The 114,417-nt window shown below is 58.8% G+C and carries 107 protein-coding genes and 1 tRNA gene (1 of these 108 only partly in view); 56 read left to right on the top strand and 52 right to left on the bottom strand.

All coding sequences use genetic code 11. The features are described 5' to 3' along the window. Both aceK and R3F64_RS12675 read left to right on the top strand, forming a co-directional pair. Positions 1–551, top strand: the 3' end of a protein-coding gene (gene aceK / locus R3F64_RS12680; protein ID WP_199284625.1) for a bifunctional isocitrate dehydrogenase kinase/phosphatase. Its footprint begins 1,201 nt before the window's first position; only the last 551 of its 1,752 coding nucleotides appear in the window; its start codon lies off the left edge, out of view; its stop codon occupies positions 549–551. Between the two features lie 34 nt (positions 552–585). Beyond that, positions 586–1,299, top strand: a complete 714-nt coding sequence (locus R3F64_RS12675) for an SIR2 family NAD-dependent protein deacylase (protein ID WP_085918403.1) — start codon at positions 586–588, stop codon at positions 1,297–1,299. Here R3F64_RS12675 and bioA read toward each other — a convergent pair. Genes bioA through bioB form a run of 6 tightly spaced genes read right to left on the bottom strand, consistent with a single transcriptional unit; the run spans position 1,285 to position 6,981 of the window. After that, positions 1,285–2,568 carry an adenosylmethionine--8-amino-7-oxononanoate transaminase gene (gene bioA, locus R3F64_RS12670; protein ID WP_332611797.1) on the bottom strand — a complete coding sequence of 428 codons (1,284 nt, stop codon included), beginning with the start codon at positions 2,566–2,568 and terminating at the stop codon, positions 1,285–1,287. The genes R3F64_RS12675 and bioA overlap by 15 nt on opposite strands. Further along, on the bottom strand, positions 2,565–3,272 hold the full coding sequence (gene bioD / locus R3F64_RS12665; protein ID WP_332611795.1) for a dethiobiotin synthase: 708 nt from the start codon (positions 3,270–3,272) through the stop codon (positions 2,565–2,567). Before bioD ends, bioA begins: the two co-directional genes overlap by 4 nt. Further along, a complete protein-coding gene (locus R3F64_RS12660; protein ID WP_332611793.1) occupies positions 3,269–4,057 on the bottom strand; it encodes a methyltransferase domain-containing protein in 789 nt (262 codons plus the stop codon). Before R3F64_RS12660 ends, bioD begins: the two co-directional genes overlap by 4 nt. After that, on the bottom strand, positions 4,054–4,767 hold the full coding sequence (locus tag R3F64_RS12655) for an alpha/beta fold hydrolase (RefSeq protein ID WP_332611791.1): 714 nt from the start codon (positions 4,765–4,767) through the stop codon (positions 4,054–4,056). The genes R3F64_RS12660 and R3F64_RS12655 overlap by 4 nt, the downstream gene beginning before the upstream one ends. Beyond that, positions 4,755–5,912 (bottom strand): 8-amino-7-oxononanoate synthase, encoded by a 1,158-nt coding sequence (bioF, locus tag R3F64_RS12650; protein ID WP_332611789.1) that lies wholly within the window; start codon positions 5,910–5,912, stop codon positions 4,755–4,757. The genes R3F64_RS12655 and bioF overlap by 13 nt, the downstream gene beginning before the upstream one ends. Next, the gene (gene bioB / locus R3F64_RS12645) at positions 5,899–6,981 is read right to left on the bottom strand and encodes a biotin synthase BioB (protein WP_085918409.1); all 1,083 of its coding nucleotides are present in this window, start codon (positions 6,979–6,981) and stop codon (positions 5,899–5,901) included. Before bioB ends, bioF begins: the two co-directional genes overlap by 14 nt. A gap of 184 nt (positions 6,982–7,165) precedes the next feature. Here bioB and R3F64_RS12640 point away from each other — a divergent pair, with 184 nt between their 5' ends. After that, positions 7,166–7,936, top strand: coding sequence for a tRNA-uridine aminocarboxypropyltransferase (locus R3F64_RS12640; protein ID WP_264824537.1), 771 nt, complete (start codon positions 7,166–7,168; stop codon positions 7,934–7,936). A gap of 57 nt (positions 7,937–7,993) precedes the next feature. Here R3F64_RS12640 and R3F64_RS12635 read toward each other — a convergent pair whose 3' ends face one another. The 7 genes from R3F64_RS12635 to def all read right to left on the bottom strand — a co-directional run bounded on the left by R3F64_RS12635 (position 7,994) and on the right by def (position 15,424). Further along, a complete protein-coding gene (locus R3F64_RS12635; protein ID WP_332611785.1) occupies positions 7,994–9,238 on the bottom strand; it encodes a TraB/GumN family protein in 1,245 nt (414 codons plus the stop codon). A gap of 43 nt (positions 9,239–9,281) precedes the next feature. Next, a complete protein-coding gene (locus tag R3F64_RS12630) occupies positions 9,282–10,730 on the bottom strand; it encodes a TrkH family potassium uptake protein (RefSeq protein WP_199284634.1) in 1,449 nt (482 codons plus the stop codon). Positions 10,731–10,779: 49 nt separating this feature from the next. Continuing rightward, positions 10,780–12,153, bottom strand: coding sequence for a Trk system potassium transporter TrkA (gene trkA, locus R3F64_RS12625; RefSeq protein WP_332611783.1), 1,374 nt, complete (start codon positions 12,151–12,153; stop codon positions 10,780–10,782). 125 nt (positions 12,154–12,278) lie between these two features. Then, positions 12,279–12,485, bottom strand: coding sequence for a dodecin (locus tag R3F64_RS12620; protein ID WP_085918414.1), 207 nt, complete (start codon positions 12,483–12,485; stop codon positions 12,279–12,281). A 51-nt stretch (positions 12,486–12,536) separates the two neighbouring features. Then, positions 12,537–13,871: a 16S rRNA (cytosine(967)-C(5))-methyltransferase RsmB gene (gene rsmB / locus R3F64_RS12615; protein WP_199284635.1), complete on the bottom strand. Its 1,335-nt coding sequence runs from the start codon at positions 13,869–13,871 to the stop codon at positions 12,537–12,539. Further along, positions 13,868–14,851 (bottom strand): methionyl-tRNA formyltransferase, encoded by a 984-nt coding sequence (fmt, locus tag R3F64_RS12610; RefSeq protein WP_199284636.1) that lies wholly within the window; start codon positions 14,849–14,851, stop codon positions 13,868–13,870. Before fmt ends, rsmB begins: the two co-directional genes overlap by 4 nt. A gap of 60 nt (positions 14,852–14,911) precedes the next feature. Continuing rightward, positions 14,912–15,424 carry a peptide deformylase gene (gene def / locus R3F64_RS12605; RefSeq protein WP_085918417.1) on the bottom strand — a complete coding sequence of 171 codons (513 nt, stop codon included), beginning with the start codon at positions 15,422–15,424 and terminating at the stop codon, positions 14,912–14,914. 198 nt (positions 15,425–15,622) lie between these two features. Here def and R3F64_RS12600 point away from each other — a divergent pair, with 198 nt between their 5' ends. The 5 genes from R3F64_RS12600 to aroE are packed head-to-tail and all read left to right on the top strand — an operon-like array spanning position 15,623 to position 20,206. Then, positions 15,623–16,672, top strand: coding sequence for a LysM peptidoglycan-binding domain-containing protein (locus tag R3F64_RS12600; protein ID WP_442908828.1), 1,050 nt, complete (start codon positions 15,623–15,625; stop codon positions 16,670–16,672). A 42-nt stretch (positions 16,673–16,714) separates the two neighbouring features. After that, positions 16,715–17,830: a DNA-processing protein DprA gene (gene dprA, locus R3F64_RS12595; RefSeq protein ID WP_332611776.1), complete on the top strand. Its 1,116-nt coding sequence runs from the start codon at positions 16,715–16,717 to the stop codon at positions 17,828–17,830. A 39-nt stretch (positions 17,831–17,869) separates the two neighbouring features. Beyond that, entirely contained in the window at positions 17,870–18,427 is a 558-nt protein-coding gene (locus R3F64_RS12590; protein WP_085918420.1) for an L-threonylcarbamoyladenylate synthase, read from the top strand. Between the two features lie 19 nt (positions 18,428–18,446). Next, on the top strand, positions 18,447–19,388 hold the full coding sequence (gene hemF, locus R3F64_RS12585) for an oxygen-dependent coproporphyrinogen oxidase (protein WP_085918421.1): 942 nt from the start codon (positions 18,447–18,449) through the stop codon (positions 19,386–19,388). After that, positions 19,385–20,206 carry a shikimate dehydrogenase gene (gene aroE / locus R3F64_RS12580; protein WP_332611772.1) on the top strand — a complete coding sequence of 274 codons (822 nt, stop codon included), beginning with the start codon at positions 19,385–19,387 and terminating at the stop codon, positions 20,204–20,206. Before hemF ends, aroE begins: the two co-directional genes overlap by 4 nt. A 105-nt stretch (positions 20,207–20,311) precedes the next feature. Here the strand turns inward: aroE and R3F64_RS12575 are convergent, their stop codons facing one another. Further along, a complete protein-coding gene (locus R3F64_RS12575) occupies positions 20,312–21,115 on the bottom strand; it encodes a M48 family metallopeptidase (protein ID WP_332611770.1) in 804 nt (267 codons plus the stop codon). 98 nt (positions 21,116–21,213) lie between these two features. On the opposite strand from R3F64_RS12575, the gene R3F64_RS12570 reads away from it, so the two are divergent. Further along, on the top strand, positions 21,214–22,086 hold the full coding sequence (locus tag R3F64_RS12570; protein WP_085918424.1) for an ATP-binding protein: 873 nt from the start codon (positions 21,214–21,216) through the stop codon (positions 22,084–22,086). Positions 22,087–22,090: 4 nt separating this feature from the next. On the opposite strand, the gene der is transcribed toward R3F64_RS12570, so the two are convergent. From der to R3F64_RS12500, 14 genes are all read right to left on the bottom strand, one after another. Further along, positions 22,091–23,494, bottom strand: coding sequence for a ribosome biogenesis GTPase Der (der, locus tag R3F64_RS12565; protein WP_085918425.1), 1,404 nt, complete (start codon positions 23,492–23,494; stop codon positions 22,091–22,093). Further along, positions 23,491–24,630, bottom strand: coding sequence for an outer membrane protein assembly factor BamB (gene bamB, locus R3F64_RS12560; protein WP_332611877.1), 1,140 nt, complete (start codon positions 24,628–24,630; stop codon positions 23,491–23,493). The genes der and bamB overlap by 4 nt, the downstream gene beginning before the upstream one ends. Positions 24,631–24,698: 68 nt before the next feature. Beyond that, positions 24,699–25,355, bottom strand: a complete 657-nt coding sequence (locus tag R3F64_RS12555) for a YfgM family protein (RefSeq protein ID WP_085918427.1) — start codon at positions 25,353–25,355, stop codon at positions 24,699–24,701. Between the two features lie 82 nt (positions 25,356–25,437). Continuing rightward, positions 25,438–26,733 carry a histidine--tRNA ligase gene (gene hisS, locus R3F64_RS12550; RefSeq protein WP_066321886.1) on the bottom strand — a complete coding sequence of 432 codons (1,296 nt, stop codon included), beginning with the start codon at positions 26,731–26,733 and terminating at the stop codon, positions 25,438–25,440. Between the two features lie 35 nt (positions 26,734–26,768). Then, positions 26,769–27,884, bottom strand: a complete 1,116-nt coding sequence (gene ispG / locus R3F64_RS12545; protein WP_066321885.1) for a flavodoxin-dependent (E)-4-hydroxy-3-methylbut-2-enyl-diphosphate synthase — start codon at positions 27,882–27,884, stop codon at positions 26,769–26,771. 7 nt (positions 27,885–27,891) lie between these two features. Beyond that, on the bottom strand, positions 27,892–28,917 hold the full coding sequence (locus R3F64_RS12540; protein WP_332611766.1) for a RodZ domain-containing protein: 1,026 nt from the start codon (positions 28,915–28,917) through the stop codon (positions 27,892–27,894). Between the two features lie 47 nt (positions 28,918–28,964). Beyond that, positions 28,965–29,702: a type IV pilus biogenesis/stability protein PilW gene (pilW, locus tag R3F64_RS12535; protein ID WP_085918430.1), complete on the bottom strand. Its 738-nt coding sequence runs from the start codon at positions 29,700–29,702 to the stop codon at positions 28,965–28,967. Positions 29,703–29,799: 97 nt separating this feature from the next. Beyond that, a complete protein-coding gene (gene rlmN / locus R3F64_RS12530; RefSeq protein WP_199284647.1) occupies positions 29,800–30,978 on the bottom strand; it encodes a 23S rRNA (adenine(2503)-C(2))-methyltransferase RlmN in 1,179 nt (392 codons plus the stop codon). Between the two features lie 89 nt (positions 30,979–31,067). Next, on the bottom strand, positions 31,068–31,493 hold the full coding sequence (ndk, locus tag R3F64_RS12525) for a nucleoside-diphosphate kinase (protein WP_085918431.1): 426 nt from the start codon (positions 31,491–31,493) through the stop codon (positions 31,068–31,070). Between the two features lie 156 nt (positions 31,494–31,649). Next, positions 31,650–31,976 carry a HesB/IscA family protein gene (locus tag R3F64_RS12520; RefSeq protein ID WP_085918432.1) on the bottom strand — a complete coding sequence of 109 codons (327 nt, stop codon included), beginning with the start codon at positions 31,974–31,976 and terminating at the stop codon, positions 31,650–31,652. Between the two features lie 39 nt (positions 31,977–32,015). After that, entirely contained in the window at positions 32,016–33,173 is a 1,158-nt protein-coding gene (locus R3F64_RS12515; protein WP_264824521.1) for an IscS subfamily cysteine desulfurase, read from the bottom strand. Positions 33,174–33,213: 40 nt separating this feature from the next. Next, positions 33,214–33,681, bottom strand: coding sequence for a Fe-S cluster assembly transcriptional regulator IscR (gene iscR / locus R3F64_RS12510; protein ID WP_085918434.1), 468 nt, complete (start codon positions 33,679–33,681; stop codon positions 33,214–33,216). A gap of 76 nt (positions 33,682–33,757) precedes the next feature. Next, positions 33,758–34,618 carry a serine O-acetyltransferase gene (cysE, locus tag R3F64_RS12505; RefSeq protein ID WP_264824520.1) on the bottom strand — a complete coding sequence of 287 codons (861 nt, stop codon included), beginning with the start codon at positions 34,616–34,618 and terminating at the stop codon, positions 33,758–33,760. A 125-nt stretch (positions 34,619–34,743) separates the two neighbouring features. Continuing rightward, positions 34,744–35,532, bottom strand: coding sequence for an RNA methyltransferase (locus R3F64_RS12500; protein ID WP_085918436.1), 789 nt, complete (start codon positions 35,530–35,532; stop codon positions 34,744–34,746). A 142-nt stretch (positions 35,533–35,674) separates the two neighbouring features. Between R3F64_RS12500 and R3F64_RS12495 the strand changes: the two genes are divergently transcribed. Beyond that, positions 35,675–36,469, top strand: a complete 795-nt coding sequence (locus tag R3F64_RS12495; protein ID WP_085918437.1) for an inositol monophosphatase family protein — start codon at positions 35,675–35,677, stop codon at positions 36,467–36,469. Positions 36,470–36,573: 104 nt separating this feature from the next. Here R3F64_RS12495 and secF read toward each other — a convergent pair whose 3' ends face one another. The 5 genes from secF to queA all read right to left on the bottom strand — a co-directional run bounded on the left by secF (position 36,574) and on the right by queA (position 42,123). After that, entirely contained in the window at positions 36,574–37,500 is a 927-nt protein-coding gene (secF, locus tag R3F64_RS12490) for a protein translocase subunit SecF (protein WP_085918438.1), read from the bottom strand. A gap of 34 nt (positions 37,501–37,534) precedes the next feature. Beyond that, entirely contained in the window at positions 37,535–39,385 is a 1,851-nt protein-coding gene (gene secD / locus R3F64_RS12485) for a protein translocase subunit SecD (RefSeq protein WP_085918464.1), read from the bottom strand. 133 nt (positions 39,386–39,518) lie between these two features. Further along, on the bottom strand, positions 39,519–39,845 hold the full coding sequence (gene yajC, locus R3F64_RS12480) for a preprotein translocase subunit YajC (RefSeq protein WP_066321865.1): 327 nt from the start codon (positions 39,843–39,845) through the stop codon (positions 39,519–39,521). 69 nt (positions 39,846–39,914) lie between these two features. Continuing rightward, positions 39,915–41,033 carry a tRNA guanosine(34) transglycosylase Tgt gene (gene tgt, locus R3F64_RS12475; RefSeq protein ID WP_085918465.1) on the bottom strand — a complete coding sequence of 373 codons (1,119 nt, stop codon included), beginning with the start codon at positions 41,031–41,033 and terminating at the stop codon, positions 39,915–39,917. A 58-nt stretch (positions 41,034–41,091) separates the two neighbouring features. Then, positions 41,092–42,123, bottom strand: a complete 1,032-nt coding sequence (gene queA, locus R3F64_RS12470) for a tRNA preQ1(34) S-adenosylmethionine ribosyltransferase-isomerase QueA (protein ID WP_332611751.1) — start codon at positions 42,121–42,123, stop codon at positions 41,092–41,094. A gap of 114 nt (positions 42,124–42,237) precedes the next feature. Here queA and R3F64_RS12465 point away from each other — a divergent pair. Next, a tRNA-Leu gene (locus tag R3F64_RS12465) sits at positions 42,238–42,324 on the top strand. A gap of 107 nt (positions 42,325–42,431) precedes the next feature. Here the strand turns inward: R3F64_RS12465 and R3F64_RS12460 are convergent. After that, positions 42,432–43,805 (bottom strand): glycosyltransferase, encoded by a 1,374-nt coding sequence (locus R3F64_RS12460; protein ID WP_332611749.1) that lies wholly within the window; start codon positions 43,803–43,805, stop codon positions 42,432–42,434. Between the two features lie 192 nt (positions 43,806–43,997). Here R3F64_RS12460 and R3F64_RS12455 point away from each other — a divergent pair, with 192 nt between their 5' ends. From R3F64_RS12455 to R3F64_RS12415, 9 genes are all read left to right on the top strand, one after another. Then, positions 43,998–44,765, top strand: coding sequence for a helix-turn-helix transcriptional regulator (locus R3F64_RS12455; RefSeq protein WP_085918441.1), 768 nt, complete (start codon positions 43,998–44,000; stop codon positions 44,763–44,765). 133 nt (positions 44,766–44,898) lie between these two features. Then, a complete protein-coding gene (locus R3F64_RS12450) occupies positions 44,899–45,255 on the top strand; it encodes a RidA family protein (RefSeq protein ID WP_309782361.1) in 357 nt (118 codons plus the stop codon). 1 nt (position 45,256) lies between these two features. Further along, positions 45,257–46,192, top strand: a complete 936-nt coding sequence (locus tag R3F64_RS12445; RefSeq protein WP_332611745.1) for an ornithine cyclodeaminase family protein — start codon at positions 45,257–45,259, stop codon at positions 46,190–46,192. 84 nt (positions 46,193–46,276) lie between these two features. Next, on the top strand, positions 46,277–47,350 hold the full coding sequence (dctP, locus tag R3F64_RS12440) for a TRAP transporter substrate-binding protein DctP (protein ID WP_332611743.1): 1,074 nt from the start codon (positions 46,277–46,279) through the stop codon (positions 47,348–47,350). Between the two features lie 97 nt (positions 47,351–47,447). Next, the gene (locus R3F64_RS12435) at positions 47,448–47,993 is read left to right on the top strand and encodes a TRAP transporter small permease (protein WP_332611741.1); all 546 of its coding nucleotides are present in this window, start codon (positions 47,448–47,450) and stop codon (positions 47,991–47,993) included. Next, on the top strand, positions 47,990–49,264 hold the full coding sequence (locus tag R3F64_RS12430; protein ID WP_332611739.1) for a TRAP transporter large permease: 1,275 nt from the start codon (positions 47,990–47,992) through the stop codon (positions 49,262–49,264). Before R3F64_RS12435 ends, R3F64_RS12430 begins: the two co-directional genes overlap by 4 nt. A 28-nt stretch (positions 49,265–49,292) precedes the next feature. After that, positions 49,293–50,324, top strand: a complete 1,032-nt coding sequence (locus tag R3F64_RS12425) for a histone deacetylase family protein (RefSeq protein ID WP_199284654.1) — start codon at positions 49,293–49,295, stop codon at positions 50,322–50,324. Further along, positions 50,321–51,427, top strand: coding sequence for a class II histone deacetylase (locus tag R3F64_RS12420; RefSeq protein WP_199284655.1), 1,107 nt, complete (start codon positions 50,321–50,323; stop codon positions 51,425–51,427). The genes R3F64_RS12425 and R3F64_RS12420 overlap by 4 nt, the downstream gene beginning before the upstream one ends. Then, on the top strand, positions 51,424–52,380 hold the full coding sequence (locus tag R3F64_RS12415; protein ID WP_199284656.1) for a branched-chain amino acid transaminase: 957 nt from the start codon (positions 51,424–51,426) through the stop codon (positions 52,378–52,380). The genes R3F64_RS12420 and R3F64_RS12415 overlap by 4 nt, the downstream gene beginning before the upstream one ends. Here the strand turns inward: R3F64_RS12415 and R3F64_RS12410 are convergent. Further along, the gene (locus R3F64_RS12410; RefSeq protein ID WP_199284657.1) at positions 52,377–53,480 is read right to left on the bottom strand and encodes a pyridoxal phosphate-dependent aminotransferase; all 1,104 of its coding nucleotides are present in this window, start codon (positions 53,478–53,480) and stop codon (positions 52,377–52,379) included. The genes R3F64_RS12415 and R3F64_RS12410 overlap by 4 nt on opposite strands. Before the next feature lie 72 nt (positions 53,481–53,552). On the opposite strand from R3F64_RS12410, the gene R3F64_RS12405 reads away from it, so the two are divergent. The 9 genes from R3F64_RS12405 to R3F64_RS12365 all read left to right on the top strand — a co-directional run bounded on the left by R3F64_RS12405 (position 53,553) and on the right by R3F64_RS12365 (position 65,204). Next, positions 53,553–57,236 (top strand): ATP-binding protein, encoded by a 3,684-nt coding sequence (locus tag R3F64_RS12405; protein WP_332611735.1) that lies wholly within the window; start codon positions 53,553–53,555, stop codon positions 57,234–57,236. 26 nt (positions 57,237–57,262) lie between these two features. Next, positions 57,263–57,889 (top strand): condensin complex protein MksE, encoded by a 627-nt coding sequence (locus R3F64_RS12400; protein WP_199285397.1) that lies wholly within the window; start codon positions 57,263–57,265, stop codon positions 57,887–57,889. After that, the gene (locus tag R3F64_RS12395; protein ID WP_332611733.1) at positions 57,886–59,133 is read left to right on the top strand and encodes a hypothetical protein; all 1,248 of its coding nucleotides are present in this window, start codon (positions 57,886–57,888) and stop codon (positions 59,131–59,133) included. The genes R3F64_RS12400 and R3F64_RS12395 overlap by 4 nt, the downstream gene beginning before the upstream one ends. A gap of 240 nt (positions 59,134–59,373) precedes the next feature. Next, positions 59,374–60,507 carry a hypothetical protein gene (locus R3F64_RS12390; protein ID WP_332611731.1) on the top strand — a complete coding sequence of 378 codons (1,134 nt, stop codon included), beginning with the start codon at positions 59,374–59,376 and terminating at the stop codon, positions 60,505–60,507. 150 nt (positions 60,508–60,657) lie between these two features. Then, on the top strand, positions 60,658–62,313 hold the full coding sequence (locus tag R3F64_RS12385) for a hypothetical protein (protein WP_332611729.1): 1,656 nt from the start codon (positions 60,658–60,660) through the stop codon (positions 62,311–62,313). Positions 62,314–62,441: 128 nt separating this feature from the next. Further along, positions 62,442–63,167 carry a hypothetical protein gene (locus tag R3F64_RS12380; protein WP_332611727.1) on the top strand — a complete coding sequence of 242 codons (726 nt, stop codon included), beginning with the start codon at positions 62,442–62,444 and terminating at the stop codon, positions 63,165–63,167. A 62-nt stretch (positions 63,168–63,229) separates the two neighbouring features. After that, positions 63,230–63,715: a GNAT family N-acetyltransferase gene (locus R3F64_RS12375; RefSeq protein WP_332611725.1), complete on the top strand. Its 486-nt coding sequence runs from the start codon at positions 63,230–63,232 to the stop codon at positions 63,713–63,715. A 50-nt stretch (positions 63,716–63,765) separates the two neighbouring features. Next, positions 63,766–64,500 (top strand): carbon-nitrogen hydrolase family protein, encoded by a 735-nt coding sequence (locus R3F64_RS12370; protein ID WP_332611723.1) that lies wholly within the window; start codon positions 63,766–63,768, stop codon positions 64,498–64,500. Between the two features lie 68 nt (positions 64,501–64,568). Beyond that, entirely contained in the window at positions 64,569–65,204 is a 636-nt protein-coding gene (locus tag R3F64_RS12365; RefSeq protein WP_332611721.1) for a LysE family translocator, read from the top strand. 114 nt (positions 65,205–65,318) lie between these two features. Here R3F64_RS12365 and R3F64_RS12360 read toward each other — a convergent pair whose 3' ends face one another. Together R3F64_RS12360 and R3F64_RS12355 are read right to left on the bottom strand one after the other, a co-directional pair. Next, on the bottom strand, positions 65,319–65,636 hold the full coding sequence (locus tag R3F64_RS12360; protein ID WP_332611719.1) for a CcdB family protein: 318 nt from the start codon (positions 65,634–65,636) through the stop codon (positions 65,319–65,321). After that, positions 65,636–65,881 (bottom strand): type II toxin-antitoxin system CcdA family antitoxin, encoded by a 246-nt coding sequence (locus R3F64_RS12355; RefSeq protein ID WP_085919619.1) that lies wholly within the window; start codon positions 65,879–65,881, stop codon positions 65,636–65,638. Before R3F64_RS12355 ends, R3F64_RS12360 begins: the two co-directional genes overlap by 1 nt. Positions 65,882–66,121: 240 nt before the next feature. On the opposite strand from R3F64_RS12355, the gene R3F64_RS12350 reads away from it, so the two are divergent. Both R3F64_RS12350 and R3F64_RS12345 read left to right on the top strand, forming a co-directional pair. After that, on the top strand, positions 66,122–67,084 hold the full coding sequence (locus R3F64_RS12350; protein ID WP_332611716.1) for a ribonuclease Z: 963 nt from the start codon (positions 66,122–66,124) through the stop codon (positions 67,082–67,084). 95 nt (positions 67,085–67,179) lie between these two features. Continuing rightward, the gene (locus R3F64_RS12345; protein ID WP_332611714.1) at positions 67,180–67,833 is read left to right on the top strand and encodes a DsbA family oxidoreductase; all 654 of its coding nucleotides are present in this window, start codon (positions 67,180–67,182) and stop codon (positions 67,831–67,833) included. A 106-nt stretch (positions 67,834–67,939) separates the two neighbouring features. Here R3F64_RS12345 and R3F64_RS12340 read toward each other — a convergent pair whose 3' ends face one another. Then, positions 67,940–68,074 (bottom strand): hypothetical protein, encoded by a 135-nt coding sequence (locus R3F64_RS12340; RefSeq protein WP_267905861.1) that lies wholly within the window; start codon positions 68,072–68,074, stop codon positions 67,940–67,942. A 116-nt stretch (positions 68,075–68,190) separates the two neighbouring features. Here R3F64_RS12340 and R3F64_RS12335 point away from each other — a divergent pair, with 116 nt between their 5' ends. After that, a complete protein-coding gene (locus R3F64_RS12335) occupies positions 68,191–68,421 on the top strand; it encodes a type II toxin-antitoxin system RelE/ParE family toxin (RefSeq protein ID WP_332611711.1) in 231 nt (76 codons plus the stop codon). Positions 68,422–68,548: 127 nt separating this feature from the next. On the opposite strand, the gene R3F64_RS12330 is transcribed toward R3F64_RS12335, so the two are convergent. Further along, on the bottom strand, positions 68,549–69,442 hold the full coding sequence (locus tag R3F64_RS12330) for a LysR family transcriptional regulator (RefSeq protein ID WP_332611709.1): 894 nt from the start codon (positions 69,440–69,442) through the stop codon (positions 68,549–68,551). A 193-nt stretch (positions 69,443–69,635) separates the two neighbouring features. On the opposite strand from R3F64_RS12330, the gene R3F64_RS12325 reads away from it, so the two are divergent. Continuing rightward, complete coding sequence (locus tag R3F64_RS12325; RefSeq protein ID WP_332611707.1) at positions 69,636–70,790, top strand: aromatic ring-hydroxylating oxygenase subunit alpha; 1,155 nt, start codon at positions 69,636–69,638, stop codon at positions 70,788–70,790. A gap of 31 nt (positions 70,791–70,821) precedes the next feature. Continuing rightward, complete coding sequence (locus tag R3F64_RS12320) at positions 70,822–72,078, top strand: MFS transporter (protein WP_332611705.1); 1,257 nt, start codon at positions 70,822–70,824, stop codon at positions 72,076–72,078. A gap of 238 nt (positions 72,079–72,316) precedes the next feature. On the opposite strand, the gene R3F64_RS12315 is transcribed toward R3F64_RS12320, so the two are convergent. The 3 genes from R3F64_RS12315 to R3F64_RS12305 form a co-directional block, all read right to left on the bottom strand. Next, entirely contained in the window at positions 72,317–73,510 is a 1,194-nt protein-coding gene (locus R3F64_RS12315) for an E22 family MetX-like putative esterase (protein ID WP_332611703.1), read from the bottom strand. Positions 73,511–74,146: 636 nt separating this feature from the next. Beyond that, entirely contained in the window at positions 74,147–74,440 is a 294-nt protein-coding gene (locus R3F64_RS12310) for a hypothetical protein (protein ID WP_254902949.1), read from the bottom strand. Between the two features lie 165 nt (positions 74,441–74,605). Further along, positions 74,606–75,178, bottom strand: a complete 573-nt coding sequence (locus R3F64_RS12305) for a CGNR zinc finger domain-containing protein (RefSeq protein WP_085919612.1) — start codon at positions 75,176–75,178, stop codon at positions 74,606–74,608. A 91-nt stretch (positions 75,179–75,269) separates the two neighbouring features. Between R3F64_RS12305 and R3F64_RS12300 the strand changes: the two genes are divergently transcribed. Continuing rightward, complete coding sequence (locus tag R3F64_RS12300; RefSeq protein WP_176243696.1) at positions 75,270–76,172, top strand: alpha/beta fold hydrolase; 903 nt, start codon at positions 75,270–75,272, stop codon at positions 76,170–76,172. A 107-nt stretch (positions 76,173–76,279) separates the two neighbouring features. On the opposite strand, the gene R3F64_RS12295 is transcribed toward R3F64_RS12300, so the two are convergent. Further along, positions 76,280–77,473, bottom strand: a complete 1,194-nt coding sequence (locus R3F64_RS12295; protein WP_332611700.1) for a UbiH/UbiF/VisC/COQ6 family ubiquinone biosynthesis hydroxylase — start codon at positions 77,471–77,473, stop codon at positions 76,280–76,282. A 114-nt stretch (positions 77,474–77,587) separates the two neighbouring features. Between R3F64_RS12295 and R3F64_RS12290 the strand changes: the two genes are divergently transcribed. Next, the gene (locus R3F64_RS12290) at positions 77,588–78,427 is read left to right on the top strand and encodes an NAD-dependent protein deacetylase (protein WP_332611699.1); all 840 of its coding nucleotides are present in this window, start codon (positions 77,588–77,590) and stop codon (positions 78,425–78,427) included. Here R3F64_RS12290 and R3F64_RS12285 read toward each other — a convergent pair. Further along, on the bottom strand, positions 78,424–79,035 hold the full coding sequence (locus tag R3F64_RS12285; RefSeq protein WP_199284679.1) for a DNA-3-methyladenine glycosylase: 612 nt from the start codon (positions 79,033–79,035) through the stop codon (positions 78,424–78,426). The two genes, R3F64_RS12290 and R3F64_RS12285, sit on opposite strands and share 4 nt — an antisense overlap. Positions 79,036–79,121: 86 nt before the next feature. Here R3F64_RS12285 and R3F64_RS12280 point away from each other — a divergent pair, with 86 nt between their 5' ends. The 7 genes from R3F64_RS12280 to R3F64_RS12250 all read left to right on the top strand — a co-directional run bounded on the left by R3F64_RS12280 (position 79,122) and on the right by R3F64_RS12250 (position 85,949). Then, the gene (locus R3F64_RS12280) at positions 79,122–80,585 is read left to right on the top strand and encodes a protein adenylyltransferase SelO (protein ID WP_085919608.1); all 1,464 of its coding nucleotides are present in this window, start codon (positions 79,122–79,124) and stop codon (positions 80,583–80,585) included. A 43-nt stretch (positions 80,586–80,628) separates the two neighbouring features. After that, the gene (gene dinB, locus R3F64_RS12275) at positions 80,629–81,675 is read left to right on the top strand and encodes a DNA polymerase IV (RefSeq protein WP_085919607.1); all 1,047 of its coding nucleotides are present in this window, start codon (positions 80,629–80,631) and stop codon (positions 81,673–81,675) included. A 110-nt stretch (positions 81,676–81,785) separates the two neighbouring features. Then, the gene (locus R3F64_RS12270) at positions 81,786–82,613 is read left to right on the top strand and encodes an alpha/beta fold hydrolase (protein ID WP_085919606.1); all 828 of its coding nucleotides are present in this window, start codon (positions 81,786–81,788) and stop codon (positions 82,611–82,613) included. A gap of 9 nt (positions 82,614–82,622) precedes the next feature. Next, positions 82,623–82,871 carry a YkoF family thiamine/hydroxymethylpyrimidine-binding protein gene (locus R3F64_RS12265; protein WP_008958845.1) on the top strand — a complete coding sequence of 83 codons (249 nt, stop codon included), beginning with the start codon at positions 82,623–82,625 and terminating at the stop codon, positions 82,869–82,871. Positions 82,872–83,090: 219 nt separating this feature from the next. Further along, complete coding sequence (locus R3F64_RS12260; RefSeq protein ID WP_332611696.1) at positions 83,091–84,110, top strand: TRAP transporter substrate-binding protein; 1,020 nt, start codon at positions 83,091–83,093, stop codon at positions 84,108–84,110. Further along, complete coding sequence (locus tag R3F64_RS12255) at positions 84,107–84,619, top strand: TRAP transporter small permease (protein ID WP_332611694.1); 513 nt, start codon at positions 84,107–84,109, stop codon at positions 84,617–84,619. The genes R3F64_RS12260 and R3F64_RS12255 overlap by 4 nt, the downstream gene beginning before the upstream one ends. Before the next feature lie 25 nt (positions 84,620–84,644). Beyond that, on the top strand, positions 84,645–85,949 hold the full coding sequence (locus R3F64_RS12250; RefSeq protein WP_332611692.1) for a TRAP transporter large permease: 1,305 nt from the start codon (positions 84,645–84,647) through the stop codon (positions 85,947–85,949). Positions 85,950–86,022: 73 nt separating this feature from the next. Here the strand turns inward: R3F64_RS12250 and gabT are convergent, their stop codons facing one another. The 6 genes from gabT to csiR all read right to left on the bottom strand — a co-directional run bounded on the left by gabT (position 86,023) and on the right by csiR (position 92,623). After that, entirely contained in the window at positions 86,023–87,297 is a 1,275-nt protein-coding gene (gene gabT / locus R3F64_RS12245) for a 4-aminobutyrate--2-oxoglutarate transaminase (protein ID WP_085919605.1), read from the bottom strand. A 56-nt stretch (positions 87,298–87,353) separates the two neighbouring features. After that, on the bottom strand, positions 87,354–88,289 hold the full coding sequence (locus R3F64_RS12240) for a sensor domain-containing diguanylate cyclase (RefSeq protein ID WP_085919604.1): 936 nt from the start codon (positions 88,287–88,289) through the stop codon (positions 87,354–87,356). Next, on the bottom strand, positions 88,286–89,092 hold the full coding sequence (locus tag R3F64_RS12235) for an EAL domain-containing protein (protein WP_085919603.1): 807 nt from the start codon (positions 89,090–89,092) through the stop codon (positions 88,286–88,288). The genes R3F64_RS12240 and R3F64_RS12235 overlap by 4 nt, the downstream gene beginning before the upstream one ends. A gap of 248 nt (positions 89,093–89,340) precedes the next feature. Next, positions 89,341–90,555 carry a CaiB/BaiF CoA transferase family protein gene (locus R3F64_RS12230; protein WP_085919602.1) on the bottom strand — a complete coding sequence of 405 codons (1,215 nt, stop codon included), beginning with the start codon at positions 90,553–90,555 and terminating at the stop codon, positions 89,341–89,343. Positions 90,556–90,625: 70 nt separating this feature from the next. After that, positions 90,626–91,804, bottom strand: coding sequence for an acyl-CoA dehydrogenase (locus tag R3F64_RS12225; RefSeq protein WP_085919601.1), 1,179 nt, complete (start codon positions 91,802–91,804; stop codon positions 90,626–90,628). 129 nt (positions 91,805–91,933) lie between these two features. Further along, the gene (gene csiR / locus R3F64_RS12220; protein WP_199284684.1) at positions 91,934–92,623 is read right to left on the bottom strand and encodes a DNA-binding transcriptional regulator CsiR; all 690 of its coding nucleotides are present in this window, start codon (positions 92,621–92,623) and stop codon (positions 91,934–91,936) included. A 99-nt stretch (positions 92,624–92,722) separates the two neighbouring features. Here csiR and lhgO point away from each other — a divergent pair, with 99 nt between their 5' ends. Then, entirely contained in the window at positions 92,723–93,919 is a 1,197-nt protein-coding gene (gene lhgO / locus R3F64_RS12215; protein ID WP_199284685.1) for an L-2-hydroxyglutarate oxidase, read from the top strand. Positions 93,920–93,928: 9 nt separating this feature from the next. Here lhgO and R3F64_RS12210 read toward each other — a convergent pair whose 3' ends face one another. Then, a complete protein-coding gene (locus tag R3F64_RS12210) occupies positions 93,929–94,675 on the bottom strand; it encodes a sulfite exporter TauE/SafE family protein (protein ID WP_085919598.1) in 747 nt (248 codons plus the stop codon). Between the two features lie 287 nt (positions 94,676–94,962). On the opposite strand from R3F64_RS12210, the gene R3F64_RS12205 reads away from it, so the two are divergent. From R3F64_RS12205 to R3F64_RS12195, 3 genes are read left to right on the top strand one after another with little or no spacing between them, the layout of a single operon-like run. Further along, entirely contained in the window at positions 94,963–95,922 is a 960-nt protein-coding gene (locus R3F64_RS12205) for a TAXI family TRAP transporter solute-binding subunit (RefSeq protein WP_085919597.1), read from the top strand. A gap of 20 nt (positions 95,923–95,942) precedes the next feature. Then, positions 95,943–96,494 (top strand): DUF1850 domain-containing protein, encoded by a 552-nt coding sequence (locus tag R3F64_RS12200; protein ID WP_199284686.1) that lies wholly within the window; start codon positions 95,943–95,945, stop codon positions 96,492–96,494. A gap of 31 nt (positions 96,495–96,525) precedes the next feature. Next, positions 96,526–98,535 (top strand): TRAP transporter permease, encoded by a 2,010-nt coding sequence (locus tag R3F64_RS12195; RefSeq protein WP_085919595.1) that lies wholly within the window; start codon positions 96,526–96,528, stop codon positions 98,533–98,535. A 90-nt stretch (positions 98,536–98,625) separates the two neighbouring features. Here R3F64_RS12195 and R3F64_RS12190 read toward each other — a convergent pair whose 3' ends face one another. Further along, positions 98,626–101,157, bottom strand: a complete 2,532-nt coding sequence (locus R3F64_RS12190) for a penicillin-binding protein 1A (protein ID WP_332611683.1) — start codon at positions 101,155–101,157, stop codon at positions 98,626–98,628. Between the two features lie 193 nt (positions 101,158–101,350). Here R3F64_RS12190 and pilM point away from each other — a divergent pair, with 193 nt between their 5' ends. The 9 genes from pilM to R3F64_RS12145 all read left to right on the top strand — a co-directional run bounded on the left by pilM (position 101,351) and on the right by R3F64_RS12145 (position 114,246). Next, positions 101,351–102,412, top strand: coding sequence for a type IV pilus assembly protein PilM (gene pilM / locus R3F64_RS12185; protein WP_085919593.1), 1,062 nt, complete (start codon positions 101,351–101,353; stop codon positions 102,410–102,412). Beyond that, positions 102,409–102,972 (top strand): PilN domain-containing protein, encoded by a 564-nt coding sequence (locus R3F64_RS12180; RefSeq protein ID WP_199284688.1) that lies wholly within the window; start codon positions 102,409–102,411, stop codon positions 102,970–102,972. Before pilM ends, R3F64_RS12180 begins: the two co-directional genes overlap by 4 nt. Beyond that, on the top strand, positions 102,969–103,598 hold the full coding sequence (locus R3F64_RS12175) for a type 4a pilus biogenesis protein PilO (RefSeq protein ID WP_085919591.1): 630 nt from the start codon (positions 102,969–102,971) through the stop codon (positions 103,596–103,598). Before R3F64_RS12180 ends, R3F64_RS12175 begins: the two co-directional genes overlap by 4 nt. Beyond that, entirely contained in the window at positions 103,595–104,134 is a 540-nt protein-coding gene (locus R3F64_RS12170) for a pilus assembly protein PilP (RefSeq protein ID WP_199284689.1), read from the top strand. The genes R3F64_RS12175 and R3F64_RS12170 overlap by 4 nt, the downstream gene beginning before the upstream one ends. Before the next feature lie 54 nt (positions 104,135–104,188). Further along, the gene (gene pilQ, locus R3F64_RS12165) at positions 104,189–106,228 is read left to right on the top strand and encodes a type IV pilus secretin family protein (protein WP_199284690.1); all 2,040 of its coding nucleotides are present in this window, start codon (positions 104,189–104,191) and stop codon (positions 106,226–106,228) included. Continuing rightward, entirely contained in the window at positions 106,228–106,791 is a 564-nt protein-coding gene (aroK, locus tag R3F64_RS12160) for a shikimate kinase AroK (RefSeq protein WP_066321297.1), read from the top strand. Before pilQ ends, aroK begins: the two co-directional genes overlap by 1 nt. Continuing rightward, positions 106,788–107,894, top strand: a complete 1,107-nt coding sequence (aroB, locus tag R3F64_RS12155; RefSeq protein WP_332611677.1) for a 3-dehydroquinate synthase — start codon at positions 106,788–106,790, stop codon at positions 107,892–107,894. Before aroK ends, aroB begins: the two co-directional genes overlap by 4 nt. Before the next feature lie 454 nt (positions 107,895–108,348). Next, the gene (gltB, locus tag R3F64_RS12150; RefSeq protein ID WP_332611675.1) at positions 108,349–112,791 is read left to right on the top strand and encodes a glutamate synthase large subunit; all 4,443 of its coding nucleotides are present in this window, start codon (positions 108,349–108,351) and stop codon (positions 112,789–112,791) included. A 36-nt stretch (positions 112,792–112,827) separates the two neighbouring features. Next, on the top strand, positions 112,828–114,246 hold the full coding sequence (locus R3F64_RS12145) for an FAD-dependent oxidoreductase (protein ID WP_085919586.1): 1,419 nt from the start codon (positions 112,828–112,830) through the stop codon (positions 114,244–114,246). Positions 114,247–114,417: the final 171 nt, after the last annotated feature.

The following is a 114,417-nucleotide window of genomic DNA, read 5'->3' as shown; positions in this document are numbered from 1 at the left end:
AACATCTGCTGGAAGTGGCGCCCTCGACGGTCTCGCTAAAGGACGACAAGGTCATCATCAAGCACTGCTATACCGAGCGCATGATGACGCCACTGAATATTTACCTGGAGGAGTGCAGCGAGGACGAGCGGGCCACGGTGCTCAAGGATTATGGCAATGCCATCAAGCAAATGGCAGCGGCGAATATTTTTCCCGGGGATATGCTGCTCAAGAATTTTGGGGTGACCCGTCACGGTCGGGTGATTTTTTACGATTACGATGAGGTGTGCTACATCACCGAGTGCCGGTTTCGGCACATGCCGAAAGGCCAGGGGGTTGATGCATCCAGCTTATCGATCGGCCCCAACGATATTTTTCCCGAGGAGTTTGGCCCCTTCATGTTTGCCAATAAAGTGCTGCGCGATATGTTCATGGACCAACACCCCGAGCTCTTCGACCCCGACTACTGGCTGGAAGTACAAAAAGCGATTCGCGATGGCCGGGTCATTGATGTCTATCCGTATCGCAACAAGCAGCGTTTCGCGGGTACCGTGGGCCAGCTGGTATATTAGAAAGAACACACTAGTCAATCACGACGAGGACACTATGGCAGACGCCCCACACTTGGTGGTATTCACAGGTTCAGGTATCAGCGTCGAGAGTGGAATAAAAACCTTCCGCGCCAGCGACGGCCTGTGGGAAGAGCATCCAGTAGAGGAGGTGGCGACGCCGGAAGGTTGGCGGCATGACCCCGAGCGGGTGCTGGGGTTTTATAATCAGCGCCGGGAACAGATTCGCCGCGCCAAACCGAATGCTGCCCATAAAGCGCTGGCGGTGCTTGAGCAGGAGGGCTTCAAGGTCAGCGTGATTACCCAAAACATTGATGATCTCCACGAGCGCGCGGGGTCGCGCCATGTATTGCACCTGCATGGAGAAATCCTGAAGGCGCGGTCCTCGGTGGATCCACGGCTGCGTTATCCGCTGCCCAAAGGTGGCATTGAGCTGGGCGATATCTGCGACAAGGGCAGCCAGTTACGCCCGGACGTTGTCTGGTTTGGCGAATCGGTACCGCTGTTTGAAGATGCCTGCGAGATCGCAAGCCAAGCGGATTTTTTCCTGGTAGTGGGCACATCGCTTGCCGTGATGCCTGCCGCGTCGCTGCTGTCCTACATCGAGCTGGAGACGCCCTGCGCGCTGGTCGACCCCGATGCAGATGCGTTAACCCCGCCGGGCGTGCTGGCGATTAACACCACCGCCGGTGAAGGTGTGCCCGCGCTGGTCAACCAGTGGCGCAAGCAGGGCAATCTAATGTTGCCCTGAGCTTTCCAAAAACCACGCCTTCATGACGTCGGTGACCTGTACCATCTCCTTTTCAGAGGTAATGTAGGCGGGCATGGTGTAAAGCCAGCGGCCGATGGGGCGCAACCAGACGCCGCGTTCGCGGGCGAAGCCTGCAACGCCTTTCAGTGCTTCAGCGGAGTGGGCTTCGATCACCGCCGTGGCGCCGAGGACCCGGACGTCGGCCACCGCTGGATGCGCGTTGAGCGCGGGGTCTTCCAGCAGCTCGCGGCGCAGTAATTGGTTGAGCGTGGCGATCTTGCCAAGGTAATCCTCTTCCTCGAATACCCGCAGGCTTTCCAGCGCCACGCGACAGGCCAGCGGGTTGCCCATGAACGTCGGTCCGTGCATAAAGGCGTGGTGCTCGCTGTCGCCGATAAAGGCGTCGTGCACACGGTTTGTAGCAAGCGTAGCGGCGTGGCCCAGGTAACCGCCGGTCAAGCCTTTGGAGAGCACCATGATGTCCGGCGTGATGTCTGCGTGGTCAGCGGCGAACAGCTTGCCGGTGCGGCCGAAGCCAGTGGCCACTTCGTCAAAGATCAGCAGTACCCCAAATTCATCACATAGCGCCCGCGCGCCGCGCAGGTAGTCCGGCGAGGTCATATTGAGCCCGCCAGCGGCTTGCAACAGCGGCTCCATCAGCAGCGCGGCGATCTCATCATGGTGGCGTTCAAGCACCTCACGCAGGGCGCTCAGGTCGTGTTCTACCTGCTCGGGAGTGGCGTCATAAGGGGCGGTGGGCGCCGGGGCAAAATAGTGCCGGGGTAGCAGCCCTGTAAACAGCCCGTGCATGCCTTCTTCCGGGTCGCATACCGCCATGCAGCCAGTGGTATCGCCATGATAAGCCTTCATCAGCGAGAGCATTCTGCGCTTGCCGGGATTGCCGGTGAGTACCTGGTACTGCAAGGCCATTTTCATCGCCACTTCCATGCCCACCGAGCCACTGTCGGAGTAGAACACATGGTCAAGGCCGGTGGGCGTAATGCGTACCAGCTCGCGGGCCAGGCGGTCGGCGGGCTCATGGGTGAGGCCACCGAGCATCACGTGGCAAAGCTCACCGGCCTGCTCGCGGATGGCCGCCACCAGGCGCGGGTGGCCGTAGCCGTGAATCATGCACCACCAGGAACAGGTGGCATCCAGCAAGCGTTCACCGCTCTCAAGTACAAAGTGAGCGCCGTCACCGCCCACCACTTTGGGCGCAGGCGATTGATGCTTGAGATCCGCATAGGGATGCCAGACAGGCGAGGTCATAGGGTCTCCAGTGTGGGTAACGGCGGCAGGGAAAGGTAGGGCTTTGCAGCTTCAGGCGAAGGCGCTTCGAGATACGGGATAACACCCAGGCAGGGGGCCGGTAAGGTTCGCTTGAGCACGTCAAGGTTGTCAGCAAAGCGGGCCGACTCAGCGGCAAAGTCCGGGTCGACCACGCTGCCCACCCAGCCCGCAAGCGTTAGCCCGTCGGCGGCAATGGCTTCGGCGCTGAGTCTGGCATGGTTGAGGCAGCCCAGCTTCAGGCCGACCACAAGAATCACCGGCAGGTGCATGGCATGGGGAAGATCGCAAATATCCTCGCGGTCGTTGAGCGGTACCCGCCAACCGCCCGCGCCCTCGATCAGGGTCAGGTCCCGCGGCGTTTGTGCAAGGGTGGTGCCAAGTGTCGCCACCATATTGCTGACTTTAAGCACTTGCCCCGCCTCGCTGGCGGCTAAGTGCGGCGCAATGGCGGGCTCAAAGGCCCAGGGGTTGACCGTTGCATAACTCACCGGCGGCATGCTTTGCACCTGCAGTGCCAGGGCATCACTGTTGCGCAGCCCCTCGGGCGTGACACGACTGCCCGAGGCGATCGGCTTCAAGCCCAGCGTGGTGAGTCCCTGAGCACTGGCCGTTGCTAGCAGTGTGCTGGTCACCAGCGTTTTGCCGGCATCGGTGTCGGTGCCGGTAACGAAGAATACGCTCATAGCGGTTTTTCCAATTGCAGGGTAAAACACTGGTAGCTCACCGGCAGGCCTGGGGGCTCACGGAGCGTTTCAAAACGCTCGCGGGCTGCCTTCAATTCGCGACGGGTCAGCCGGGCGTTGGGCCTTGAGACCTGCGCGCCGACGCCCTTGATGGAGGCCATCACGGCGTTCAGGTCAGGGTAGTGGAAAGTGCGTCGCTCGACATGCTGATGAATGGGCGTCAGGCCGCTGTGATCAATGGCGCGCGCCAGTTCATTCCGGTCGGGCGTCTGCAATAGCGCCTCCGGGCGCTGCCAGGCATGGGCGACTTCGGCCAGCGTCCCGGGCAGTAGTGTCGTGAGATGTGCCTGGCCCCCGGGGGCAAGCACCCGGTGGAGATCGTTCATCACCGCGCCGATATCGCGACACCACTGAATTGCCAGGTTGGAAAACACCAGGTCAAACGTTTCGGCGGCAAAGGGGAGCGACTCGGCGTTGCCCAACTGCCAACGAATATGGTTGCCGAAGCGGGCCTGGGCTTCGGCGAGCATGCCGGGCGCAATATCCAGCCCGGTAATGCGAGCATTGGGGTAGCGCACGGCAAGCCGCTGGGTCCAGTAACCGGTGCCGCAGCCCATATCCAAAAGTCTCAGCCCAGCGGTATCAGGTAAGGTGGACCAGAGCGTTTCGCCGATATGTCGCTGGGCGTTGGCCAGCGCGTCGTAGCGAGGGGCTGCGCGGGAAAACGCATGCGCGACGCTGGCTTGCCAGTTGGTTGGGGGCGGTGAAGTGGCAGTCGTGCTCATGGTCGCTCCTTGACGGCAAGCATCGCCTTTGCTGCCAGTGATTCAGCCAACTGGGCAGGCTGGGAAAGCATGGGGCAATGCCCGGCATGGGCAAGTATTGATGCCTTTTCGCGGGCCAGGCTGCCGACCAGTGGGTCGTTCTCACCGATCAGGCGCATGACCGGGCAAGGAGCTTGATGTAAACCTTGGGCATTATCGAGAGTGGCAAGCCAGTCAAGCCCCTGGGCGAGCACGCGGTGGTTCGCGTCGGGGAGATCACCCAGTAGCCCGCGCAGCTGTTGATGGGCCTGGCGGGCGTTGGGCTCGCCTCGCGCTTGCCAGCGTAAAAAGTGTCGCCAGGTGGCATTGGGGTCACGGGCAAAGGCGCGACGAAAACTGGCAAGTTCTGATGGAGTAACGCCATCATCGCTATAAAACCGCTCGCTTGCGCCGAGCAATATGAGGCCCCGCGGCGGCGGGAGGTGATCAAGCAGCGCTGCCGCCAATAGCCCACCCAGTGACCAGCCGACCCAAATGGCGTCGCTGGGCAATTGCTTGGCCATGGTGCTGGCCAACTGATCCAGCGTGGCGTTGTCGGGAAGGGCAGGCGTATCGCCGTAGCCCGGCCAGTCAATGGCGAGGGCTTCAATAGGCGCAGGCCAATAGCCCTCAAGCGTCTGCCAGATGCGCCGGTCCACCCCCCAACCCGATAACAACACTAAGCGTGACAAGTAGCCTCCGCACGCTGGCAGGCGTTTAAACCTTCCAGCAAACGATCAATGTCGCGGCGGCCATGGCGGGCGCTAAGTGTGATACGTAGACGCGCCTCACCGTTGGGCACCGTGGGAGGGCGAATCGCGCCGACCTGTAAGCCATGTTTGGCAAGCGTTGCCGCCCAGCCGAGGGTACGATCTTCGCTGCCCAGCAGCAGTGGCTGAATCGGGGTTGTCGATGTGCTCAGCGGCAGCCCAAGTTGCAACGCCCCGCGGCGGAAGTAGGCGATGTTGGCGTTGAGGTGGTCGCGGTGTTCGGGTTCACCCTGAACGATCTCCAGTGCTTTAAGCGTCGCGGCGGCAATGCTGGGTGGCTGGGCGGTGGTGTACACATAGCTGCGGGCAAACTGGGTGATATGCTCGATCAGCGCGGCATCCCCGGCGACAAAGGCACCGGCGGTGCCGAGCGCTTTGCCCAGGGTGCCGACCAGGACAGGTACATCAGCGCTGCCCCAACGAGTGCCCACACAACCGCTGCCATTATCGCCCAGCACGCCGATACCATGGGCATCGTCGATCATCAGCCAGGCGCGGTGTCGCTGGCTCACCTGGGCCAGCGTGGCAATATCCGCCCCATCGCCATCCATGCTGAACACGCCGTCGCTGACCACAAGCTTATGCGAGCACTGACTGCGATCCATCAGGCGGTTCAGGTCGTTGGCGTCGCGGTGATGAAAACGCCGAGAACGGGCGCCGCTGAGTGTGGCACCATCCAGGAGAGAGGCATGGTTGAGACGGTCCTGAAATATTGCCGTGTCGGCGTTGGCTAACGCCTGCAAAACGCCAAGGTTGGCCATATAGCCAGTGGAAAATAGCAGGGCGCGCTGCCGGCCCGTCCAGCGTGCCAAAGCGTTCTCCAGGGCCTCGTGAATCTCCAGATGGCCGCTGACCAGATGCGATGCGCCGGCGCCGGATCCGAATCGGCGCGCGCCTTCCGCCTGGGCCTCGCTGACGCGAGGGTCCTGGGCCAGGCCCAGGTAGTCGTTACCGGCAAAGTCGAGCGTACCCGCTGCCACGACTCCTCTGGTCCGCCAGCGTTGGGTCTGCTGGCGGCTCAAGCGGGCCTGGGCTAAACGCTGATGCCACGCGTCAGACACTGGCATCGACCGCCAGCTCGGCCACGCGCTCTGCGCGGGCGTGTTGCTCGGCCTGCTGTGCCAGGCGTTGAGCGTGAGTCGCGTCATCTTCGCAGGTTTCCCGGCGCTCCGGATGAAGGCCGAGCTTGTCGAAGAGCGCACGGTCGATTTCGGCTTGAGGGTTGCCGGTGGTCAGCAATGTGTCGCCGTAGAAGATCGAGTTGGCACCCGCCAGGAACGCCAGCGCTTGGGTCGATTCGCTCATTTGCTCGCGACCGGCAGAGAGACGCACGTGGCTTTGGGGCATCATGATGCGCGCCACGGCAATAGCACGGATAAACTCGATAGGATCCAGATCCTCAACGTTTTCCAGCGGCGTGCCGGGCACCTTGACCAGCATGTTAATGGGGACAGACTCGGGGTGCGGGGACAGCCTGGCCAACTGCTGCAACAGGGCGCTACGATCCTGGGCGTCTTCACCCATGCCGAGAATACCGCCGGAGCAGACTTTCATGCCCGCCTCGCGCACGGTGGCCAGGGTATCCAGCCGGTCGCCAAAGGTGCGGGTGGTGATGATCTCGCCGTAATAGTCGGGCGAGGTGTCCAGATTATGGTTGTAGTAATCGAGCCCCGCCGTAGCCAGGCGGCTAGCCTGATCACTATCGACCATGCCCAGTGTCATGCAGGTTTCCAGGCCCAGGGCTTTGACCTGGCGGACCATCTCTTCCACCAGCACCAGATCCTTATCCCGCGGGCTTCGCCACGCCGCGCCCATGCAGAAACGACTGGCGCCCGCTTCTTTGGCCGCCTTGGCCTGTTCGACCACTTTTTCAACTTCCAGCAGCTTCTCTTTTTCCAACTGGGTATTGTAGTGGCCGGACTGGGGGCAGTACTTGCAATCTTCCGGGCAGGCGCCGGTCTTGATCGACAGCAGGGTCGAAATCTGCACCGCATTGGCGTCGAAATGCGCGCGATGCACCTGCTGGGCTCGGAACAGCAGGTCATTGAAGGGCAGCGCAAACAGCGCGTTGATCTCGTCCAGCGTCCAGTCGTGGCGGGCGGCGTCAGTCGGGGTATTGGCGGCAGTGGCGGTCACGGGTAAACCTATATTCTTTTGAAAGTTGACGAGACTTTATCGGCGACCCGGCTCAGGTGTCAACTAAGAAGAATATCCAGGTTTACAGCGGCGAGCATAGGGGGAGGGATCCAGCTGAGAGGGGTTCGTTTTGCGTGGGGACCTGCTTTATACTCGGCGCCCCTTGCCAATCGTGGGAGCGCAGATGTCAGTCTCTGAGTCCGGTACGCACAATGCTGATGCCGTCAGCCCAAACGTCGAGAGAGATCCGGCGACGGGGCATCCGCGTCCGCCCAGGCGGGAATTCAAGGCGCGGGGCAGCTTTGTCAGACGCTGTGAGGGCTGTAACCTGCCTGAGCTCAATTGCCTCTGCCCCTATCAGGTCAAGGCCGAAAGCCATGCCCAGGTGTGGTTGCTGACCCATCCTCTGGAGCACTATAAGCCAACCAACACGGGTCGCCTGATCGGCGACGTGCTGTCGCAAACCAAGGTGTTTACCTGGTATCGCACGGCGCCCGATGAGCAGTTGATGGCGCTGCTGGACGACCCGCGCTACGCGCCCTTTGTAATATTTCCCGATGATCAGCCCGACTATGCTGACCGCGTGGTGTCGTTGGCGGCGGTGAGTGACGCAAGGCAAAGCGGCAAGATTCCGGTGTATATACTGCTGGACGGCACCTGGCGCCAGGCACGGCGAATTTTCCGAAAAAGCCCCTACCTTGATGCGTTGCCAGTGCTGCCGCTGCGCACCGAGCGGGAGACCCGCTACCGTCTGCGCAAGCCTGCCTCCAAAGCGCATCTTTGCACCGCCGAAGTGGCTATCGAGCTGCTGCGGCAGGGTGGAGACACCTCCGCTGCGGAGGTGCTGGATGATTACTTTGAGGTGTTCAACGATAGCTATGCGGCGAGCCGGTCGTATCACAAGATCGACCCGCCGACGGCGGCGATGCAGCGCTTAGCAGCCTGTCGGACTTAACACTGATCTACTGCGAATCCATGCTTCTCGCGACGGTCGGTCAAGCCCGACAGGCTGCTAGCCGCCAAACAGCGTACCGGCGATTCTGAAACCGGCTACCCAGGTACCCACCGCTGAACCGAGCGTGGCGAGAATAAATACCAGCAGCGTGCGCGACACACGGTTTTTCCACCAGCCTTTCAGGTTCACCACATCGTTGCGCAGGGTGGCAAAGTCGCGCACCTTGGGCTTGCGCATGTAAAGCTCGACCCCGGCGGCCACAAACCCGGCGCCAATCGTCGGGTTTAGCGACGTCAGCGGTGCGGCAAAGAAGGTGGCGATCACGGTGACCGGGTGGGCTAGAGCGGCGATGGTGGCGCCGGCAGATAAAACCCCGTTGATCAAAAACCATTCGGTGACAAGCTGCCAGCCCAGGTCGGTGTTGCGCGAGAAGCCAATGGCAAAACCGACCAATACCAGAGCGGTAATCAGCCAGGGAACCAGTTTCCAAATTTTAGACGGCGGCGGGGTGGCCTCCAGGGTGGCGATTTCTTCGCCAGGGTTGGCGGGCAGCGGCGCTTCAAGATGCTCGACGGTGCCCTTCAAATGACCGGCGCCCAGCACCACCAGCACGTTTCGGTAACCCCCTGAAGGCGTTTCTTCGGCAAGGCGCAGCGCCATATAGCGGTCGCGCTCGCGGATCAGCGGGTTATAAAGCGCTTCCGACTGGGCGGCAAATTCGCTGAACGTGGCTTCGAGCATATCGCCTTCCTTGAGCTTCTCGATATCTTCCTTCGAGACGTCTTCCCGCGATAGCACGCTGCCGATCAAGCCGGTAAACAGCGAGAAGCGCTGCCACCAGGGCACATTGCGGTAAATGCGCCTGAGCGTGATACCGACGTCACGGTCGACCAGCAGCAACGGTAGCTGTTTTGCCTTGCATGCCTCGACGGCGGCTCTCATTTCAGCCCCGGGCTGAATGCCCGATTGGTCGGCAATACGTTGTTGAAACGCCCCCAGAGCGAGGCTGGCGGCGACCATGCCGGCCTTGCCTTGCTTGAATACCTGGAAGAGGTCCTGCTCTCCCATGGCGTCAGGGTTCGCCATGCTGTGGTGTCGGGCATCGCACAGCTCAATGGCAACGGCGTCAAAGCGGCCGGTGTCAATCAACTGGCGCACGTCGTTGGCGCTCTCTTCCGAGACGTGCGCGGTGCCTAGCAGCGTGTAGCGGGTATCGCCCACCGTAATCACGTTTATCGGGCCGCTGGTCGCGGGCAGTGCGTCGCTGTCGGGCACTGTTGATGTAACGTCTTCCTGGGTCATGACAACGTCTCGATTCAATAAATAAGCAGGCAGCGGTGGTGGGTTAGCGCCGCCAGAAGGCAGGCGTAAACAGTACCAGCACGGTGAAAATTTCCAAACGGCCCAGCAGCATGGCAAACACCAGAATCCATTTCGCGATACCGGGCATATCGCCATAGTGGCTGCTGGCTTCGCCAAGTGCCGGTCCCAGATTGTTCAAGGCAGAGCCCACGGTTGACCAGGCGGTGACCTGATCCACCCCTGTGGCCATGACGCCTACCAGCATCAAGAAAAACAGCAGCACATAGACCGAGAAAAAGCCCCACACCGCCTGGGCGATACTGTCGGGCACGCTGACTTTACCGACTTTAACGGCAATGACGGCGTTGGGATGGATCAAGCGCATGACCTCGCGCATGCCCTGCTTCATGATCAGAATGATGCGGATGACCTTCATCCCGCCTGCGGTGGAGCCGGAGCAGCCCCCCACAAAAGCCGCCACAAACAGCAGGAAAGGCAGGGCGCCCGGCCAGCCCGAGAAATCAGCCACGGCAAACCCGGCGGTGGTGGCAACGGAGACGACCTCAAACAGCGCATGGCGTAGCACGTCGATATCGCTGTAGGTGTTACTCAGCCATAGGGTGGTTACGGTAATGGTGGTCAGCCCGGCAAGAAACAGCATCAGAAACCGGGCTTCCGGATCCTGGAAGTAGTGTGTCAGGCGTTTTTCGCGCCAGGCGATAAAGTGCAGGCTGAAGCTGAACGCCGAAATCAGCATAAAGCCCACGCTGATCATTTCGATCGCGGCGCTGTCAAAATAGCCGATACTGGCGTCGTGGGTGGAAAAGCCGCCAATGGCTACCGTCGAAAAACTGTGCCCCAGCGCATCGAACCAGTTCATGCCAGCCGCCATATAGGCCAGCATGCAAGCCACCGTCAACGTGGCGTAGATATACCACAGCGCCTTGGCAGTTTCGGTGATGCGCGGGGTCAGCTTGGAATCTTTCAAAGGGCCGGGTATTTCCGTGCGGTAAAGCGCCATGCCGCCAACGCCAAGTGTGGGCAGAATCGCCACGGCCAAAACCACGATCCCCATGCCGCCCAGCCATTGGAGCTGCTGGCGGTAGTAGAGAATCGATTCGGGCAGAAAGTCGATTCCCGTTATGACCGTCGCGCCCGTGGTGGTCAGCCCCGAAAAAGACTCGAAGACCGCATCGGTCAAACCGAGCGCCTCATCGCCAAACAGCATCAAGGGCAGCGAGCCGAACAGGGCCAGCACGGTCCAGAACATGGCGGCGATAATGAAGCCGTCGCGCACGCGCAGCTCTTTTTGTGCGCGACGGTTGGGTAAGTAGAAACACAGCCCCGTCGCCACGGTAATGGCCATGGCCATCATAAAGGCGTCCCAAACGCCGTCGCGAAACCACACGGAAATCAGCATGGGGGGGAGCATGGTGAGGCTGAAGAGCATCAACAGCAGCCCCAGGATTCGTAGAATAACCCTCAGGCTCATGGCTGTTCTAGGCTCCCCTGGTCAATAAGTTGCGCGCCGAATTTAAGCATCAGAAGAACGTCAGCCCTACCTGGAACAAGCGCTCCACGTCGCGAATGCGCCGCTTGTCGATAACGAACAGAATCACGTGGTCGCCGCTTTCGATGACGATGTGATCATGGGCGATCATGACCTCCTTGCCGCGCACGATCGCCCCGATGGTGGTGCCCTCGGGCAGGTCGATCTCGCGAATCGTGCGGCCGACCACCTTGGACGACTGCTTGTCGCCGTGGGCGATGGCCTCGATGGCCTCCGCCGCGCCCCGGCGTAGCGAGTGGACGTTGACGATATCGCCGCGCCGCACATGGGTCAGTAGGCTGCCGATCGTTGCCTGTTGAGGGGAAATGGCAATGTCGATCTCGCCGCCCTGGACCAGATCGACATAGGCGGCGTTGTTGATCAGCGTCAGCACCTTTTTGGCGCCCATCCGCTTGGCCAGTAGCGACGACATGATATTGACTTCATCGTCGTTGGTCAGCGCGCAGAAAATATCGCAGTCTTCGATGTTCTCTTCTTCCAGCAGCCGCTTGCTGGTGGCGCTGCCGTGGAGCACCACGGTGCGGTCGAGCCGCTCGGAGAGCGTGGTGCACCGCTCCAGACTATGTTCGATAATCTTGACCTGGTGGCTGTGCTCCAGGTGCTCTGCCAGGCGCTCGCCGATATTGCCGCCCCCGGCGATCATCACCCGGCGAAAATCCCGTTCGACGCGGCGCAACTCGCTCATTACCGCGCGGATATCGCGCCGGGCGGCGAGGAAGAAGACCTCGTCGTCGGCTTCGATGACGGTATCGCCACGGGGAATGATCGGTCGATTGCGGCGGTAGATCGCTGCCACCCGGGTATCCACATTGGGCATGTGGCGGCGTAGAAAAGCCAGGTCCTGACCCACCAGCGGGCCGCCGTAGAACGCCTTGACGGCCACCAGTTGTACAAGCCCACCCGCGAATTCCAACACTTGCAGCGCGCCGGGGTGTTCGATCAGACGGCGCACGTGGTCGGTGACCACCTGCTCGGGGCTGATCAGCACGTCGATGGGAATCGCTTCGTGGGCGAACAGCCCTTTGCGGGTCAGGTAGGCCGTCGCGCGCACCCGGGCGATTTTTGTCGGGGTACGGAACAGGGTATGCGCCACCTGGCAGGCGATCATGTTGATCTCATCGCTGCTGGTCACGGCAATCAGCATGTCGGCGTCTTCACAGCCTGCCTGACGCAGTACAATGGGGTAGGAACCCGCGCCGGTCACCGTGCGAATATCGAGCTTGGTATGCAGCTCGCGCAGCTTTTTGGCATCGGTATCGATGACGGTGATGTCGTTTTCCTCACGGGCAAGGTGCTCCGCGAGGGTGCCGCCGACCTGGCCGGCGCCGAGAATGATGATTTTCATTGCTGAGCATCGGTTCCGTTTAGAGCGCCAGCGATGCCTCGTTAATTGCGCGAGGCGGCCTATCGTGCGCTGCAATAAAGACGGCGGCCAGTGTAAACCAGCCGCCGCCGAAAAGCAGGTGGGGATTATTCCAGGGTAAAGCCAACCTTGATCGTGACCTGCCAGTGTGCGACCCGGCCATCTTCGATGTGGCCGCGGGTGTCGGTCACTTCCAGCCAGCGCATATGCTTGACGGTTTCAGACGCCTTGGCGAGCGCGCTCTGCACGGCGTCTTCAATTCCTTTTTCGGAAGAACCGGTTAGCTCAATGTGCTTATAGGTGTGATGACTCATGGTATCTCCATCCGTGTCATGAATTCACTGCCTGTCATTACGGAAAATGCGTTAGGCAGCCTGCTTCTCTAGTCTGGCATAAAAAAAGCCGTCGTGACTGCTCACTTCGGGGAACAATTGGCGCCCCTGGCCGCTGGGCATGCCCCAGGCGACATCGTCCGGCGTGGTGACGACAGCATCGGGTGTCCGGGCAAGAAATGCCTCGATTTGATCGGCATTTTCCTCTGGCAGCACCGAGCAGGTCGCGTACAGTAGTGTGCCGCCGGGGCGCAACATCGCCCAAAGATTATCCAGCAGCTGGCGCTGCAGAGTGGCGAGCTTGCCAATGTCGTCGGGGCGTCGCAGCTTCTTGATATCCGGGTGGCGGCGAATGACCCCGGTGCCGGAGCAGGGCGCGTCCAGGAGGATGGCGTCATACGGCGTGCCGTTCCACCAGTCGCGCTGGGTGGCATCGGCGTGCTGCAGGTCGGCGGTCAGGCCCAGCCGGCTCAGGCTGTCGTCAACCCGCCCCAGGCGCTGGTTGTCGCTATCGATGGCGGTGAGCGCGATATCGAACTGCTCCAGCAGATGGGCGGTCTTGCCGCCGGGCGCGCAGCAGGCGTCCAGCACCTGTGCGCCCGGGCGTGGCGCAAGCGCCGGGCCGAGCAGCGCCGCGCTCAGTTGGGCGGCCTCATCCTGGACGCTGACCAAGCCACGCTCGAAACCGGGCAGCGTGGCAACATCGCAGGGCTGCTCAAGGGTGATGCCATCCGGCGCGTGAACGCAGAGCTGGCCGCCCAGGCCGGTTTCAGTGAGCAGCGACAGGTAGGTTTCGCGATCCTGATGGCGCTGGTTCACGCGCAGCGTCATGGGGCCGGGCTGGTTATTGGCCTCGGCGATGGCCTGCCACTGCTCCGGCCATGCCTGACGCAGTGTTTTCAACAGCCAGGCGGGATGCTCGAGGGCGACGTGGGCATCGCGGTCGACCGTCGCCTCTAGGTCGGCGGCTTCACGCTGCAAGCGACGCAGACAGCCGTTGAGTACCCGGGTTGCCCAGTCCTTGCCGAGCAACCGCGCGGCGCCAGCGGTTTCACCCACGGCGGCATGGGCCGGAATGCGCATATACAGCAGCTGGTAGATGCCGATCAGTAGTAAGGCCTGAACATCGCTGTCGCGCTTTTTGAACGGCTGCTTAAGCAGTTGACCGGCCAATGCTTCCAGGCGCGGCAAACGCCGACAGGTGCCGTAGCAAAGCTCTTTGAGTAGGCTGCGATCCCGGGCGATCACGCTATGTTCATCCAGCCCCGCGAGGGATCCCTTGTCGGTGAGCACCGGTACGAGCCCCTTGGCGGCGGCGGCGCGTACTTCCAGGCCGCTGCCTTCTTTGGGTGCGCGAGGCTGATTCATGACGGTGCTCCTTCTTGCGGGCTGGGCCCCAGGCGCGTGCCCGGGATAAGGCGTGTCTGGCGGGCGTGGAGCAACTCGCGGGCTGGCAGCGCCTTACCCCCGGGAAGTTGGGCGCGGCTGACGCAAAGCACCTGGCGACCTTCGGCGCCACAGGCGATTCGCAAGTGATCCTCGTCGTGTTCGAGCAACATGCCGGGGGGGGTTGGCGACTGTTCACCGGGCTCGGCACTTGCCTTCAGCAGGCGCAAGCGGTCGTCGCCCAGGGCGCACCAGGCAACCGGCCAGGGGTTGAAGGCGTGAATGGTGCGTACCAGCTGTTCGGCAGACTGGCTGAAATCCAGCTCGGCCTCGGCCTTGGTGAGCTTGGCGGCGTAGGTGACGCCGTCTTCTGGTTGGGGCGACGCTGTAATTCGCCCTGTGTCCAGCTCGTCCAGCACCTGAACCAGCGCATTGGCTCCTTGAAGGGCCAGCCGGTCGTGCAGGTCGCCGCCAGTGGTCTGGTCGGTGATCGGCGTACGCACCTCAAGCAGCATGTCGCCGGTATCCAGGCCGGCATCCATTTGCATGATGGTCACGCCGGAAACGCTGTCACCGGCTTCAATGGCGCGCTGGATCGGCGCCGCGCCGCGCCAGCGGGGTAGCAGCGAGGCGTGAACGTTAAGGCAGCCCAGTCGAGGCATATCCAGCACGGCCTGGGGTAACAGCAACCCGTAAGCCACCACGACCATCACGTCGGCGTTCAGCGCTGCCAGGGTCGCCTGGGCATCGGCTCCTTTCAGGCTTTCAGGCTGGTGGACCGGCAGTTCATGCTCAAGTGCCAGGCGTTTGACAGGGCTTGGGGTGAGCTTGCGTCCGCGCCCGGCGGGACGGTCGGGCTGGGTATAGGCGGCGACCACCTGATGCTGGCTTTCCAGCAGGGCGGCCAGGCTTGAGGCAGCGAATTCCGGGGTACCCGCAAAAACAACGCGCAATGATGACATGGACACAGGGACCTGGCGGCAAAAGTAAACGTGACAGTAATCTTGGACAACAAGACGCGGTCAGGCGTCCTGCATCTGCTTGTGGCGCTTTTCCATTTTCTTGCGAATCCGGTCACGCTTGAGGGGCGACAGATAGTCGACAAACAACACACCCTCCAGGTGGTCGTACTCATGCTGAATACAGTGCGCCAGTAGGCCGTCGGCTTCAAGCGTGTAGGGCTCGCCGTTGCGATCCAGCGCTTTCAACTCCACGTTCAGGTAACGCGGCACTTCAGCGTAGTGCTCCGGAATCGACAGACAGCCTTCCGACAGCGGCTCTTTTTCGTCGCCGATGGGGGTATAGCTGGGATTGATAAGAACCAGCGGCTGGGAGTTGTCGTCGCTGACATCCATGACCACCACGCGGCGGTGAACGTCCACCTGGGTTGCGGCAAGGCCGATCCCCTTGGCGTCGTACATGGTTTCCAGCATGTCATCGACGAGCTTGCGCACTTCATCATCGACGCTTTGAACTGCTTTGGCCTTGGTGCGCAGGCGCTCGTCAGGGAATTCGAGAATGGCGAGTTTGGCCATGGCGTTGCTTCCACCGTTGTGCTGAACTGAGTAATCGCTTGAGCAGTGCGTCAATGGGGTCGCATGCCCAAGTGCTTTATTTATGAACTGAGTACTTTATGATCGACCACTATATCATGCTGTCAATGCTCCGGGCATGCCTGCCCGGTGGCGCAGCGCGAATCACCGTCGTAATCGCAGGTAAAGACAGGGGGCAGGATGGGGGCTGGACAACGCAGGCGATATGGCGTGGGCTGTTGGTTCATCGGGACGCTGTCGCTGTTGATGTCACTTGATGTTGGCGCCTGGGAGCGCGTTCGCGATTCGGCGCCCGAGCGCTATACGGTGGTAGAGGGCGACACCCTGTGGGACATTGCTGGCCGGTTCTTGCATGCGCCCTGGCAATGGCCGGATCTTTGGCAAACCAATCCTGCTATCCGCAATCCACACCTTATTTATCCCGGCGATGTGCTTACCCTGAGCGATTGCCAGGGCGCTCCGTGTCTTTCTCTTTCCCGGGGGCAACGGGTAGTCAAACTATCGCCCAAAATGCGCGCCGTGCCTCGACGCGAAGCGATACTCCCCATCGATGCGAGTACTATCCGGCCGTTCCTGCGTGATCATCGTATCAAAGAGGGTGACCCCGCCGATAACGCCATGGCTTATGTCGTGGCCGGTAACCAGGGACGTTTGATCAGCGGGGCGGGTGATTCGCTGTATGTGCGCGGGCAGGTACCCAGTCAAGCGGAGGTAGGTATTTATCGGCCTGCCGACACTTACGTGGCTAACGATGGCAAGGTGTTGGGTACCGAGCTGATCAAGATTGGCGAGGCCCGCTACCTGCGCGCCGATGCGGATGTCGCCCAGTTGAGAGTGCTGAGCGCCGCACAGGAAATACGCAACAACGACCTTGTCTTGCCGCTGGAAACCTCGCCACTGAATGACGACATGGTGCCCCGTGCACCGCGCAATGCGTTATCCGGGACATTGATCGGCGTACCGGGCGGGGTGCGCTTTATCGGCCGTCTGCAGGTGGTGACGATCGACTTAGGCACGCTGGATGGCGTCCAGGCCGGGCATGTCTTCCAGATTGCCGAGCAGGGTGAGGTCGTCAATGATCCACGTAGCCAGGAGCCGCTTAGGTTACCTGACGAGGCCGCCGGCACCTTGATCGTCTTCAACCCCTATGATCACGTGAGCTATGCGCTGGTGATGGAGGCCTCCCGAGTGCTGGAGGTTGGTGATCTTGTAAGGACGCCGCCGCGCTAGATCAGTTGGGTCAATCGTCGATAGGTGGAATGAGGAGAGGTAATGGATACCAGGGAATGGTTAGTGGTCAATGCACTGCCGGGGGTGGGGGCCCAACGAATCGCTGAGCTGGTGGCCCAACAACCGCAATGGCCACAAGGGTGGCTGGCGGGTTTGCCCAGCAAGGCAGCCAGTGCGCTTCGATTGTGGTGTGAGCACCCCACAAAAAGCCCCCTGCAACGTGAGGTCGAGACGAGTCTGACCTGGCAGTCCAGTGCGCCAGGGCGCACGCTTTTGCACCGCGACCACCCCGCATGGCCAAGGCTACTCAATCAAATACCTGATCCGCCAGCCGTCCTCTGGGCGCAGGGCGACCTGGGCGCCCTTGAGCGACCGACACTTGCCATGGTGGGCACGCGTCGGCCGACATCGGAAGGCACGTATAATGCGCAAACTTTCGCTCGGGAATTGGCCGAGCGAGGTTGGAGTATCGTCAGCGGAATGGCCTTAGGGATTGACGGGGTGGCCCAGCAAGCTGCCCTGGACGCGGGCGGTAGCAGCGTAGCGGTATTGGGCTGCGGGATTGATGTGATTTATCCCGCCCGCCATCGCGCGCTGTATCAACAGCTCACCGATTCGCCGGGAGGACTGGTGCTGGCTGAACATCCGCCGGGCACCAGGGCCCACCCGGCTTTTTTTCCGCGCCGTAACCGTATCGTGACAGGTTTATCGCTGGGTACGCTGGTGGTCGAAGCGGCCGAGAAAAGCGGCTCGCTGGTCAGCGCCCGCCTGGCCATGGAGCAGGGCCGCGATGTGTTTGCCCTGCCCAGTTCGTTGCACAATCAGCAGGCACGTGGCTGCCTGCAGTTGTTGCGCCAGGGGGCGGCAATGGCCTGCGACCCCGAGGATATCGTCAGCGAGCTGCAGCATTGGGCGAGCGAGTTTCTGCCCGCCCCAGGGGTAGGTATCGCTGCCCATCGGTCTGCGACTGAATCCGCAGTCGAACCGCTGCCCGATGCGCTGCTCGGCTTGCTGAGCGCCTCCCCCACGCCCATCGACGCGCTGGTTCAACAAAGCGGCAGCTCGGTGAGTGACTGCCAGCAGCGTCTGCTGATGCTGGAAATCGAGGGCTGGGTCGCATCCCGGGCGGGTGGTTGGGTGCGTTTACCCCGGCCATGATAAGATAATGTTTCCTTTACCATAACGGGTGGAGACTTCATGACGACAGCGGCTGAACTGGATAAAGCCGTTCGCGCATTGCGCAACGGTGGCGTTATTGCCTGCCCAACGGAAGCGGTGTGGGGATTAAGCTGTGATCCTGACAACGACGAAGCGCTGGCTCAGTTAATGCGCTTAAAGGCCCGCGATCCAGCCAAGGGCGTGATTCTGGTGGCGGCATCGATTGGCCAGTTTCAGCCGTGGCTCACACAGTTGCCGCTGGCCCTGCATGCGCCATTGATTGCCAGTTGGCCGGGGCCGAACACCTGGCTGGTGCCGGATAACGGACGCAGTCACGGTCTGGTCCGCGGTGCGCACAGTAAAGTGGCGCTGCGGGTCACTGACCACCCGCTGATGCAGGCGCTTTGCGACGCCTTTGGTGGCCCGCTGGTATCGACCTCTGCCAACGTGGCCGGCGATCCCCCGGCGACCAATGCAGATGACGTCAGGGCGGTGTTTGGCGACCAGTTGGCGGCGATCATCGACGGCGAGCTAGGCGGTAACGAACGGCCCAGCAAGATCCGGGATCTCGTCAGTGGCAGCGTGATACGCAGTTAATCGATCATCAGGAGACGACGTGGCGCACGAACATCTGGATACCGTCAAGAACTACCTGCTGGATCTGCAGGAACGTCTTTGCGAGGGGCTGGCAAGCGCCGACGGACAGGCAAACTTCAAGCAGGATGAATGGGACCGTGAAGAAGGCGGCGGTGGCCGCTCGCGGGTAATCGAAAATGGCGGCGTGTTTGAAAAAGGTGGCGTCAATTTCTCGCATGTTTTCGGCACCCAGTTGCCGCCCTCGGCCACAGCCGCACGACCGGAACTTGCCGGGCGCAGTTTTCACGCGGTCGGGGTTTCCTGGGTGCTGCATCCGGAAAATCCCCATGTGCCCACCAGCCACGGCAACGTACGATTCTTTATCGCCGAAAAAGAGGGCGAGCCGCCGGTCTGGTGGTTTGGTGGCGGCTATGACTTAACGCCGTTCTACCCGGTGTTTGACGATGTAGTGCACTGGCACAAGGTGGCCAGCGCGGCCTGCGCACCGTTTGGGGACGACGTTTACGCGCGCTACAAGGCCTGGTGCGATGAGTACTTCTATCTCAAGCACCGAGAGGAAACCCGAGGCGTGGGTGGCTTGTTCTTTGATGATCTCAACGACGGCAGCTTTGAAGACTGCTTTGCTTTTCAACGTGCCGTCGGCGACAGCTTTCTGGACGCCTACCTGCCGATTGTCGAACGTCGTCGTGGCGATGCCTGGAACGAGCAGCAGCGTCAATTCCAGCTTTATCGCCGTGGACGCTATGTCGAGTTCAACCTGGTATGGGATAGAGGGACGCTGTTTGGCCTGCAAAGCGGGGGGCGCACCGAGTCCATTCTGATGTCGATGCCACCCTTGGCCCGCTGGGAATATGCGTTCACCCCGGAGAACGACAGCCCCGAGGCGAAGCTCAATGAGTATCTTGTGCCCCGCGACTGGCTCGACGAAGCCACCGCAACGCGTGGCGAGGAGGTTCTATGACCGATCGTTACGCCGTCTTTGGCAATCCCATTGGCCACTCCAAATCTCCCATGATTCACGACGACTTTGCCGATCAAACAGGGCAGGACATCGACTATACCGCCATGGAGCCGCCGATAGGCGAGCTGGCGGCGGCGTGGCAGGCGTTTTGCGCCGAGGGTGGACGAGGTGCCAATGTGACCGTGCCGTTCAAGGCGGATGCTTTCGCGCTCTGCGATACGCTGAGCCATCGTGCCCGTCGGGCAGGGGCAGTGAATACGCTGATTCTGGGCGGTAATGGCCGCACCTACGGGGATACCACCGATGGCGTTGGCCTGGTACGTGATCTGGCTTATCACCGCGTGGCGCTAGCGGGAAAGCGTGTCTTGATAGTCGGCGCAGGCGGCGCCGTGCGCGGTATTCTGGAGCCCCTGCTCGGTGAGCAGCCCACTGAAATGGTCGTGGTCAATCGCACGGCAGAAAAAGCCCGGCAACTGGCCGATGATTTTGCCGACTTGGGGCCGATCAAGGGCGGTGGTTTCGACGCTCTGGAAGGCAAATTTGACGTGGTCATCAATGGTACCAGCGCCAGCCTTTCGGGCGACTTGCCGCCGCTACCCGACGAGCTGTTTGCCAATGGCGCCTGGGCCTATGACATGATGTACGGTGTCGAGCCGACGGTGTTTTTAAAGTGGGCCGGGCCCCGAGGGGCGAAACTCCTGGACGGACTGGGCATGCTGGTCGAGCAGGCGGCAGAAGCGTTTTACCTCTGGCGCAATCAGCGCCCTGATACAGCGCCGGTTCGGGCGCGGCTGCGTCAGTCACTGAACTACGAATAGCTGAACTGTGCTAGCTGGATATAGCTAAGGAGCGACTTTTCGGGGTCACCCGAGGGCCGTAACCCTGATGAACCGCCGCTGCCGAGAGGCAGCGGCGGTTGTTTATTATGGGCGTGGACAGTTGGGCGTGCGGCCGTTGTTGCGCGCCTGTTCAAAGGTGGCCATGGCATCGCTCATGTTCGCTTGCAGCCCTTCAATCCGCTGCCCTTGGCTGGGGTGGGTCGACATCCAGGCCGGCGGTGCGCCGCCGCCCGATGCCTGCTGCATGTTTTGCCAAAGGGCGACGCTCTCGCGGGGATCAAACCCGGCCCGGGCCATCAGCTCCAGACCAATGGTATCCGCTTCGCTTTCGTGGCGCCGCGAGAAGGGCAGCATAATGCCGTATTGCGCCCCCATGCCGAGAACGCCCATCAGCTGCTCACCACCTGCGCCTTCCAGGCCGGAAGCGCTGGAAATGACGGAAAGCCCCAGTTGGGTCGCGCTTTGGGTCGATGCCCGCTCATTGGAGTGCTTGGCGAGCACGTGGCCGATTTCGTGGGCGACCACTGACGCCACCTGGTCCTGATTGGTGGCGATATCCAGCATGCCGGTATGTAAGCCCATATAGCCGCCGGGTAGCGCAAAGGCGTTAGGCTCTTCAGCCTCGAAGACACGGATTTGCCAGTCCATCTGCTGCTGGTCCTGAGGGAGTTCCGCGACAATGGCATTGGCAATGCATTGCGCGTAGCGCTGGCTTGCCTGACCGGCACTGGGCAATTCCTGCTGATACTGGTTAAAGGCCTGGCTACCCATGTTGTTGAGTTCCTCGTCGGATAACAACAACAGCTGTGAGCGCCCGGTAGGCGATGTCGAACAGGCCGCAACAGCAAGACACAGGGCCGTAATGGCGAGAGGGCGAAACCAGCGCATGGTGTATTTCCTTTTGTGAAAGTGAATTCCTTGCCCCAAGATAACGGCTGTACAGGGTAAATCAATCCTCATGCGAATAATTCACCAAGAGAGTCGTTATGGATGCCGAATTAAGCCAGCGCTTAACCCACTTACTCGATCGACTGGACCATTGGTTACCACCCGCAGCCGAACCGGTTAATTGGCAGACGGAAGTCGCCGCGCTGTGGCAGCGTCACCCGCTGGGCGGGCGTCTGGTGGCGGTGCCGCCAAGGGATGCGCTAGCGCTTGACGACCTGCTGGGCATTGAACGGCAAAAGCAGGCGCTGGTGGATAATACCCGGGCGTTCTTACAAGGCTTGCCCGCCAACCACGCGCTATTGTGGGGAGCGCGAGGCAGCGGGAAATCGTCGGTGGTGCGCGCGCTGCTTAACGCACTGGCAGGCGAGGGGCTACGCCTGGTTCAGATTGACCGCCATGAACTTGCCAGCCTGCCGGTACTGGTCGAACAGTTGCGTCATCAGCCACAACGCTTCGTCGTTTACTGCGATGACCTCTCTTTTGAGGGCAACGACGATGCCTACAAGGCGCTCAAGAGCGTGCTCGATGGTGCGTTGACCGGCCCGCCGGATAACGTATTGCTGTATGCCACCTCGAACCGTCGTCATTTGCTGCCCGAGTCGATGGACGACAACAGCGGCTCGCAGCTGGTCGGTGAGGAGTTGCACCATGGCGATGCGGTGGAGGAGAAAATCTCGCTGTCGGACCGCTTTGGGCTATGGCTGAGCTTTCATCCCTTTAACCAGGCAACCTACCTGGACCTGTGCGCCCATTGGGTCTCGCGGGTGAGCGACGAGAACGTCAGTTGGGATGATGAGGCGCGCGCCGAAGCGCTGCGCTTTGCAACCCTGCGCGGTGGGCGCAGCGGACGCACCGCCTGGCAGTTTGCGGCCCACTGGGTAGGCCGCAAGGGATTGCACGACAAGGCTTAGCCGTTTAACGGCGGCTTTTACGTGCCTCTTTGGTGCGGTTGAGCTCACGCTTTTTGGCTTTCTCTTTGTCGCTGGCGCCTGCCATGTGGTCAAAGGGATTGTCGCCGGAGCGAAACTCGAAACGCATGGGCGTGCCGCGCACCTTCAACACCTTGCGGAAGGTATTGGTCAGGTAGCGGCGGTAGGCGTCGGGCAGGGAGGCCGTCTGATTGCCATGCACGACGATGATCGGCGGATTGCTGCCGCCTTGGTGGGCCATGCGCAGCTTGATGCGTCGCCCATGGATCATCGGCGGCGGATGCTGGCTGACAGCATCCTGAAGCAGCGTGGTCAGGCGGTTGGTGGACCAGTGGGCGTTGGCGGCATTGAAAGCGCGGTCAATCGACGGGTAAAGGTCGCCTACCGCCGTACCGTGCAGCGCTGAAATAAAGTGCATCTCCGCGTAGTCGGCAAAGCCCAGGCGACGCTTGATTTCGTTACGCATCTTATCCTTGGCTTCGCTTTCCAGTCCGTCCCATTTATTGACCGCCAACACCAGGGCCCGGCCGGAGGTAAGAACGTAATCGAGCAGGTGCAGGTCCTGCTCGACCAGTCCACTGCGTGCATCCAGCACCATCACCGCGACATGGCATTCTTTAATGGCGTCCAGGGTCTTGATGATGGAAAACTTTTCGGCCACTTCACTGACGTTCTTGCGTCGCCGGACCCCGGCGGTATCAATCAGCACATAAGGTTTACCGCGGCGTTCGAAAGGGATTTCAATGGCGTCACGCGTGGTGCCCGCCTCATCGAAGACGACCACACGTTCCTCACCCAGCAGGCGGTTGACCAGCGTCGATTTGCCCACATTGGGCCGCCCGATCACGCCGATACGAATGCCCTTGGTGCCGGTGTCGGCGGGTATGTCGGCATCGCGCTCGGGAAAGGGCTCGAGCACCGTATCCATCAGGGTCGAGACGTTGCGGCCGTGAGCCGCCGCAATCGGCCATGGGTCACCCAGGCCAAGCGACCAGAAATCGCCCATGGCAGAGTGTTCTTCCAACCCATCGGTCTTGTTGACCACCAGCCAGGTTTTCTTCTGGTTGACCCGCAGGTGGTTGGCAATGGCCTCGTCGGCCATGTTCAAGCCTGCCCGCGCATCGACCATGAACAGCACGATATCCGCTTCGTCGATGGCGGCCAGCGATTGCTCCGCCATGGCCGCATCGATGCCTTGTTCGTCGCCGCTGATGCCGCCGGTGTCGATCACGGTATAGGCTTTATTGCCCAGCATGCCGTTGCCATACTTGCGATCGCGGGTCAGGCCGGGAAAGTCGGCGACCAACGCATCCCGCGAGCGGGTAAGGCGGTTAAACAGCGTCGACTTGCCCACGTTCGGGCGGCCAACTAGCGCAATCACAGGTGTCATGGAGAGACTTCCAGCGTTTCAAAATGTCCGTCATTGGCCAGCACGTGGATCACGTCGCCTTCAGTGACCGCCGGGACGCTAATGCCCGAGCTGTCGACTTCGGTGCGACCCACCAGCTCTCCTTCGCGGGCGTCGATCAGGTGCACATAGCCTTCAAAATCGCCTACCACCACACGCCCGTCGGCGAAGGTGGGGGCCGTCAGCCAGCGATCTTCCAGGGCGTCGTTGCGCCACACTTCCTGGCCATTAGTGCTGTCAATGGCGACCAAGTGACTATCGTCGGTGACCACAAACAGCAGGTCACCCACCAGCAAGGGCGAGTGGCGGCTGGAGAGTTCGCGCTCCCATAGGACATTGCCGCGCGTCGCATCCAGTGCCACCAGTTGGCCGTTATAACTGGTCACGAACAGGCGACCTTCCCGGCTGAGAATCGGCTGGCCCGCAAGGTCGACAAGGCGCTCGACTTCGCTACGACCTTGAGGCGTGGCAATCTGCATATCCCATAGTGGCTGCCCATTGCGATTATCAATAGTCGTCAAACGGCCGTTGGCCAGGCCGACAAAGCTGACCGGCTCGATCACCAGAGGCGTGCCGGTGCCACGCAGGGTCAGTGACGGCAGTGAACTGGAAAATACCCAGCGTTCGTCACCGCTTGCGCGGTCAAGTGCGGTCACCTGGCCGTCGATGCTTTGTACGACCAGCAACTCCGGGTTGGCCTGGGGGGCTGCCAGCACTTCGCTGGAGACCCGCGCGCGCCAGTTAACACTGCCGTCGCTTTGGTCCAGGGAAATGACTTCGCCGTTACGTGTGCCCAGATAGACCTGACCGGCAATCGCGGTCAAGGCACTGGAGATGGGCGTGTCCAGGTCGACTTCCCAGCGTTCCTCGCCGTCGTTGGCGGAAAACGACATCACCACGCCTTGCGCGTCGGCGGCGAAGACGTTATCGCCTTCGCGCGCTGGCGCAATGGGGTAGTGCGCCCGTCCCAGGCCGTCGCCTACGTCGTGTTGCCAAAGCGTCTCAAGGGTTGAACTTGCTTCGAAGCTTTTAAGCTCTTTGGGCGTGTATGTAGGTTCGCTTTTGCTCGCGCAGCCAGCCAATAGAGCCAGTGCAGCGGCGCCCAGGGCCGCACGCATGATGGGAGTTGGAAGCGTGCGTTTCGAAAACGTAGATATGGATAACATTGATGTTGAAAACAGGGGGGTCATTGAGTTGTCTCCTCAGCGCCGAGATCGTCAAGCTTGAACTGCACGCCGTATAGCGGCTGGCCTTGTTGCTGTGCCAGCGAAAGGGCATCCTGCCAGGCGTTTCGAGCCTGGTCGTTCTGGCCAAGCGCCATGTGGGCGTCGCCCCGGACGTTGGCTTGCTGGGCTGCCAGGGGGTCGGTGATCGGTTCATCGAGCAGTTCGAGCGCGCGTTCGGGGTCGTCGTTGGCGATGGCGAGACGTGCCAGGCGCAGCCAGGCAAGGCTTTGCACATAGCGCCGCGACGAAGATTCCGCCACCTGGGTAAGCGACTCAACAGCGCTGTCGAGGTCATCCTGCTGAACGGCCAGGCGGGCATCAAGCAGTAAGGCCAGTTCAGCGTACAAGGTGTCGTCGTGCTCACTGACAATCTCGTCGACCATCTCACGGGCTTCGCTGAGCTGGTCGCCTTCAAGCTCATTGCCGGCGGCGAGGCTAACCAGCTGCTGATAGCGTACTGACGCTGCCTCGGCTTTGTCGGCTTGATAATCCTGCCAGGCGTTCCAACCGAATACGCCGGCTGCCGCCAGCGCAGCGCCAGCGATCAGTGACGTGCCGTTTTCTTTCCACCAGCGCTTGATCACATCCAGCTGTTCGTCTTCGCTTCTATCCGCCACGGGCGGCCTCCTATTCAGCAATAACCGCCGCTTACGGCAACGGTCATGATGGGTTGAGAGGCAGGCGATGCCTGCCACCCGTTTATGGTGTGTTGGGCAGCTGCTCGCTGAGCGTGTGGGCCAGCATTGCCTGGGGAACGCGTTGCTGTGCCTGGTCGTCGCGCAGGGCCTTGAGCGTGACGGTGTGCTCGGCTATTTCGTCTTCGCCAAGAAGCAGGGCATACGCGGCACCGCTTTTATCGGCTTTTTTCATGCGGCTCTTGAAACTGCCGCCGCCGCAATGCAGTTGCAGGCGAAGCCAGGGCAGTTCACTGCGAAGCTGCTCGGCCAGGGTGATCGCGGCGACCGTCGCGGTATCGTCCATCGCCAGCAAATACACGTCGCTACCCGCTTCGTCGGGTATTAAATCAAGGGTCTCGAGCAGCAGAATCAGGCGCTCAACACCCATGGCAAAACCAACGCCTGGAGTGGGTTTGCCGCCCAACTGCTCGACGAGGCCGTCGTAGCGCCCGCCAGCGCATACGGTGCCCTGGCTGCCCAGCGCTGTCGTGGTCCACTCAAAGACGGTGCGCGAGTAGTAGTCGAGACCGCGAACCAGCCGTGGGTTGATGACATAGGCAATACCCGCCGCGTCGAGCATGGCTTTTAGCTGCTCAAAGTGGGCCTGCGAGGGCTCGTCGAGGTTATCCAGCAAGCGTGGTGCGCCGTCGAGCATCTCCGCCATGGCAGGGTTCTTGGAGTCGAGAATGCGCAGCGGATTGCTGTTCAGCCGCCGCTTGGCGTCCTCGTCGAGGACGTCGCGGTGCTGCTCGAAATAGGCGACCAGCTTGTCGCGGTAAGCCGCTCGGGCTTCGCTTGAGCCTAGCGAGTTAAGCTCGAGGGTGACATGCTCCATCAGCCCCAGCTCTTTCCACAGCCGAGCAGAGAGCAGAATCACCTCGGCATCAATGTCCGGGCCTTCAAAACCGTAAGCCTCGATACCGACCTGGTGAAACTGGCGGTAGCGGCCCTTCTGGGGCCGCTCATGGCGGAACATCGGCCCCTGGTACCACAACCGCTGGGTCTGGTTGTACAGAAGCCCGTTTTCCATGGCCGCGCGTACGCAGCTGGCGGTACCTTCGGGACGCAGGGTAAGGCTGTCTCCGTTTCGGTCTTCGAAGGTATACATCTCCTTTTCGACAATGTCGGTGACTTCGCCGATGGAGCGTGCAAACAGCGCCGTCTGCTCGACGATCGGCGTGCGGATTTCCGCAAAACCGTAACGCTGCATCAACTGGCGGACTATTCCTTCAAAAAATTGCCAGCGAGGGCTCTCGCTGGGCAATAGATCGTTCATGCCTCGAATGGCTTGAATTTTTTTTGCTACAGACTTGCTCAAGGCAAACTCCCTGGGTCGGCTATCCCGCGTCGTGCTTAAACGCTGCGGGCGATCGTGTTGTCTTCCTGCTGCTGTTTTTCACGTACTTTGTCGCGGATCAGCCGCTCCAAGTCATCGACAAGGTGGTCGTTGCGCAATTTGCTGGACGGCTTGCCGTCGATATACACCAGGTTGGCGGGGCTGCCGCCGGTCAAGCCAATATCGGTTTCCTTGGCTTCGCCAGGACCGTTGACCACACAGCCAATGACCGATACATCAAGCGGTGTCATGACGTCTTCCAGCCGTTCTTCAAGCTGGTTCATGGTGCTGATGACATCGAAATTCTGCCGCGAGCAGCTCGGGCAGGCAATAAAGTTGATGCCTTTGGAGCGGAGTTTGAGGCTTTTCAGCATGTCGTAGCCGACCTTGATTTCTTCCACAGGGTCAGCTGCGAGCGAGACACGAATCGTATCGCCAATCCCATCCATCAGCAGCATGCCAAGGCCGATGGAGGATTTTACCGTGCCGGAGCGTAGCCCGCCTGCTTCGGTAATACCCAGGTGGAGTGGCTGCTCAATGCGTGTGGCCAGGTCGCGGTAAGCGGCCACGGCCATGAAGACATCCGAGGCCTTTACGCTGACCTTGAAGTCAGGAAAATCCAGGCGATCCAGGTAGTCGATATGGCGCATCGCCGATTCGACCAGGGCTGCCGGTGTCGGTTCGCCGTATTTTTTTTGCAGGTCTTTCTCGAGAGAACCCGCATTTACGCCGATACGCAGGGGAATGCCGTGCTCGCGCGCGGCACTGACGACCGCACGGACGCGGTCTTCCCGGCCAATATTGCCAGGGTTGATGCGCAGGCAGTCAACGCCTAGCTCGGCCACACGCAGGGCAATCTTGTAGTCAAAGTGGATGTCGGCGACCAGCGGCACGTTGGCTTGGCGCTTGATCTTGCCAAAGGCTTCAGCGGCGTCCATATCGGGCACTGACACGCGTACGATATCAGCCCCGGCTTTCTCTAACTGGGCTATTTGCGCAACGGTCGCCTCGACGTCCAGCGTGTCCGTGTTGGTCATGCTCTGAACGGCGATGGGCGCATCTCCGCCAACGGCAACGTTACCCACATGGATTTGGCGCGAAGCCCGGCGCTTGATGGGCGAATGAGCGTGCATAAGTCGGTTACTCTCCCAGAGTGAAGCGAGCCACGTTGTTGGCGCCTGCGCGAGAGGTCAAGTCGACGTCTTCGCCTTGATAGCGCATTTCAACGCCAGTGACGTTGCCCACGGTGAGCCGGAACGGTGGCTGACCTTCGACACTGGCAGACGTGCCAGGTTCTTGAAGTCCTACCAGCACGCGCTGGTTGTCAGCGTCGATAATTTCGGTCCATGACTGTTCGTTGAAGGTCAGCGTCAGAAGGTTAGGGTTGGCGTCGTTGTTGCCGTCATCGCTGTTGCTGTCATCATCCTCGCTATCCGTTGTTGCCAGATTGTTGGCCTGAGCCGCCTCATCGCCGTCGACCAGCGATGCAGGATCAGGTTCAGTTGAGGACGTATCGTTACTTGTTGTTTCACTGATACTGTCTTCGGTGCTTTCTGCGGCAAGATTGCTCTCCGCTGTGCTGGTGTCATCTTCAGCGACCAGATCGTCAAATGTCGTTTCTTCTTCTGCGTCGCTGGATGAAACCGCCGATTCAGTCTGTGAAGGCTCGTCTAATAAATCACCGGCCTGGTCCTGCTCTTCGGGTGTGTCCATTTGTGACGATGAATCCAGGTCAGGGAGCTCGTTCCCCCCGCGGCTTTGCCACCACATGACGGTAACGGCAATCAACGCCACGATGACCAGTAATGTCACCAGCTTGAATAACCAGGCGCCCAGTCGGGAGGGCGGCTTGGTGACTGCGACCGGCGTAACTTTGCGTTCGACATCGGCTTCGCCAAAGCGCGCCCGGTAAGCCTCAAGTATCTGTCGTTCATCCAGTTCGAGATATTTGGCATAGGCGCGCAGGTAACCGCGGCGATAGGCCACCACCGGGATTTCGCTGTAATCATCGCGCTCGAGGCCATCGACAACGGCAGGGCGCAGATTCAGCGCCCGAGCGGCGTCGTTAAGGGCAATGTCAAGTTGTTCGCGGCGGCGGGCCAACAGCTCGCCGGGGGAGTCATTAACATTTGGGGTGTCGCTAGCTTGTGACGGTGTCTCGCTCATGGCTGAGCATCCTTCATTAAATAATCGGTGATCAGGGCGTCCATCGCTCAATTGGCACTCAGCTGACGTTGATAGTCGGCCACAGCGGCGTGATCGCCTCTGGCTTCGGCAATATCAATGGCCAGCGTCAGCGCATCCTGGCTCGGCCCGGCAAGCTGCAGGTGTTTTTGCAGCGGTGACCATGCCTCGGCGTAATTGCCCTGTGAATATTCGAGTTCAGCTAACATTAAATAGCCGCGTGGGTTGCGCGGATCGATTTGTTGCGCGCGTTTAAAGCGCTCGCGTGCTAATTCCGTCTCGCCCAGGGCCATATAGCACTGCCCTAAATTGGCAAAAAGTTGGGTACGATTATCGTACTGGGCATCCTTGGAAGCGATTTCCAGTTGGTTGCAGGCGGCTTCCACTTGCCCCTCTTGGTAAAGAAACGCGGCGTAATTGTTACGCGCACGGGTAAACTCGGGCGCCGTCTCGATAGCACGTTGGAAATGCTGGTCAGCCAGGTTGCTTTCCCCTTGCTGCTGGTAAACCAGCGCGATGGCCTGCAGCGCTTCCGCATTATCGGGGGCGATCTCAAGCGCACGGTCCAGTGCATTGAGTGCTCTTGGCAGGTTGTCGCGTTCCAGGTAGGCAACGCCGAGCTGGGTATAGGCTGATGCGGCCTCGGGAGGTGACGGCGAGGAGGGTACATTGGAGGTAGAGGCACAGCCGGCTAGCCACATGCTGCCGATCAGCGCGGCGAGCAAGGACACCCGAGATGGGTGGTAAAGCCTGCGGTGACACATCATGTAGATCCTCGCAAGGTAACGGTAAAAAAGGGGGATCGCTAAATTAAACCGTGTCCATCAAAGCGCTGTGTTAACCGGAAGTCAAGAAGGCGTCTCATCAGTCGGCATCCAATTGAATCGATTGGATATAGCGGGCGCTGCGTTTGGTGCGATCCTTCACCCGGCCCACAAGCTGTCCGCAGGCGGCATCAATATCATCGCCGCGCGTCGACCGAATGGGAGCAGTGTAGCCCAAGTCGTGCAGCCACTGCTGGAAACGCATTGTCTGGTTCCGCGATGGTGTTTCATACCCGGAGTTGGGGAACGGGTTGAACGGAATCAAATTGATTTTACAGGGTAGCTCGTCGAGCAGCGCCGCTAACTGCTCGGCGTGCTCTTGCTGGTCATTGACGTCTTTGATCAGGGTATATTCGATGGTCACCAACCGGTTTTCTGGGCATTTAGCCAAATAGCGGTGACAGGCATCCATCAATGACCGTATGTTGTACTTGCGATTTAGCGGTACGAGTTCGTTACGCAGCTCATCGTTGGCGGCGTGAAGCGACACTGCCAGGCTGACGTCAAGCTCATCGCCGAGCTTGTCCAGCATGGGTACCACGCCCGAGGTGGAAAGCGTGACCCGGCGCTTGGACAGGCCATAGCCGTCGTCGTCGAGCATCAGCTTCATGGCCGGCACGACGTTGTCATAGTTGAGGAGCGGCTCGCCCATGCCCATCATCACCACATTGGTCACCGGCCGGTTGGCAGTGTCCCGCCGCGGGCCGACGCTGCGCTGGGCGACCCACACCTGGCCGATGATTTCAGCGGCAGTGAGGTTGCGCTGAAAGCCTTGCTTGCCGGTCGAGCAGAAGCTGCAGTCCAGCGAGCAGCCCACCTGGGAAGAAACGCACAGGGTGCGGCGCTTACCGTTTTCGGCAGGGATCAGCACGGTCTCGACGTAGCTGCCGTCTTCCACTTCCAGCACCCACTTGCGTGTGCCATCGCTCGAAGTGCCCTCGTAGATCACCCCCGGCCCGCGAATTTCCGCCACCTGGGCGAGCTTTTCCCGCAGCGGTTTCGACAGGTTGGTCATCGCGGAAAAGTCATCGCACCCTTCGATGTGAATCCACTTCATCACCTGGGCGGCACGAAATTTCTTTTCGCCGATAGAGACAAAAAAGGCCGCCATCTGCTCGCGCGACATACCCAGCAGGTTTTGACGCTCGGGCGTCGCTTTTGCGCTGGGCGTATGTTGGGGGGCAGAGCTAGGCGTATGTTGGGCTACGGTGGTGGTCATGGCGGTCAGCGTATTGGGAAATGGCGAGGGCGAAGCCCCCGCGTAAATGGCCGGCAACAGACGTTGAAACGGCGGCGCTACCTTAAAGGCTAGCGCGGGCAGATTTCGTCGTTGCTGAAGAAGTAGTTAATTTCGCGCTCGGCGCTTTCCACAGAGTCAGAGCCATGGACAGCGTTGGCGTCGATTGTTTCCGCAAAATCGGCGCGAATCGTGCCGGCTGCGGCTTCCTTGGGGTTGGTGGCTCCCATCAAGTCGCGATTTTTGGCAACCGCGCCTTCGCCTTCAAGCACTTGCACGACAACCGGGCCTGAGGTCATGAAACCGACCAGGTCCTTGAAGAACGGACGCTCTTTATGCTCAGCGTAAAAGCCGCCGGCTTTTTCTTCAGACAGGTGCAGCATTTTTGCGGCGACCACGCGCAGCCCGGCGTTCTCAAAACGGGCGATGATCTCGCCAATGGCGTTTTTGGCTACGGCGTCGGGCTTGATGATAGATAGCGTGCGTTCAGTTGCCATGTTCAGCGTCTCCTGAAAGGATGAAAAACATTGCCGCCCCGGTGGGCCGGGGCGGTACAAATAAGGTGTCGCCAGCCATGTCGGCTAACGAGTGGCGCGATTATAGCGCTTAAGCCGGGGGATGAATACCGCCCCGTCATGAGCCTGCAACGCGCACTAGACGGTAAAGCTTTCACCGCAGCCGCATTCGTCTTTTACGTTGGGGTTATTGAAACGGAAAAAGCGATTCAAGCCTTCGTTGACGTAGTCGACTTCGCTGCCGTCGAGCATCTCAACGGCGTCGGGGGCAACATAAACGCTCGCACCATTGGCCTCGAAGCGAACGTCCTCATCGTTCACCTGATCGGCAAAGTCCAGTACATAGCTATAGCCTGAGCAGCCGCTGGGCTTGACGGAAACGCGCAGGCCCAAACCTTGACCGCGTTCGTCGAGCACTTGCTGGATCTGCTGGGCGGCAGCTGGGGTAATGTTGAGTGTGGCCATTGAGGCGTCCTCCTGTAAGTAGTCAGCCGCTTAGCGCTGCTAAGCGCGCAGCCCGCTCACCGCATGGCGGATAAGCGTGATGGCATGGTCGATGTCAGCCTCGGTAGTAAAGCGTCCGAAGCTGAAACGTATCGACGAGAGGGCAAGACGTCGCGGTACGCCAATGCCAAGTAATACGTATGACGGATCTACGCTTGCAGAGTTGCATGCAGAGCCGGTAGAGACAGCGACATCGCGCAGCCCCATCAGTAGCGATTCACCTTCCACACCTTCAAAGGCGAGGTTCAAAATATTGGGGACTGCCTGGGAAATAGGGGTATTGGCGTAGACACCGTCCAGTCCCTCCAGTCCTTTCAGAAAGCGTTGCTGCAGTTGGGTGATATGCGTTTGATCTGCAGCATGTTGCTGCTGCATCAGGTTAAAGGCTTCGCCCATGCCGGCAATCTGATGCGTGGGCAGGGTGCCGGAGCGCATGCCACGCTCGTGGCCGCCGCCGTGAATCAGCGCTTCAATGCGCATATCCGGGTGGCGCTTCACGTAGAGCGCCCCCACGCCCTTCGGCCCATAGGCCTTGTGGCCTGACAGCGACATTAGGTCCACCTGCTGGGCGACCACCGATAGTTCGATGCGGCCGACGGCCTGGGCGGCATCGCAATGAAAGGCGGCACCGAACTCGTGGGTCACCGCGGCGAGGGCGGCAATGTCATTGATGCTGCCGAGCTCGTTGTTGACCGCCATTAGCGAAACCAGCGCGGTGTCATCCCGCATGGCCTCGCGTAGTTGATCGGGCTGGATGCAGCCGTCGGGTCCCGGCGTCAGCCAGGTAACCTCAAAGCCCTCGTTTTCAAGCGCCCGGGCGGTGTCGATAATCGCCTTGTGTTCAATGGCTGACGTCACCAGGTGCATGCCCCGTTCGCGATTGGCGCGCATGAAGCCGATCAGTGCCAGGTTGTCGGCCTCGGTGGCACCGCTGGTCCAGACGATTTCGCGTGGGTCAGCACCGATCGTATCGGCCACCTGGCGACGTGCCTGCTCCACGGCTTGTTCCGCCTGCCAGCCCAGCATGTGGCTGCGCGAAGCCGGGTTGGCGAACAGTTGATCCACGGTCAGGTAACGCTGCATCACCTCGGCCACACGCTGGTCGACCGGCGTCGTGGCGGCATAATCAAGGTAGATGGGAAGCGAAGCAGCAGTCATCGTGGTCATGTACCTGTGGTGGAAAGAAGGTGCTGGCGTATCAGGTTGACGAAGCAAGGATACCTGCCGCGACCCGTTGCTGCTGGCGTTCAGCGACCTGCATTACATCGGGTCGCTGCATCAACTGAGCCAGCGTCACGTCGTTCAGAAAATGGCGAATCTGCGCCGAGAGATCGCACCATAAATGGTGCGTCAGGCAGGTATCTCCCTGCTGGCAGTCCGAAAGCCCCTGGCAGCGTGTGGCGTCGACGGTTTCGTTAACCGCGTCAATTACCTGGGAAACGCTGATGCTGTCAGGTGCGTGGGCGAGGAGGTAACCGCCACCCGGGCCCCGCACGCTATTCACCAGCCCGTAACGGCGTAACCGTGCAAACAGTTGCTCTAAATACGACAGGGATATTTCCTGGCGCTGGGAAATATCGCTAAGGCTGGTGGGCCCATGCTGGGCATTCAGGGCTAAGTCCAACATGGCGGTTACGGCGTAACGCCCTTTGGTAGTCAAACGCATGACAGGTACCTCGACGCCGGTGGCTCAGCGCTAACGGCAAATGTTTCGCCATTATGGGAAAACCCGAGTGCTTTGGTCAACCATTACCCGATGAAGCGTCCTGCTCAGCCGAGGTCGTTGATCGTGGATATTTTGCTGAATCCGAGCAGGCGCCGTCGGCTTCATCCAGAATATCGGCGAAATCCTCATCGCGCAGCGCCGGTAGCTGGCCATCCCGATAGCTGGCATCCAGTTTGCGCAGCGTCGAGCACATGCGTTCGATACGTTCATCCACGGCGTGCATGTGATCCAGCATGGCCTGCATGGAACGGGCGACTGGGTCGGGCATGTCCTCGCTTACGCCGTAGGCATCAAAACCGAATTTCTGGCAGATGGCCTCGCGGCGAGCCGGGTCGACGTCCAGGGCTTCTTCGACATCCGGGTCGGCACGTTTCACTACCTTGCCGGGAATGCCGACCACCGTCGCCCCGGCCGGGACTTCCTTGGTGACCACGGCATTGGAGCCGATTTTAGCGCCCGCACCGACGGTGAAGGGGCCGAGGATTTTCGCTCCCGCGCCGACGATCACGCCATCGCCCAGCGTCGGGTGGCGCTTGCCCTTGTGCCAGCTGGTACCCCCAAGCGTGACCCCCTGATAGAGCGTTACGTCATCGCCCACTCTGGCGGTCTCGCCAATCACCACGCCCATGCCATGGTCAATGAAAAAACGCCGCCCGATGGTCGCGCCGGGATGGATTTCGATGCCCGTCAGCCAGCGTCCAAACGTCGACATCGAGCGCGATAGCCACTTGAGGTTTTTTTTCCACAGCCAGTGACTGCAGCGATGCAGCAGCAGCGCGTGAAGTCCGGGGTAGTTGGTCAGTACCTCAAGAAAGTTGCGGGCGGCCGGGTCGCGCTCAAAGACGCTGTTAATATCTTCACGCAGGCGTTGAAACATGGGGATCCCTTGGGCGTTGGCAGTTCGATTCGTCACCGGGTGGTTTTGACCCGAATCGCAGGGTCATCGAGCGCAGTAGACATCTGATACTGGGGGCGCGTGACACTCTCTTCAAGTCTAGCGCTTCACTCACGCGGCTGCTTGTGATGCGCCGCCTTTTCGGTGGCGGATAAAATCCCGCGTAGAATATTCATTTCCATCTGTTCAGGGCGGGCGCGAAGGTAAAGACGTCGCAGGCGCGCCATAAGCTGACGGGGCTTCTCTGGGTCATGGAACCCGATGGCGATCAGTACGCGTTCCAGGTGTTCAAAATAGTTTTCAAGAGCTGCGTGTGAAGCCAGTTCATCGTCCGCTTCCGATACGGTGACGGGCAGAGCCGCGTCCGCTGGATCAGTGGTGCTGGGCTCCTGGCTGGCTTGAGATAACCAGGCCATGCGGCATTCATAGGCGAGTACCTGAACGGCCGCCGCCAGGTTGAGCGAGCTGAAATCAGCATTGGTGGGGATATGCACGTGAGCATGGCAGCGCTGAAGCTCGGCGTTGGTCAGGCCGCTGTCCTCACGGCCAAAGACCAGCGCCACGCGCGACTCGCTCGGCCGGCATTCTCCGGGCAGGCGGTCGGCCAGCTCGCGGGGGGTTATCATCGGCCACGGCAGGGTACGCGAGCGGGCGCTGGCACCCACCGCCAGCGTGCAGTCCGCCACGGCGTCTTCGATGGTCGCAAACACCTGAGCGCTGTGAAGCAGGTGGTCGGCGCCCGAGGCGCGGGAAATGCTCTCCTGGGTGATGACCTCGCAGCGCGGCGCCACCAGCGCCAGGTCGGCGAGCCCCATATTATGCATGGCGCGGGCGACCCCCCCGATATTGCCAGGATGACTGGTGCCAATAAGTACAATGCGGACGCGCTCAAGCATGATAAAACCCGACCCCTAGAAGCGGAAAAGGCGCAGTTTACCATGAGTCGATAGCATGCCCGATAGCGGTCTGCTAGAATTGCGCGCCATAGGCGATGTCTACGCCTAACGTTCTTTAACATCACTGTGACAAGGCCCAACCATGAATCCAATGGTCCAATTTACGCTGCGCGCCGCGCGTAGCGCTGTTGAGCATTTTTTGAAGGTGCGTGAGCGCATTGAAAATGCCCACGATGAATTCAATCTCGACAAGTTGCTTGAAGACACGGCGCGTAAAGCCGAGGCGACAATTGTTCAGCAACTGGAGCGTGGCTATCCTCAGCACGGCGTCATCGGGCGCTACACGACTTTCAAGCCCGGGCAGGCTGAAAGCGAGGATATCGTCTGGAAAATTGAACCGCTGCACGGCTACTCCAATCTGGCCGTGGCAGGTAAGGGCTTTGCACTGTCAGTGGTGTGTCTGATTAAAGGTCGTCCCGAGCATGCGGTGATTATCGCCCCCTTCGCGGACGACGAGTACATCGCCAGCCGTGGCCGGGGTGCCCAGCATAACGGTAAGCGTATGCGGGTTAGCCAAGCCAAGGCGATAAGCGCTACCCGCCTGGCGATGAGCCTTCCCGAAGCGTGGTTACGCACCCGTCATCTACCTGCTTACTTGACCATTACCCAACAGTTGGCTCCCCAGTTAGATACGCTGGTGGCAACGGGCAGTGGGTTGCTGGATATCTGCGAGTTGGCGACGGGACGCGTCGACAGCGCCTTTGTGCTGGGACTTGAAGAGCAGGATCTGCAGGTGGGCAGTCTATTATTGAAGGAGGCCGGTGCGTTGATGGGCACTCCGGACGGGCAGCCCAACGTGAAAGCCGAAGGCCAGCTGTTGGCGGCGGGGCCGCGTCTGTATAAAGCGATTATCAAGCAGCTTGCACCCCACCTTTAAGGTCTAACTATCTAAACCCGATTATCAAGACACCGTCATCAAAGCAAAACGCCCCTGCCGTGGATAACGGCAGGGGCGTTTTTTTGGAAGCAAAGCCTGCCTGATTAGGGCAGTTCTTCCTCTTCTTCGTCGGTTTCTTTCTGGGGAGGAATCAAGTCTTCCCGCGACAGCTTGAGTGGGAGAAGTAGTGCGCCAGAGACATAGATGGATGAAAATGTCCCCACCACGATACCCACCAGCAGGGCGATGGCGAAGTTTTGGATCATGTCGCCGCCCAGCAATAACAGGGCAATGAGTACCAGCAGAGTGGTACCTGAAGTTGCCAGCGTCCGAGAGAGCGTGGCATTGATCGCATCGTTGAAGATTTGCGGCATATCATCAATGCGCGACATACGGATTTCTTCGCGCATGCGGTCGTATACCACAATGGTATCGTTCAGTGAGTAACCAATGACGGCGAGAATTGCTGCCAGCACAGTCAGGTCGAAATCGAGCTGAAATATGGCGAAAAAACCGACCACGATAATGACGTCATGCATCAACGCAAGCAGGGCACCAATAGCGAACTTGTATTGGAAGCGAAGCGCCACGTAGAGCATCACCACACCCAGTGCGACCAGTAACCCCATGCCGCTTTGGTCGCGCAACTGGTCACCGACCTGAGCGCCGACGAATTCGGCGCGCACCAGATCAACGCTTGCGCCATCGCCTCTCAGTAAGTTGACGACCTGGTTGCCAATATCCGGATCGAAAGCTTGGCGCAGGCGTATGAGCACTTCGCTGGAAGCGCCAAAGGTTTGTACGGCCACGTCTTCAAAGCCGTTGTCTTGCAGCAGTTGGCGTATCGTGTCGAGAGCAGGAGCTTCGGCGTAGCGCACTTCAATCAGGGTGCCGCCAGTGAAGTCCAGGCCTAGATTCAGCTGCTGGAAAAAAATCGCGCCAATCGACACGATCAGCAGGACGGCAGCGACGATGAACGCCAGTTTGCGGCGCCCCATAAAGTCGATTTGCCGTTGTGTTAAAGGTTTCATGACCACCTCGTGAAATCTGGGCTGAGCATTGGCGTTAGATCCACAGCTTTTTGACGGGCTTGCTGCCGTAGGTCAGGTTGACCATGGCGCGCGTCACTAACAGTGCGGTAAACATCGAGGTCAAAATACCGATCGACAGGGTGACGGCGAAGCCTTTGACCGGCCCGGTGCCAATGGAGAACAGAATGACTGCCACCAGCAGCGTGGTGATGTTGGCGTCGACGATCGAGGTGAACGCACGCTCGTAACCCGAGTAGATCGCTTGCTGAATCGACATGCCATTGCGCAATTCTTCGCGTATTCGCTCGAATATCAGTACGTTGGCGTCAACGGCCATGCCTAGCGTGAGCACGATACCGGCGATCCCCGGAAGCGTCAGCGTGGCGCCCAAAAGCGACATGGCAGCTACCAGCAGCGTCAGGTTCAGTGCCAGCGCGATGTTGGCAAAAATACCGAAAACCTTGTAGCGAATCAGCATGAACAGGGCGACCAGTAACAAGCCGATCTGGACCGATAGCAAACCGCGCTCGATGTTGTCGGCCCCCAGGCTTGGCCCGATAGTGCGTTCCTGGACGAAGTAGATGGGGGCGGCAAGTGACCCCGAACGCAGCAGCAGGGCAAGCTCAGCAGCTTCGGTGGGTGACTCAAGACCGGTAATGCGGAAGCTGTTACCCAGCGCGCTCTGGATGGTCGCCAGACTGATCAGGCCGCGTTCCACATAGGGTTCGCGAACCGTGGTCTCTTCCCCATTTTCCATGACCGTGCGCTCTTCGGTCTTGTGCTCGATAAACAGCACTGCCATGTTGCGCCCGATATTGCTGCGGGTGGCGCGGTTCATCAGGGTACCGCCAGTGCCATCAAGGTCGATGTTGACCTGTGGGCGTCCGTTTTCGTCAAAGCTGCGGCTGGCGTTTGAAACGCTGTCGCCGGTGACGATGACGTCGCGCATCAGGTCGGCAGAACGTGATGGCTGGTTGAGGAAGCTGAAGGTTTCCGTTTCGTTGTCGGGGGTGTCGGGGCGTGCCTCCAGGCGGAATTCAAGGTTAGCCGTTGCACCCACAACGCGCTTGGCGGCCACGGTATCCTGTACGCCGGGTAGTTCGACAACGATCCGGTTAGGCCCTTGACGTTGTACCAGCGGCTCCGCGACGCCCAACTCATTCACCCGGTTACGCAGCGTGGTCAGGTTCTGATTGATCGCGTAGTCCTGGATTTCATTGACCAATTCGTCGGTCAGTGACATCACCAGGCGCGCCGCGCGGCCTTCTTCTTCGTTGCGGTATTCAAAGTCGGGGAACTCGCGGCTGATCAGGCGGCGCGCTTCATCGCGATCTTCTTCGCCTGCGAAGTCAAGCGACAGGCTGCGCTCGTCTATCTCGGTATTGCGATAGCGAATGCCCTCGCTACGCAGCATTTCGCGAACGGCACTGGCGTTAACTTCCAGACGCTGGGTCAGGGCCGCTTCCATGTCCACTTCCAGCAGAAAGTGAACGCCGCCGCGCAAGTCGAGGCCCAGCGTCATGGGTGAGGCGGAAAACGCCTGCAGCCAGCCGGGGGTGGCTTCGGCAAGGTTAAGGGCCACTGTGGCATCATCACCCAATACATCGCTGGCGATTTCCTGGGTGCGTAGCTGATCGTTGGGGTTAGGCAGCCGGATAAGCCACTGCTGGTTGGTTTGTTCGATGGATTTGACAGCAATGCCGGCCTCATCGAGGGCGTTTTCGACACGCTCGATTTCGCTCTCATCCAGCGTTTCGCCGGTTTCGGCGCTACTGATTTGGACGGCGGGATCTTCAGGAAACAGGTTGGGAAGCGCGTAGATAAGGCCGGCCACTAAAACGGCCAGTATCAAGAGATACTTCCACAGGGGATAACGGTTGAGCATGCAAGCCCTGCCTTCAATTACAAACGGAATGCTGTGCACAGATTCACTGCGCACAGCAAGGTTCACCATCGTGGATACCATGTCACCCCTGCCGGGATGGCTGGCATTAAGGCAGGGGTGCTACATCATTACATTAGATGGACTTGATGGTGCCCTTTGGCAGTACGGTGGCAACGGCGTTTTTCTGCACGTTGACTTCGGTGCCTTCGGCGATTTCCATGGTGAGAAATTCATCGCTCACCTTGGTGATGCGACCTACCATGCCGCCGCCAATGACGATTTCATCGCCTTTGTCCAGGTTACTGATCAATTGCTTGTGCTGCTTCGCGCGCTTGGCCTGGGGGCGCCAAAGCAGGAAGTAGAAAATCAGCACAAAACCGACCAGCATCACGATTTGCGCAATACCACCGCCAGCACCGCCTGCTTGGGCGTGGGCTGGTGAGATAAAGAAATCCAGCATTGCAGATAACTCCTGGGTTATAAACTCAATGAATGAGCAAGAGAAAGCGCCCGCTTGTACGCGCGCCGATTAATTCTCAAGGGGAGGCACCGGCAGGCCGCGCCGTGCATAGAAGCCTTCCACAAAGTTCGTCAATGTACCCGCTTCGATTGCCGCGCGCAAATCAGCCATCACCCTCTGATAATAACGCAGATTGTGGATGGTATTGAGCATTGAGCCAAGCATTTCGTTGCAGCGGTCAAGATGGTGCAGGTAGCCACGTGAGAAATGCTGGCAGGTATGGCAATCGCAGTCTTCTTCAAGCGGCCGGGTATCAAAGCGATGGGCGGCGTTGCGGATCTTGACGGTACCATCAGCGGTAAACAGGTGGCCGTTGCGTGCGTTGCGCGTGGGCATCACGCAGTCGAACATATCCACGCCACGGCGTACGCCTTCGACCAGGTCTTCGGGCTTGCCGACGCCCATCAGGTAGCGGGGCTTGTCGTCGGGCATCCAGGTGGGCAAATAGTCGAGCACCTTGATCATCTCGTCCTTGGGCTCACCCACGGATAAGCCGCCGATCGCCAGCCCATCAAAGCCGATATCAAGCAAACCCTTCAGAGAGCGTTCACGAAGTTCAGGGTGCATGCCGCCCTGGATGATGCCGAACAGCGCCGAGGGGGAGTCGCCATGGGCGTCCCGCGAGCGTTTGGCCCACCGCAGCGACAGTTCCATGGATTTCTCGGCCTCTTCGAACGTTGCCGGGTAAGGCGTGCACTCGTCGAAGATCATCACCACATCGGATCCCAGCGAGCGTTGAACCGCCATGGACTCTTCCGGGCCCATGAACACTTTGCTGCCGTCCACCGGCGAGCGGAAATGCACCCCCTGCTCGGTGATTTTGCGCATCTCGCCCAGCGAGAACACCTGAAAACCACCAGAGTCGGTCAGGATCGGCTTGTCCCATTGAGCAAAGTCGTGAAGGTCGCCGTGGGCTTCGATGACGTCGGTGCCGGGGCGTAACCAGAGGTGAAAGGTATTGCCCAGGATGATCTCGGCGCCGATCTCTTTGACGGATTCGGGCGTCATGCCTTTTACCGTGCCGTAGGTACCTACCGGCATAAAGGCAGGTGTTTCTACCGTTCCCCGCGGGAAGTGAAGGCGACCCCGGCGCGCGCGACCGTCCTCGGCCAGGCGCTCAAAGCGCATAAAGCATTCGTTTCGCATCGTTGTTACTCGTTCAGAAAGCGGTTAAAGCGCGACATGATCAGCGGGTCAGCAGCATGGCATCGCCATAGCTGAAAAACGCATAGCGCTCGTCAACCGCCGCTTGATAGGCGTGCATGATGTTATCGTAACCTGCGAATGCCGAAACCAGCATTAACAGTGTTGATTCGGGCAGGTGGAAATTGGTGATCAGCGCATCCACGCAGCGCCATTCATAGCCGGGGTAGATGAAGATATCGGTATCGCCACTGAACGGGGCAATTTGATTGTCCGGGCTATCGAGGCAGGCGCTCTCCAGGCAGCGAACGCTGGTCGTACCCACCGCAATCACCCGCTTGCCCGCTTCCTGTGTGGCGCGCACCTGCTGGCAGGTGTCTTCTGAGACATCAATCCACTCGCTATGCATGTGGTGCTCAAGAATGTTGTCCACGCGCACCGGCTGGAAGGTGCCAGCGCCGACGTGCAAGGTCACGAAGGCGCTGTTGATCCCTTTTTCTGCCAGCGCATCGAGCAGCGGCTGATCGAAGTGCAGGCCTGCCGTAGGTGCTGCCACTGCACCATCACGACGGGCATAGACGGTTTGATAGCGCTCGCGGTCGCTGAGCTCGTCTTCCCGGGTAATGTAGGGCGGTAGGGGCATATGGCCGTGGGCTTCGAGCAGCGCAATCATTGGCGTGTCGCCCAGAAAGCGGAGTTCGAACAGCGCATCACGACGGCCTTCCACGACGGCGTGAATATCGCCTTCAAAGATCAGCTCGGTGCCGGGCTTGGGAGATTTGCTCGAACGGATATGCGCGAGACCGCGGTGCGCATCCAGCGGGCGTTCCAGTAGCATTTCCACCTTGCCACCGCTGGCTTTCTGGCCGTGCAGGCGCGCCGGGATCACTCGAGTGTCGTTGAACACCAGCAGGTCGCCGGGTTCAAGCAGCTCAAGCAAGTCGGGAAAACGACGGTGTTCTAGCCCACCGCTCTGGCCATCCACGCATAGCAAACGGCAGTCGCTACGCTGTTCAGACGGGTAACGGGCGATAAGCTCGTCAGGTAGCTCAAAGTGAAAATCCGCGCGCTGCATGAATAAAGCTCTATATCGGTGACCAAACGGGCGGCATAGGATAGCGCTTTACGTGGATAAAGTCAGTCAATGTGATTGACCTAGAAGGTGATCTACGTATAATGCGCAGCCATTGCCGGTGTGGCGGAATTGGTAGACGCAGCGGATTCAAAATCCGCCGCTGTAACAGGCGTGCCAGTTCGAGTCTGGCCACCGGCACCATCTTTAAAATCAGGGGCTTAGGCCCCTTTTTTTGTGTCTGGAATTTGCGTTTATCCCTTTCAGCATGCCTGAGCGTGTCCACAAAGTGTCAATAGAGACTCCAGCCCTTACTTCCTTACTTCCTTCCCCGTATTAGCCAGACGCTCAGCCGCCAACCATCGATAAAGAGCAACCAGCGCGGCACTCTGGGTGTCCTCATGCCAGCTGGCGGCATAGGTTTGGCCGCGCTGGGCGAGCTGTGCTCGGTGTGTTTCATCGCTTAATAGCTGGTTAACCTTAGTGGCGAAGTCGTTATGGTTTTCCTCGGCGATCAGGCAGCCTTCTCCTTCTTTTAATACATCAAGCGTGCCCATCGTGGCAGTGGAAACCACTGGTGTGCCCAGCGCCATCGCCTCCAGCAGTACCAGTCCCTGGGTTTCTGTGCGTGATGCAAAGACGAAAACGTCGGCAGCGCGGTAGACGGCTTGCAGTGGGCCGTGGCGGTCGAGATAGCCAAGGAAAATTACGGCGTCTGACACGCCAACGTCCTGAGCGCGACGTACAAGCGAAGCATGGGCCGGACCTTCGCCGGTAATGATTAGCCGGGTGGTGGGGTGTTCGGTTAATACCTGCGGCAGCATATCGATCAGAAAATCGATGTTCTTCTCAAAGGCGGCACGGCCGACATAGAGCAGCAGCCGCGCTTCGCTAGGCAGATCGTAGTGAGCCCGAAAGTCGCGCTGGTCTTGAGGCTGACAAAACGCTTCTAGCGCTAAACCAGTGGCAATCACCGTGATGGGTGTCGTCACGCCGTAGTGGGCGACTGCTTGCTGCATCGCCCGTGAAGGTGCCACTAAGGCATCTAGCTGCTGGCACTGGTGCACTGAAAGCCTGCGTGCCGCAAAGCGCAGCCAGCGTCCTGGTAACCAGCGGATATAGTGATGAACATACGCCTCAAAAAGCGTGTGGTAGGTCGCTACCACCGGAAGCCCGAGCCGGCGACCCAGAGCAATACCCGCATAGTGGGCGGTAAAGGGCGTATGGACATGAATAACATCAAAAGCCTTGCCTGCAAGCTGTGGTGTCAGAGCGAGCAGATCGCGGTAGCGCATCATGCGATCCTCCGGGTCACCGGGTACCCGGTGCGAGCGGATGCGCAGTACACCCGGTTCGTCCACTTGGCCCAACGGGTAGTCGGGGCAGATCAGTGTGACCGAGTGACCCAGGCGTTCAAGGGTGCCGCGAAAGCTGGCAATCGAGGTGGATACGCCATTGACGCGAGGAAAGTAGACATCCGAAATCATCAGTACTTTCATGAATCCCGGCTGCGCATTAGCCATTGAGGCCGTTGAGTGAAGCATCGTCAACGCCGGTTCCAACCGTGCCTCGCGGTCAGCCTCATGTTGCAGGTGGAGAGCATTGCCGTTGGCTAAATGGGTTAGCGCCGCGACTTCCTGGTCACTGAGCGGAGAGTTGAGAGGAGGGCGTCGACGCTGTGGCATGTTGTCTAAACTCTTATGGCAGCATAATTCCACCCTAACCCGAATCCATGACTTGCAGATGACAGCTTGTCATCCACATTGCAAGTATCCGGAGTAGCGTTAACGCACAGTTGGCTAACCTCTCGCATTTTGTTGTCTCGCCGTCTTATAGTGAGTGTCTGAACAGCCTTCGATGAAAGACGGAACTCCACCATGTCCCTTTTTGAGCTGCACAGCCGCAACTTGTCCCAGGAGCAGGTGGCCCATACCCACGATTTTCATCAACTGATACTGGCGACCTGTGGTGTCACGGAGCTTTCGATGGAAGGGCAGGGGGAAAGGGTGACTGCCCGTCGCGGGTGTCTGATTCCTGCGTCGCGCCATCATGAGTACCAGGGCGATGGCAGTAATCGTACCTTGGTGCTGGACGTTCCCGTTGCTCAACTGGCCACGCTTGAAAAAGGCAGTGAGATTGAGCGCCTGTTCGATAAGCCGCGTTTTTTCAGCGTGCCACCTGGGTTAAATCAGCTTACCCACGCCCTGGCCAGCCAGCTTGAGCAGTGCCCTGCGCTGCAGAATGAAATCGCCATTCTGCTATTACGTGCGCTGACCATGTATCTGCACGACACCACCTCTGATGTAGCTGAGCAATTGGGACAGCACTGCATCAGCGAACGCCTCGACCTCGCCCGTCTGGATGCCTGGTTGGATCAGCACCTTGCCGACGACATTCGCGTGGAGCAGCTGGCCGCACTGTGTGCCTTGAGCCCGGGGCATTTCCACACCTGTTTCCGCGAGCTGACCGGCGTGACGCCGCTGGCCTATGTTCAGCGCCGACGCCTGGAGCATGCGCGTACGTTGGTACGGCACAGCACGCTTAGCCTGGGGCATGTCGCCATGCTGGTCGGCTTTCGCGATCAGGGCAGCTTCTCCCGCGCGTACCGGCGCTATTTTGACATCTCTCCCTCGTCTGACCGATAGGCGTTACCTCGAACCGGCCACCATCCTGAGATCGGTTTACATGACTTACGGGCAAACTTGCCGCAGTGTCGGGCAAGTAATTTGCCCAATAGCGTTCTAGTCTCTGAAGAAGCCCTTTTGATGGAGAGACCCAGTGAGCGTTACTTACCAAGACAGCAATGCGCGTATGAGCCAAGTGGCGGTCCATAACGGCACCGTTTACCTCGCGGGCCAGGTCCCCATGGATGCCTCGGCGGATATGCGCGGGCAAACCGAACAAGTGCTGGCACGTATTGATCAACTACTGGCCCAGGCCGGCACCTCCAAAGAACAGCTGCTTTCAGCGCAAATCTGGGTCACCAGCATGGCAGAGTTCGACCAGATGAACGCCGCCTGGGATGCCTGGGTCGTGCCGGGTCGCCCGCCCGTGCGCGCTGCCGTCGAAGCCAAGCTCGCCAAGCCCGAGTGGAAGGTGGAAATCATGGTGATTGCCGCACTGCCGGAGGCCTGATATGCGGGTAGTATCTGCACAAGACGTCGCTCAAACACTGGGTTGGGATGGTCTGGTCAAGCGGCTGCATGCCACCTTCGTGAATGGCGTTGAGTCGCCACCGCGCCACCATCACGCCATGCACCGGCCAGATGGCGAAGCCACCATGCTGCTGATGCCCGCCTGGGAAGAAGCCGGGTATATCGGCGTCAAGATGGTCAATGTGTTTCCGCAAAACGCCGACCATGGCGTCCCTGCTATCTCCGGGCTTTATCTGCTCAGCGAGGGCAAGCACGGACAGCCGTTGGCATGCATCGATGGCAGCGAGCTTACCCGGCGTCGCACGGCCGCGGCGTCGGCGCTTGCCGCTCAGGCCTTGGCGAATGAAGACGCCGATACCCTGCTGGTCGTAGGCACTGGCAAGCTGGCGCCGATGGTGATTGAAGCCCACGCCAGCGTGCGGCCTATCAAGCGGGTGCTGATTTGGGGACGCAACCCCAGCAAGGCGGCAGCGATTGCCGACGATTACGCCGAACGCTTAGAGACACAGGTAGTAGACGAGCTGGCCGATGCCGTGGCTGAGGCCGACATCATCAGCTGTGTGACGCTTTCCACCCAGCCGCTGATCAAGGGTGAATGGCTGACCCAGGGCACTCATCTGGACTTGATTGGCGCGTTTCGTCCACAAATGCGCGAAACCGATGCCCTGTGTTTGCGCCGCGCCGAGGTATTTGTGGATACCTACGCCGGTGCCCAAGGCGAGGCGGGGGATATTCTGCAGGCGGTTGAGGAAGGGGAGTTTCAGCTCGACCAGATTCAGGCAGAGCTTGCCGAAGTGCTTTCTGACACCAAGCCCGGACGCTCGGGAAAGGAGGCGATTACGCTGTTCAAGTCGGTAGGCGCGTCGCTTGAGGATCTCGCTGCCGCCATTGAAGTATGGGAGTCACTTCCCGAATAACCCACACAACAAAGAAATCGCTACCGATCAGGTGGTAACGCCAGTCATAACCAAGACCGACCAACAACCAAAACGAGGTATGTTATGAACACTAGCAAATCCATATTGATTGCCGCCCTGGCAGCACTCCCCCTGGCCATTGCCAGTGCTAATGCCCAGGCGCAATCCAATGAAATGGTGATCGCCACCCAACTGCCGGAGGACATGAGCAATAACGCGATTTATCCGGCGCTGGTGCACTTCAAAAATCTTGTCGAGGCACGTACCGACGGGGATCTGACGGTCAACATCTTCGGTGGCGGCCAGTTAGGCTCCGAGGTTGAGAATGGCTCGGAAGTACAGGGCGGACGTACATTGCAGTCGACCATCATGTCGGCCGGGGCCATGTCGTCTTTCTATGACGACTATCAGGTGGTCACGGCACCCTTCCTGTTCACTAACTGGCGACAAGCCTGGACCTTCTTCGACAGTGAATGGTTCGCTGACTTCATGTCCGGCACCATTGAAGACGCCGATATGCGCTACCTCGGCACCTTCGATGATGGCGGCGGCTTCGTGGCGTTTACCAACAACGTGCGCTTGATCGAGACTGTCGAAGACCTGGAAGGGCTCAATATCCGCACTGAAGAAAACCCCGCCCATGTCGCCATCATGCAAGCTCTCGGGGCTTCTGCCACACCGCTGCCCTGGGGTGAGCTGATCACCGCGCTGGAAACCGGCCTTGCCGATGGTCAGTTCAATGCCCCGGTGCTCAACACCACCTTCAACTTCGATGCCGTCACCGACTACACCACGCTCACCGGGCATGTGTATAACAGCGCCCCCTGGATGGTCAGCGAGTCGTGGTACCAATCGCTGCCCGAAGAGCAGCAGCAGGTGCTGATTACCTCCGCGCGGGAGGCGATCCAGATGAGCCACGGCATGTCCGGCGCACTGGCCACCGCCAGCTGGGTGGAATCCTGCGAACGCTTTGAAGAGTGCTACCTGATGCCCGATGAAGAGCGCGAACGCATGGCCGAGATTGCCCGCCCTGCCTGGCAGGAGTGGATTGTCGATGACTTCGGCATGGACGAAACCCGGGTGCAGGGGCTACTGGACGAAGTTGAAAGCGTCGGCCAAACAGTTGCCGAGGAAGACTACCGGGTTTATGGCCAATAAACGCATGTCCATAGTGACGCGCTGCTGATCGCCGCCGGGGCGGCACTTGCCGCCCTGGCGTATAACGTGATTGGCGGGCGTTGCATGAGGGGGTGTCATGGGCGTATTACAACCGTTGCGCCGCCTGAGCGATAGCGTCAATCAGGTGGCCATCGTGGTGTGTGTGGGCTGTATCCTGGCGATGCTGGGCATCTCCTTCACCGCGTTTATCTACAAGCTGGTGACCGGCAGCACGCTAAGCTGGACGTACTCACTGGCGCGACTGTTTTTGCCATGGATCGGCTTTTTATCAATGACCATTTCACTGCGCTACGGCGAACACGTGGCCATGACCCTGCTGGTGCGCAGTTTGCCCCGCGTCATGGTGCAGGTGGCGGCCGGTCTGTGCCTGGCGGTGATTGCGCTGTTTGCGGTGATGCTCACCTGGTACGGCTGGAATTACTTCACCAGCGCCACCCAGGTCTACATGGTGTCCGCACAAATTCAAATTCCCAGCAAGGTGACTGCCATCGTGGTGCCTCTCAGCGGCGTCATCATGCTGCTCCACCTGGTGCATGGCTTTTCACTGCTGGAGCACTTTATCGATGATGACGACGTGATCGGCGAGCTCATCGACTCGGCCGACGGGGAGCACCGCTCATGACGCCTGCGATTATCGTCTTCGTACTGCTGCTCTTCATCGGCGCGCCGGTGGCCGTGGTGATGGCCATGTCAGGGCTGGCCGGTGGCTTTGCCATGGGCGGCGAGCGCATGCTGGGCATCATTGCCGACCGCATGTTCTCCGGTGTGTCGGGCTTTCTGCTGATCGCCGTGCCCTACTTTATTTTCACCGCCGAGTTGATGAACCAGGGCGGGCTGACCCATAAGCTGATTGCGTTCAACAATGCGCTGTTTGGCCGGGTGCGTGGCTCGCTCTCCCACGTGAATATCTCCGTCTCGGTGTTTTTTGCCGGGCTGACCGGCGCGGCGGTGACCGACACCGTCGCGATCGGCAAGATCATGATCCCCGAGATGAAAAAGCAGGGCTACGATGCCGAGTACGCCGCGGCGGTCACCGCCTGCTCTTCGATCATCGGGCCGATTATCCCGCCCAGCGTGGTGATGGTCGTCTACGCCACGCTGTTGCGGGATATTTCAGTGATTGACCTGTTTGCCGGAGGCATTATTCCCGGCCTGATCATGGCATTGGCGCTGCTGGGCGTGAGCTTTTTCCTGGCCTGGAAGCGCAACTACCCCAAGCAAGCGCCGACGCCGTTCAAGATGGCGGTCATGGCGTTTCTGCTGGCGCTTCCCGCCATGGTGGTGCCGCTGATCATTCTGGGCGGGATTCTCTCAGGGCTGACGACGATTACCGAAGCCTCGGGCTTTGCCGCGGTCTACGCCATCGTGATCGGCGTGGTGTTCTACCGTAACCTCACCTGGCGCAAGATCTGGGATTCCCTGGTCACCACGGTTCGTTTCTCCGGGGTGGTGTTTTTTCTACTGGCAACGTCGGCCGTGCTGGGCTGGTTTGTCACCCGCTCGGGCATTGCCCGGGATGCGGCGAGCATGATCACCACCGTCAGCGATGCGGCCTTTGTGCAATTGATGCTGGTCTGCCTGCTGCTCATCGTGATTGGTACGGTGATGGATGTGCTGCCCGCGCTGGTGGTGATTGCCCCGGTGCTGGTGCCCGCGATGATCCAATTGGGTTTCGACCCGCTGCACTTCGCCATCCTGATGATCGTGGTGCTCAATATCTCCAATGTAACACCACCCGTGGGGATGACGCTGATGACCGCCGCGCGAATCGCCGAGGTGCCCTATGAGCGGGCCATTGTGGCCTCGCTGCCGTTTTACGTGTCGTTTTTAGTGGTAATTGTACTGCTGGCGGCGTTCCCAGCACTTTCTACCTGGATTCCTTCTTTACTCTAACGGGCTGCCAAGGATTGCGAATTTGACCATGAAATGCTTCTACCATCCTGATCAGGCCTACCACGCGCCGCCAACGTTTCTGTTGCGCGGCCAGCCTGCGCCTTCACCGGAAGGCCCACTGCGCGCCGAGTTGCTTACCCAGGGCTTGACCAACGCAGGACTGACCCTGACCGCCCCCAGAGAGGCGGATTCGCCGACGCTGCGCAAGCGCCTGGAGCAAATCCATACACCGCGCTACCTGACATTTCTGGATACCATTTATGCCCGTTGGCAGACCCTGCCCAATGCGGCGGAGGTGGTTGCCCCCAACGTTCATCCTTGCGGCGGTGGTCACCACTACCCACGCCACCCGATCGGCCAGGCGGGCTGGCATCTGCATGATATGGCCTGCCCGCTAAGTGCCACCAGCTTTCAAGGCTCGCTGGCGTCAGCCGCCAGCGCCGAAGCCGCTGCAGAAGAAGTGCTTGATGGAGCACCAGCGGCCTACGCGCTGTGCCGCCCGCCGGGTCACCATGCCGGGCCTGAACGCGCCGGGGGCTTCTGCCTGTTGAACAACTCGGCGCTGGCGGCCACGGTGCTGCGCGAACGCTTTGCCAAGGTGGCCATCATCGACGTGGACCTGCACCACGGGAACGGTACCCAGGATATTTTCTATGATCGCTGTGATGTCTGGACCGGCTCGCTCCACGCTGACCCCAGCGACTTCTACCCGTTCTTTTGGGGCGGTGCTGATGAAGAGGGCAGCGATGAGGGCGTCGGCGCAAATGTCAATCTGCCCCTGCCGGTAGGCAGCGATGAGGTGGTCTACCTCGACGCCCTGGCGGTGTTAATTGATCACCTCCAGCGCTACGCGCCGGATGCCGTTGTGGTGGCGCTGGGGTTGGATGCCCACAAAGATGACCCGCTGGCAGGGCTCACCGTGGAAACAGACGCCTTTGTAGAGCTTGGCAAACGCCTGGCCGCACTGTCGTTGCCCACCGTTGTGGTCCAGGAGGGCGGTTATCCCACCGAGTATCTAAGCGCCAACCTGAGCGCCTTCATGCAGGGCTTTACGGCATGAGCACGACCGGCTTTTACTGGCACGAACGCTGCTTTTGGCACGACCAGGGCGCCATTGGGGTGTTTTCCGCACCCGGTGAGTTTCTACAGCCCCAGCCCGCCTCGGAAAGCCCGGAAAGCAAGCGGCGGCTGAAGAATATCCTCGAAGTCAGCGGGCTGATCGATGAACTGAGCGTGGTTAAACCACCTGTCGCGACGCTTGATGATCTGCTGCGCTTTCATACCCCACGCTACCTGGACGAACTGCAGGCGGGAGACAAATCACGAGGCGGCAACGGCGGCGACTGCGCCCCCTACATGCCGGGCAGTTGGGCGGCAGCCACGCAATCCGCCGGGTTAGCCATCGCTGCTGTGGAAGCCGTGGCGCTTGGCGAGGTGAACAACGCCTATGCCCTTTGCCGTCCGCCGGGTCACCATGCGGAAGCCGACCAGGGCCGTGGGTTCTGCCTGCTGGGCAATATTCCCGTGGCGGTGATGCGTGCCCGCGCCCTGGGGCAGGTCAAGCGCGTGGTAATACTCGACTGGGATGTACATCACGGCAACGGCCAGCAGGCAGCGTTTTATGGCCAACCAGAGGTGTTTACCGTTTCGCTCCATCAGGCGGGCAACTACCCGCTGGAAACCGGTGATTTCGATGAACAGGGTGAGGGGGCCGGTCGGGGCGCCAACCTCAATCTGCCCCTGCCGCCGGGTTGTGGCCTGGGGGCCTACGCCTATGCCATGGAAAAACTGGTGTTGCCGGCGCTCGAGGCCTTCAACCCCGAGCTCGTCGTGGTGGCCTGCGGTTATGACGCCTGCGCCAAAGATCCATTAGGCAAAATGTTGCTCAATAGCCAGGCGTTCGCCGACATGACTTCCCAGCTTAAATCGCTGGCCGAGCGCTGCTGCGATGGCAAGCTGGTAGTTGTTCATGAAGGCGGCTACTCGGAAGGCTACGCGCCGCTATGCGGCCACGCCGTCATCCAGACCCTGGCAGGCAGCGAAATTGCCGTGCCTGATCCGCAAAACGATGAAATTGCCGCCTGGGGCTATCAGGCCCTGCAACCGCACCAGCAGACGTTGATCGACGACTGGTGCCAACAGTGGGAGCAAACCACCCGATGACACCGCTTTACGACCGCGACGGCTGGATCTGGCAGGACGGCGAATGGCGTGAATGGCGCGACGCCAAGGTGCATGTCTTCACCCACACGCTGCACTATGGCATGGGGTGTTTCGAAGGGGTGCGCGCCTACGCTGGCCCCGACGGCACACACCTGTTCCGAGCCGCCGAGCACACCCGCCGCCTGGTGGAAAGCGCCCATTCGCTGGATATGCCACTGCCGTTCAGCGAAGCGGCGCTGATCGACGCCCAGCGCGATTGTCTGGCCAAAAACGGCCTGAGCAACGCCTACCTCAAGCCCACGGTATTCTTCGGGGCGGAAGGCCTGGGGCTGCGCGCCCAAGGCTTGACTACCCATGTGATGATCGCCGCCTGGGATCTGGGCCCTTACATTTCCCCCCAGGCTGCGACCCACGGGCTGCGCGCGCTGACCTCTTCCTGGGCGCGCCACCACGTCAATATCAGCCTTTGCCGCGCCAAAACCAACGGCCACTACGTCAACTCCATGCTGGCGCTGAACACGGCGCTTAAAGCCGGGTTTGACGAAACCATCATGCTTGATCCGGAAGGCTACGTGGCCGAGGCCTCGGCGGCGAACGTGTTTTTGCTGCGCGATGGCGTGCTGCACACCCCGGAAGTGACCTCCTGCCTGCAGGGCATCACCCGGGATAGCGTGATTCAACTGGCGCAACGTGAATTGGGTATCGAGGTGCGCGAGCGGCGGATGACCCGCGACGAGCTGTACACCGCCGACGAAGCCTTCCTGACCGGCACCGCCGCTGAAATACTCCCGCTGCGCGAGCTGGATGGGCGGCGCATTGGCGTCCGTGCGGGGGCTACGCCTGTCAACGAGCCAATCAGCCCCGACAGCGTGACGGCTCAACTGCAGCGCTTATATCGCCAGGCGGTGCGCGGTGAGCTGGCTGATTTTTGTCACTGGCTGACGCCAGCCTAAGTCTTGATTGCCTTCTCCAGCGCCGCCAACCTCCCTGGCTCCAACGCGGCCTGCACGGCGGTAATGCGTATCACGTTGGCAAGTTCCGGGTGGGCCAGGCGAGCGACCAACACGCCCTCAGCGAGCAGTTGCTGGTGCACCTCGGCGGCGAGCTCGGCGCTGGGCAGGCGAATACCGATAAAGTTGGTGGCGCTGGGCAGAACTTCCGCCCCCAGCGCGCGGAAGTGTTCTGCCAACTGCCCACGGCGGGCTTTTACGTCGGCAACGTGCTGGTTCACCTCGTCAGGGTGGTCGAGCACCACTTCGGCGGCGGCCTGGGTGAAGGTGGAGACGGCGTAGTGAATGCGCACTTTCATCATCATCGCCAGCACGTCGGGCTCGGCTATCGCGTAGCCAATGCGCAGGCCCGCCAGGCCGTGGGCCTTGGACAGCGTGCGCAGGCGGATCACGCCCGGAATCGCTCGGGTGGTGAATTCGCTGCCCGCATCGTCGCGGAAGTCCCCGTAAGCCTCGTCCAGCAATAACCAGCAGGTGTCGGGCAGGGCCTCACGCAGCTTGAGAATGTCGCTATCGCTATGCAAATGGCCGCTGGGGTTGTCCGGGTTGGCCAGATACACCACCCTTGCATCGGCGTCTTGCGCTGCGGTTGCCAGGGCGTCAAGGTCCGGGGCCAGCACGCCCGGGGCCTCAAGATAACTGGGCTCCACCAGGTGACAGCCCTGCCCCCTGGCGAAATAGCCAAAGGTGGGGTAGGTACCCGCAGTGCTCACCACCGTATCGCCGGGTTCGCAGGTGGTACGCAGGGCCAGCGCCATCAGGCTGTCGGCGCCGGCATCCACCAGCAGCGTCTCAAGGGGCATGCCCTGCTGGGCGCTCAAGCGCTTGCGTATACCCAACGCCTCGGCATCGCCGTAGCTGTAAACGTGGGTCGCCAGGGCATCGCCAAAGTGCTCGCGCAGGGCGTGGTGGGGCATGTCCAGGCCCTCGTTGGAGCCCAACTGGTAGGGAACCGCATGGCCAAGCTTGCGCTCCAGCACCTTGATGCCGGGGAAAGGGTTATGCGGGCCTTCGCCGGTTAAGTGTTCGGGGTAGCGGGGCATAACGTCTCCAAATGAGATAGCGTAGAATGTAGCCTAACACTGCAACGAAGAAAACCTGTCCAAGGATACGGCATGGCCCACCTGCTACGCATCGTGATGATTCACGGCCACCTGGAAGGGGTGGTCGAACTGAGTGTGGATGGCCACACCAATATTTGCGGCACCAACGCCTCGGGTAAAACCACGCTCCAGCGGCTGGTCCCGGTGTTTTACGGCGAGCTACCTAACAAGGTCGTCCCCAAAACCCGCATGAAGTTTGACGCCTTCTATCTGCCTTCCAGCAATAGTTATCTGGTGTACGAATATCGCCGCGAAGCGGGGGATGTCTGCCAGGCGGTGCTCACCCGCAGCGCCAGCGGCGGAGTGGAATACCGCTTTGTCGGTGCGCCTTACCGGCCCGAAGACTATCTGGTGGAAACCGACCAGGGCCCGCTAGCGATGCCCTACAGCCAGTGGGCCAGCGGCCTGCGCCGGGAATCGATCGAGGTGTCGCCCAAGCTCTCCGCGACCTCCGAATACCGCGCGGTGATCCAGAACGACTTCACGCCCACGCCGGGACTTGCCATGCACGGCAACCGCAAGGACGCCCTCAAGCTGCGACAGATGGCGGCCAAGTTCAGCCTGGTCAAGTCCGAGCATCGCATTCGCCATATCGAAAAGCTGGTCTCGGCGGTGCACGCCAAAGAGGGCAAGATGGATACCCTCAAGACCATGCTGGCGGCGATTTTCGAAGAGGACGGCGTCGAGCTGCCGGTAACGCGCATCCGCAGCGCCAAGGCGCGGGAGTGGATTGCCCAGATGCGCCAATCCATGCGTCTCGAGCCACTGCAGCGTTCGCTCACCAAGCTGCATGAGGTGGACCGCGAGCTCGAGCACCTGGAAACCTCGCTGTGGCAGCTCAAGCCCCAGCTGGAGGCTGACCAGAACAGCACCGAGCGTAGCCTGGCCGACGCTGAAGCCACCATGGCCGAGCAGCAGCGCGTCTTCGAAGCCGAGCAAAGCGCCTACGAGGCGGCCCGCGACCAACTCAACGACCAACTGAGCGAGCGCGAGAGCGAGCTGAAACAGACCCAGCGCGAGCTGAGCGATCTTCAGCAGCGCTTCGAGGCTTTCGAGGACGCCGATATGCCGGCGCTTCAGCGCGACCTCAACGCGTTGCCGCAAAAGCGCGAGCAGTTCGACCAGCTCACCAGTCACCTGCGCACGCTGCAGGACGCGGTGCAGGCCAGCCAGGCCCGCAAGGAAGAGCGCCTGCGCGAACTTGGCGAAGCGCTGGCCCGCCAACGCGACGAAATTCAGGCCCTGGTCGACGCCCTGCACGACGAGAAAGCCGAACGCCAGGAAGCCCAGTGGGAGGCCCAGCGTCAGTTGGAAGCCCGCTACCACGAACAGCGCCAGACGCTGGAGGCCGATTACCAGGCACGCCTGGCCCAGGGCGTCGAGCAACTGGCCTCGCTGAAAGCGGCGCTCGAGCACAATGGCGCCACGCCCGAAGAAAGCGAGGAAGCCGCGCTGGCTCAGGCGCGTTTGGATCAGGCCCAAAGCGAGCGCAGTGCCGCCAACAGCCAGCGCGAGAGCCAGCGCCGCGAGGTCGAAAGCCTCAAGCGCGAACGCGACGAGGCCGAGCAGGCCCACGCAGAGGCGCGCCGGGTGCTTTCCCGCCGCCAGCAGGATAACCAGGCCCTGCATCAGCAGCGCGACCCCAGCCAGGGCACGCTACGTCACTTCCTGCGCTACCACCTGCCCGGCTGGGAGCAGCGCCTGGGCAAGGTGATCGCCCCCGAACTGCTGGAGCGCCGCGATCTGGCGCCGGCGCTTGCCGAGCCCGCCGGGGACGACCTGTTTGGCTTGGTGGTGGATACCCACGCTATCGAGCCGCCCGACTACGCCCAGGACGAAGCCAGCCTGCTGGTCGCCATCGACGCCGCCGAAGCCGAGGTGTTGCGCGCCGAGGCCGAAGTAGAGCGCGCCGAAAAGGCCCTCAAGCGGGCGAACGAGCGAGTGGGCGAGGCCGACGATGCGCTCAGCCAGGCGCAGTTGGCGGTCAAGCGTGCCGATGAAGAGGTCGACTACGCCCAGGAAGCGCGCCGCCAGATCCAGGCGCGCCACGCCGAGGCGCAGCAGCAGCGGCGTAGCGAACAGCAATCACTGCTCGCCGAGCAGGAAGCCCAACAGCAGGCCCTGCGCGACGAACGCCAGGACGCGCTGGACAAGCGTCAGGCGGCGCACCAGGCCGAACTCCTCGAGCTCAAGGCCGATGCGCAAAACCAACTGGATAGCCTCGACGGCCAGATTCAGCAGCACAAGACGCAGCTTACCGAGCTGAAAACCGAGCACAAACGCCAGTGCGACGAGCTGGAGCAGGCCTTCGACGAAGAGCTGAAAGAGCAGGGCGTTGACCCGGAGACGCTGCGCGACACCCGCGCCAAGCTGAAAACCCTGGAAGCGCACATTCGCGAGACCGCCGCCCGCCAGGAAGAGCTCGAAGCCTACTCGCGCTTCATGCGCGTGGACTGGGAACAGCGCAAGCCCGAGCTGGTCGAGCAGGAAAGCCGCCTGAGCCGTGAAGTGGACGACGCCAAGCGTCAGCGCGAGCAGCACCAGCAGGCGTTCACCACCACCAAGGCCGCCCACCAGCGCCACGTCAGCGCGTTCGAGGCTACTCGCCGAGAATCTCAGGACATTCTCAACGAGCTCAAGCCGCTGCTCAAGCAGCTCGACGAACTGCCGCTGGCGGCTAACCCCACGCCCCAGCAGGACGCCCCCGGCGATGTGGGCGAGCGACTGGCGCGCAGCCGCGAAGCCCTCAAACGCCGCGCCCAGGAGCGTGACGCGCTGCGCAAGGGCTGCCAGGAGGTCGAGAGCCAGCTGATCAAGGGGGCGAGCACCAGCTTTGTCGATGCCCTGGAAAGCGAGCGCGGCAAGCTCAACGACCCCGACGACCCCCGCGCATTGCTGCCGCTGCTGGGCGGCATGCTCAAGCTGCTCGAGGACCAGCAACAACAGCTGATTCAGCAGGGGCGCAACCTGAGCGACGACCTGGACAAGTTCTTCACCGTGTTCCGCGACCTCAACCGGCGAATCAGCGCCCAGAGCAAGCGGCTGTCCGACGAAGTAGCCGACGACCTTCGCCTGGAGGGCATCAGCAAGGCCGAAGTGCGCATCCAGTCGACCATCGACGAACTGGGCTTCTGGGAGCCGCTGAAGCTTTTCTCCCAGCGCTACAAGACCTGGCGTGAATCGGGGCAGATGCTGCCCAGCGACGACTACCTCAACGCCCTGGCCGATGTGGTCGACCTGCTGCGCAGCGACCAGCAATACAGCTTTGAAAGCCTGCTGCGCCTGGAGCTGCACCTCAATGAAGGCGGCACCGATCTGGTGATCAAGAACGACCGCCAACTGCTCGAGTCCTCGAGCCACGGCATGGCGTACCTGATTCTGTGCAAGTTCCTGCTGGCGTTTACCCGCCTGCTGCGCGGCCGCGCCGAGATCGCCATTCACTGGCCGATCGATGAAATCGGCACCCTTGCCTATCACAACGTCGAAAAGCTGTTCGACGCCTGCGACAGCAACCGCATCCATATCGTCGGCGCCTTCCCCAACCCGGAGTCCGACGTGCTGCTGCTGTTCCACAACCGCTACCTGATCGACCGCGATGCCGACCAGCCCGACGTCCGACGGCTCAAGCGCATCGAGCCGTATCGCAGCCGCTTATCAGAACGGCTCAAGGCCCGCAGTGAGGAGGTGATGGCATGAGCGATATGAATGCGTTATCCAATGGTCTGCTACCCCATGGCCCGTTGCTGGAGCGCCTGCTGGCCGGCGAGTTTATCTGCGCGGTGAGCGACGAAAGCGCCTTTCAGCGCCTTGAGGATGAAGACACCCGCGAGGCCATCGACGACTATTTGCGCCCGCTCAATCGCCGCCTGGCGAGCAACCCGGACGCCAGTGTCTACTTCCTCGCCTGGCGTCAGCTCGACGACAGCGCCCGCGACCAGCTCTCCCGCCAGCTCAGCGACACGCTGCACAGCCTGCTGCCGGTGCTCGAGTGGCTGCAGCTGGTCCAGGAAGCGCTCGGCCGCGACAGCGTGCTTTCCCCCGGCGATGTGCTCAAGCCCGGCGAACTGCAGGCCAAGAGCGAAGACAACCCCAGCCTGCGCGAGCGCATCGAACGCCTGGCCACCGATAGCTTCTTCGGCTCCCAGAGCGATCAGCTGGACGCCCAGGTCAAGCAGGTGTTCAAGCGCCTGAAGGAGCACGGTTATCTGCTCCAGCCCCACGGCGAGCGGCAGGTCTTTCTGGTCACCGGCAAGATCGACTACCTGCTGGACCTGGTGCGCTTTATTCGCGATGAGGAACACCTGCCCGTTGACGAGCAGGGCGAGGCCACCCAGGAGGCGCTGCTGTGAGCGAAGCCGACACACCGGGGCTGGAAAGCCGCCTGATCACCACCGGCGTCGAGCGCCTGTCGCTGCTGGGGCGCCACGCCGAATCCCTCATGCAGGGCTACGCCCATGATGAAGTGCCGCTCGACGGACTAAGCAATACCGCGCTGCGCAGGTTGCTGGCGGCGCGGATTGTCTGGCGGCCCGACGAGCAGAGCGGCGTCAAGCTCACCCCCAAGGTGCGCGAGCTGATTGCCGAAATGGTCGCCGACGAGGCGCGCCGCCACGTCAACGCCGATGTGGCCGAGACGCTGGAGCTGATTCGCAGCCTGGTCGAGAGCTACCGCGAATCCAGCCACCGGGGCGACTACTGGCAGCAGGAACAGCAGCTTCTGCGCCTGCGCCAGGCAGTGGACGACATGAGCGGGCGCTTTGCCGACGCCATCGACAGCCTCTGGCAGCGCCTTAACAGCGACTTTGGCTTTGTCAGCCGCCTGAACGACAAGGTGCGCGAGAACGACCGGGCGCAAAAGCAGGTGGTGCGGCTGCTCGACGGCCTGGCGCTGATCGACTTCAACGAGCTGATTGCCCTGGTCGGCAGCGACGGCACCCTGCGCAAGCTGCTGATCAGCCAGCTACAGCAGCAGCTGAGCGAGCACTACACCAGCCTGCGCGAAGTACAGCACCGCCTGATCGAGCTGATGGCGCGCTTTCGCCATATGCAGTCGCGCAGCCGCCTGGTGGCGGGCATGGCGGCGTTCCTGCGTGAACACCCCGGCTTTGTGCCCGGCAACTACGCCCGGCGCAGCGAGGTGCCCGCGCTGTTCAACCGCGCCGCACCGCTCACCGCCGCCGGCTCCGCAGCACTGGACCGCCCCCAGGACACCGCCACGCTAAGCGCGCTGCTTAACGACATCCCCGCGCCCGCCCACTCGGTGCAGTCGGTCAGCGCCGCGCGCCCCTCGCAAAGCAGCGAAGGCGACCACGTCGCCGCCCGCCAGCAAGCGCTCAAGCAGGACGTGGAAACCTTCTACCTCCACGTGGTCGACAAGACCGAACCCGACCAACCCATCAGCGCGCTGGAATACCTGCATACCAGCGAACTGACCTGGAACGCCGAAATCTGGCTGTTCCAGGTCATCGCCGAATTCCAGGGCCTACCCCACAGCGAACAGCGCGCCTTCCACATTCAGCAGGAAGAAGGGCAGGCTAGTCCGTTTAATGAAGTGCGGTTGATTCACGATGTGGCGCTTAGCCTGGCGGTGTGAGGTTGAATTGCAAAAAATGAACGCCCCGGCCTGTCAATCGCGAGCGATGGGTCGGGACGTTTGTGGTTATAAAACCAGCATGCTCTGTTCTCCCGAAATTGGCTTTGCGCTAAAAGTAGTCAAAGGGTAGGTTTGATGTAGGTGTCTATATCGCCTCAATGAATGCGCCGACACTTTTATTGTGGTTATGAAGCTTTCCGTATAATCACTGATAGCTGTTACAAACAGGGATTCTCAAAGATGCGAAGTGACGTAACGATAAACAAATCGTGGTGGGAGCATTTAGCACCAAAACAAATGATTCGTCGTCGTCGCGAAGTAGAAACTATGCTCAACAATTTCATACGTACATCGAGCTACGGTGCGGAATGGATTAAAGTGGCGAAGAATCCACATGGCATCTTTCGGGTTAAGCCAGGGCAGATGATTCCGGTAGTCCAGTTGACGTTTCTTGGTAAAGCCCCAGGTTTTGTTGCACCTTTGGAGAAGTTAAAGGTTGGCCATCGTACGGTTGGGTTAGCTACTGATTACCAATCTGGAAAGGGTCTCGAAACAGATGAGCGTGCGCTTCAGCCTATTATCTCTATCGAACTTGTTACTGATCCGTTGTTTATTCAAGCGGCGAGGCAGGGCCAAACCACACTAGACGAGAGGAATATAACACAGCCGAGTTTTCTTTTTTCTATACCCGCGCATTTCTTATTGTCGCCGAAGCATTTTCCAGAAAAAGCGTATGTGCTTTATCAACATATTTTTGGGCATGGAGGCTCGTATCCAAATGATGGATTCTTTTATGTAGGCGTTACAACGCGTAGTTGGCAGAAGCGGTGGTCTGAGCATAAAAGAGCGATCAACGGTGGGAGCCATTTACTGTTCCATAGGAAATTTCGTGACGAGGCTAAGAAAGGACGAATCACCTATGTTCATCACAAAGTAATGGGTATAACTGACGATCTTGAAAAACTGTATGCAACCGAAGAATTTTTAGTCGAAGGCCATTGGGAAGATCAACGTCGCCTTAATATGATCCCAGGTGGCAAATCCGGTTTGCGTTATCTCCGGGAGAATGGCTTGCTTCAACAATCTGTCGTCCCCATGCCAGACGAGCGGAATAGAATTGTTAGTGAATGGCTCAAAGACAACCCTAGGAAGGGAATCCCGGCACCTTGGGTGGCAGAAAAATGGCGGGACAATGATTGGGCTATTGCACAAATTTGTGGCCGCGATGGCAGATTGTCGATAGAGCAAGTACAGGCAATACGCGAACTTGCCAAAGAGTATTCAGCCGAGGAAATCTTTTCTCGTATAGGTGCAAAAGACGTTGCTCAGGTTAAGCGTGTGCTGGAAGGTAAAACCTATTCACGAGTTGAATAGCGTTACGCATTATCAGAGCAGAAAATCAGCTAACAATGCCGTCAACTCGGACGTATCCTTTGTTCGCTACGCTCACTACAAATGCGCCAGCTACGGCTGGCGCTAGGTTATGCAAGTAGACCCCACAATTCACCGTTTGAAGGGCTGGCTATGAAGACCGAACCGGTAAGCCTGCGGGTACAGCAAGTTAACTGCTTCTACAATTATGCAATTGGCCTTGATGTCACCGACGTCGATCTTCTTAAAACCGCTAAGGCACTACTAGAGGCGGGAACAGTAAGGACCGTTTGTTTCTCGGATCTGAAGGCCATATACCTTGACGAACATGGTGAGGTCCAGCTCGAATGGCTTCGCCCGCAGGGGCGTCGGTGGGATAATAGCTGGACGGTCCAGTTTAGCGACTCTTTGCCGCAGTATACTGCCGAGGACCTAATTTTCTGCTTGGAGTTGGGGTTCCACGAGCGGCGCATCGAAGGCGACGAAGCGGGGCAAGTGGCTCCACATCTGCGAGCTGCACTACCTCCAATAGTACTAGAGAATGACGACTTGACTCTGCCAGTCTACCCATGGCTAAAGCTTCATGCTGACGGACTCATGTTCATTGGTTTCCAACTCGATACGACATGGGACGACCTGAGCGAGGAAGATTTCATCAGTGATGTCGTCAACTTGTTCCAGCGCTACTTTAAATCTGTTTGGGTACAGGCGGCACTTCAAAGAATAGATGGTGAGCGGCTGTTGACTAATGCATTCGAAGGTGAAATCTCCATTGGTGGTCAACGTGTAGCTGACCAAAGAACCCGTAAGCTCGTCAAAAAGATGCGACAAACCGCAAGATCTACACTCGACAACTCCCTCAGTAAGGAAGGACGACGTTTTGATTTGCATGGGGAACCATGGCTTCTGCATCAAATTGCGGGATCGGAGGATCAATCGGAGTGGGAGGGAACTATCGACCTTTGCAGGTCCATCTACGCAAATGCCGTAGCTTCACAAGTTGTCTCAACAAATAACAGAAACAATGACAGCGTTGCAGGTGTTCAGTTATGGCAAGGCCGGCCCTCGATTTCCTTAATGCGATTCGCCGACCAGCCTAAATCCAAGGACCAGTTATTTGACACGTACAGCCAGTCGATGTCCCGTATCCTGATGCGCTCCGCTGGGATGAATGATACTCCGCAGCTCCCTCCTGACCTACGTCCATTTAATGACTATTGCTTACACGGCAATCGATCAATTTTACTCTGGACTTGGCTGCGGCCATCCGGAGCATCTGAAAATGCTTGGGATAATCCCAACACAAGGGCTCACCTGTTAGAGAACCAAGCTAGAGCAGAACACTTCGAATACCACAATATTCGAATTGCACGTGCATGTGCTATAGCAGAAGGTCCTCTATCAGATGAACAACTGGTGTTTGCGTACGAGACGTTGGCCAATGCTGATTCTGTAATTCACAAATCAGGCCAAGCGGGAGAAATTACTGATGCGCTTGAGTATTTGATGACTGCTGCCGGAACAAGAGGGCTTATCGCATCAGGCAAAGAGCAGGCTAGATGGTATTTGGATGAACGACGTTATAACGCCGAAAAGCGACGGTCCCGAATGGACCGGTGGCTGACTGCGGTGTTTGGGGTCGTGGGAGCGGCTGGGCTGGCTGACTTGGTCTTTAGGCCGTTTCTGCAAGCAACGTATCCCGGCTGGATTGATTGGTTCACCGGTCTAGTTGCATTCGCTGCTGCGTCATTCCTGATTTTGCTTTTGGCGATGTCTATATCGGCCTTTAACAAGATATGGACTGAGTAACTTGCAGTCTTGGAAGTCACGCGCTAATAATCGGCTGCACGGAGACCGATTTTCCGCCGCTTTGCGGCTCCAAACCGGCGCGTAAGCTGGACGTTAGCTCTTAGAGAGTACTTATCATAGGATCGCAGATGGCAAGAGAACGGGATGATTTTAATAAGGAAACGAAGCGAATTCTTCAGGAGAGAGTTGGCAATCGTTGTTCTAACCCAGAGTGTAGGTGTTTGACATCTGGGCCAAATTTTAACGAAGGAAAAGCAACTCGAATTGGTGTTGCAGCACATATATCTGCCGCAGCAGAAGGTGGGCCCCGTTTTAATCCGTTACATAGTAAAGAAGCCAGGAGCCACATATCCAATGGCATATGGCTATGTCAGAACTGTGCAAAGTTAATAGATAATGACGAACAGGTTTATAAGATCCCTTTGCTTATTGAGTGGAAGAAAATTTCAGAAGAGAATTGCCGTAGAGAGCTAGAGGGAAAATCTCCGATTGATTATCCTGAAAAAGATGGTTGGATTTGCGGGCACTGCCGTTCGTTTGTGGAGCATTTACAAACTATATGTAAAGAGTGTCACGCAGAGGTCGCGTATTCAGCTACTCGCCATGAGAGAGCGGAAGCTGGGAAAATAGGTCTCTGCATCGGAGGTGGCTTGGGAGTCTTGCTATTCGTAGTCTTGCCAAAAGTTCTAAATTCCAATTTTGAATGGAACATGTCTTTAGGGTTTGGGCTAGGAATTTATTCGCTATTGATTGCAGCTGCGATGGCATTAGCCGGTTCATTTATTAGTATTGAACTCGAGGAGAGAAAGTACCGTGGCAAACCACCAAGGTTCTTTAGGCAAACCAATATATGAGCTAACAAACACCTCACTTAGTACACTCGCAAGCTCGCGTCTATTATGTGGGCTTTAAACCTATGAAAATAACTCTACGAATCCCAAAGCAAACCGATTACGACACTATTGCGTCTTGGATCACTGATGAGAAGCCCTTTTCTCGCTGGGCTGGTCCATCCCTGCCATTTCTCTTTGTTGCAGAAAACTTGCCTGAGCTACTCGCCGTAGAGGGATGCTCGAACTATTGTTTATCCGATATCGATAACAACTGCGTTGGTTTTGGCCAGTTCTGGCCCGGAAAGCAGGGTGCTGTTCATATCGGCAGGATTATCATTTCGCCTGAAGCAAGAGGGAAGGGCGCAGGCCGCTTGCTTTGCGAAAAGCTCGTCGAAAAGGCCAGACAATCAACAGGCGGGTCGACGGTGACGCTGCGCGTTTATCGAGACAACCATGCGGCGCGTTCTTTATATTCAAGCCTTGGCTTCTTTGTTATCGAGTCAGAATCTATAGATGACTTGTTGTTCATGAGTACAACGGCTAATCGTTCACGTAAGTCAGGCGCATGAGAGCACCGCAGGCGTAGGATGAACGGTAGCCATTGGTCAGGAGTCCTTTCATGAAGGTGTGTGCCGCTCAGTTGCGACCAGTGGCCGGTGATCTGGCAGCCAATATTGCTCAGCATCTTGAGCTCATCGAGCTTGCCGTTTCGCAGCAGGCCGATGTGGTATTTTTTCCTGAGCTGTCGCTCACGGGGTTCGAGCCCCGGCTCGCGGATTCTCTTGCCATCGATATAGCGGACCAGCGGCTTGACGTGTTTCAGGAACACAGCGACAAACATAACATGCTGATCGGCGTCGGCATGCCAATCTCCATTGGCTCTGGTGTGTGTATTGGCATGGTGTGGTTCTCGCCTGGAGATGATCGCTGCCTATACGCGAAACAACAGCTGCACGCCGATGAACTTCCTTACTTTGTCGCGGGCGGTAAACAGCTTGTATTGGAAAGAGGCGGCTCCAGGCTTGTGCCTGCTATTTGCTACGAGTCGCTTCAAATGAATCATGCTGATAGCGCAGCCACCTTGCCTGCCGATATTTATCTAGTCAGTGTTGCCAAACCGGTTGGCGGTATCGCCAAAGCAAGGAAGCATTACCCTGCGGTCGCAAGCAAACATAATATGCTTGTGATCATGGCGAACTGTGTCGGGCCTAGCGATGACTTTGTCAGCGTTGGACAGTCGTCCGCCTGGAATGGCCGTGGGGAACTGCTTGCCCAGATGGATACTGAATCAGAGGGCGTGGTGGTACTGGACACCAGAAGCGGAAGTGCTAGCGTAAAGACGCTTGATTATTAAGCGACCCAGTCGATGTCATCAGTAGCACTGATAGAGCTGGCCTTGGTTAAGGACATAGGAGTGTCAAAATGTTTGATTACACAATAATTCACTGGGTGACATTTCTTGGCGCGGCGGCCCTGCTAAACCTTTCCCCAGGCCCAGATATCGCTTTCATTTTGGGGCAAACGTTGCGTAACGGACGTCAGCATGGATTCGCTGCGATGTTTGGCATTTGGACAGGGGCCGCGTTGCATGTCGTGATGGCGGCGGTGGGGCTTTCCGCAATCCTTGCCACGTCTGCCCTGGCGTTTTCTATTGTTAAGTGGGTCGGGGCCGCATATTTGATATGGCTGGGTATCAAAATGCTCCTATCGCGTGGTGATGCTTTCGTGGCCAGTGAGGGTGTTAGCCATCAACGAATGCATTCAATTTATTGGCAGGGAGCACTGGTTTCTGCCCTTAACCCGAAAGTGGCCATATTTTTCCTAGCTTTCCTGCCTCAGTTCGTCGTGGAAGGTGCTGGCCCTCCCAGTGCTCAGTTGCTGTTGCACGGAAGCCTGATTATTGTTGTTGCGGCTTGCATAGAGCCACCTTTAGTGATGCTGGGGTCAAAGTTAGGCGTTTTCTTGAGACAAAATCGGCGAGTTGGCTTATGGATGGACCGGGGCCTGGGAGCACTGTTCGTTGCCTTGGGCGCGCGTCTGGCGGCTAGTACAAGATAATATCGGTGAGAGCTGGTTGGCAATGCAGGATAGATATGACCTTTGGGTGGTTAGGAAGACGGTCAACTTGAGTGGTAACCACCCTCTGGACTTTGAAGCCGCTTAACCAGGGCGTTAAATGCCCGTGATGGCCATGTCCAGGGCGCCAACAATCTGGTCTCTGAAATGCGATAAAGAACCCACCGGGTTTTTGAGATGCTTTTCAGAAACGGAGGAAATTTGCGGGGTCAACAGTAGAAGTTCCTGGTCTGCAAAGCTGATTTCTGGCGTGAGCCCTTGCATGGCGTTGCCCCCAAATGCGGAGCGTTTCCCCAAAGGGATGACGATGCGAGTTGTCAGTTCGCTCAGCAGGCTGCTCTGGATATCGACAAGGTATGGGTAGTGCGCTTGGCTGGTTTTGCTTGGGTTGGGGTATACGTCGAACTGTGCCATCAAAATTCCCTGAATTCGTCGCCGAAGCATCCATGTTGTTCGACAAAATCGTTGTAGCTTTGGATCGCAGCGCGATTTTCTTCCACCCATTGGGCTGCTTCGCGTTTGGAGAGTTCTTCTTTCAGGGCTCGCTCCAGGGTAGCGGACAAGTTAATGTTCAGTTCACGGGTCTTACGCAGCAGGTCGCTATTGACTGAGAGGTTCGCCGCTTTTTTTGGAGCGGCTGCGTTATAAAGCTCGGCCATTGGAGCCTCCAAGTGGCTATTCAATGTGTTGTCTAAGTTTATGCGCATGTCAGTGCGCATTCAAGCATGCGCTTGCTGCTTCGGACGTTAATCCATCAAAGCCCATGGTTAGCCCGCCAACACGAAATTATTTAGGTTGGCAGTCTGTTTACCGTGGTGATTACTAGAGCGCCAACATAGCGACCAAGCTGGGCTTCATCTTGTGCCCAAAGCGTGTACTTAAGAGATCACGAGCAAACCATGAACTTACTCTTCCTCGGCACCTCCGCCGGTGTGCCCACCAAGCAAAGAAACGTCGCCGGGGTCGCGTTGCGCGAGAGCAAGGGGAAGGGCTGGTATCTGATCGATTGTGGTGAGGGCACCCAGCATCAGGTCCTGCATACGACACTGTCGCTGAATGCATTAAAAGCCATCCTGATTACCCACGTGCATGGCGACCACTGCTATGGGCTGCCGGGCCTACTGGCGAGTGCGGCAATGAACGGCCGGGAAGCGCCGCTTACCATTGTGGCGCCCGCAGGCATCAAGGCATGGTTGGATGCCACCTGCGAGGCCACCCAGCTTTCGTTACCCTTTGCTCTGGAGTTTGTCTTTTCCGATGACCTGCCAAGCGTCGAGTTTGAGCGCATCGCGGTTGCCACCTACAGGCTTTCACACCGGGCGCCGTCCTATGCTTATGGGTTGACGGAGCGAAAGGTGGAGTCGGCACTGGATGTGGATAAGCTGGCACAAAAGGGGATTCCGAGAGGGCCGTTGTGGGGGCAGTTGAAGCAGGGCGTTGATATCGAGTTTGCGGGCGAACGGTTAAAAAGCCGTGACTTCCTGATCTCCAAACACAAACCCAGAAAAGTCGTGGTCGCCGGGGACAATGACCAGCCCGACTTGTTGTCGGAGGCGTGCGCGGGGGCGCAGGTGCTGGTGCATGAAGCCACCTATACCGAAGCAATGGCCGAGAAGGCCGGTGACGTGGGGCATAGCTACGCCAGGCAGGTCGCCACGTTTGCCGAATCGGTAGCACTCCCCAACTTGGTACTGACGCACTTCAGCCCTCGCTACCAGCTCAACGCCCATGCGTCGCCGTCCATTGAGGACATCCGCAAAGAAGCCCAAAGCGTTTATTCGGGCTCGCTTTACCTGGCGCGGGATTTTGGCGAATTCACCCTGGATAAAGCGGGTCACTTTGCTGAGTTAGAGGGCGAGTAGCGTTCTGGGCTGGTTGCGTTTATGTGTTTCGTGGTACAAGCCAGGGCTTGGCGTTGTTTGCGCCCTGATGACCGAACCCAGCAAGGAGAGCCCTTATGCAAAAGGTGAGAATCGACCTGGTCTCTGATGTCGCCTGCCCGTGGTGCGCGATCGGCTACCGGCGCTTGGAGCAAGCGTTGGAGATACTAGATGGCGAGATCGACGTTGAACTCCACTGGCAGCCCTTCGAGCTCAACCCGGACATGCCGCCCGAGGGCGAGCCGATTTTGGAGCATTTATGCCGCAAGTACGGCAAGGATGCGGCCAGCATGGAGCAATCCCAGCACGAGATTATGGCGGTGGCCGAAGAGCTTGGGCTGAATTTTCGTGGCGCCCAGGAGCGTCGAGCGAACAATACGTTCGATGCCCACCGTGTGCTTGCGTGGGCCGCAACGCAGAACCTGGAGACGCCCCTGCAGTTGGCGCTGTTCGATGCCTACTTTGGTGAGTCGAAAAACCCTTCAGATCCCACTGTTCTGCGAGAGAAGGCCATCGAGGTTGGGCTTGACGGGGACGCTGCCGAGGCTATTGCCCGGTCCGATCAATACGCGGACGAAGTTCGCGCGGCAGAACAGCGATTCATGGAAGCAGGCGTGAGCGCGGTCCCAGGATTCATTCTCGAAGGGCGCTACCTGATCTCTGGTGCCCAGCCCGCCGACGTGCTTGTCGATGCACTTCGTCAGGTGGCCGAGGAAAACGCTAGCCGCTAATGTTTCAGTGGCTCCGGCCTGAGTTGCGGCGAGTTAGGCTGGTTTAGTTTATATCGCAACTTCTCAAGCGCTGGCTTTAACCTCAACGCCAGCGCTCATTCCCTTACTACACAAACGCCCGCAACGTATCACTCGCCTGGTCGATAGAAACAACGCCATCCAAATGGCCTTGATTGCCTTCCAGGGTTTCAAGCGTCACGTCGCTGCCGCCTTCTTCAATCAACTCTGCGGTATGGCGCACGCCTTCGGGGGGTGGAAGACGAGGTCGTTTTCGCTATACAGCATCAGCTTGGGGGATTACCGCAAGAGCGCTGTCATTTTATTGGAGCGTGATGTGCAACACGCTATTCTTTCCTCATGATTAAATCATTCCGTCACAAAGGACTGAAACGGTTCTACGCGACCGGCAGCACAGCAGGCATACAGTCTGATCATGCTAAGAAGCTGCGCATGCAGCTCGCTGCCTTGGATACCTCGACGTCAGTGGAAGACATGGACATCCCTCGAGGACATCCGCAAGGAGGCCCAAAGCGGCTATTCGGGGTCGCTTTACCTGGCGCGGGATTTTGGAGAATACACCCTGAGTAAATCGGGCCACTTTTCTGAACTGGCGGGCGAATAGGGTGGCCGTGTTTCAACCCTTCTTGAGAATACGCGGGGACTGAAAATAGGGTGACGTCGTTCTCGTCCATAGCGCTGGAGGGTAAGGCAGCACTTATTGGAGCAGCTCCTGGCCTTTGGTCGTTGAACCCTGCTCGTGTTCGGCCAGGTGCATGACAATAGCGTCATACAATTGGCTGCATATGTGGTCACTACTTGTTTTGGGACTTGCTAAGTTCACATTTAAAGATGGCAACCGTGGGAGACCATGCTGGCTATCAAGCTGCCTGAGCGTGGGCGGGATTGTGGATTTGGGCAGCGCTGAAACGACAGCACCACTTTCCACTGCAGCCACCAGCCCTCCATAGCTATAGGTTTCGAACTCAACGCTATATTCGCGGCTTGCGCCCTTGAGCGAATTCAGGATGATTTCTCTGTCAGGGCAGCCGTACTCGAATAAAGCAACGGGTAACGTACCTTGTTTCCAGACGAGCGAACTTCTGGCGCATACCCACTCCAACGGCTCAACTCTGACAGGCTCAGCATTGATTTCGGAAGGGCAATGCTGAGCCAGCGCAATATCAAATTCCCCGTTCTTGTAACGTCTCCAGATATCAGTGCTGAAACTGCAATCCAACGATACTTGCACATTGGGAAACTGGCCTTTCCAGTGTTCAAGTAGGCTTGGCAATAGACAACTGGCGTAACAGTCTGTGGTGGCGAATCGTATGGTCTGGCGGTCAGCACAACTCTGTGCCAACCAACGCTCAGCCTCATTGTTTGCGGTAATGACTTTTTGCGCCCTCAGGTAGAAGGCATAGCCTTTTTCGGTAAGGGTAACGCCATTATGGCTGCGGTAGAGCAGCTGAGCGCCAATCTGGCGTTCAAGCTGCTGAACTTGCCAACTGACAGTAGATTGAGCCAGAAAAAGTCGCTCTCCCGCCCGTGAAAAACCACCCAAATCTGCAACATAGATAAAGGTACGCAGCTGATCCAAGCTCCATTTCATTTTTTGCCTCCTGCGGCCGACTCGTCTTGCTCGCCTGATGACTAACGTAAGTAGCCACCGGGTGACGTAAAAGCGGGTGAGTCAAGTATCGAATGAGTTGATACCCCCTGGCAAATATTTCCGTTTCCATTTACTGCCTATCGCTTTGTACGCTCTGACCACCTGTTATGGAAACCAACATGTGGACAAGAAAATGACGATAACGACTAGTTCCCTGGATGTTAGAGATGAAGGAAAGTGTCTTAAAGAAAGTCTCTCAAAAATGCTCGATCCTGAATTCTATACTAATGAAAAATGGTTCGAGCGTGAACTACAAGCCATCCATTTTTCAGCTTGGCATTTTGTATGCCTGTCGACTTCCATTGAAAATCCTGGAAGCTTTGTAACCCGTCGCTTCTTGGAACGCAGTGTCATCGTTGTTCGTGGTGAAGACGGTATCATCAGGGCTTTTCTAAATACCTGTAGGCATCGTGGTGCTCCGTTGACGAGCGACAGGTGTGGAAATAATACATACTTTAGATGTCCTTTTCATAAGTGGTCCTATGATACATTTGGGGATTTAAAGAGCGCTCCTGGTTTAGGTGGGAGTGTGAAAAGGAGTGAGCTCTCAAAGCTCAGATTGAATCTTGTGCCCGTGCAATGTGAAGTCGTGGCAGGCTTGGTATTTATCAATCTTAATGAAGAAAATGAGATGCCGCTTAAATCCTATCTGGGCAGCTACATCGATAATGTAGCCAAACCACACCAAGTTCAAAGAATGCACTGTGTCCAAGAAAAGTCGTATACATTAACGACCAATTGGAAGTTGTATATTGAGGTTGATATGGAGACTCTACATACAAATTTCATTCACAGTCATTCAATTGGTAGTCAGCCTGTTACGCCGTTAGAGCATGGTCGCAATTGGTTTGGTGTTTACCATCAAAATTCTCTTTCTCCAGCATTATTTCCTGAAAAGCGTAGCCTCGCCTTTTCAACTCCCCATGGTGTTACTGGTGAATCGGCAGAGGGCACCCACTTTTGTGTCATTCTGCCAGGTTTTTTCATTGTAACGGCCCCTGAGGTTATGTGGTGGATTCAGAAGACCCCGATCTCAGCTACTCGCACAAGCGTCAATGTTGGTTACGCGTTTCATGATGAAACCTTGGCTCGCAGTGACTTTAAAGAGGTCGCTCCACACTATTTCGAACGGCTCGATCAAGTAATTCTTGAAGATGATCAGATTTGTGAATACCAGTTGGAAGGTTTGAGAAATCGCGTGCAGGGGCATTACACGCCAGCGGAGCCGGTGGCCGCCTATTTTTCAGAGCTAATTCAAAAAAGGCTGCTGGAGGTGGGGAATGAATAGCACGGGCACAATTATGGGTAGGCGAAATCGGATGCCTAATGCCTGGCTTAAATGGGCAGGCTGGTGCTTTCTCATCAGCATCTTCATGAGTGGGTTCTTTTTCCGCTTTGCGCCTTCGACCCTTTCAGGAAGTATGCAACAAGAACTCAGTTTGACCGCCAGTACACTCGGTATTGTGGCGTCGATGCATTTCTGGATTTACACGCTGATGCAGATGCCGGCTGGAATGTTTACGGACTCGGTGGGGATACGTAATGCTGGCATTATCGGGGGTGGCATAACGACAATAGGTGCTTTTTGCTTTGGCATTGCGCCAAATCTTGTGGTGTTGCTTGTAGGGTCGGCTTTATTGGGACTGGGGCTGTCGGCCGTTTTTGTCGCCCTGATGAGTTACAACGCTACCTGGTTTTCCTCAGAACGTCACTCCCTTGTGATGGGCACCACCATGCTTCTGGCTGCGCTAGGAAGTGTCATTGCACAGACCCCGACCGCGCATTTATTGAATTGGTTGAGTTGGAGAGAAATCATCCTTTTCTTTGGAGCCTTTACCTTATTGGCCACTGCCTGCCTTCTTGTTTTCTGTAAAAGCGATCCAGGATCAAAAAAGACAAGTGAAGCCAAAGCCAAAAAGACTGTGCATCCATTACAACGTGGAAATCGATATGTCCTGAGAAATCGTCAGGTGTGGTTACTATTTGTTTGTGTCGCTGCTACCAACGGAACCTTGTATGCGTTTTTAGGATTATGGGCTGTGCCATTGTTGACGGATGGGTTCAGTATCCGACCAGCACAAGCTGCACAATATGCCACTGTTACGTTGACCATTTATGGTATTGGTTCTGTATTTTGGGGATGGTTCGCTGACCGAATTGGAACAAAGAAACCCATCATTGTTGTGACGTGTATGTTATCCGTCGTGGTATGGGCTTGTATGGCGTTTGCAGAGTGGGAACTGGGGTGGGTGGCAATGGCACTGTTTGTACTTCTAGGGCTTTCTGGTGGCCCCGTCGGTGTTATTTTTGCCGCTACCAAGGAATCAGTTGCCTTGGAGAACGTTGGTTTTGCGATTGCTCTCGTTAATATGGGCGCCTTTCTGACAGCTGCGTTGGTTCAATCAGGCTTTGGGATTATTCTTGATATCGTCGCCAATGCTGAACTGGAAATGGCGCCAACCCTTCAGAGCTATCAAATTGCCCTGGTGTTGCCCTTGATGATAAGCAGCTTGGGCGTGGTGTCATCCCTGCTTTTGAGGGAAACCGGCTCAGTTGATCCGATGTTAAAAGGCTGAAGGAAAGCACGAAATCGAGCGTCACCGTTATTTGGCATGCTGAGTTGAAAAACTCAGGCCACAGAACTCAGGCCACAGAACTCAGGCAATCTTTACGTCAGGACTAAAGCGCTGTGAATCCATGTTTCCGTCGACGCTAACGAATTGCCGCTTGCACGGCACCGTCAGTTCTAATGGCCCGTTTCGATATCATTGAAAAGAGGGTGGCACTGGCCTCAAAGAGCCAGCGCTCGATCCCTTACTGCAAAAACTCCCGCAACGTATCGCTGGCCTGGTCGATAGAGACAACGCCATCCAAATGGCCTCGATTGCCTTCCAGGGTTTCAAGGGTAACGTCGCTGCCGCCTTCTTCAATAAGCTCCGCGGTGTGGCGCACGCCTTCGGGCGCGAAGACGAGGTCGTTTTCGCTATACAGCATCAGCGTGGGGGCGTCGATTGCTTCAAGCCCCGCTTCTAGAGAATCGCCGTGGCCCGCCATAAAGGTTTGGTTGGCGCGAACCAGATACAGGAAATGGTTGGCGTCGGAAACCTCTGCACGTGCAGCGGCAATGTCATCCAGCGTTTGCTCAATGGCGTAGTTGGCGTTGATATCTTGAGCGGGGTCGCGGCCTTCGTCGGCCCAGTCGCGGTTAAAGGTGTCGTTGGCCCACTCCCAGTGGTTGGCATTGAGCGTGACCAGTTTGAGCGCTTCTTTAAGCCCGTCGGTGGGCGGCTCGCCGTCGTAGTAGTCGCCTTCGTTCCAGTTGGCATCCAGGCGAATCGGTGCGCCCCAGGCGCTCAGGGTTGCCAGCAGCCAGGGGTCGGCCACCCCGCCGCCGATCACGGGAATCAGCCGCTCGACCCGGTCTGGGTAGGTACTGGCCCACTCAAAGGCTTGAAGCGCGCCCATCGAGGCACCCATCACCGCATGCAGCGATTCAATGCCCTGGCTTTCCAGCAACTCGCGCTGCACCTCGACAAAGTCACGAATGGTCACCACCGGGAAGTCCATGCCCCAGGGTTCGCCGGTATCCGGGTTGATTGAGGCAGGCCCGGTGGTGGTGACATTCGGGTCATGGGCATTGAGGTTGACCAGCGTATCCGAGGCAATGATGTAGTACTCATCGGTATCCAGCGGTTTGCCGGGGCCGATGATCGCATCCCAGTAGCCGGTTGGTTCGCCCTCGGTCTCATAGCGGCCGGCGGCGTGGCTGGTGCCGGAGAAGAAATGGGTAATCAGAATGGCGTTATCGCGGGCCTCGTTTAATTCGCCGTAGGCCTCCCAACCCACGCTTACTTCGGGGATGGTTTCTCCCCCTTGGGTGGTGAAGTTTTCTAGCTCGAAGGTCTGCTTTTCGACTAGGCCGTCCCAAGCCATTAGTGATGAAGAGGCAATTAGGCCGATGCTGATAAACGCTGACGTTAGCAGAGGATGCCGTTGAATAAGCGCCATAAGTTCTCCTGCGATAAGGGATCATTGTGATTGTTGTTGACCATCTGCAATGGCCTTCCTCACAGCCTAGCCATTTTTAACGCATTTTGAAGGGGTTAACCCTTAGGCTTGCTGTTGGGTTTAGTGAGCAGGAGGCGCTTGATGATGTGAAGGCTAAGGTCGTTCGGCTGACGCAGCGGCCTGACGCCGTTAAATCGATGGTGTAGCGCTAGATTGCGTGAGGAATAGGCGAAAAGTTGAGTAGCATGTATACCGACTTGGCCATATAAAGCAGCATCTGAAGCCCTTTCCTGTGGTAACTCAGTGCGATACGCAAAAGCCTGCGAATGGTCAATCATCGCAGGCTCTGGGTAAGTCTCTATAAAAACATGTCTTAGCCGCGTGCTACCGCAAGCCCAGAAAGGAAAGAATCGCTATGACGATAACGACGGCACCAACAATGTAGACGATACTGTTCATCAGTAAATACTCCTTTTGTGAATCCGCAATCCGTGTCGCGCCATCATCCCTGAGGCGCACGCTCTAGCTTATTTTCGAGGCAGTCCTTCGCCTCTTTATCAAAGTAGTTGGATAGTGTTATCTGGTCTGTTGGCTAGCACACTTAGCGGTGAAATAAACCTACTTCCGTCGAGCAGATCAGTCGCGGCAATAGCCTTCACCTGTTCTGACGATCAGACAATCTTCCTTTTCCAATAGCCACTTCATGCCTGTCGCTTCGCCGTCGCCCGCACGGAGCAGCTGTGGGCCGTCCCCGCGGTTGAAGCGAATGCCATCGGCGGTTGATTGCCCTTCGAAGGTGCCGATTTGATCAGCATCCAGGCCGTAGCGCATGTGAAGCAGGTAATGGCCCGGGCCCGCAGACGCGTCCTTGCTGATTTCCAGGAATAACCCTTCTACGCCGGTCCATCGGCCGACCCATTGGTCGGTCATCTGATGGTGGGGCTCGCTTTGCTCGGTTGATGTACCTGGCTCGGTCGCGCCGGATGTGGCGGTATTGCTGTCGTGAGCTCACCCGCTGATGAGTATCAGGGTGCTCAGAGCTAACGCTATTTTGATCATGGCGAGTGTCACCTAATGGATACTACCTAAAGCCTACTACCCCGTTTTTTTCCTGGCACGGTGTGCGGCCGCTTTCATCCGGTTGCCGCAAGCGGCCATGCTGCACCAGCGGCGGCGGTGGGATTTCGTTTGATCGTGGAACAGGAGAACGCAGTCCGAGGCTTCACATTGTTTGACGAGCTGCAGATTTTCCTCGGTAAGCAACTGGACCAACGACGCGGCGACGGGGTGTAACAGGCTTTCGCTGTCCATGTTGCGTTTATACGTTTTTTTCTGAAACACCGCCTCACTCGGCTGCCATTCAATCTTCTCTATGGGGTAACCCCATTCCAGCACGTGATTGACCACGGCGGAGTCTGCGGCCTGCTCCAGTTGGGCCGAGACGAGCAGATCCCGCATGTTGTCGCGCAGTTTCCGAGCCAACTGGGCGATCCCAGCCGGTGGGGGTTCACAAGCTTCCTTCAGTACACCCGCCTGTTGAAGCCACGCCACTACACCGCTGTCGTCATGAAGGCATTCCTGGCGCGCTTCGCCGACGCCAAATTGCGTGTTGATGAAATCGAGAGCGAGGTTGCTGGCGATAAACGGGGCGATAATTTTAGATGACATGCTGAGTAACCTTTAATTTAACGCTTGACAGGTTACTATGTTTCTACATAACCTTCAAAAGTGATTTTTAATGGTTACTAAGGGCTTGGCTATGACATCTGAAAATATGACGGCTTCTGGATCGGCGGCGCGGCAGGTTCACTACGGTTTCGAGACAGTGGGCGATGTCGATGTCTTCTATCGTGAAGCGGGAGATCCAGCGGCGCCGACGGTATTGATGCTGCACGGGTTCGCGGCGTCCTCGTATATGTGGCGCGATGTGATTGAGGCATTGGCCGATAGCTATCACGTCGTCGCCCCGGATTTGCCGGCGTTTGGCTTTACTCAATCACCGGCGCGCGGTGAGTATGAATATACCTTTGCCAACCTGACGAAGACGATCGATCAATTTACCGAGCAGTTGAACCTTGAGCGCTACGCCATCGCCGTTCACGACTATGGTGCGCCTGTTGGCTGGCGTTTGGCAGAGGCTCACCCGTCAAAGATCACCGCGATCATTTCGCAAAACGGCAATGCGTATGAGGAGGGGCTTTCACAAGGGTGGGAGCCAATCCGCAAGTATTGGAACGACCCTTCACAAGCGAATCGTGATGCGCTCAGTGAGTTCCCGACCCCGGCGTCTATCAAATGGCAGTACGTGGAGGGGGTAAGTGATACAAGCGTCATAGCACCGGATGCCTACACGTTGGAAGGGGCGCATATTTCTCAACCTGGGATGGCGGATATCCAGCTCGATTTATTGCTGGGCTACGCGTCCAACGTGGCGAAGTACCCTGAGTTTCAGGCCTATTTTCGGGCGTATCAGCCGCCGTTGCTCGCCGTATGGGGGAAGCATGATCCATTCTTCCTGCCGCCGGGGGCTGACGCCTGGAAGCGCGATATGCCTCAGGCGGACATTCGCTTTTACGACACAGGGCACTTTGCCCTGGAGACCCACGGCGATGTCATTATTCCGGTGATTCGTGAGTTTCTGGATAACCACCTGAAGGGGTAGAGAGAAGCAACAGGTTAGCCTCTGTTCCAAGCTGGGCATCATCTACGCAAGAAGGCCAAGCGGTTAAGCTTGGCCTTCTTTGTGACGCGTCGTTGCGCTTATCTGTCCTAGCGCCGTTTAAATGGATTCAGTCCGTTGGCCTGCTGCATCATCATGCGTTTGGCGAAGGGGATACGCTCGGCGATATGCAGGCTGAGATCACCCAGTTGGCGCAGCGGTTTGGCACCGGTAAACAGATGGTGGAAGCTGTCGGTGGCAGCAATCATTGCCTGGTTAGCCGCCCGGCGCTGGCACTCAAAGCGTAGTAGGTTGAGGTAGTCGCCGGGGTCGCGGCCATGAATAATAATCTCGGCGAGCGTGTCGGCGTCGTGCAGGCCGATGTTCAGTCCCTGGCCTGCCAGCGGGTGGACGACGTGGGCGGCGTCGCCAATCAGCGCCAGGCGTTTGCCGATATAGCGTTTGGCGTGCTGGCGCTTGATGGGGAAGCTGGCACGCGCCACGATGCGGGTGAGCTTGCCCAGCCGCTCGGGGAAGGCGTCTTCGATGTCTGTCTTGAGCGCGTCATCGTCCAGCTTTTCCCGTGTCTTGGTGGCCTCGTCGCTGTCGTACCACACAAGCGACGCGCGCTGGCCGGGCAGTGGCAACATGGCCATGGGGCCGGTGGGGGTAAAGACCTGCCAACTGACGTCTTGCTGGGGCAGTTCGGTCTCCACGTTAATGATCATCGCCCGCTGGTGGTAGTCGTAATGGGTCACGCCAATGCTGGCTAATTCGCGCAGGGTGGAACGCGCACCATCGGCTCCGACGATCAACGCGGCGGTTAGCGTCTTGCCGTTATCCAGCTCGATCAGGCGCGCCTCGCCCGTGGTCAGGGTGCTTATCGGGGCGCACTGGGTATAGCAGGTCACGCCGGGGAGGTCGGCCAAACGCTGCCAGAGGGCGTACTGGAGCGTGCGGTTTTCGACAAAGATACCGAAGTCTTCCATGCCGCTGTCAGCCGCAGAGAAAAGCGAGTGGCCGGTGCCATCCTGGTTGGCGACATCGATATGCCGGAAGGGGCAGCAGCGCTCCTCGGGCAGCTGTGTGCCGCTGGCATTGATAAACGTAAGCGAGCGCGCATTCAGCGACGAGATGCGCAGGTCGTAGTCGCCCTCGGGCGCTGCGGGGGCATCGCCTTGTTCGATCAGCCCGACGGATTGGCCCGCATTGCCCAGCCGGGCCGCCAGTGCGGCGCCCACCATGCCGCCGCCAACAATAATGACATCATGATCCCGCATCGTCCGTTGATCAGACCCTTGCATAAGTGGCTCCTCGGATAAAAAGCTTGGCACAGAGTAGGCGTTGCCGTTGTCATACAGTATCGTCTAGCGAGAGCAGAATTGCCTAGGGGTGAACATTTGACGCAGGCAGTGGACATGATCAAACGCGTGGCCCAGGCAGGTGAAGAGCTTGCCGACTTTATCGCGCGCTACCCAAAGCTCTGGATTCTTACCGGCGCGGGCGTGAGCACCGACAGCGGGATTCCTGACTATCGCGATGCCGATGGCCAGTGGAAGCGCTCACCGCCGGTTCAGCACGGCGACTTCATGGCTTCCCATGCGGTGCGCCAGCGCTACTGGGCGCGTGCGCTGGTCGGTTTCAAGGCCCTGACCGGAGCCCAGGTGAGCGGTGCGCACAAGGCACTGGCCGCATTGGAAACCATGGGTTATGTGGAGCTGTTAGTCACCCAGAACGTGGACCGCCTGCATCAGCGGGCGGGGTCAAGGAAAGTCATTGACCTGCACGGCCGGGCCGATACCGTCAGTTGCATGACCTGTGGCTACCATATGATGCGCCACGCCATGCATAGTGAAATGGCACACCTCAACCCGCGTTTTGCCGCCCTGGATGCCGGTCATGCACCGGACGGCGACGCTGACCTGGAAACCGATTTTTCCGCCTTTCAGGTCTTCGACTGCCCGCGCTGCAGGGGGATTCTCAAACCGGACGTTGTCTATTACGGCGATGTGGTCCCGCCTGCTCGGCGGGTTGCCGCCCAGGCTGGGTTGCACAATGCGGAGGCGGTGCTGGCCGTGGGAACGTCATTGATGGTCTATTCCGGCTACCGCTTCTGCCGCGAGGCGCATGGAATGGGACTTCCCGTTGCCTCGCTATCGCTTGGCGTGACCCGCGCTGATGCCATGCTCACCCATCAGTGGCGCGCACCGTTAACGCCGGTGCTGGAAGAGGCGGTGCGTTGTCTGCGCGAGAATTAGCGCGCCTTGGACACCCACGGATTACCCTCCAACCATAGCCGCCAGGGGGCGTCGCGGTGCTCAGGGCTGGCGTAATCGATCCCCACGCGAGGCCCGGTCGCAATAGCGGTACTATGCGTGGCTCGGCTAATCCACAGCTGTCCAGTCTGGGTCATATCGTGGCCGTACAAGGCCTTATCAATACTAAGCGCACGGGTGAGCTTGCCCGGGCCATTGCTCAACTGCTTGCCCGGTGCCTGGCGGGTGGCACGCATTGCCGCCTCGTTGATGGTGGGCTCCACGGCGCGAATTAACACCGCGCAGGGTGAATCTTCCGGCTCGGTGACCACGTTGAGTAGCCAGTGCATGCCATATACCAGATAAACGTAGGCGTGGCCCGCTGGGCCGAACATGGCTTCCGTGCGGGGCGAGCGGCGGCGGTGGGCGTGGCAGGCGGAATCCTCAGCACCGCAATACGCCTCTGTTTCCACAATCCTGGCGGCCAGTTGCTCCCCGTTGTCTTCACGCACCAGCCAGCAGCCGAGCATGTCTCGGGCGACCGTCAGGGTATCGCGGTTATAAAAATCCTGGGGCAGGGGCGTTAGCGTAGATTTATGGGTAGTCGACATCGTTGGGAAGCTTTGTCTCGGCGTTTACTTGAGTAAAATGCTAGGGTATTAGGACATACCTTATTCGCTAGCACGTGGATCGTTTCATGCTGTCATTTGAACATCGTTATGCCACCTTACCGGAACCGCTCTGGGTTGCCAGCCAGGCAACGCCGGTTGCCCGCCCGGAGTTGATTGCGTTTAATGCGCCGCTCGCCCGAGAACTGGGCGCGCAGGACATCCCTGATACCACCACGCTTGCCGAGTGGTTCAGTGGCAATCAGTTACCGCCCGGGGCCAAACCGGGTGCCCTGGGCTACGCGGGCCACCAGTTCGGCAACTTTGTGCCGCAGCTGGGCGATGGCCGAGCGTTACTGCTGGGTGAAGTCGTCGACCAGCACGGCAAGCGCCGTGATGTGCAGCTCAAGGGCAGCGGCCGTACGCCGTTTTCCCGCGGTGGCGATGGCCGCTCGCCCTTGGGGCCGGTGCTGCGTGAATATCTGGTCAGCGAGTTTATGGCCGCCGTAGGGATTCCTACCACCCGCGCGCTGGCGGCCGTTACCACCGGTGAGCGGGTGGTGCGCCAACTGCCCGAGCCGGGGGCGGTATTTACCCGCGTGGCCAGCAGCCATATTCGCGTCGGGACGTTTCAATTTATCGCTGCCCGTCAGGATGAAGCGGCGCTAAAGGCCCTGGCGGATCATGCCATTGAGCGCCATTACCCGGAGGCTGCTTCGGCAGACGACCCCTACATGGCGCTGCTTGAGGCAGTTGTCGCCCGCCAGGCAGAATTGATTGCCCGCTGGCTGAGCGTCGGCTTTATTCATGGGGTGATGAACACCGATAACTGCAGCCTGGCAGGGGAGACCATCGATTATGGCCCCTGTGCTTTCATGGAGCAGTTCAATCCGCAGAAGGTGTATAGCTCCATCGATGAAGGCCGCCGCTATGCGTTTGCCAACCAACCGGCGATTGCCCAGTGGAACCTGGCCCGCTTCGCCGAGACATTGCTGCCGCTGATAGACGGTGAGGGCGATGCCTTGGTTGAAAAAGCCACCGATGCTATCCGCCATTTCGATACGTTGTTTAACGCCGAACAGCGCCGCTTGCATGCCGATAAGCTAGGCCTGGAAGCGGAAAGTGACCAGGCCGAGGCGTTGATGGAAGGGCTGGAAAGCCAGATGCACCAGGGCCGGATGGACATGACCGCCACCTTTGATGCGCTGACGCAATACGTCGCGTCGCCCAGTGACCAGAGGCGTGAGGACGTGCTGGCGCTAACGCAGAACTCAGAGGCGCTAGGCGAATGGCTCAGCCAGTGGCAGGCGGCCCAGGTGGCAAGCCAAAACACCGACCGCCTGGCAGCCATGCAGCGCGCCAACCCGGTGGTGATTCCCCGCAACCACCGCGTTCAAGAGGCCATTGATGCCGCGGTCGAGGGCGATTTCACGCCGTTCCATACGCTACTTGCGGTAGTGACCAAGCCGTTTGAAGACACCGTTGAAGCGCGTCGCTTGGCGGCACCCGCCACCGAAAGCGAGCAGGTGCTGCGGACGTTCTGCGGTACCTGATGCTGTGGTAGGCTGTGTTTTTTTACAGTTTAAAGGCTAGCCAGTGCGCAAAATTATTCACTGCGACTGTGACTGTTTTTTCGCGGCGGTGGAGATGCGCGACAACCCGGCGCTGAGCGATATTCCCATCGCGATTGGCGGCAGCGTGGAGCAGCGCGGGGTGGTCGCCACCTGCAATTACCCCGCCCGCGAATACGGCATTCACTCGGCGATGCCCATGGCCCAGGCGCTCAAGCGCTGCCCGCATTTAACGGTCATTCGCGGCGATATGGCCAAGTATAAAGCCGTCGCGCGGCAGGTATTTGCCATCTATCGCGACGTTACCGAGCTTATCGAGCCGCTTTCCTTGGATGAGGCTTTCCTGGATGTCTCCGGGGTTACTCAGCATCACGGTAGTGCGACGCTCATGGCCGAGGCGATACGTGAGCGGGTCAGCCGCGAGGTAGGCATTACCGTCTCGGCGGGTGTGGCGCCGAACAAGTTTCTGGCCAAAATCGCCAGCGACTGGAACAAGCCCGACGGCCTCTGCGTGATCACGCCGGATGAGGTGGACGGCTTCGTACAGCAGCTCTCGGTGAAAAAAATCCACGGCGTGGGTCCGCGTACGGCGGAGAAACTGGCGGGTCTGGACATTCATACCTGTGCCGATTTACGCGCTCGGACACTCACGGATCTGGTGGAGCACTTCGGCCGTTTCGGGCGGCGGTTGCATGAACTGAGCTGGGGGCGAGACGATCGACCGGTGAAAACCCACCGCGAGCGCAAATCGATCAGCACCGAGCAAACCTATGCTCAGGACTTGCCCACTCTTGAGGCCTGTCGCCATGAACTGCCGGGGCTGATCGAGGATTTAGAGCGCCGCTACGCAAGGCTGGACCCGCCGCTCGGAGTGCGCGGGCTAATCGTTAAAGTAAAGTTCAACGACTTCACCCAAACCACCGTAGAGCACGCAGACCCCGCGCCGGACCTGGCTCAGTTCGAAACACTGCTGAACGTGGGCTGGCACCGTGGCGAGCGACCCGTGCGCCTGCTGGGCGTAGGGTATCGGCTGGCGGAGAACACGCAAGTGCAACAGCTGGCGCTTTTTTAATTAGCCTGTTAACGCCTAATCGGATTGACGCTGCGCACAGAGTGAATTAAAACAGATGTATGATAGATAGTTTCTAACACTGACTTATCGACTTCACCATGAGCCCTGCCATGCCTGCTGATACCTCATCACGCCCTCGCTTAGTGTTTGCCCATGCCAATGGCTTTCCCGGTTTGAGCTATCGCAGCCTACTTGATCCATTGGCCGAGTCCTTTGATCTGCACCCGCTGGATCGCCTGGGGCACCATCCGGATTACCCGGTCAATCATAACTGGGGCAACCTGGTGGATGAGTTGCTGAGCTACCTCCCCGATAGCGATAAGCCATTGCTTGGTGTCGGGCATTCGCTGGGCGGCACACTGATGGCGATGGCGGCTGATAAACAGCCCGAACGCTTCTGCGGCGTGATCATGCTCGATCCACCTTTGATGCTGGGACGGGATGCCTGGGCGATGAAAGCTGCCAAACGCTTTGGGTTTGTCGACCGGGTAACACCTGCGGGTAAAACCCTGGGCCGGCGCACGGTATGGCCGAGTCGTGAGGCCATGGCCAATTCGCTGCGTCGCCGGGGGCTGTTCCGGCGCTTTACCCCGGACGCGCTCAACGACTACATTGAAGCAGGAACCCGAGTGTTGGCCGACGGCAGTGCCGAACTGACGTTTGACCCGCGCATCGAGGTAGAGATTTTCCGTCATTTGCCGGACCACTTGACCCGTTTGCCGCGTCGGTTGAGCGTCCCGGTAGAGGTCGTGGCGGGCGACAACTCACACTTGTTGACGGCGTCGCGCATTCAGCGCTTGAAGCGCTATGGGGTCGAGGTGAGCCGTGTTCCCGGCACGCACATGTTCCCCATGGAGCACCCCGAGGAAACCCGCGACGCTATCCTGGATGTCTGGCATCGCATGGCCAAGACGAGTCAGTCTTCCCGCACAGCGTAAGGAGACGTTATGTATCTTTCTGTACAGCTTAGCTATTACCCACTGGCCGATGATTTCAAGCCGGTGGTGAAAGAAGTGGTAAAACGCCTGGAAGCAACAGGCCTGGAGGTTCATCCTAACCGGATGAGTACCCAGGTGTTTGGTGAATTCGACGAGGTGATGGCAGCGCTGAGCGATGTCATGAAGTGGTCGTTCGAAACCCATGGAAAAGCGGTATTTACGGCTAATTTTCTCGAGGGTGACCGGCGGCCTCGTTAAATTGTTTTTCGCCAACCCAGCCGCCAGGAGCCTACCTTCTTAGGCGCCAGTCTATTAGGCGTTGGCGCAAAGTGTCATTGTTTACTTGCGTGTATTTCCAGGCGACAAGCTGTAAGCAGCATGTCGCTCTTTGGTCCGTGCGCGTCGCTATAGGAAATAAGTGGGCCCTAAATGGCTGTAACCTAACCCCCGTGCCAATTAAAAAATGGGGTTAAAGGAATGTTACAGCATACTGATCTTCATAATAAATTCCGACATTCGGGAAAGCAGATTTCGGTTGCGCTAGGGGCGTTAATCGTCAGTGGCTATGCCCATTCGCAATCGGTCAGTATGGACTTCTCCAACGAGTATAATGCGTCTTCCATTCATGCTCAGGGCGACGCCTATTTCATTGATAAGCTTGCCGAATTAACTGATGGTGATATTGATATCACGCTGCATACAGGTGGCTCGCTGGGCTTTAATTCCGGTGATCATTTTTATGGCGTGGCCGATGGGGCTGTCGAGATAGCGGATACGCTCTCGGGCACCATGAGCGGTATCGATCCTATCTTTCTCCTCTCTTCGCTCCCCTTTATTGTCGACGACGTTGCCGATGCGCGGCGGCTTTATGACATCGCAAAACCCTATTACGAAGAAGTATTCGCCAATAACAATCAGGTGCTGCTCTATGCTTCGCCCTGGCCGCCGAGCGGCATCTGGTCTGAAGACGAGATCGTGAGCCAGGACGGTCTCGAGAATCTGAAGATACGCACCTTTGACCGTAACGGTACCGAGACATTTAGAAATGTAGGGGCTTCGCCGGTCAGCCTGTCCTGGGCCGACGTGGTCCCCCAACTGGCCACCGGCGGTATTGAGGCGGTGTTAACGTCCGCCGAAGCAGGGGCCAATGCGAGCTTCTGGGAGCACCAGAATTACTTTGCCGGGGTTCAGTACGCCATTCCTCTTAACATGGTGCACATGAATCGCGATGCGTTCGAATCGCTTACCGACGCTCAACAGGATGCGGTCATGGAAGCGGCTAGCCAGACCGACCAACATAACTGGGAAGCGGTTGAAACGCGTACCGAAGAGAACTACCAGACGCTGGGTGAGCACGATGTGGAAATCAGCGATCCCGTATCGGACGAGCTGCTGACGCCGCTCAAGGAAGCCGCCAGTGGCGTTGTCGAGAGCTGGCTGGAGAATACTGGTGATGACGGCGAGTCTATCCTGAGTGAGTTCCGAGGCGCCGAATGAGGGCGCTCAATATCATCGAGCGTATCTCTCAACTGCTCAATCGAGTCGGTGCTGTCATTGCCGTACTGCTGATTATTTATATGCTCGGCCACATCCTGTTAGAGATAGCGCTCAGGCTGTTTGGTCACTCGACGTTTATCCTCGATGAGTATATCGGCTATGCCGTGGCCACGATGTCATTTCTGGGCCTGCCTTATGTTCTGGAGAAGGGCGGGCTGATCCGTGTCTCGCTGCTGCTGGAGCGCTTTCCTGAAAGCATGCGCTGGCCGCTGGAGCTATTCAGCAGCTTGGTAACGGCAGGCTGCTTTGTATGGCTCTCGACCTTCTGGTTTCAGAACGTTCAGCGTAGCTATAGCCGCGGCACCGTCAGTGAAACCATGGCAGAGACGCCCATTTGGCTGCCGGAGAGCGCCATCCTCGTGGGCATGTGGTTGATCTCCATCACGCTGTTAGTCAGAGCCCTAAAAATAATGGTTCTGCGTTCAGGCTACTCGCCTAGCGTCAATTGAAGCAGCGACTAATAGGAATGGCGTTATGGATATTTTTTGGTCGGCTGTCGGGGTCGGCGTACTGCTGTTGTTCTTTTTATCGATGGGCACCTGGATTTTTGCGTCCATGCTGGCTGTGTCCATCGGCTCGCTTTGGCTCTTTGGCGACTTCGATGCTGATCGTATTGGCCTGATCTTTTCGCGAATTCTCTACCGTGCCAGCAACAGCTGGGAGTTATCGGCCATCCCGCTGTTTATATTGATGGGCGAGCTGATTTTTCGCTCCAACATCTCCGAGCGGCTTTTCAAAGGGCTGGTGCCGATTACCCGCCATTTGCCGGGCGGCATTCTCCACACCAACGTGCTTGGCTGTACGCTGTTTGCGGCGGTGAGCGGCTCTAGCGCGGCGACTACCGCGACAATTGGTAAAATCACCACCCAGGAGCTGAAAACGAGGGGATACGATCGCAATCTCTCGATCGGTTCTCTGGCGGGTGCGGGGAGCCTGGGGTTGTTGATACCGCCTTCGATCGTGATGATCGTCTATGGGGTTCAGGCGGAAGTCTCCATCAGTCAGCTGTTCATGGCCGGTGTAGTGCCGGGCCTGTTGATCGCGCTGCTGTATAGCGTTTTTATTGGCGCAAGATCCTATCTGTCGCCGTCGCTGGCTCCCAAGCAGGCGGCGTCTGGCCAGAGCGTAGGGCAATCCATTCTACTTCTGCTGCCCGTGCTCGTGCTGATCAGCATCGTGATCGGGTCTATCTACAGTGGTATTGCCACGCCCTCGGAGGCGGCGGCGGTAGGTGTGGCTGCGACGCTGGTACTGCTCGGCGTCGAGCGCCAGCTTACCATCCGGCTGTTTATTGAGGCTTTCAGAGGCACCTTAATCACCAGTATCATGGTGTGCAGCTTGTTGATTACCGCAACGCTGCTTTCCACGGCGATGGGCTATCTGCATCTGCCACGGGAGCTTGCCGAGTGGATCGCCGCGCAAAACTTCAGCCCGATGATGTTGCTGGTGGCGCTGGCTGTTTTCTATGTGGTGCTGGGGCTTTTCCTGGACGGGATTTCTATCACCGTGATGAGCCTGCCGATTACGCTGCCTATCGTGCTGCTGGCAGGGTTCGACCCGATCTGGTTCGGAATCTTCCTGATCATCATGATCGAGCTTGGCCAGATAACGCCTCCGGTCGGCTTCAACCTGTTTGTGCTGCAAAGCCTGACGGGGGAAAGCATCAGCCGGGTGGCCTTGGCCGCGCTACCCTTCTTCCTGCTGATGTGCGTAGCGGCACTGATCATCAGCGTATGGCCGGATATTGCCTTGTGGCTACCACGTTTCATGGCGCAATAAGCCGGATAGGAGTCCATTCAAAGTAAAACGCCGCCCAATTGGGCGGCGTTTTGGTCTGATATAAAGATAACGCTTATACCAGCGAATCCAGGCAGGACTCGATAATATCCAGCCCTTCATTGAGCACATCGTCTTGAATGGTGACGGGCATCAAGAAGCGGATGGTGTTGCCGTACATGCCGCAGGAAAGCAGGATCAACCCTTCTTCACGTGCTTTTTTGCACAGCGCCGCGGCCAGTTCAGGGTTGGGCGTACGGTCGGTTTTGTCCGAGACCAGCTCAAAGGCTGCCATGGCACCCATGTTGCGGCTGTTATCAACGCAGGCGAACTTGCTTTCCCAATTGCTGAAGCGTTGCGCCAGCTTTTCGCCCAGCGCCTGGCTCTTCTCGAGAATGTTCTCTTCTTCAAACACTTCCATTACCGCAAGTGCAGCCGCACAGGCGGTCGGGCTGCCGGTATAGGTGCCGCCCAGCGAGTTGGGGCCAGAGGCGTCCATGACCTTGTCGGTACCCACGATCGCGGAGATCGGCATGCCGTCGGCCATGCTCTTGGCCATGGTCATGATGTCTGGCTCTACGCCGCTATGCTCGATGGCAAACATCTTGCCGGTACGACCAAAGCCCGACTGTACTTCGTCGATGATCATCAAGATGCCGTGCTCATCGCAGATTTCACGGATCTTGGTCAGGAAGCTGGTGGAGGCTGGGTAGAAGCCGCCTTCACCGAGTACCGGCTCAAGCACGATAGCGGCGGTATCTTTGGGGTTGGCGTCGGTTTTCAGCGCCATTTTCAAGCCACGGATGGCTTCGTCTTCGCTTACGCCGTGGTAGGGCACGGGGTAAGGTGCGCGGAAAACGGTGCCCGGCATCGGGCCAAAGTCGGTCTGGTAAGGCGCGACCTTGCCGTTCATGGCCATGGTGTAGAAAGTACGGCCGTGGTAGCCGCCGTCGAAGCAGACCACATTGGAGCGACCTGTGGCCGCGCGGGCAACCTTGATGGCGTTTTCCAGCGCTTCAGCGCCTGAGTTGGCCAGCATTACCTTGGCGTGGCCACGTACCGGAACGATCTGGCTCAGCTTCTCGGCGACTTTTACATAGCCTTCATAGGGCATTACCGTCTGGCAGGTGTGCATCACCTTGTCGAGCTGGGCTTTGACCGCCGCCACGACCTTGGGATGGCGGTGGCCGACGTTCAGTACGCCAATGCCGCCGGCAAAATCGATAAAGCGATTGCCATCGGCGTCCCATACTTCAGAGTTTTCCGCGCGCGCGGCAAAGGCGGTGGCGGGGCTTGCGGCACCAGCAGCGACATACTTGTTTTTTAACTCGTTTAACTCGGCATTACTCATAGCTCAACTCCTGAGTTGATGGGGATAGGCTTCAGCATAGTGCGCAATAGGCAGGATTACATGGATGAAGCGACCACAACGCGATTGCGACCCGACTGTTTAGCTTGATACATGGCTTTATCGGCATGATCAAGTAACCGGGTGGTGGAGGCCTCAACATAACCTGCCACGCCTGCGGAGAGCGTAACCGTCAAGGCCCGCTGGGTAAACGTTGTCTGGGCAACGGCAGCGCGCACTCGCTCCATGGCCTGCCGCGCATTTTCTGCATTTACTTCGGGCATGATGACCAGAAACTCTTCGCCGCCCAGGCGAATCTGCAAGTCAGTTTCGCGCAGTGTCTCGTTCACTTTAGCGGTTACTTCCTGGAGAATATCGTCGCCTACGCTATGGCCGTAGGTATCATTGATCGCCTTGAAATTATCCAGGTCAAACATCGCAATGCTAAGTGGGCTGCCATAACGCGAGCTTCGACTTAGCTCCTGTTCCAGGCGCTGCAAGCCGGCCCGGCGATTCAACAGGCCGGTGAGCTCGTCATGGTGGGCGAGGTAATGCAGGCGCTCGTTCGCCCGTTGAAGGCGTTCTTCCAGCCGTTTGCGCTGGGTGATATCGACAATAAAGGTGACTTTCCGTGGCTGGCCGTCGAAGCCGATGATGCGTGCGGCTTCGGCGATAATGGTATGCGTTTTGCCACCTTTACCGATGACCTCCCACTCCTGACGCAGCTCATGTCTCTCCTCTCCCCCTATAAACGAGTCGTGGAGGGCCTGGAGCGTCTCGCGGTTGGCATCGGGAACGACCATGGTGAAGTGCTGGCCGAGCAACTCCTCTTCGGCATAACCGTAAAAGTCACAGTACGCCGGGTTGACCATTTCAAAATAACCATGGGGGTCGGTGATGCAGATACCCAGCGGTGCCGCCTTGATGACGTTTTCCGTATTGCGTTTTGATTGGTCCAGAAGCTGATGAATGTCTGGCGAGGCGTAACTAGTCATTGGGTACCTTCGCTGACCTGCTGTGATTCTTCGCGTAGCGCCATCAGGCGCAGCTTTAAGGCTTTATCGTCAGCCAAGGCATTGACGGCCGGTCGTGCATAGTAGAACCCTTGTTGGCAGGCAATGCCTTCACGGGCCAGCCACAACGCCTCTGCGTGGGTTTCCACGCCTTCGGCAATCAGTTTGATCGCTAGTTCATCGGCCAGTTGAATGATCGAGCGAAGCAGCGACTGGCGTCTATGATCCTGGTCACAGTTCATCACCAGTTCACGGTCTATCTTGATTTTATCGGGGGCGAGGTCGGTCAGAAGGTCCAGATTGGCGTAACCATTGCCGAAATCGTCCAGGGCCGTTCTGAAACCCATCGAGCGATAGGCATCAATGATGTTGCATAGATGCTGCCTGTCACGCACGCGCTCGGTTTCGGTGATTTCGAAGATCAGTCGGTCGGTTGGCCAACCCACGCGTTTAGAGACGTCCAGTGTCGCCTGGATGCAGGCCCTGGGTTCGTATACAGCGTTGGGCAGGAAGTTGATCGACAGCGCTGTCGGCATATCAAGCGCGCTTGCCATCTCAATGGCTTTAACTCGACACGCCTGGTCAAAGTGATAGAGCAGGCTGTCGGTCACCTGGGAAATAACGCTCCAGGCAGACTCACCTTGCGGGCCCCGTACCAGAGCCTCATAGGCGTCAATCTTGGCAAGCGATACATCCACAATGGGTTGAAAGGCCATCGTGAAATCGAAGGGCAGCTCGCCTTCGCAGCGTTTGCAGGTTCCGTTTGTGCGCGCGCACTGACTCATTGTATCTCCAGGTCTCTGGCGCTCGCCAGTAACAAAACAAGCGCGGCATTGCCTACTTGGCCAAACAATAGCAGGTTAGTCGTACAAATAGACTAACTCTCTGTAAGCTTTTTGTATATGTATTGTACAGTATTTTGGTGATAACGGACATCAACCAAAAGCACCGGTATAGGCTGCTTTTTACAGTAGCCTAAGATGTAGTTAACCAGTGTACGGTTGGCTAGGCGTTTAAATGAAATCGGTCAGATTCAGATAATACCTGCATCGCGCAACGCCTGTCGCTGCTCAGGGGTAATGCCAATATCGGTTAACACGTCGTCGGTGTGTTCGCCGAGATAGGGCGGCGCCTTACTGGCGCTGATCGATTTACCATTCATGCGAATGGGGTTCGCGACCAGATCAACCTGGCCCGCCTGGGGGTGGGGCAGCGTCTGCTTTAACCCACGCGCTTTGACGTGGGCATCGTCGAATACCCGGTCCAGGGTATTGATCGGGCCGCTGGGCACGCCCACGTCTTCAAATGCCGCCAGCCAGTCGTCGGTGGGGCGCTGGGCAAGTGCCGCTTCGAGTACGGGCACCAATTGGTCGCGGTGCTGAACGCGCATGCCGTTGGTGGCAAAGCGTGGGTCGTCAGCCAGGGCGGGCAGTGAAAGCACCGAGCTAAAGCGCTTGAACTGCTCATCGTTACCCACGGCGACAATCATATGGCCGTCCTGGGTGGCAAAGGCCTGGTAAGGGACGATATTGGGGTGGGCGTTACCCAGCCGCTGGGGGACGTTGCCTGAGGTTAAATAGTTCAAGGCCTGATTGGCGAGCACGCCTACCTGAACGTCCATCAGCGCCATATCGATATGGCAGCCGACACCCGTGTCGCGGCGCTGGTAGAGGGCGGCGAGCACTGCGTTGGCGGCGTACAGGCCGGTAAAGATGTCAGTAAACGCCACGCCGCTTTTTACCGGGCCGCCGCCAGGTTCCTCATCAGGCTTGCCCGTCAGGCTCATGATCCCGCCCATGGCTTGAATCATGAAGTCGTAGCCGGCGCGGTGGGCGTAGGGGCTTTCCTGGCCGAAGCCGGTAATCGAGCAATAGACCAGGCCCGGGTTGAGGGCCTTGAGGCTTGCGTAATCCAGGCCGTATTTCTTGAGGCCGCCGACTTTGAAATTCTCGATCACTACGTCACTGTCAGCCGCCATCTGCTTGATGAGTGCCTGGCCCTCGGGCTTTGCCATATCCACCGTGACCGAACGCTTGCCGCGGTTGGCGCACAGATAGTAGGCCGACTCGGTACTGCCCGCGAGCCAGGGCGGACCCCAGTGGCGGGTGTCATCGCCGCAGCCGGGGCGTTCCACCTTGATCACGTCGGCCCCCATGTCGGCCAGCATTTGCCCACACCATGGGCCGGCCAGCACTCGGGAGATATCGAGTACCTTGATTCCGGCCAAGGGTTTGGTTAGCTCGCCCATAGAGGCTCCTGTAAGGGGGGGATAAGTGTTCAAAGCCTGGTGCTTAACAGATAGTGATAAACGACAGTGATCAAAAGAACGCCTGAATGCCGGTCTGGGCGCGACCCAGAATCAAGGCGTGCACGTCGTGGGTGCCTTCGTAGGTGTTGACCGATTCCAGGTTCACCATGTGGCGAATGACGCCGTACTCGTCAGAAACGCCATTACCACCGTGCATGTCCCGGGACTGACGGGCGATATCCAGCGCCTTGCCGCAGTTGTTACGCTTGATCAGCGAGACCATTTCCGGTGCCCAGTTGCCGCTATCCATCAGGCGGCCCACCTGGAGCGCTGACTGCAGGCCAAGGGTGATCTCGGTTTGCATGTCAGCGAGTTTTTTCTGGATCAGCTGGTTGGCGGCCAGCGGGCGACCAAACTGCTTACGGTCCAGGGTGTACTGGCGGGCGGCATGCCAGCAGAATTCAGACGTACCCATCACGCCCCACGCAATGCCGTAGCGGGCCTTGTTCAGGCAGCCGAACGGTCCCTTCAAGCCGCTGACATTGGGCAGCAGGTTCTCTTCAGGCACAAACGCATTTTCAAGCACGATCTCGCCGGTAATCGACGCGCGCAGCGAGACCTTGCCTTCGATTTTCGGCGTGGTGAAACCTTCCACGCCGCGTTCGACGATAAAGCCCTTGATCTGGTTGTCGTGGGCGGCCGACTTGGCCCAGACCACCGCGATATCGGCAATCGGACTGTTGGTGATCCACATCTTGGCGCCGGTCAGGCGATAACCGCCGTCAACTTTCTCTGCGCGGGTAATCATGTTGCCGGGATCGGAGCCGTGGTCTGGCTCGGTCAGGCCGAAGCAGCCGACCATCTCGCCGCTGGCAAGCTTGGGCAGGAATTTCTGTTTCTGTTCTTCGGAGCCATAGGTCTCGATGGGGTACATTACCAGCGACGACTGCACGCTCATGGCGGAGCGATAGCCGGAGTCCACGCGCTCGACTTCCCGGGCAATCAGGCCGTAAGCGACGTGGTTGACGCCTGCGCCGCCGTAGTCGGGGGAAACGGTCGCCCCCAGCAGGCCAAGCTCGCCCATTTCGGTCATGATCTCGCGGTCGAAGCGTTCTTCACGGAAGGCGCTGAGCACCCGGGGCTGAAGGTTTTCCTGGCAGTAGTCGTGGGCGGCGTCGCGGATTTGGCGCTCTTCGTCGCTCAACTGTTGCTCAAGCAGCAGCGGGTCGTCCCAGTTGAAGTGTGTCATGTGAACTCCTTGGTGCTGTCCCGCAGACGCCCGTAAGCGACCACGGCAATAACGGTGCAGTCGGTGTGATGCTACAGTCAATGTATCGCCGTTTCTTTAAAATATCTACATTTTTTTAAAACGAAGAATTTATTCGATACCGCGTGCCTTGAGCACACGGGTAATGATGGGGACCGGCGTCATCAAATGGTCGCGCATCAGGGTAGACGCTCGATCTGCATCCCGGGCCAGGATAACGTCGACCAATGTGGCATGCTCCTGGCGCTTTTGCTCCAGGGCCGTGGGCGACATGACGGTTTCCTGCAGCCAGAGATGGCGGTAGCGCTCCACCTGGTTGAACAGGGTGTCGCGCATTTGCAGGAGATGCGGCGAGTTGCAGCCGCTGGCGATGGCGGTATGAAAGGCTTTGTGACGCAGGTCCCAGCCGTCGAGCAGCTCATCCGGCGAGCTGATGGCGGTGACCTTGGCCAGCCGGTGCGCCGCGGCCAGCACGGCGGCTTCCCAGTCATCGTCGCCGCGTTCGATGGCCAGGCGCAAAATGAGCCCCTCAAGCTGCGCGCGGGCGTCGTAGATATCGTTGAGTTCGGCAAGCGACATGGGCGCAACGCGATAGCCTCGCTGGCTGATGGCCACCACAAGGTGGTCGGCCACCAACTGCGATAATGCCTCGCGCAGCGGGCCGGTGCTGACCCCGTAATCGTCTTTGAGGCGGCTCATCAGCAGCTTCTGTTCCGGTGCGAAGCGGCCTCGGATAATATCGTGCTTGAGCTTCCGGTAGGCGCGAATGGCGAGGTTCTGACGCGGCGCGTCTGGCTCCATGGCGAGTGGCTCCCTGATTAAAGCTGGATAATATCGGTAACAGAAGAATAACGGCTATTATCAGGAAATGTTAACAATTTGGCCTGGAGGAAGAGATTGATGTGGGATTTCATCATTATTGGTGGCGGTATCCTGGGCATGTCCACGGCAATGCAGCTCCAGCAGACCTACCCCGATAAACGTCTGATGGTGCTCGAAAAAGAAAGTGGCCCCGCGCAGCACCAGAGCGGCCATAATAGTGGTGTGATTCACGCCGGTGTGTATTACACGCCGGGTAGCTTGAAGGCCAGATTTTGCCTTGAGGGTAATCGCGCTACCCGCGAATTCTGTGACCAGCACGACATTGCCTACGACATCTGCGGCAAGTTGCTGGTCGCGACGAACGAGGTCGAAAAGCAGCGCATGGAAGCGCTTTGGGAGCGTACTGCGGCCAATGGCCTCGAGCGTGAATGGCTGGAAGCCGATGCCCTGCGCGAGCGCGAGCCGAATATTACCGGCGTGGCGGGTATCCATGTGCCTTCCAGCGGGATCGTCGATTACGCCGAAGTGACTCGGGCCATGGCCGCTGACTTTCAGCGCCTGGGCGGTGAAATCCGCTATGAAGCTGAAGTGACGGGGTTGGAGGAGCGCCGCCAGGAGGTGGTGGTGAGCACAACGAAGGCGTCGTACACCAGCCGTTATCTGGTGTCGTGTTCGGGCCTGATGGCCGACAAGGTGATCCGCATGCTGGGGCAGAAGCCCGACTTCACGATCTGCCCGTTTCGCGGCGAGTACTACCAACTGCCCGAGCAGCATAATCACATCGTGAACCACCTGATTTATCCCATTCCCGACCCGACGATGCCGTTTCTGGGCGTGCACCTGACCCGCATGATCGACGGCAGTGTGACCGTCGGGCCCAACGCAGTGCTCGCTTTAAAGCGTGAAGGCTATCGTAAGCGCGATGTATCGCTTGCCGATATGGGCCAGATGTTGACGCACCCCGGTATTCTCAAGGTGCTGGGCAGGCATCTTCGGCCGGGCCTGGCTGAAATGAAAAACTCGTTTTACAAGCGCGGCTACCTGGAGCTGGTGCGCAAGTACTGCCCCAGCCTGACGGCGGATGACTTGCTGCCCTACCCGGCGGGGGTTCGCGCCCAGGCGGTCTCCAAAGACGGCAAGCTGGTGGACGACTTTCTGTTCGTCAACACCCGGCGGACGCTCAACGTGGGTAACGCGCCGTCACCGGCGGCGACTTCGGCATTGCCCATTGGCGCGCATATCGTTAAGCAGGTTGCGGCGCTGCTGATCGATTGACCCCGGCGCTTAGCCAAACAGCAGGCGCAGCAGGATCGCGGCGATCATCGCAAGGGTAAGGTATTTGATCCACATTGCTCCCCGCGGGCTCATGTTGACCTTTACCGCCAGCCAGGCGCCGGTCATGCTGCCCACCGCCAGCAGAAGCCCGTAGCTCCAGCGCACCTGGTCAAACCACATGAACATCGCCAGGGCAGGGAGGCTGTAGACGAGAATGATCAGCACCTTGAAAACATTGACCTGAGCCAGGTCGATTTTCAGCATGCGGTACAGCACGATGATGAACAGCACGCCCACGCCGACCTGAATAAAGCCGCCGTAAATGCCGATCACGAACATGGCCAGATAAATCAGCGGGGTCAGCCGGTCCTTGGTGAGCGGGCGGGTATCCAGTTTGGGCTGCGGCAGCAGCATCACCAGGGCCGAGGCGGCCATGACGGCAATCAAGATCGCCTCGAACAGCGCATCGCTAACCTGCAGGGCGAGCCACGCCCCCACCAGCGAGCCGACAACGGCAGGCACCGAAAGGCGCAAGCTCAGACCGATATGCGAGGCGCCTGCGCGTCTGAAATTGCTGATCGCGGACACGCTCTGCAGCACAATGGCGACACGGTTAGTGCCGTTGGCTACCTGGGTGGGCAAGCCAAGAAACATTAGTAGCGGCAGTGCCAGCATCGAACCACCTGCCGAGAGCACGTTGATAAACCCGGCGATAATACCGATGCCCACCAGCGCAGCGGCCTCCCAGAGCATCATGGGCGGCACCTGCCAGGGGCATAGTGTCGATAGAGCATGGGGGTCTCCTTGCCTGAAATTTCGATAAGCCATTGATCATATAAGCATCGCCAACTAAACGCACGCAGACGACTTTTCGGCTTGGCCAAGCGTTGAAGCAAGGTTTGCCTTAACGCCAAGTTATTGGCATCAAACGGCGATTGCATGCTAATTTCACTGGGACCGCTTCCATTCGACCGGAAGCTGGATGTATGACCTCCCTATCGTCAACCATACCTATAAGTCCAAACAGGACGGAGGAAACGCTTATGCGAACTCTATCTAAAGCTGCTGCCGCTTCACTCCTGGCCGTTGCGCTGCCTGCCAGCGCCCAGCAACTGTCTATCGCCACGGGCGGTACCGGTGGCGTTTACTACCCCATCGGCGGCGGTTTCGCCGAGATGATCAACGAGCATATTGAAGGTGCTCAGGCCACCGCCGAAGTGACCGGTGCGTCGGTCGAAAACATGGGGCTGATCATGCGCGGTGACGCCGATATGGCCCTGGCCCTGGCCGACACCGTTTATCAGGCCTATACAGGTACCGGCGACTTTGAAGGCCGCCAGATCGAGAATACCCGTGCGCTGGCGTCGGTATACCCGAATGCCGTGCAGCTGGTCACCCTGGCCGACTCAGACATTGAATCGCTGGCCGATCTTGAAGGCAAGCGGGTTTCCGTGGGTGCACCCGGTAGCGGTACCGAGCTGAATGCGCGCGCCGTACTGGAAGCCAACGGCCTGAGCTATGAAGACTTCACGCCCCAGCGGCTGAACTTCAACGAAACCGCTGACGCCATTCGCGATGGCGATATCGACGCGGGTTTCTGGAGCGTTGGGCCTCCCACCAGTTCCATCATGAACCTGGCCACTACGCGTGACATCCGTATCATCGGCCTTTCCGATGAGGAAGTCGCCAACGCGCGGGAAGCAGTGGAAGTGTTCGCGCCCTACCAGCTCCAGGAAGGTCTCTACGAAGGCATGGACGAAACGGTCCAGACCATCGGCATTCCCAACGTACTGGTGGTCAACTCGGATATGGACGAAGAGCTGGCGTATCAGTTAACCCAGTTGCTGTTCGAGAATACCGACGAACTGATCGCGGTTCATCCGGCGGCGAACGATACCACCGTCGAGTTCACCATGGAGTCCACGCCGGTACCTCTGCATCCGGGCGCCATTCGCTACTTTGAAGAAGTCGACGCCGAGATTCCGGATCGTCTACGTCCCTGATTCTTGCGCAGGCGATCATTATGCAACCATTACGACGCCTGCCTTGGACACTGACGGTAAGGTTAGTCCCGGCCTTTGTGCTGGGGCTAACCGGTTCACCATTAGCCGGAGCGGGGTCCACCTCTGCTCCGGCTAATGCGTCTGAGCTCCTGGTAGTGACCGATGAGCAGGGCGAGCAGCTCTTCCAAACGCCAATGCCCGAGGGCTCGCGCTGGTGCCTGAAATGGCAGCATTCGGTGGAGAAGTTTACGGTCCTGGACTGTTACCGAAATCACGCGGGGGTGATGGAACTGGAACGCAGCCACCAACCCGACTTTGCCGCTGGCCTGGGGCACATTTACGGCCGTGGCGAGCAGGTTTCCGATGGTCAGGGCGGATATTGGATCGAGCACATCGACGAGCCCGTTCCAGGGAATCAGTATGTATTGCGTGTCGGCGCACCTGCCGTTAACCACCGCCTGGTCTGGCAGCGCAATGGACAGGCACACAGCTTCAGCCTGAGCCGCCGGGCAGCCGGCGAGCGGGTAACGCTGGGCCTGACCGAGGCAGCTGACGCCAACGCGAAAAACTAATCAGCCAGATATATCGTCTGACGAGGACTCCATGAGTGAATCAAAACAACCTTCGGTGGTAATGCCCGGCGGCAATGTGGTCCAGCCACGTGCTGTGTTGTGGTGCATTACCATCGTGGCGGTAGGGCTCTCACTGTTTCAACTTTACTCAGCGGGCATCCAGCCGTTGGGCCTGTTTTATCAGCGCAGCATTCACCTGGCGTTGATCATGATGCTGGCCTTTTTGATGTTCCCGGTGTTTGGCGGAGGGCGTCCCAGGGGCATTGTTGGCTGGGGGCTTGATGCGGTGTTTTTTACCGGTGCGTTGATCACTGGCGGCTATCTGGTGCTGTATCTCGATGAGATCATCAATCGGGCCGGTTTCTGGTCCCAGACCGATATCATGGTGGCCTGCATCGCCACGGTAACCGTGCTGGAGGCGAGCCGCCGAGCGGTAGGCCTGAGTATGACCATGATCGGGCTGATTGCGATTCTTTACGCGATGGCAGGGCCACGCGGTGATCTGGCCTGGCTGGGGGAGTGGCTGCCTGGCATCTTGGGGCATCGGGGCTATAGCTTTGACCGTATTGCGGGTCAGCTCTATCTTGGCCAGGAGGGTATTTTCGGTCTGCCGCTGGGCGTGGCCGCGACCTATATCTTTATTTTCGTGCTGTTTGGCGCTTTTCTGGAAAGTACCGGTGCCGGCAAGTTTTTTATCGACATGGCTTACGCGGCGACGGGCCGCCAGCGGGGCGGGCCCGCTAAAGCGGCGGTCTTGGCCTCCGCGGGTATGGGCTCCATTTCTGGCAGTGCAATCGCCAATGTGGTGACCACCGGCGCCTTTACCATTCCGCTCATGAAGCGCCTGGGTTATAAGCCCAAGCAGGCCGGTGGTATCGAGGCGGCTGCTTCCACAGGGGGGCAGATCATGCCGCCGCTGATGGGGGCAGGGGCGTTCTTGATCGCTGAATATACCAATACGCCGTACCTGGAAATCGTCAAGATCAGTATCCTGCCCGCGATTATGTACTTTGCAACGGTTTACCTGTTCGTGCATATCATCGCGCTTAAGCAAGGCATGCAGGGTATGGCCAGAAGCGAGCTGCCCCAGATGCGCCAGGTGATGAAGGATGGCTGGCACTTCCTGCTGCCGCTGGGCGTTCTGGTATGGCTGCTGGCGATGAGCATGTCACCCAGTCGCGTCGGCTTTTATGCGGTCGTCACCATGGTGGCGGTGGCCGTGTTGCGTTATGTGTTGTGGTTCTTCTTTGTGGCCCCTCGCCAGGGTGAAACCGTGACGGCCCACAGCATCAAGGAGATGGCCGCTGCGGGTTTCAAGAAACTTGTGGAAGGTCTGGAGTTGGGGGCGCGCAATGCCGTCGCCGTCTCCATGGCGTGTGCCGTTGCGGGGATCATCGTGGGCATTGTCGGGCTTACCGGCCTGGGGCTTAAGTTCTCGTCGATGATGATGGCGTTTTCAGGCGGCAACATTGTGCTCGCACTCATCATGGTTCTGCTGGCAAGCCTGGTCCTGGGGATGGGGCTGCCGGTCACCGCCAGCTATATCGTGCTGATCGTGCTGGTCGGCCCGGCGCTGACGACAGAGTTCGGGATTCCGCTGCTGGTTGCCCACCTGGTGGTGTTCTGGTATTCCCAGGACTCTAATGTGACGCCGCCCATTGCCCTTGCGGGTTTTGCCGGGGCCGCCATTGCGGGCAGCAAGCCCATGGAAACCAGTTTCCAGTCGTGGAAGTTCGCCAAGGGACTGTATCTGATTCCGCTGTTCATGGTGTTTAACCCGGAGATCATCGTGGGCGGTCCAGTGCCGCTGGTGATCTGGAACGCGGTGATCGCCTTGCTGGCGCTCTGCGCCTTTGCCGCTGCGTTGGAAGGTTACCTGTTCACCCGCATGGGGTGGCTGTCACGTGTGGCGATCGCGGTAGCTATCGTCGGCGTGTTCTACCCCAACCTGATGGCGGAAGTTGCCGGGGTGGTCGTCATGAGCGCGGCGATTATCGCCAACTGGCTGGCCAGTCGCCGGGAGTCTGCTGTCGCGGCCTAGCCTGCTAACGGCCCGATCGATGCAGTGAAAAACCGCCGCATAAAAAAAGGCCTGGCATATCGCCAGGCCTTTTGCGTGGAGTGGGGTTGGCTAGAAAATCGATTCCGCCGTGCCGGAGCCTTGTGAGCCACTGGCCTCTTCCAGTTCACGGCTGATCTGTCTGTTTTGGTAGTCAGGCAGGTGATCCTCATGGAACAGCTCAACGATACCGCCAGACTGGTCGTCGCGCAGGCGACGGCCGCTATCCGGATCAATGCGCGCGGTAATTACCGTATCCGGGCGCTCAGGCAACGCCGGGGGCGTTCCTTCCAGGGCTTGCCCCATAAAGTCGATCCAGATAGGCAACGCTGCCTGGGAACCATACTCGGAGATGGTCTCGTTGCTGTCCTTGCCTACCCAGACGGTGGTGACCAGCTCGTCGTTAAAGCCTGCAAACCAGGCATCACGCTGGCTGTTGGTGGTGCCGGTTTTACCGACGATATCGTCGCGCTCAAGGCTCAGCGCGGCGCGTCCGGTGCCTCTCTCGATCACGTCACGCATCATGTCGCGGAGAATGTACACCGCAGCGGGGTCGGCGACGCGTTTCGCCACAGGGTAGTCGTGGCCGTTTATCTCCACCGTCTCCTGACCGTCTTCACATTCACGGCAGGCCACTTGCGGGTTTGCCTCGTCGATGGTTTCCTCTTCTTCGTCACCTTGGCGAGCGACCCGTTCGATAAACCAGGGGGAGACCTGGAAGCCGCCGTTGGCCAGCACCGAATAGGCATTGGTCATTTCCATCGGTGTTAGCGTTGCGCTGCCCAGTGCCAGCGAAAGACCGTTAGGCAGACGCCCTTCGGCAAAGCCAAAGCCTTTCAAGTATTCAAGCGTGTAGTTGATGCCCATGCTTTGCAGAACGCGGATGGTCACCAGATTGCGTGAGCGGGCCAGCGCCGGGCGAAGGCGCATGGGGCCCTGGAAGTCGCGGCTCGAATTCACCGGGCGCCAGAGCTCGTTGCTGCCGTCATCCATCACCACGGGGGCATCATTGACCACGCTGGCCGCGTTCATCTCGCCGTCTTCAAGGGCGGCAAGGTAGATAAACGGCTTGAAGATGGAACCGGCCTGGCGCTGGGCCTGAATGGCGCGATTGAATTTACTGGCGTTGAAGTCAAAGCCGCCCTGAAGCGCACGAATTGCCCCGGTGCGTGGGTCTTGGGCGACCAGCGAGCCTTCTGCATCGGGTAGTTGCGATAAGCGAAGCTGACCCTCTTCATTTTCAACCACACGGATCATATCGCCACGCACCGCGATCTCCTGCGCCGAGCTGGGTTGGGCACCGCGGCTGCGCGGGCTGAGATAAGGTTGGGCCCAGCTCAAGCCTTCCCAAGGTATCTGGCGTAGTTCGCCGTCAACCAGAACCTCCATTTCCTGGCCGCTGCTCTCGACGACAATCGCTGGCTCCAGCAAGCCATAGCGAGGCGTGCGGTCCAGGACCTGAAGCCAGTTGCTGACATCGCCGTCAATGCCTTCGATTTCAGTTTGGCTTCGCGCGGCCGCCTGGCGGGCGGTTTGGCGAATTTCCGGTGACTCGGCAAGCTCTTCTTCCAGGCCCCGGGTTTCGGTCTCTTCCTGGGCTTCAACCAGGCTTGCGGCAATGTCGCGTTCCTCGGGCCCGCGCCAGCCGTGGCGCCGGTCGTAGGCAATCAAGCCGTTGGCCAGAGTGCGGCGGGCGGTGGGCTGCAACTCGCTGTCGATGGTCGTGTAAATGCGGTAGCCGCCGGTATAGGCATCGTCCCCGAAGCGATCGACGGCGTATTGGCGGGCCATTTCGGCCACGTAGGACGCATCCACTTCCGGCACGGTGGAATGCCGCTCTGCGGTCACCGGCGCTTGAACGGCTTCACGATAGGTCTCTTCGTCGATGTGGCCCAGCTCGCGCATGCGGAACAGAATCCAGTTGCGGCGAATCAGCGAACGTTCAGAGTTGGCCAGGGGGTTAAACGCCGAGGGGGCTTTGGGCAGGCCAGCGATCATGGCGGTTTCGGCCAGCGTCAGTTCATCCGGGGGTCTGTCGTAATAGGTGTCGGCCGCCGCGGCAATCCCGTACGCCCGGTTACCCAGGAAGATTTTGTTTACATAAAGTTCAAAAATTTCTTGTTTGTTTAACACCTGTTCCATCTGCAGGGCGAGCAGTATTTCGCGGATTTTACGCGTGAAGGTTTGGTCCAGCGTCAGCAGATAATTGCGCGCCACCTGCATGGTAATGGTGGAGCCGCCGGACTGGATGGTTCCCCCGCTCTGCATCAGTTCCAGGGAGGCGCGCGCCAGGCCGCGCGGGTCCACGCCCTGGTGGTCGAAGAAACTGGCGTCTTCGGCGGCGGTCAGTGCGTTGATCATCTCATCGGGGATTGCCTCGAAGTCAATTTCGATGCGTCGTTCTTCGCCAAACTCCCCGATCAGGCGCCCGTCGCGGGTCAGGATGCGCAAGGGGGTGTGCAATTCAAAGTTTTGCAACTGACGAACGTCCGGAAGGCCCGGAGCGAAATAGATAGCGGCGCCGACCAGGGCAAGAACGACGGCACCGGTTAGCGAGACCAGAATGCCCAACAGCGACACAATAAGGGTGCGGAGAAACGTCATGAATGGAAAGTACCCGTGGGATGAATAAAAAAGAGACGGTATCTAAACGACCGTATCACGCAACTGGCTGCCATTATAGGAAGCCAAGGCGGCCGCCACCAGTGTTGATGTGCCATCATGCGGCGTGAGTGTGACTCGGCTTAAAATCATGTAACCTCGAGCAACGCGATAGGCAAGCGACTCCGGACCCATAATGCGCTTACTCAAACCTCGTAACGGGTTGATCGGCGTCGATATTACCTCGGCGACTGTCAAGCTGCTTGAACTCAAGAACGCTCATCAGAACTTTCAGGTGCAAAGCTACGCCGTGCGTCCGCTTCGTGAAGGGGCGGTAGTGGAAAGACGCATCCGTGATATCGACGACGTCGCCCAGGTTCTCAGTCGCGCGGTAGAACATGCCAGCCCGTCAACGCGTAAAGCGGCGGTGGCCGTACCTGCGAGCGCGGCGATCACCAAAACGCTCAGCTTTCCGCGATCACTCAGTGAAGACGATATTGAAGCCCGCATCATCGCCGAGTCAGACCGGCATATTCCGTTTCCGTTCAATGAGGTGGCGTTTGATTTTGAGTGCCTGGGGCCATCGCCATTTGACGATGACCGTCAGCAGGTGGTGCTGGTGGCCTGCCGCCAGCAGGATGTAAGCCAGTTAACCGAGACCCTCGAGCGCGCCGGGCTCGAGCCCGCCGCCGTTGAAGTTGAAACCTTTGCCATGGAGCGATCGTTTGAAGTGCTGCGCCGCCAGCTTCATGTTCAGGACGACCCCGACGCCTGCGTCGGCCTGGTGGATATCGGGGCCAATATGAACGCTTTTCACGTCGTGCGCGGTGGGCACATCGTCTACAGCCGTGACACGGTCTTTGGTGGCCGCCAACTGACCGATGCCATCCGCGACCGTTACCAATTAAGTATGGAGGAGGCCGGTTTTGCCAAAAAACGCGGCGGCCTGCCCGATGACTATCCTGACAGCGTGCTTAACCCGTTTTTGGAAACGGTCGTACAGCAGGTGGGCCGCTCACTCCAGCTTTACTACACCGCAGGGCGTCAACATGAGGTTCAGCATATTGTTCTGGCCGGTGGGTCGAGCGTAATTCCTGGCTTGGCAGAGCGTATCGCTGAAGATAGTGGCATGAACGTGACGATCGCCAACCCCTTCCAGGCCATGGCGGTCAACAAGCGCCTGGATGTCGAAGCGCTCACCAACGATGCCCCGGCGATGCTGACTGCAGGCGGCCTGGCCATGAGGGTTGGGCAATGAGCATCACCATCAACCTGTTACCCTGGCGTGAGGAGCAGCGCGAACGGCGCACGCGGCGTTTTTACTACTTTATGGTGCTGATGTTGTTGTTAGGCGTCGCACTCGGCTGGGGCATCGCCAAGTTTTATTCAATGCAACTGGCTGCCCAGCAACAGCGCAATGCGTTTATTGAGGCTCAAACCCGCGAGCTGACAGCGGATATTGGCAACCTGGAGCGCTATAAGGCGGACGCCCTGCGGCTCGGTGAGCAACTGGTGTTGTTCCAAACGCTGCAAACACAGCGGGCCAGCACCGTTGAGCTGTTCAATGCACTCGCTAGCAGCGTCGCCAGCGGTGTGGTCTACCAGCAGGTGTCGCGCAACGGTGCCCAGGTCAGCATCGAAGGGGTCGCGGCCAGCGAACGGCAGGTGTCCGAGCAGTTACGCCGAGTGGCTGACAGTCGGGCGTTTGGCGTGCCATCGCTATCGGAAGTCGAGAGTGACGCTGAGGGTGGCGGCCGACAGTTCCGCTTCGATGTTGAGCAACCCTCACTGTCGGCTTCCGCCGAGGAGCAGCCATGATCTGGAAGCGGGCGCGTTGGGCGCAGGAATGGCAACAGCTGCGCGATGTCGATTGGCGAGACCTGGATGTGAAAGAAGCCGGTGGCTGGCCATTGCTGCTCAAAGCGCTTTGCGGTGGGCTGGCCTTGCTGGTGGCTGTATTGATAATGGAATGGTTGATTATCGGCGAGCGGCGCGCCGAGTTGGCCAGTGCGCAGCAGCAAGAATCGCGCTTGCTTGGCGACTACCGTCGGCAGTCAGGTGAAGCGGCTCAATTGCCCAAGATACGCGAGCAGCTTGCCACGCTGGAAGACCAAATGGCGCGTGTGCGCGCCATCCTGCCCACCGGTGCGGAGATTCCATCGTTGCTCGATAGTATTAGCGATGCCGCGGTGGATAACCGGCTGACAATCGAAACCATTCGTCTGCGTCCCACGGTTACCCAGCCCCACTATGTGGAGCAGCCGCTGGATATACAGGTACGCGGCGACTTTCATCAGATTGCCCGTTTCGCCGCCGACATTGCCTCGTTATCCCGGCTTGTGACCCAGCACGACTTCACGTTGGCGCCCGTCGATACCACTGGGGACAGCCTGCGGCTTTCCTTGCTGGCGCGCACCTACCGAGATCGGGAGGAGGCTCCATGACGTCGTGGGTTCGCCGAGGGTTAGTCGCTGGATGGCTAGCGGGGTTTCTCCTGTTGACGGGCTGCGCGGATCCAGCGCTGTCGCAACTGGAGGCAACCCTTGACGATATACGGCAAACCTCCAGCAGTGAGCCGGTCATGGTGATTCCGTATGTGCCGCTTTACCCTGCACAACGCTATCAGCACAGCGAGGCGCGCAGCCCCTTTTTGCCGCCACAATCGACACAGGACAGCGCGTACGGGGCGGCGGGTGAAAATGGCCCCGACCCGCAACGACCTGCCGAACCACTGGAGCGCTTTTCACTGCAAGAGCTTCAGCTGGTTGGCACGATACGCATGGACGGTCGGCGAGTGGCCATGATTGCGACACCTGAGGGTGAGGTGGTTAACGTCAGGGAAGGTCATTATATGGGCACAAATTATGGTCGCATTGTTGCCATATCAGCTCAGGAGATTGAGATTCGCGAACGCGTCTACACCCAGCAAAATGGCTGGCAGACACGTCCTGCTTCGCTCACTATTGTCGATGAGCGCTAAATGATGACGGGCATGCGCATCACGCAGCGACCCAAAGCAAGTGGATGGAGACCCATGGCAAACACCTTGGTAAGCCGTTTTCGGCAAAGCATGCTGGCCGCAATGATGCTACTTCCCGGTTGGGCGGTGGCGTCGGTGCTCACCGATCTCGAGGTGCGTGAAACGCAAGGCGGCGACGTGGCGTTGGAGTTGCGTTTCAGCGGTGAGGTGCCTGAGCTCAATGGCTACCCGCTGACGAACCCGCCGCGTTTGGCACTGGATCTGGCGGATACCCAAAACGGCCTGACCGAGCGTCGGACACGCGTTGACCTGGGGGGCGTTGAGGGCATTACCGCGCTGGAAGGCAGTGGTCGCACGCGCCTTGTGCTGGACCTGGAGGCGCCTCGCCAGTTTCGTTCATCGGTGTCCGGTGACCGGCTGACCGTGACCCTGGCGGCCGCTGGGGCATCGAATGAGCTGCCTGTCGAACGCCTTGAAACAGCGCAGGGGCCCCAGGTGCAGGATATTGACTTTCAACGCGGTGAAAGTGGTGCAGGGCGCTTGTTGGTGACCTTTGATCGCGACAGCGTCAGCCCCAAGGTGCGCGAGGGTGGACGTAATGAGGTGATTGTCGAACTCGGGCAGGTGACGGTGCCCGACGCCCTCAATCAGGTCTATGACGTGACGGATTTTGCCACGCCGATCTCGCGTATCACGCCGCGCCGCGGGCAACGCGGCAGTGAGCTGGTGCTCACCACCGATGGCCCCTATGCCATGGTGTCATCGCAGTCAGGCGATCAGTTGACGGTGGAAGTCCAGCCTGTCAGCGAAGTCCCGCAGCAGGCGCGTGTGGATCAAGGCGAGGAATATACTGGCGAGCGGTTGAGTCTTAACTTTCAGGATATTGAAGTGCGCGCCGTGCTTGCCACGCTCGCCGATTTTACCGGCTTGAACCTGGTGGCCAGCGATAGCGTCAGCGGACGGGTAACGCTCAATCTTAACGATGTGCCCTGGGACCAGGCGCTGGACCTGATCCTCCAGAGCCAGGGGCTTTCCAGTCGTGAAAAGGGCAATGTGATTGTGGTGGCGCCGGCGAGCGAACTGGCTGAACTAGAGCGCCAGGAACTGGAAGCCCGCAATCAGCAGGAAACGCTGGCACCGCTTGTAACAGAGTTTATTGAAGTGAAGTACGCCCGTGCCGAAGACCTGTCGCAACTGCTGCGTGGCGGTGAAGGTTTCGGTCTGCTCACCGAGCGAGGCCGGGTCAGCGTTGACCAACGCACCAACACGCTGCTGGTTCAGGACACCCCGGATCAAGTGCGCGAAATCGTGCGCACGCTGGACCGCCTGGATGTAGCCGTTCGCCAGGTGCAGATTGAAGCCCGCATCGTGATCGCCCGTGATACGGCTTCCCGCGAGCTGGGCATCAACTGGGGGGCGTCCAGCACCCGCGGATTTCAGGATGGCGGTGACGGCACATTCGAACGCCGCGATATCAATCCCGATGGGCTAAACCGCGCTCGCGGCGGGCTGGCGGTTGATTTTGGCGATACCTCCGACGCCGGTGCCGGGTTCAGCTTTGGCTACCTGGCCGGTGATGTATTGCTCGATCTTGAGCTGCGCGCCCTGGAAAGTGAGGGCAAGAGCCAGACCATTTCACAGCCCAAGATCATTACCGCCAATCAGCGCACCGCTACCATCAGCCAGGGCGAGGAGCGTGCCTTCCAGAGTGTTGACGGTAACGATAATCCGGATACCGAGTTCAAGGAGGCCGAGCTATCGCTTGAGGTCACCCCGCAGATTACGCCGGATAACCGCATCATCATGGATCTGTTGATTCGCAATGACAGCTTCCGGGAGTCCGAGTTTGGGGGGGAACCGCCGATAGACACCAATGAAATCGAGACCCAGGTACTGGTCGATAATGGGCAAACCGTGGTGCTGGGCGGTATTTTAACCACCGAGGAGCTGCGTCAAGTCGCCAAAACACCGCTGCTCGGCGATATTCCCTTGCTGGGTCGACTGTTTCGCTATACCGAAGAGAGCAATGAAAAGGTAGAGTTGTTAGTCTTTATTACACCACGACTTCTTGATGATGGCTTAACGGTTCGCTAATGCAGGATTTACCCAACCTTTTTCTGATTGGCCCCATGGGGGCTGGCAAAAGCACGATTGGTCGACTGCTGGCAGCCGAACTATCGCGCGACTTTTTTGATAGCGACCACGCCATTCAAGCGCGCTGCGGGGCCGATATCCCGTGGATTTTTGATGTGGAAGGCGAGCAGGGCTTTCGCCAGCGTGAGATTCACATGATCGACGAGCTGACCCAACGCCATCCCGTGGTTGTGGCGACTGGCGGTGGCGCGGTGCTGCGCGAGGAAAACCGCCGCGCGCTCCGCGAGCGGGGCACGGTAGTGTACCTGTTGACCACTGTCGATCAGCAGCTCCGGCGCACGGCGAAAGACCGCAACCGCCCGCTGTTGCAGTGTGCTGACCGCGAGAAGGTGCTGAACGATATGTTCGCCGCCCGTGACCCGCTTTATCGCGCCACGTCGGATATTACCGTGCGTACCGACCGGCGCAGCCCGCGCGCGGTGGTCAACGAAATTGTGCGTCGCGTCCGGCGCCTGGTCGACCCTCTTGAATCCATAAATTCGTCAAACAAGGTATCCCCATGACCGCAGTTGACGGCGTACAGCGTACGCTTGAGGTGGCGCTCGGCGAGCGCAGCTATCCGATCCTTATTGGTACAGGGCTTGTAGGCAGGCCCGATATGCTGACGCCGTATCTGGCCGGCCAGCAGGTAATGGTGGTCACCAATGAAACCATTGCCCCGCTGTATCTGGAACGTCTCTGCGATAGCCTGCCGGATGATCTGGAGGTGCGCACGCTAGTGCTACCCGATGGCGAACAGTACAAGACCATCGAGCAGGTAGAGCGTATCTGGAGTGCGCTGTTGGAAGCGGGGTTTAATCGTCGCTGCACCCTGATAGCGCTGGGCGGTGGGGTCATTGGCGACATGGTCGGCTACGCGGCCGCCGCCTACCAGCGTGGCGTGGCGTTCATCCAGGTGCCGACCACGCTGCTGTCCCAGGTGGACTCCTCGGTGGGCGGCAAAACCGGCGTCAATCACCCGCTGGGTAAGAACATGATCGGCGCCTTCTGGCAACCCAAGGCCGTGCTGGTCGATATCGACACGCTCACCACGCTGCCCGCGAGGGAGTTGTCAGCGGGACTCGCGGAGGTGGTCAAATACGGTTTCATCCGTGATGAAACCTTCCTGGCCTGGCTGGAAGCCAACATGACGGCTTTACGCCGCGTGGAGCCCGAGGTGATTGCCGAGGCCATCGCCCGAAGCTGCCTGATAAAAGCGGATATCGTCGCTGAGGATGAAACCGAGCAGGGCGTTCGCGCGCTGCTCAACCTGGGCCACACCTTTGGCCACGCCATTGAAGCGCACCAGGGCTATGGTAACTGGTTGCACGGCGAAGCCGTAGGCGCGGGGATGGCCATGGCCGCGACGCTCTCCCATGAGCTGGGCTGGATTTCGGCGGCGGATCGCGAACGCAGCCTGGCGGTGATCAAGAGCGCCGACTTGCCTGTTCATGCACCGGCAAGCATGTCGAGTGACGACTTTCTTGCCCGCATGCGGCTGGACAAGAAGAATATCGATACCCGCTTGCGCCTGGTGCTGCTTGAGGCGTTGGGCAGTGCCTGCGTCAGCGATGCGGTGCCGCCTGACCAATTAAAAACCCTGCTCGATCAATATCCGCGACGCTAGCCGCTGATTTCCCGTTGTATTGCACCTAAAAACACCCCGCTTCGACTAAGCGGGGTGTTTTTAGGTGTGCGCAATAAAGGTTTCTGTTTTAGCTAATCCGCATGCCTTATGCAGTATCGGCATGGCTAAAAAGCGCCTTATTAGACTAAAGTCTAGGCATTGGAGTGTTTCGTTAAAATAGCGTTTTCCTGCGCTGCAAGTGCTTGAAGGATATCGTTTTTTTAATTGATCGGTTGTGCAACTACAGGATTTGGAAAGGGTTTTGAAGGCTCAGGAGGTGAGGAAAGATTGCGCAAAGCGGCTGCAAATCGCTATGCTGACCGGCCATTTTCCAATGGTAGCGAAGGCAAAAGCCGACCTCCAACAGGCCGGTTATCACCACTAAAAAAATCAACAACCCGCCTTTTTATCACAACCCCGCTACCAAAAAAACACGCTGACTAGAGGCACGCCCATGAATAGAGGTCTTCACCAGCCCGGCGAGTTTCGCGACAACTGCGGCTTTGGCCTGATTGCCCATATGGAAGGGCAGGCCAGCCACGACCTGTTGAAAACCGCGATCGAGTCCCTTACCTGCATGACGCACCGGGGGGGGATCGCCGCTGACGGTAAAACCGGCGATGGCTGCGGGCTGTTGCTTAAAATGCCCACTCACTTCATGCAGGCGGTGGCCAAGGACGCCTTGGGCGTTGAGCTGGGCGAGCGTTTTGCCGTTGGGGTTGTGTTTCTGCCCGATGATGACAAGCGGGCTGCACGTGGACGCGATGCACTTGAAGACGCGCTCAAGGCACGCGGCCTGAACGTGATCGGCTGGCGCGATGTGCCCACCGACGCCAGCGTGTGCGGGCCGATGTCGCTCGATTGCCTGCCGCGTATCAGGCAGGTCTTTGTGCAGCCGGGTAGCGGTGAGCACTTTGATGTTGACCTTTTCATGGGGCGCCGTCATGCCGAACAGGCGATGCGCGACGACGAAGACTTTTATGTTGCTTCGCTGTCGTCCGAAGTGGTGTCGTATAAAGGGCTGGTAATGCCCGAAGATCTGCCGGCTTTCTATACAGACCTCAACGACCCGCGCCTGGAAACGGCCATTTGCGTCTTCCACCAGCGTTTCTCGACCAATACCGCACCGCGCTGGCCGCTTGCCCAACCGTTCCGCCTGCTGGCGCACAACGGCGAGATCAACACCATTCAAGCCAACCGCGGTTGGGCGAACTCGCGTAAAGCGAACTTCGTTAACGAGCGCCTGCCGGATATCGCCGAACTGGATGAAATCGTCAATACCACCGGTTCAGACTCCTCCAGCATGGATAACATGCTGGAAGTGCTGCTGACCGGTGGCATGGAACTACACCGCGCAGTGCGCATGATGGTGCCGCCGGCCTGGCAGAACGTCGAAACCATGGACGCCGAGTTGCGTGGCTTCTATGAATACAACTCCATGCATATGGAGCCGTGGGACGGCCCGGCAGGCGTGGTGATGACCGACGGGCGCCAGGCAGTGTGTATGCTCGACCGTAACGGCCTGCGTCCTGCGCGCTGGGTGATTACCAAGAATGGCTATATCACCCTGGCGTCGGAAATCGGCACTTACGGCTACAAGCCGGAAGATGTGGTGGCCAAAGGGCGTGTGGGACCCGGCCAGATGCTGGCGGTGGATACCCATACCGGTGAGGTGCTGCATACCGAGGACATCGACAATCGGCTGAAGTCGGCGTATCCGTACAAGCGCTGGCTGAAGCAGGAAGCCAACTACCTGGAATCGGCGCTGACCGAGTTGGCGCGTTTCCAGAACATGGATGGTAATGCACTGAACGTGCAGCAGAAGATGTTCCAGGTCAGCTTTGAAGAGCGCGACCAGGTGCTGCGTCCGTTGGCTGAAAGCGGTCAGGAGGCGGTAGGTTCAATGGGCGATGATACGCCCATGGCGGTGCTGTCCAGCCGTCCGCGGCTGCTGACGGATTACTTCCGCCAGAAGTTTGCCCAGGTGACCAACCCGGCCATCGATCCGCTACGTGAGGCGATCGTCATGTCGCTGGAAACCTGTTGTGGCGCCGAGCTGAATGTTTTCAAAGCGACCCCGGAACATGCCCACCGGCTGATCTTGACCACGCCGGTGCTGTCGCCGCGCAAATTTACCGCCCTGGTCAGTCAGGATGATCCGGCATTTGCCAGTCATACCCTGTCGCTGGGCTATGACCCCGAGCAGCAGTCGCTCAAACAAGCACTGACGGCGCTTTGCCAGGAAGCCGAAACGCAGGTGCGGGCCGGTAAAGTCCTGCTGGTGTTGACGGATGCCGACTTGCCCAAAGGCAAGCTGCCGATTCAGGCAGTCCTGGCGGTAGGGGCGGTTCATACCCATCTGGGCCGGCTTGCCCTGCGCCCCAACGCCAATATTGTGGTCGAGACCGGCTACGCCAGGGATGCCCACCAGATGGCCGTGCTGTTCGGCGTGGGCGCGACGGCGGTCTACCCATGGCTTGCCTATCAGGTGATGGCGGATATGCACCGCACCGGCGAACTGACCGGCAACCCGGCAGACGCGCGGGAAAACTACCGTAAAGGCCTGCAGAAGGGGCTGTTCAAGATCCTCTCCAAGATGGGCATCTCGACACTGGCGTCTTACCGCGGTTCGATGCTGTTTGAAGCTGTCGGCCTCGACGACGACATCATGCAGATGTGCTTCCCGGGCATGGCGTCGCGCATCCAGGGCACTGGCTTTGCCGAGCTGCAAATGCAGCAGGCATTGCTGGCCAAAGACGCCTGGATTCCCCGCAAGGGCATCACCCAGGGCGGCTTGTTCAAGTACGTTCATAACCACGAGTATCACGCCTATAACCCTGACGTGGTGATGACGCTTCAGGCCGCTGTCCAGGAAGGCAGCTACGCCAAGTGGAAGAAATTCGCCCAGTTGGTCAACGAGCGGCCGGTGGCGACAATCCGCGACCTGCTGGCCCTCAAGCCTGCTGAAACGCCGATTCCGCTGGATGACGTCGAGCCGGTTGAAGACCTGCTGCCGCGCTTCGACAGCGCGGGCATGTCGCTGGGGGCGCTGTCGCCGGAGGCCCACGAAGCACTTGCCCAGGCGATGAACGAGGAAGGTGGCCGCTCCAACTCCGGCGAGGGCGGCGAAGACCCGGCGCGCTACGGCACGATTCGCAGCTCGAAAATCAAGCAGATTGCCTCTGGCCGTTTTGGGGTAACGCCTCACTACCTGGTCAATGCGGAAGTCCTGCAGATCAAGGTCGCCCAGGGCGCCAAGCCTGGTGAGGGTGGTCAGTTGCCTGGCGGCAAGGTCAATCAGCTGATTGCGCGGCTGCGCTACTCGGTGCCCGGCGTGACGCTGATTTCGCCGCCGCCGCACCACGACATCTACTCGATCGAAGATCTGGCGCAGTTGATTTTTGACCTCAAGCAGGTCAATCCGGACGCCCAGGTATCGGTCAAGCTGGTGTCCGAGCCGGGTATCGGCACTATCGCGACAGGGGTTGCCAAGGCCTACGCCGACCTGATTACCGTGTCCGGCTATGATGGTGGTACGGCCGCAAGTCCCCTGACCTCGATCAAGCACGCCGGGTCACCCTGGGAGCTGGGGCTGCCGGAAGTCCATCAGGCGCTGCGTATCAACAGTTTGCGTGACAAGATCCGCCTGCAGACCGACGGCGGTCTGAAGACCGGCTTGGACGTGGTCAAGGCGGCGATCCTTGGCGCGGAAAGCTTCGGTTTCGGTACCGCGCCGATGGTCGCGCTGGGCTGTAAATACCTGCGCATCTGTCACCTGAACAACTGTGCCACCGGTGTCGCCACCCAGGATGACTTCCTGCGCGGCGAGCACTTCCGCGGTACCGTGGACATGGTCAAGAACTATTTCCGCTTTATCGCCGAAGAAGTGCGTGAGTTGATGGCCATGCTGGGTGTGACCAAACTCACCGATCTGATCGGCCGTACCGACCTGCTCGACGTGCTGGAAGGCAATACCGCCTCCCAGCGCAAGCTGGATTTGACGCCGCTGCTGACCAACGACTTCGTGCCCGCGGATGCGCCCCAGTTCTGCAAGGTGAGCCGTAACGTGCCCCACGATCCGGGTGCCAAAAACCAGGAAGTGTTGGCGGCACTGAAAGACGCCATAGAAAACCAGTCGGGTGGCGAGTTTGATTTCACCATTACCAACTGTGACCGTAGTGTCGCCGCGCTGACATCCGGCGCGATTGCCAAGCGCTACGGTGAAGAAGGCCTGGAAAACGCGCCGATCACCGCGCGCTTTACCGGCGTTGCCGGGCAGAGCTTCGGGGTGTGGAACGCCCGTGGCCTGAACCTGTATCTCGAAGGCGATGCCAACGACTACGTGGGTAAAGGCATGAACGGTGGCAGCATTGTGATTGTGCCGCCGAAAGTCAGTGAATTCGAAAGCCACAAAACGGCGATTATCGGCAACACCTGCCTGTATGGCGCGACCGGCGGCAAGCTGTTTGCGGCGGGTACGGCGGGTGAGCGTTTCGGGGTACGTAACTCCGGGGCGACGGCCGTTATCGAAGGCGCGGGCGACCACTGTTGCGAATACATGACCGGTGGCCTGGTCTGCGTCCTCGGTGAGACCGGGGTGAACTTCGGCGCCGGCATGACAGGCGGGTTTGCCTACGTGCTGGATGAAGAGCGCACCTTTGTAGACAAGTACAACCATGAACTGGTTGAGATTCACCGTGTTAACACCGAAGCGATGGAGGCGTATCGTCGCCACCTGCGCGAAATGATTGAGGCCTACGTAGCAGCGACAGGATCAGCGCGTGGGGCGGCTATTTTGGAAGACTTCAGCGACTACGCGCGTCACTTCTGGCTGGTAAAGCCCAAGGCCGCAAGCCTGGGTAGCCTGCTGGATCAGTCTCGGCGTCAGCCGGAATAACCGTTTTATGCCCCTATCGCTGACAGGAGAGAGATCATGGCCAACCGTTTGAATAACGATTTCCAGTTTGTGGATGTGGGTCGTCAGGACCCGCAGAAAAAAGATGCGCGTAAGCGTTCCAAAGAATTTGCTGAAATCTACGAGCCCTACAAGCCTACCGACGCGGCCAGCCAGGCACACCGCTGTCTGCACTGTGGCAATCCGTACTGCGAGTGGAAGTGCCCGGTACACAACTACATACCCAACTGGCTGCAGCTGGTGGTGGAAGGCAATATTATCGAGGCCGCCGAGCTTTCGCACAAAACCAACTCGCTGCCCGAAGTGTGTGGTCGTGTGTGCCCCCAGGACCGTCTGTGCGAGGGCGACTGCACGCTCAACGATGGCTTTGGCGCGGTGACCATTGGATCGATCGAGAAGTACATTACCGATACGGCCTTTGCCATGGGCTGGCGTCCGGATATGTCGCAGGTGACCTGGACGGACAAGAAAGTGGCGATTGTGGGGGCAGGACCTGCAGGTCTTGGCTGCGCCGATATCCTGGCACGCAATGGTGTCAAGCCGGTGGTGTTCGACAAGTACCCTGAAATCGGCGGCTTGCTGACGTTCGGTATTCCCGAGTTCAAGCTGGAAAAGAACGTCATGGAGCGTCGCCGTGCGGTCTTTGAAGAGATGGGCGTCGAGTTCCGGCTGAATACCGAGATCGGTACCGACGTTGAGTTTGAAACGCTGCTCCAGGACTACGATGCCGTTTTCCTGGGTATGGGCACTTACAAGTACATGGAAGGAGGCTTCCCGGGCGAAGATCTGCCGGGTGTTTATAAAGCGCTCGACTTCCTGATTGCCAACGTCAATCGCTGCCTGGGCTTTGAAAAAGATCCCAACGATTACATCTCAATGGAAGGCAAGCGCGTGGTGGTCCTGGGCGGTGGTGATACCGCAATGGACTGCAACCGCACCTCGATTCGTCAGGGAGCGGCGAGCGTGACCTGCGCCTATCGCCGTGATGAAGGCAACATGCCGGGGTCACGCAAGGAAGTTGCCAATGCCCGGGAAGAAGGCGTCGAGTTTCTGTTCAACCGTCAGCCGGTCGCCGTGGTCGGTGACGACAAGGTCGAAGGCGTGAAGGTGGTGCGTACGCGTCTGGGCGAGCCGGATGAAAACGGTCGCCAGCGCCCTGAAGTAGTGCCGGGCTCGGAAGAGATTGTTCCCGCCGATGCGGTGGTTGTTGCCTTCGGTTTCCAGGCAAGCCCCGCGCCCTGGTTCGACCCGGCCAATATCCAGGTCGATGAGCGCGACCGTGTCACCGCGCCGGAGCACGGCCAATACGCCTTCCAGACCAGCAACGAGAAAATCTTTGCCGGCGGCGATATGGTGCGCGGCTCTGACCTGGTGGTCACCGCCATCTACGAAGGCCGTCAGGCAGCGGAAGGCATGCTGGATTATCTGGGCGTTTAATTCGGATTCCAGCATCGGACTTGTCGGGCGATCGGGCTGTCTACGGGAAATCCTCTTCGGTGCCTTGATGATTGCTGATCGCCCAATGAATTGGGCTCCTTGTGTCTCTCAAGAGGGAATGATTAGCTACCATTCTCTCTGGCCAGAAGGGTAACCCGTTGGGCTCCTGAT

The organism is Halomonas sp. 5021 (assembly GCF_036663435.1).
GTDB lineage: Bacteria > Pseudomonadota > Gammaproteobacteria > Pseudomonadales > Halomonadaceae > Vreelandella > Vreelandella janggokensis.
The sequence above is the reverse complement of the archived record's forward strand: the minus strand, read 5'-3'. Positions and strand labels throughout refer to the sequence as shown.

Bases quoted from the DNA above. Each gene is read 5' to 3' on its own strand.
- R3F64_RS12315 (WP_332611703.1), bottom strand. From the start codon at position 73,510: ATGGCGCTTATTCAACGGCATCCTCTGCTAACGTCAGCGTTTATCAGC.
- R3F64_RS12425 (WP_199284654.1), top strand. From the start codon at position 49,293: ATGAAATGCTTCTACCATCCTGATCAGGCCTACCACGCGCCGCCAACG.
- secD (WP_085918464.1), bottom strand. From the start codon at position 39,385: ATGCTCAACCGTTATCCCCTGTGGAAGTATCTCTTGATACTGGCCGTT.
- R3F64_RS12500 (WP_085918436.1), bottom strand. From the start codon at position 35,532: ATGCTTGAGCGCGTCCGCATTGTACTTATTGGCACCAGTCATCCTGGC.
- R3F64_RS12170 (WP_199284689.1), top strand. From the start codon at position 103,595: ATGACGTCGTGGGTTCGCCGAGGGTTAGTCGCTGGATGGCTAGCGGGG.
- ispG (WP_066321885.1), bottom strand. From the start codon at position 27,884: ATGCACGCTCATTCGCCCATCAAGCGCCGGGCTTCGCGCCAAATCCAT.
- R3F64_RS12430 (WP_332611739.1), top strand. From the start codon at position 47,990: ATGACGCCTGCGATTATCGTCTTCGTACTGCTGCTCTTCATCGGCGCG.
- iscR (WP_085918434.1), bottom strand. From the start codon at position 33,681: ATGCGTTTGACTACCAAAGGGCGTTACGCCGTAACCGCCATGTTGGAC.
- R3F64_RS12195 (WP_085919595.1), top strand. From the start codon at position 96,526: ATGAGTGAATCAAAACAACCTTCGGTGGTAATGCCCGGCGGCAATGTG.
- R3F64_RS12385 (WP_332611729.1), top strand. From the start codon at position 60,658: ATGAAGACCGAACCGGTAAGCCTGCGGGTACAGCAAGTTAACTGCTTC.
- rsmB (WP_199284635.1), bottom strand. From the start codon at position 13,871: ATGAATCAGCCTCGCGCACCCAAAGAAGGCAGCGGCCTGGAAGTACGC.
- R3F64_RS12415 (WP_199284656.1), top strand. From the start codon at position 51,424: ATGACACCGCTTTACGACCGCGACGGCTGGATCTGGCAGGACGGCGAA.
- der (WP_085918425.1), bottom strand. From the start codon at position 23,494: ATGACACCTGTGATTGCGCTAGTTGGCCGCCCGAACGTGGGCAAGTCG.
- R3F64_RS12300 (WP_176243696.1), top strand. From the start codon at position 75,270: ATGACATCTGAAAATATGACGGCTTCTGGATCGGCGGCGCGGCAGGTT.
- ndk (WP_085918431.1), bottom strand. From the start codon at position 31,493: ATGGCAACTGAACGCACGCTATCTATCATCAAGCCCGACGCCGTAGCC.
- R3F64_RS12320 (WP_332611705.1), top strand. From the start codon at position 70,822: ATGCCTAATGCCTGGCTTAAATGGGCAGGCTGGTGCTTTCTCATCAGC.
- bioA (WP_332611797.1), bottom strand. From the start codon at position 2,568: ATGACCTCGCCTGTCTGGCATCCCTATGCGGATCTCAAGCATCAATCG.
- R3F64_RS12520 (WP_085918432.1), bottom strand. From the start codon at position 31,976: ATGGCCACACTCAACATTACCCCAGCTGCCGCCCAGCAGATCCAGCAA.
- R3F64_RS12460 (WP_332611749.1), bottom strand. From the start codon at position 43,805: ATGCCACAGCGTCGACGCCCTCCTCTCAACTCTCCGCTCAGTGACCAG.
- R3F64_RS12675 (WP_085918403.1), top strand. From the start codon at position 586: ATGGCAGACGCCCCACACTTGGTGGTATTCACAGGTTCAGGTATCAGC.
- R3F64_RS12225 (WP_085919601.1), bottom strand. From the start codon at position 91,804: ATGACACACTTCAACTGGGACGACCCGCTGCTGCTTGAGCAACAGTTG.
- R3F64_RS12210 (WP_085919598.1), bottom strand. From the start codon at position 94,675: ATGATGCTCTGGGAGGCCGCTGCGCTGGTGGGCATCGGTATTATCGCC.
- dprA (WP_332611776.1), top strand. From the start codon at position 16,715: ATGGATACCAGGGAATGGTTAGTGGTCAATGCACTGCCGGGGGTGGGG.
- R3F64_RS12205 (WP_085919597.1), top strand. From the start codon at position 94,963: ATGCGAACTCTATCTAAAGCTGCTGCCGCTTCACTCCTGGCCGTTGCG.
- R3F64_RS12365 (WP_332611721.1), top strand. From the start codon at position 64,569: ATGTTTGATTACACAATAATTCACTGGGTGACATTTCTTGGCGCGGCG.
- R3F64_RS12280 (WP_085919608.1), top strand. From the start codon at position 79,122: ATGCTGTCATTTGAACATCGTTATGCCACCTTACCGGAACCGCTCTGG.
- R3F64_RS12310 (WP_254902949.1), bottom strand. From the start codon at position 74,440: ATGACCGACCAATGGGTCGGCCGATGGACCGGCGTAGAAGGGTTATTC.
- R3F64_RS12570 (WP_085918424.1), top strand. From the start codon at position 21,214: ATGGATGCCGAATTAAGCCAGCGCTTAACCCACTTACTCGATCGACTG.
- R3F64_RS12515 (WP_264824521.1), bottom strand. From the start codon at position 33,173: ATGACTGCTGCTTCGCTTCCCATCTACCTTGATTATGCCGCCACGACG.
- R3F64_RS12265 (WP_008958845.1), top strand. From the start codon at position 82,623: ATGTATCTTTCTGTACAGCTTAGCTATTACCCACTGGCCGATGATTTC.
- aroB (WP_332611677.1), top strand. From the start codon at position 106,788: ATGACCGCAGTTGACGGCGTACAGCGTACGCTTGAGGTGGCGCTCGGC.
- trkA (WP_332611783.1), bottom strand. From the start codon at position 12,153: ATGAAAATCATCATTCTCGGCGCCGGCCAGGTCGGCGGCACCCTCGCG.
- R3F64_RS12635 (WP_332611785.1), bottom strand. From the start codon at position 9,238: ATGACCCAGGAAGACGTTACATCAACAGTGCCCGACAGCGACGCACTG.
- queA (WP_332611751.1), bottom strand. From the start codon at position 42,123: ATGCAGCGCGCGGATTTTCACTTTGAGCTACCTGACGAGCTTATCGCC.
- pilW (WP_085918430.1), bottom strand. From the start codon at position 29,702: ATGATGTGTCACCGCAGGCTTTACCACCCATCTCGGGTGTCCTTGCTC.
- aroK (WP_066321297.1), top strand. From the start codon at position 106,228: ATGCAGGATTTACCCAACCTTTTTCTGATTGGCCCCATGGGGGCTGGC.
- R3F64_RS12305 (WP_085919612.1), bottom strand. From the start codon at position 75,178: ATGTCATCTAAAATTATCGCCCCGTTTATCGCCAGCAACCTCGCTCTC.
- csiR (WP_199284684.1), bottom strand. From the start codon at position 92,623: ATGGAGCCAGACGCGCCGCGTCAGAACCTCGCCATTCGCGCCTACCGG.
- R3F64_RS12325 (WP_332611707.1), top strand. From the start codon at position 69,636: ATGACGATAACGACTAGTTCCCTGGATGTTAGAGATGAAGGAAAGTGT.
- tgt (WP_085918465.1), bottom strand. From the start codon at position 41,033: ATGCGCTTTGAGCGCCTGGCCGAGGACGGTCGCGCGCGCCGGGGTCGC.
- R3F64_RS12390 (WP_332611731.1), top strand. From the start codon at position 59,374: ATGCGAAGTGACGTAACGATAAACAAATCGTGGTGGGAGCATTTAGCA.
- secF (WP_085918438.1), bottom strand. From the start codon at position 37,500: ATGAAACCTTTAACACAACGGCAAATCGACTTTATGGGGCGCCGCAAA.
- aroE (WP_332611772.1), top strand. From the start codon at position 19,385: ATGACCGATCGTTACGCCGTCTTTGGCAATCCCATTGGCCACTCCAAA.
- R3F64_RS12405 (WP_332611735.1), top strand. From the start codon at position 53,553: ATGGCCCACCTGCTACGCATCGTGATGATTCACGGCCACCTGGAAGGG.
- R3F64_RS12350 (WP_332611716.1), top strand. From the start codon at position 66,122: ATGAACTTACTCTTCCTCGGCACCTCCGCCGGTGTGCCCACCAAGCAA.
- R3F64_RS12345 (WP_332611714.1), top strand. From the start codon at position 67,180: ATGCAAAAGGTGAGAATCGACCTGGTCTCTGATGTCGCCTGCCCGTGG.
- R3F64_RS12370 (WP_332611723.1), top strand. From the start codon at position 63,766: ATGAAGGTGTGTGCCGCTCAGTTGCGACCAGTGGCCGGTGATCTGGCA.
- cysE (WP_264824520.1), bottom strand. From the start codon at position 34,618: ATGTTTCAACGCCTGCGTGAAGATATTAACAGCGTCTTTGAGCGCGAC.
- R3F64_RS12295 (WP_332611700.1), bottom strand. From the start codon at position 77,473: ATGCAAGGGTCTGATCAACGGACGATGCGGGATCATGATGTCATTATT.
- gabT (WP_085919605.1), bottom strand. From the start codon at position 87,297: ATGAGTAATGCCGAGTTAAACGAGTTAAAAAACAAGTATGTCGCTGCT.
- fmt (WP_199284636.1), bottom strand. From the start codon at position 14,851: ATGTCATCATTGCGCGTTGTTTTTGCGGGTACCCCGGAATTCGCTGCC.
- R3F64_RS12660 (WP_332611793.1), bottom strand. From the start codon at position 4,057: ATGAGCACGACTGCCACTTCACCGCCCCCAACCAACTGGCAAGCCAGC.
- pilQ (WP_199284690.1), top strand. From the start codon at position 104,189: ATGGCAAACACCTTGGTAAGCCGTTTTCGGCAAAGCATGCTGGCCGCA.
- bioD (WP_332611795.1), bottom strand. From the start codon at position 3,272: ATGAGCGTATTCTTCGTTACCGGCACCGACACCGATGCCGGCAAAACG.
- R3F64_RS12335 (WP_332611711.1), top strand. From the start codon at position 68,191: ATGATTAAATCATTCCGTCACAAAGGACTGAAACGGTTCTACGCGACC.
- R3F64_RS12410 (WP_199284657.1), bottom strand. From the start codon at position 53,480: ATGCCCCGCTACCCCGAACACTTAACCGGCGAAGGCCCGCATAACCCT.
- gltB (WP_332611675.1), top strand. From the start codon at position 108,349: ATGAATAGAGGTCTTCACCAGCCCGGCGAGTTTCGCGACAACTGCGGC.
- R3F64_RS12445 (WP_332611745.1), top strand. From the start codon at position 45,257: ATGCGGGTAGTATCTGCACAAGACGTCGCTCAAACACTGGGTTGGGAT.
- R3F64_RS12435 (WP_332611741.1), top strand. From the start codon at position 47,448: ATGGGCGTATTACAACCGTTGCGCCGCCTGAGCGATAGCGTCAATCAG.
- R3F64_RS12255 (WP_332611694.1), top strand. From the start codon at position 84,107: ATGAGGGCGCTCAATATCATCGAGCGTATCTCTCAACTGCTCAATCGA.
- dctP (WP_332611743.1), top strand. From the start codon at position 46,277: ATGAACACTAGCAAATCCATATTGATTGCCGCCCTGGCAGCACTCCCC.
- R3F64_RS12420 (WP_199284655.1), top strand. From the start codon at position 50,321: ATGAGCACGACCGGCTTTTACTGGCACGAACGCTGCTTTTGGCACGAC.
- yajC (WP_066321865.1), bottom strand. From the start codon at position 39,845: ATGCTGGATTTCTTTATCTCACCAGCCCACGCCCAAGCAGGCGGTGCT.
- R3F64_RS12540 (WP_332611766.1), bottom strand. From the start codon at position 28,917: ATGAGCGAGACACCGTCACAAGCTAGCGACACCCCAAATGTTAATGAC.
- R3F64_RS12575 (WP_332611770.1), bottom strand. From the start codon at position 21,115: ATGCGCTGGTTTCGCCCTCTCGCCATTACGGCCCTGTGTCTTGCTGTT.
- R3F64_RS12235 (WP_085919603.1), bottom strand. From the start codon at position 89,092: ATGAGTCAGTGCGCGCGCACAAACGGAACCTGCAAACGCTGCGAAGGC.
- R3F64_RS12640 (WP_264824537.1), top strand. From the start codon at position 7,166: ATGTCAGTCTCTGAGTCCGGTACGCACAATGCTGATGCCGTCAGCCCA.
- R3F64_RS12200 (WP_199284686.1), top strand. From the start codon at position 95,943: ATGCAACCATTACGACGCCTGCCTTGGACACTGACGGTAAGGTTAGTC.
- lhgO (WP_199284685.1), top strand. From the start codon at position 92,723: ATGTGGGATTTCATCATTATTGGTGGCGGTATCCTGGGCATGTCCACG.
- R3F64_RS12145 (WP_085919586.1), top strand. From the start codon at position 112,828: ATGGCCAACCGTTTGAATAACGATTTCCAGTTTGTGGATGTGGGTCGT.
- R3F64_RS12250 (WP_332611692.1), top strand. From the start codon at position 84,645: ATGGATATTTTTTGGTCGGCTGTCGGGGTCGGCGTACTGCTGTTGTTC.
- bamB (WP_332611877.1), bottom strand. From the start codon at position 24,630: ATGCGTGCGGCCCTGGGCGCCGCTGCACTGGCTCTATTGGCTGGCTGC.
- R3F64_RS12180 (WP_199284688.1), top strand. From the start codon at position 102,409: ATGAGCATCACCATCAACCTGTTACCCTGGCGTGAGGAGCAGCGCGAA.
- R3F64_RS12630 (WP_199284634.1), bottom strand. From the start codon at position 10,730: ATGAGCCTGAGGGTTATTCTACGAATCCTGGGGCTGCTGTTGATGCTC.
- R3F64_RS12270 (WP_085919606.1), top strand. From the start codon at position 81,786: ATGCCTGCTGATACCTCATCACGCCCTCGCTTAGTGTTTGCCCATGCC.
- R3F64_RS12355 (WP_085919619.1), bottom strand. From the start codon at position 65,881: ATGGCCGAGCTTTATAACGCAGCCGCTCCAAAAAAAGCGGCGAACCTC.
- R3F64_RS12375 (WP_332611725.1), top strand. From the start codon at position 63,230: ATGAAAATAACTCTACGAATCCCAAAGCAAACCGATTACGACACTATT.
- R3F64_RS12620 (WP_085918414.1), bottom strand. From the start codon at position 12,485: ATGAGTCATCACACCTATAAGCACATTGAGCTAACCGGTTCTTCCGAA.
- rlmN (WP_199284647.1), bottom strand. From the start codon at position 30,978: ATGACCACCACCGTAGCCCAACATACGCCTAGCTCTGCCCCCCAACAT.
- R3F64_RS12360 (WP_332611719.1), bottom strand. From the start codon at position 65,636: ATGGCACAGTTCGACGTATACCCCAACCCAAGCAAAACCAGCCAAGCG.
- R3F64_RS12495 (WP_085918437.1), top strand. From the start codon at position 35,675: ATGAATCCAATGGTCCAATTTACGCTGCGCGCCGCGCGTAGCGCTGTT.
- R3F64_RS12240 (WP_085919604.1), bottom strand. From the start codon at position 88,289: ATGACTAGTTACGCCTCGCCAGACATTCATCAGCTTCTGGACCAATCA.
- R3F64_RS12330 (WP_332611709.1), bottom strand. From the start codon at position 69,442: ATGAAATGGAGCTTGGATCAGCTGCGTACCTTTATCTATGTTGCAGAT.
- bioF (WP_332611789.1), bottom strand. From the start codon at position 5,912: ATGCCAGTGTCTGACGCGTGGCATCAGCGTTTAGCCCAGGCCCGCTTG.
- R3F64_RS12260 (WP_332611696.1), top strand. From the start codon at position 83,091: ATGTTACAGCATACTGATCTTCATAATAAATTCCGACATTCGGGAAAG.
- def (WP_085918417.1), bottom strand. From the start codon at position 15,424: ATGGCCAAACTCGCCATTCTCGAATTCCCTGACGAGCGCCTGCGCACC.
- R3F64_RS12380 (WP_332611727.1), top strand. From the start codon at position 62,442: ATGGCAAGAGAACGGGATGATTTTAATAAGGAAACGAAGCGAATTCTT.
- R3F64_RS12230 (WP_085919602.1), bottom strand. From the start codon at position 90,555: ATGGGCGAGCTAACCAAACCCTTGGCCGGAATCAAGGTACTCGATATC.
- R3F64_RS12285 (WP_199284679.1), bottom strand. From the start codon at position 79,035: ATGTCGACTACCCATAAATCTACGCTAACGCCCCTGCCCCAGGATTTT.
- R3F64_RS12590 (WP_085918420.1), top strand. From the start codon at position 17,870: ATGACGACAGCGGCTGAACTGGATAAAGCCGTTCGCGCATTGCGCAAC.
- R3F64_RS12175 (WP_085919591.1), top strand. From the start codon at position 102,969: ATGATCTGGAAGCGGGCGCGTTGGGCGCAGGAATGGCAACAGCTGCGC.
- R3F64_RS12600 (WP_442908828.1), top strand. From the start codon at position 15,623: ATGGGGGCTGGACAACGCAGGCGATATGGCGTGGGCTGTTGGTTCATC.
- pilM (WP_085919593.1), top strand. From the start codon at position 101,351: ATGCGCTTACTCAAACCTCGTAACGGGTTGATCGGCGTCGATATTACC.
- R3F64_RS12190 (WP_332611683.1), bottom strand. From the start codon at position 101,157: ATGACGTTTCTCCGCACCCTTATTGTGTCGCTGTTGGGCATTCTGGTC.
- R3F64_RS12290 (WP_332611699.1), top strand. From the start codon at position 77,588: ATGATCAAACGCGTGGCCCAGGCAGGTGAAGAGCTTGCCGACTTTATC.
- R3F64_RS12455 (WP_085918441.1), top strand. From the start codon at position 43,998: ATGTCCCTTTTTGAGCTGCACAGCCGCAACTTGTCCCAGGAGCAGGTG.